This window comes from Haloarcula argentinensis DSM 12282 (assembly GCA_000336895.1).
In the GTDB taxonomy this organism is placed as follows: Archaea; Halobacteriota; Halobacteria; order Halobacteriales; family Haloarculaceae; genus Haloarcula; species Haloarcula argentinensis.
This window is the reverse complement of record AOLX01000027.1, coordinates 220276-313198: the sequence shown is the minus strand read 5'-3', so window position 1 is coordinate 313198 and position 92923 is coordinate 220276. Positions and strand designations below refer to the sequence as shown.

Genomic DNA, 92923 nt, shown 5'->3' with positions numbered 1-92923 from the left:
TTTCGCGCCTGCTGCGCCCCGTAGGGCCCGGTATCTTGTCTCAGATACCGTCTCCAGGCTCTTGCTCTCACAACCTGTACCGATTATCGGCATGGTGGGCCGTTACCCCACCATCTACCTAATCGGCCGCAGCCACATCCTACAGCGCCGGAACGTTTCTAACTCTCGGCACTCCAGCCTGAGAGTTATATCCGCTATTGGCCTCAGTTTCCCGAGGTTATCGCGGTCTGTAGGGTAGTTTGGCCACGTGTTACTGAGCTATATGCCACGAGTCTAAACTCGTGCGACTAGCATGGCTAAATCGGACTCCGATAGCAATGGCCTCCGGCAGGATCAACCGGAATGTGCTGATATACATCAGCGGCGGAAGTGGTTGCACNCTCCGATAGCAATGGCCTCCGGCAGGATCAACCGGAATGTGCTGATATACATCAGCGGCGGAAGTGGTTGCACTCCGTCGGAAGCAAACACATTGGTTCCTACACCAATGTTGACTACTGCATGGGTCCGTGGGCTCACATCAGATTCCATCTTGACGGCGGACCGCAGGGGTGGAATCCTCATGGGGTGGATCTCGCCGACCCCAGAAGGGGAAGGCGAGATCCGTTCATAACTCAGGCCGACCCAGGTGGCCGACCGAGCGTGTCGACCCGGGCTCGCTGCCCGGTGCGACCTTCGCATTAGTTCAGAAGACGGGGGAACATATAAATGAATCGTCTCGGACACGCTCTGTGCAGCACACACACGACGCATACGTAACGTGATGCCGTGACACGCATAACCGCAAGACAGCGACAGGATGTCTATGATCCGACGTGTCCTTGTGTTTAGATTCTGATATAGAGGTCAGTGGGCAGGGGCCAGCAATCCATTATATATCAATCGGGAGGAGGACAAACCGGACAGTAGACACTCTTAGTGTACCAGACGGTATGAGGAAACAAGCGACGAGACACACAGGAGTCAACAGTTAGAACAGGGGACAATGCGAGTCGCGATGGAGAGCTATCTCACCGTCGTCGTGAACCAGGACGCGGGTACAGTGGTAAAATTAGGCGGTCAGCGAGTCGATGTGGCCTTCCGAACGGAGCTGGTCGGCGTCTTGCCCCTTGTAGCGCCATTCGATGTTGGCCTTCTCGTCTTGCCAGTCCCACGGTTCGGCGAGGACGATGTCGTCCTCGTTAATCCAGGTTCGGAACTTCATCCGGCCCGGAATCCGTCCGAGTCGGGTTTCGCCGTCCTCACAGCGAATGCGGACGTGGTTCCCGCCAAGGTGCTCTGTTACCACTGCAAACATCTCGTCGTTTGTAGGCATGCGGAGATTCCGCCGCCCTGAATCGTCGCTCACAGTATAAATAACGGTGGCCTCCCGTATAAGTTGTTTGAGAGGCGAGATAGCGTGTACCATGCGGCCGTGCCACGGCGAGAACTGACCAATAGCTACTGGGAATAGTGAAGCGGTGAGAACGAGCTGACGACAGTACGTCGATTCAGTCGGCAGTCAGCGCCTGTGGTTCGTCGGCTTCCTCGACCATCGCATCCGTCAGTCCAGAAGCGAGCGCAAACACCGCTTCCTTGTGGTCTGTCTTCGATTTGTGGATCGACGTCGGCTTGACACCGAGATCGGCGTACAGGTCGTGTTCAACAGAGGTGTCCGCTTCGTGTTCGTAGTGGTGCTGTACCTGCGCGAGAAGACTGTGAAGGTGAATGAGTTCTTGCTTCTTCATTAGTATCCAATCTTATGCAGTGGAGGGTAATAGTACTACCTTGCCAACGGCTCACACGTAACTGCCGCTCACATACGACACTCACTACTCTCAGATGCAGATATAGAGTCTTTTACCGACGTATAATCGTCTGTATCACGGATTTCGCTTAGCGCTCGGGCTGTTCGGTTCGCGTGCACTCGTGTAAATGTAATTATATAAAGACGAGGCGAGAACGCTAACGCCTGAGAGGAACTAGAGGGGTATCTACCTGCGAAGCGCTCTCAATCATGAAAGACCACGACAATATATTAGATTTCGAACACTTAATGCGTGTCGAGCACGTATGTATCTCTGTGATGAACTGGAAGCACCCACGAGACAAGACTGCGGCTATGGCGAAACAAGAGGAAGCAAACAGCGGGACCCAGTGGTCGTTTATCGCAGCGCTGATGACCGCTGCATAACGGATTTTCACCGCTTAGTACTGTATCCGATAGCGGCGGGTCTCTCGACCGCAGATAGAGGCACGTCAGGCGATAGTCCGGATATCGACTGTCGTGTTGTGGACTACAGCGCGGTTGATGCCGGTACACTGGTACGTATGCGGTTCTGAGTGTCCTGACCAGTCCGATAGTTCCTGCTCAAACAGGCGGTGCCATGCATCCGGATACGCAGTCTCCGAGACGTTGATCGAGACGGTTGTCGCGGATGGTGACTTGCCAGCCTGTGGCGAAACAAGCGTCGTATTCTGGATAGCGGTCTCGATCGTGAGACGGCCCGACGACGAGAAGTCGGTCTGTCCGTCAAGCGAAAGCACGGAGAGGTATACGCTGCCGCTATCAGGAGCACACCGAAAGCTAGGTTTCCGTGAGACGACCAGTCCCTCCTGCTGGACTCGATACACCGCACCGCTGGTGTAGACGATATCAGTCCCCGAGTCAGTTTCCCGAACGAACGCTCCGATCGAGATATTTGTTGAACGTCCGTCAACAGTTACGTTCAGCGTTGACGCCTGGAGGGAGAGTCCGTGGCCCTGGAGTTTCATACTCGTGGTCCTTCGAGGGGCGCCGCTCTGGATATGGTCGTCCGTGGTTTCTGCGAACCCAATCATCGACGTTTCTGCGACATCGGTTGTCGCCCCTTGTTGGATGGCATCGAACGCTCCAAGCCCGCCAAGCGTCACCAGCGCAATGCCGGTGATGATGATACTGAACGTGAGCGTAAATGCGAGCAGGTCGGACACACCACGGTCGTGACTGTTTTGGCTTGACAGTGGTGTGGTCATCCGCGTGTCACCTCCATACAGTCGGCGGACGCATTATACGAGACAGCCAGTGGGCCGCTGGAGACGACAGATGGGCAGACGTTAGTTTCATTCGCAAATCGGACGACAGCGTACCGATTCAATCCTGTTGCATTCACGTACACGCGCGTGCGTGATATATCAGGCGAGACCTCGACATTGTACGATTGGTCAGCGATCCGCTCCGGATACGTGGCACGAAACGACACTGTCGAATTGAGGGTCTCAGTGTCGAACGCATCCAAGCGAATCAGGTCGCGCGCAATACCATCGCCGACGTTCTCCAGCGCTTCTTCTGTCACTCGCTCACGCTGTGAATCGACCATCTGGCTCCCGCCGATGAGGAGACCGGTCACCAGCAGCGACGTGATACCGATAGTGAGTGCCTGCGTGACTGCGGGTGAGACGGCGCGGTTGTCAGACAGGAGGCGGTCAAGGCTCATCCGTCGTCCACCTCCACAAGGACTGTTCGGTTGTAGCTCGCAGATGGTGTGTGGTAGGTCGTATCTACGGCAGGGACGACGGGATACGGCGAGGTATCAGCACTGTTGTAACTATCTGGGGAAGTAAAGTCACCGTCGGCAGCAAAGACGTAGGTACCACTGGCATGACTACCATGGTTGATGCTGACATTGTATCGACTATCGACAGTGTCGGAAAACGAAGTAAACGATGTTTTTGTGCTGCCTCCAATTTCACAGGTTCCCTCAACCAGATTGATGTGCAGTTCGCCCTTTCCATCACAAATAAGATTACCGTTAACGGTGGCGTTCCTACGATTTCCGGAGGGGTCACCAGTTACATTCAAGTACCAGTCAACGGACTTACTTTTTGAGCTGTTAACAGTGATGTTTAATCTGTTTCCTTTGCCATTTATATTGGTGACTGTGGCCCTGAAAACGGCTACACGTCGTACGTCCTGAGCTATGTCCCAGTCTGTCTTCGAACCGGTACCGTGTGGCCTTTTGAACTGCTTCGAATTCGTCTGGTTCACCTCAGTCCCGAGCGACGCCGACTCGTTCAGCGTCGCGTTGAGATAGGTCCCGCCACTGCTTGCGACGACCCGGTTGTGCGTCTTCGTGTAGTTCCGGAGCGCGTATTCATATCGCTCCTCAAATCCATCGATATCATCGCCCCTCGTTTCGGCCGCAAGCCGTCCGAGATCCCGCTCAACGGAAGCTTCGCGGTCAGCAGAACGCTCGATAGTCTCTGCACTCCCGGTGGTCGTGATACCGTCAGTGACCGCGAGACTGTGGGCAAACAGAATCGTGCTGAACACGACGATAGCGACAGCGATCCCACCGACCAACAGCAGTTGCCCGCGCTCGTTGGCTACCATACGACCAGACGCACCTCCACGACGTTGTAGACGATAGAGTCGGGCTCCGCATCGGGAGCGAAGTACCCATCGACGGTCGAGAGGGGCGGCCCGGTACCGCTGCAGCCGCGGATTCGGGCTGGCATATCGTCGGTCAGCGTCACCGTTTCGGTCGCGACGGCCGCATCAGCCGGCCTCTCAGCGACGTTCTCATCAGACGCCTGCGAGACAAGGGCAGTCTGACGCGCGTCCGAATCACGGTCCCAGTAGCTCAAGTAGAGATTGTACTGGTCGCCCTGGCGGTCGAAGGTCTGGTTCAACATCATCTCGAACTCGGTGGAACTGCCCGTCTGATTGCCGTTGAGTGTCGGCGTTCCGACGCTGTAACACGCCGTCGCGTTGTGCAGCGCTCCGGTTTCTGCCGCCAGTGAGAGCGTGTCGCTCGCACGATTCTCCAGTTCTGCTGTCCGCTGCTGGGCACCCGTCTGGAACGGGCCGGTATCGACTGCTGACAGGCCGTAGACGGTCGCCGTCACAACGACGATAGCCGCGAGCACCCCTTCCAACGTGTAGGCTTGGCCACGCATCGCTACCACACCCTCACGACGAGCCAGCAGACCGCGTCGCACTGGTCGGTCGAGTTGGTCAGTTTCACCACACGAGATGTGGTCGCGACGTTCGTCCGGCCGTCAACCGACGGTCCCCAGGCGAGCCGCTGGCCGTGGCCATCAACTGCTGGGTCCCGTGTCCCTGCTTTGAGCGCTGACGCGTTGACCACCGTTACGTTCACCCGCGGGTTCACGCGGCGTTCCGTCGCGACATCGAGTCCAGCGTTGTCCCTGAGACCATCGAGATTGGGACTATCCGCGTTGAGGGACGCATTGATCCCACCACTCGTGTTGTAGCGAACGAGATTCCGTGTGCCGTCCACCGAGTGGTTTTCGACGAGATACGTTGCCGCTCTGTCCGCAATTGGTTGGTTACGCTGTACGTCTGGGGACTCGTACACGCCGACTGCACTACCCTGTACGAATGCCAATACCCCGATTATCGTCACGAGCAGGACGCTCACCCCGACGGCGAAGTCCTGCGGTGTTTGTGCTCTTGTATCCATGTCCCACACACCCCATTTGCTGTTTGATACGTCCGCTGTCGAACCGCGAGCCGGATGCTAGCCCACGGCGATCCACACCACCAGTGCAATCGTCGACAGGACGACTGCGAATTTCACGCCTGCGACAAGCTTCACTTCCCGGATATAGCCGGCAATAAACGACGACAGCAGCGCCTGTAGCGTCACTGCATGGAAGAACAGCATCGACAGTAGTTCCGTGTCGACGCTGCCACCGAAGCCGCCACCGGGCGCGCTCGAACTACTTGACCCGGAGGCCTGCGTCGCCAGTCCCGACATCACATCGAGGAACTGTGTCTTCAGCAGCGCCATCACGCCGAGCAACGTCAGGTACGTCATCAGGATAATGACCGTCTGCATCCGCGTCCGGGATTTTCGTTCGCGTTCGATGTCGTCCTGGTTCTCCGAGGCCTGGGCAGCCGTCGAAAGCACGTCCTGAATCTGGCTGGAGGCTTCCTGTGCCTCTGCGATGAGCTTGACTGTCCGCGCCAGCCGCGGGACATTGTACTTGTTGTTGAATTCCCGAAGCGCGTCTTTCAGGCTCGTGCCGTAGTTTACCTTTGCGTGGATGGTCTCGAACTCCTCTGAGAGCTTTCCGGAGGACGTCTCGGAGACCACTTTGACCGACTCCAGCAGCGTCATCCCGGTATCGTTGGCTGACGCGAGTTTCCGGAGGTTCTCGGAGAGCTTTCCGATTATCGCCTTCCGTGAGCGCTGGTTCCACTCGTAGAAGATCATCAGCGGGATGAAGTTGATGTACATCGGGACGTACACCCAGAAGAACGTCGAGCGGACCGGGACGGCGATCATCCCATCCAGCGATAGCGGGGCCCAGCCGATGACGATCGCCGCAACGATGGCGAGAATTGACAGCGGAACTGTCAGCCACAGCACTAACAGGGGATGGTCCCGGAAGAACAGGTCGGGGCGCGTAAGGATAGCGAGGAGTTCGTGGGTTCCCTCCCGACTCTTGATCCGGTCGAAGACGCTGTAGGTCCCTGTGTAGCTCTCGATGAGCCCGAGGTTGAACACGCCGACACCTTCGTCGACGACGAGTTCCTTCTCGCCAGGGCTCGAACGCAGATAGCCGTCCCCGATAGAGTCCTGCGTGACAGTCGAGACGAGAACCAGAAAGCCCAGACCTGTCAGGGGAATCAGCCCATACACGGTCCCGTAAATGAGCGATTTCTGGGCGTTGCCCATCATCGACATGATGACCAGAATGATAATGAGAAGCAGTGGGAACAGCGAGAGCGTCATGTACATCTCGCCGAACAGCTCCAGCGTCTCCAGCATCTTCTCCTGTTCCTGCCGGGCGGTTCGCATGTGCTTTTCCTTCTGATCTTCGAGGAAGGAGGTCATGTCCCCGCCGGAGTTAATGATAGAGAGCATATCCGTCAGGAATTGGGACAGTTCGTCCGACGGGGTTTGCAGCGCCTGGTTCCGGACAGCGGTCCGGTAGTCGGTATCGAAGTACTCCGTCTCCAGCACGATGGACTGGAACTCCTTTGCGACCTCACCGTACGTGTCTTCGGCCTTCCCCATCGACTGCAGAATTTCGAGTTGGTTGAGTCCGCCCACGGACAGCGCATACATGAACGAGATCGAGTCGGACAACAGGACGTTGATTTCGCGCTCGCGTGCGCTCGCACGGAAATACGGTATCGAGACCAGCGACCCGAATCCGATACCGAACCCGATAGCACCGAAGACGAGCCCAGTCACGATGACGAGGAAGGGGAGTTTCAGCACGGCGAGGGTCTCTGAGACGCTCTCTGACACTGGAATCCCGATGAGCGTCGGTGCTTCCCCGCCGGTAAACAGCAACTGAACCAGTAGATACCCGAGGAACGTACCGACGAGCCACAGTGCGAGCCCCGCAATGACACCCACTGCGAGCGCGCGTGCGAGGAACATCTCGACGTTGTTGGCCATCCGGGCCTCCGCGAGTTTGTTCTCGACACTGTTGACGAAGTCGCCCTCGTCGTCGAACACCATCTGGTACGCCGGGTAGAACGTGTCACCGAGCGCACCGCCGCTGCCCACCTGTTGCTGACCCGGTGTGTCGAGGCTCATTCGCTATCTGCCTCCGCTCCGGCCTTCGGAACGAACTGGCCGAAGTCAATACTGTCTTCGTCAGCGCTCTCCTCAGAATCGTCCATCAGCGCCGAAACGATGTCCGGCGTTTCGCGGCTCTTGTACGTGTTGAACAGTGGCTGGGCGTTGTCTAGCACCTGCTTGGTCTCCTCGACCATCTCCGGGGGCGCGTCCGGCCGAGGCACCATCTCCTCTTTTTCGGGGTCGATGTCGATCTTGACAGATTCCATCTCCCGGAGGTCCTCGAGTGACAGTTCGAGTTGATCGTTGGCGATGAGCGTGAGAATGGTGTCGGGGTCATTGATGAACGCCTGAATGGTCGCCGCGACCTGCGTGTAGGTGTTCAGCCCCTTCTCGATGAGGTACGCGAGGACGACCTTGCGCTTGAACAGCTCCTCGTCGAGTTTATCCTGGGTCCACCCGCGGTCGAACTTGATCTCTTCGAGCGTGTTCGAGTTCCCCATCTGGATGTACTCGTCCGTCTCGGCGCGCCACTCGTACACGTCCCGAACGTTGATCTCGTCGTTCTCCGCGGAGTACTCGTTGATTTCGGTCAGGGACTTGTTCCGGCGGACCTTGTTGCCGTCGACCCGCGTCTGGGTCTGAATCGAGACCAAGTCGAGCGCCGTAAACAGCGTCTTCGAGACGTTGATCGGTTCGGTGGTGAACCGCTTGATAACCTCGCCGACGGAGTCAGCGTGGAACGTGGTGTAGGTGGTGTGCCCGGTCGACATGACCTGAAACAGCGTTCGCCCTTCCTCGCCACGGATCTCACCCATGACGATGTAGTCCGGACGCTGACGGAGTGCGGCCTCGAGCAGATCGAACTCGTCGACGTCACCCTTATCGTCCTCACCGAAGGAGGGGCGCGTAACGCTTGCCACCCAGTTCCGCTGGGGTAGCTCGACCTCACGCGTGTCCTCGATAGAGACGATCTTGGAGTTCGACGGGATGAACAGCGACACGGCGTTCAGGCTGGTCGTCTTCCCCGAAGCAGTACCGCCGGCGAAGATGAGGCTCTTGTTGTTCTCGATACAGAGCCAGAGGAACGCCATCTCGTCCAGCGAAAAAGTGTTCCAGTTGATGAGGTCGATCGGCGTGAACGGCACGTCCTTGAACTGTCGGATGGTGTAGTTCGTCCCGTGGTCGGACACCTCACGACCCAGCGTCAGCTGCGCACGCGATCCATCCGGCAGGGTCGCGTCGACCTGTGGCTGTCGCTTCGAGATACCCTTGCCCGAGCGCTGGGCGAGTTTCACGACGAAGTCATCGAGTTCGCCTTCGCCGTGTTGGACATTCGAGATGATCTGCTCGTAGTCGGTGTGATAGACGAACACCCGGGAGTTGTACCCGTCACAGGAGATATCCTCCACGTTGATGTCGTGTTTGACACCATCGATCCGGGCGTAGCCGACGAAGTCCCGTTTGAGCATGTACAGCAGCTTCTCGACCTGATACTCGTTCAGTTTCGGATCGTCGTCTTCGAGGATAGCCGGCTCGGGACGTGTCGAAATACCTGAGAGCGGTCCCGTGGTTTCGCTTTGCGTCTCCGATTCGATCCCGAACAGTTCCTTGACCTGTCCGAGAACGCTCTCTTCACCGCTACTGGAGACCGAACCGTTGTAGAGGTCGTACCGCGAGAGGAGTTGTTCGGCCTCCCGCTGGATGACCTGTGCCCGGTCGGCGTCGGTCCCCTGAACGATCACGTCGTCCTCAGAATACTTGATCGCGGTCTTGAGCTTGCCCGAGAGGAACTCCCGAAGGTTGATCTCAATATCGGTGAGGTACGGCTCAATGACGTAGTACTTTTTCTCGTTCTCTTTTCGTGAGTGGAAGATGATGACGCAGGCGTAGGGCTTGTTGACCCAGTACCGTTCCAGTTCGTTGAAGTGAGATTTCTTCGACTGGGGAACGGCTTTTTCGAGGTCGTAGCGGTTGACGACGGTCGTGTGGCCGTCCCGTGTCGAGAAAAACTCGTCTTCGTCCAGTTCCGGGTTCACGTCGACGGTGTTTTGATCGACGTACTCATGCAGTTCACTGGCGATGTCTTCGGCGGCGGACAGCCTGTTTTCCGTGTGTTCGGGGTCGAAGTTCAGATACTCGCTTTCGTCAAAAGGGATGACTTCGCCGTTACCATCACGGGGAAGACTGCCGTCCTCGTAGTAGTACTCCTGTTTGAAATGCTCCCATGTGTAGATGTCTTTCGCGACTGGTGTCGTGGTCGGGTCGAGATACTCTTCGAACGGCGCTTGCAGTGTTTTCCCGGCACTTGCCGCGTCTTCGAGTCGCTGACTGAGTTCTCTCGGCTCGAAGCCGAGGTACACGCTCCGATCGAACCGCCCCCCATCGTGTACCTCCCGCCGAAGATCATCCCACGTATATTCGCCGACCCGTACAGGCTCGTCAGTCAGGTTTCCCCCACCGTTGACCTGATCTGACTCACCTCCCCCGGTATCATCGATAGCCATTGTTATTCATCTCCCGTTAGGCAGGAAAAAACTTTACCCCCACTAACTGTCACTGAAAAAGAGTTTCCGAGTGATTGTATCACGGTCTCCTCACGGTAGTAAGTGGACCGTACTGAATGTTTCGCCGGGAGTAGTTGTCAATTAAGGAATGACTCGATCCGGGCCATCGCTTCTTTGAGATCGTCGAGACCGGTCGCGTACGACACACGGAGGTGGCCCGATCCGCCCTCACCAAAGGCGGTTCCGGGCACGACTGCGACCCGCTTTTCTTGCAGCAGACTCTCGGCGAACTCACCGGCATCGTCCCAGGGACACTCCGGGAACGCGTAGAACGCCCCGGACGCCGGGAAGCAGTCAAGTCCCATCTCTTCGAAGCGCGTGAGGACGTACTTCCGTCGGCGATCGTACTGCGCGGCCATCTCCGTAACCTCGTCGCGGCAGTTGTCAAGCGCTTCGATAGCGGCGTGCTGGGCCGTCGTCGGGGCCGAAAGCATAGAGTACTGATGGATTCGGTTCATCGCCTCGATAGCCTCTGGAGGGGCCATCGCGTACCCCAGTCTGAACCCTGTCATCGCGAACGCCTTCGAGAAGCCGTTGAACACTACGGTCCGCTCACGCATCCCGGGGAGGGTAGCGATAGACGTGTGGTCGTGTTCGTACGTGAGGTCGGCGTAGATCTCGTCGGCGAACACGAGGAGATCGTTTTCGCGGCAAAAGGCCGCCACATCCGCCATCTCCTCGGCCGTCATCGTCGCTCCGGTCGGGTTGTTCGGGTAACAGTACACGAGCGCGTCAGCCTCGGCCGCACCGGACGATTCCAGCACCTCTCGGGTGAGCTTGAACTCGTCTGCCGCGCGTGTCGGAACGTCGACAACGTCGATACCGGCGAACGTCGCACCGGGGACGTACGAGACGTAGCAGGGCTGAGCGATAGCGATCGAATCGCCGGGGTTCAGCAGCGCCCGAAAGGCGAGATCCAACCCTTCGCTCGCACCCGCCGTGACGAGGATTTCCTCATCGGGGTCGTACTGCAGGTTATGCGCCGCCGCTTCGTAGTCCGCGATGCGTTCCCGGAGCTCCCGTTTCCCACGATTGGCGGTGTAGGACGTCTGGCCGCGTTCGAGCGACGCGATAGCGGCTTCACGGGCCGCCCACGGGGCCGAGAAATCCGGTTCGCCGACCCCGAGCGAGATGATGTCGTCCATCTCCTCGGCTAGTTCGAAGAACCGACGGATGCCAGAAGGCGGCACGCTGTCGACCCTGTCTGCTGGCTCGAACGTCATGGTGAGACGGACAGCCGGTCGTCATCGTCGTGGTCGTCGAACTCCATCCCCTGTTCCTTGTACGACTCCATGATGTAGTGGGTTACCGTCTGCGTAATCTCGGGGATCGGCGCGATCTTGTCGCTGATGAAATGCGACACTTCGCGCATCGAATCGCCCTCGACCTCCAGATCGAAGTCGTAGTCACCGCTGACGAGGCGCAGCGAAGTCACTTCCGGGAACTTCGCGATCCGGTCGGAGATATCATCATAGCTGGTCTCGCGGTCCAGCGTGACGTTGAGTTCGACAGTGGCGCGGACGCGTTCCTCGTCGCTCTCGACGGCGTTCCAGTCGACGACTGCTTGATAGCCGCGAATGATACCTGCGTCCTCGAATTCGTCGATAATCTCGGCTACCTCGCTCTCGGAGTAATCGGTCAACCGAGCGATGTCCTCGGTCGTGTAGCGAGCGTTCTCACGTAGCAGGTCGAGTATCTCGCGGCGACTGCTCATACAGTGCCAGCAGAGTGACGCGGACAAAAGCCTTGCTCAATAGTGGTAGAGGGTCACATTATTTGGGCCGAAATACACCAGACGGTTTTAATACCTCTGCCGGTTAGGTGTCGACTAATGTTCGAAGAGGGTGGCCAGCGGGCTGGTTCTGACACGGGATGGGCGCACATTGCGAACCACGACAAGGCGGCGACGGTTATTGACACAATACTCCGCCTCGATTCGGACGAGAAGTACACGAAGACGGCTTTGAGCGAGGCAGCCGGCGTGCCGCTGAAGACGCTGTACCTCGACGGGACGCTCGAAGAACTGGTGACGGTCGGATTACTCGAAAAACACGAAGCGGAGGGGGAAGAGACGCTGTTCTCAGTCGATGACGGGAGCGCCGCATTCGAGGCAGCGAAAGCCTTCGATACTGCGGCAGCGACGTCGGAAGAAGCAGACAGTTGAACAAAAACCGGTCGCCTCAGAAGTCAGTGTAGAGCGTCCGTGGACTTTTAGCGGCGACAGCCGTAGTGGACGACGATGGTCTCACTCGATTCGGAGTCCGACGTGCTTGGACGTGGGGACGAAGCACCGACGTTCGAACTGCCGGGAGCGGACGGGACGACGTACTCACTGTCGGATTTCGCGGACACGGACGCACTACTGGTCGTGTTTACGTGCAACCACTGTCCGTACGCGAAAGCGAAGATCGGGGAGCTAAACCGCCTCGCGACGGAATACGACGACCTCGCGGTTGTCGGAATCAATTCCAACGACCCTGAGGAGTACCCCGAGGACTCGTTCGAGCGGATGCAGGAACTCGTCGAGCGCGGCGAGATACAGTACGACGCGTATCTATTCGACGTGCCTCAGGACGTCGCAGCCGCGTACGGCGCTCGCTGTACCCCCGATCCGTTCCTGTTCCGGAACGACAATGGGACGTTCAAGTTGGCGTACCACGGCCGCCTCGATGACGCGCCGAACCCGGACGACGAACCGAGCGAGCGAGAGATGGCCGCACACGTCGAAACGTTGCTCGATGGCGATCAGATTACGGCAGTCGAGAAACCATCCAGAGGGTGCTCGATAAAGTGGAATCCCGGTAACGAACCGGCGTACTGGGATGTCTGATCCGGACGGCCCGGCGTGACAAGGCCAGCGAGACGAGCGCGCTGCCCGTACTGAATCGGTAATCCAGAAGGCGTATTGTTTATACTGGTGATCGTACCTACGGCCACTTCGGATAGTGGTCAGACGTCGGCTGAGATACTGCAGTCAAAAGCTCACCGATGGGGCGGTCGGCAACGAGATCTGCAACGGCCGGTCGATCGAAATCGAATTCTGGCAATTTAGACAGCTACACCTGGTGTCAGATCTCGTCCAGCGACTCGAACCCACTCCAGCACTCGCAGTCGAGGTCGTCGATGGACGTGACTTCGTCCGGAAGCGAACTTATCGGCATCCCGTCGTCAAACTCGTCACACTCCTCAATGTGGATAGAAAAGTCGCTACTCGACATGATTGGCATGGTCGGTAATACAGCGTCGTGCTGCAAAAATCCTCGGAATCGGGGCGCACAGTCACACGCTACGAACGGGTCACACAGCGAGAGCCGATACGGTCACTGTCTCATATTTAACCGGAGCTTATCAAAAGTTACCGTATGTCACGGGAATGCTTATTTGTTGATGGGTTTATGGTTCCTGATACGATACAGTATGCAATGAACTCCGGGAGTGGGACAGTGGACCAGCCTCTGAAAGATGCGTCGTCCGTATTGGTGCTGGCGCACGAATCGAGCGACGCAGAACGAGAGGGATGTGCCGGGTTTCTGGCCGAGCAGGGCGTCAGTGAGTCGAAAGCGATCTGTGTCACAGTGTCCGAGTCCCCCGATTCCCGCCTCTCGCTGTGGCAGCAGCACCTCGACGACGAGATGCCCGAAGAGGCGATCATCGTCGATGCCGGCAGCGAGTTACCGGCCAACTCACAGGCAGCGGCGTCCGGCGCATTTCCCTCATTGACGCTCGATACCCTTCCCACGACAGTGGCGCCGATAGACATCGGCGCGACCGTCTCTCGCCATCTCGGTCGACTGGAACAGGCGGATGCGCCGCTACTGCTCTGCCTCCATTCGCTAACCGGACTACTCGAGTCCTGGGAGCGTGACCGCGTCATCGCGCTGGTAACCGCGCTGAACCGACAGTGTGCCGAGATGGGGGTTTTGAGCCATCATCACATGGACCCGGAGGTCCATACGGAAGAGACAGTCGAGATGTTTCGACCGCTGTATGATGTCGTGTACGAATACCTCCCGGACCACGGCTGGACCGTCACAGCGTCGAAGGACGCAGAGGAGACGCCGACGTTCCGAGATACCGTCACCCCACCCGGCGGCGTCAAGAAGGGCGACCCGGAAGAGCCCGAAACCATTCCAATACCGTACTCGTTCGACCAAGTACTGGAACTGATCTCCGCTCCGCGGCGGCGCAGTCTCCTGTATCATCTGAAAGACCGGTCGGACACCGAGGTCCCACTTGACGACCTCGTCGACCGCGTCTACGAGCGGGAGAAGGCGATTCCAGCCAGGGAGACGCCTAAATCACGCGACGAAGTTGGTGTGTCGCTGGCACATAACCACCTTCCGCGGCTGGACGACCTCGGGATTCTCTCATACGAGACAGCGGCCAACACTGTCGAGTACTACTCCAACCCCGCGCTGGAGTCGGTCATCCGGTACGTCGAACGCCTCGAACTCGGCTAGCCCCGGTGCCGACCCACTCATTTATGTCATCGCTCCCGACATAGCCCGGTATGGACGAAACCCCGCTCCCTGAAGTCACAGAGCAATTTGCCCGTACGCTAGCGCCAGCCAGCGACCAGGTTATCGGGGAAATGGATGCTAAAGCCGACCGGGAAGGGTTCCCGACGGTCGGCCCCGCAGTCGGCGGGTGGCTCCGCCTCGTTGCCCGGATGGTTGACGCCGACCGTGTCTTCGAGTTCGGCTCCGGCTTCGGCTATTCGGCGTACTGGATGGCACCCGCGGTATCCGCCGACGGGCAGATTGTCCTGACAGAGGTTGACGCCGATGAGCTGGCGGAAGCCCGCGAGTTTCTCGATCGCGGCGGGTTCGCCGACCGGGCCGTCTTCGAACACGGGGATGCAATCGAAACCGTCGAGAACTACGACGGTCCGTTCGATGTGGTTCTCATCGACAACGAGAAACACCGATACACGGAGGCCTTCGAAGCTGTCCGGGACAAAGTGCCGGTCGGCGGGGCCGTGGTCGCCGATAACATGATCGAGGCCGGGCCGCTGGAGTTCGAGGCGGTACAGGCACTGTTAGACGGCGACGATATCGATGCCAACGAAACGAGTCGCGGTATCGCCGCGTATCTCGAACGCGTCGGCGACGACCCAGCGTTCGAGACCGGGCTGCTACCACTCGGTGAGGGTGTCGCTGTAAGCGTCCGGGTGGAGTGAGGAAAGCTGTATCGACACGCTCCGATTCTCGCCGACGAAAATGCGGGTGCATAGCTTATGTATGAGGGCACACAACTCAGCGGCAACGCTGGTCCTAACGAATGAGTCTGATGATAGATATTCGGAAGCTCGGGTTGTTCAATCAGATGGCTAAAGAAGGTGGTAACACCGTTGCGAACCACCTTAGCCAGATGACTGGGATGGAGACAGAGATGGAGATCACGAAGATCAACTTCATCGATATCCCGGATATCAAAACACACGTCGGCGACGAGAAGCAGATCGGTATCAGTATCGAAATGGTCGAAAAGCCCCACGGGCACATCCTGTTCCTGTTCAACGCCGCCAGTGCGAAGGACCTCGCCACCGGCATGATCGGCGACATGGGTGAGACAGACCCCAACGCGAGCGGCTTCACCGACATGGAACGCTCGGCGATTCAGGAGATCGGCAACATCATGACCAGCGGCTTCATCGACGGCTGGGCGAACGTTCTGGATACCACCATCGACATCTCCACACCGAACTTCACGTTCGGCCCCGGAAGCGGGATGGTGGACCAGCTCGTCGGTGACCGGGACAACGAGATGGCGCTGATGTTCGATTCCCGCGTCCACGCACTGGAGTCCGACATCAACGTCAAAGTGTACACGTTTCCGGAACTGGAAGAGCTGGTCGACCTGATGCAGGAAATCGAAGTGTAAGCAGGTCGCAACGATGGGGACGGCGGGCACTGCGGATGAACTCCTTTTCCATCATGAAAGATTTAGCAGTGTTTCTTGTATCGTGAGCCCCTGCGTCATGATATGCCAGGAGGCAGCCCACAAACTCTACGGCCGTTCCTGTGGCGCGCAGAAACACTGTATCCGGACACAGAGGTCGTCTCTCGTACCCACGAAGGTATCGTCCGTCACGACTACGCCGAGTATGCCGAACGGACGGCGCAGTTAGCGAACGCGATCGAGGAAGCCGGCTACGGCGACGGCGAACGGCTCGGAACGTTCTGCTGGAACCACAGCCGTCACTTCGAGACGTACTTCGGAGTACCCGGAACTGGTGCGCAGCTACACACTATCAACCCACTGCTGCCCGACGAACACATCCAGTATATCGTCAGCGACGCGCAGGACGAACTCATTTTCGTCGACGAATCGCTCCTGCCGAAACTCGAGGGTGCCGCCGTCGATGATCCGGAGTCCTTTGAAACGGTCGAGCAGTTCATCGTGATGAGCGAGTCCGTTCCAGACACGGAGCTCGATGCCGTTTCCTACGAGTCGTTCATCGCCGACCAGCCGACTGAGTACGACTGGCCTGAACTGGAGGAGGACCGCCCCGCCGGTCTCTGTTACACGTCCGGTACGACCGGGCGGCCGAAAGGCGTCGAGTACACCCAGCAGATGCTGTGGAGCCACACGATGGCGATACAGTCGCCACAGGGGATTCCACTCGACGACGACGACGTCATGATGCCGGTCGTCCCGATGTTCCACGTCAACGCGTGGGGCCTCCCGTTTTCGGCAACCGCCGGCGGGGCCAAGCACGTCTACCCCGGCCCACAGCCGGAACCGGCGGACCTCGCGAAGCTCATCGAAGAGGAGAACGTCACCGTCACTGCTGGCGTCCCGACCGTCTGGCTGGGACTGATGGAGTACGTCAAGGAGAACGACGTCGACCTCTCCTCGCTCGAACGTCTTATCGTCGGCGGCAGCGCCGCACCCGAAGCGATGATCCGGTTCTTCGACGACCGTGGTGTGGAGCTCGTCCACGCCTGGGGGATGACCGAGACGGCCCCAGTGGGTGCGGTGTCGTCCCTGCGGAGTGACCTGGAGGACGCCGACTATCAGACGCAACTGGACAAGCGGGCAAAGCAGGGGCTAATCACGCCCGGGCTGGAGTTCCGTGTCATCGACGACAACGGCAACGAGGTCCCGCACAACGGCGAGGACTTCGGCGAACTCCACATCCGCGGGCCGTGGGTGACGACAGAGTACTTCAAGCGGCCGGAAGCGAACGAACAGGAGTTCGAGGATGGCTATCTGAAGACCGGTGACGTGGTGTCCGTCGACGAGGACGGCTACATCAAGATCGTCGACCGGGCGAAAGACGTCATCAAGAGCGGCGGAGAGTGGATCTCCTCGCTGGAACTGGAAAACGAACTGCTATCCCACGACGATGTTAACGAGGCGGCAGTCATCGGTGTCCCCCACGAGCGCTGGCAGGAGCGCCCACTCGCGATGATCGTTCCGACGCCTGACGCCGACGAGGAGACGCTTGGTGATGAACTCCGGGAGTACATTCTCGACTCCTACCCCAAATGGTGGGTCCCAGACAACTTCGTCACCATCGACGAGGTACCGAAGACGGCAACCGGGAAGTTCGACAAGAAGTCGCTCCGCGACGAGTACGCCGACGAATCACTCGTCGAGGGTCGCGTCCCTGACGACGCCGCGCCAGAATAGGAGATTATCGCCGGAGTGCGAATGTCTCCAGCGACAGTAGCGGTTACTGAGCGTGAATGATGGGATTTACTCGACGCCAGTGACGAGATTCCGGACTTCGGTCCGATAGGTGTCGGGCTGAAGTCCGAGATCAACATCGACAGTGACTGTGATTCCGTCGCTCAGTTCACTTTCGACGACCTGCTCGAAGTTCTGCACCGGGTACGCGCCCCCGGAAATGATGACGAAATCGCCGTGGTGCCAGACGGCGAACATCGCCGAGATATCAATGTCGCTGGACGGTATCTCGACAGCTTCACTGTCGGTCACATCAAAGGCGATGCCCTCGAATGGGTACACAGCAGATAGTTCCACTGTCTCGGCTGTCTCACCGGTGTCGATATCGATTGTTCCCTCGCCGGATTTCTCGATGTCGGTCAGCCCCTGCGCTTCCATCTGCTGTTCAAAGCTATCACGGGCGTTCGTTCTGACTTCCGCCAGCAGTTCCTCGCGACCCACGCCAGCCGGGAGATTGTCCAGATTGGGGCTAAAATCGACGCGGGTGGCGAAAAACACGGAGAGCGCAGTCTGGACCTGGTCGAGGGTTCGGCTGGCGACACGCTCCTGTAGCTGTTCGTCGGCGTACTGGACCGTACTGGAGACGGCCTCGACCGAAACCGGGCCGTAGCTCCGGTCGAACACTGTCTCCGAGGACTGGTCCGTTCGCGTCCAGCCGCCGTCTTCGAGACGCTGTTTCGGAACGTCCGGTGGTGGTGCCTCGGCTGCAGCCAGAAACGAACATCCCGCAAGCCCGGCGGTTCCGAGGGTGGCTCCGGCGAGCAGGTAGTCTCGACGATTCATGTTCGAGGAAGGCCACAGCCGTGGAAAAGCGTGCTGGCCGATTATCAGGATTTTCCGAAAAACAACTACGACGGTGTTTGGCAGAGTTCCACGGAGTATATGAGTACACAAACCATGATAATTCCCATGGACTTGCTATCCGAGAAACTCGTTCCGGAACACGCACACGAGGTCAAGGAGGAGGCTCGGGAGTTCGCCGCGGAGCATATCGAACCAGTCGCAGGTGAGTACTACGCGTCCGGGGAGTATCCCTGGGACGTGCTCGAAGCAGCCAGGGAGGCCGGCCTCGTCGCCCAGGACATCGGCGAGGAGTGGGGCGGGAGCGGCTACGACCTCCAGCAGATGCTTGCGATGGCGGAGGAGTTGTACAAAGCCGACGCAGGGATCGCGCTGACGATCCAGCTCGCCAGCTTCGGGGCAGAGATCGTCGAGGACCACGGCGCGGACTGGCAGAAAGAGGAGTTCCTCGAGCCCGTCGCAGCCGGCGACCAGCTTACCGGCCTCGCCGTCTCCGAACCGGAGACCGGAAGCGACCTTGCCGGGATGACGACGGCCGCTGAGAAAGATGGTGACGAGTGGGTACTCAACGGTGAAAAGTACTGGATCGGCAACGGCGTCGAAGCGGACTGGGTGACGCTGTACGCCAAGACCGGTGACGATCCGAACGACCGCTACGGGAACTACTCGATGTTCATCGTCCCGACAGACGCCGACGGCTACCACGCCGAACACATCCCCGAAAAGATGGGCTTCCGGGCGTCCAAGCAGGCCCACATCGTGCTCGACGACTGCCGGATTCCGGAGGAGAACCTTATCGGCGTCGAAGGGGCCGGCTTCTACATGCTCGCCGAGTTCTTCAATCACGGCCGCGTCGTCGTCGGCGGGCACGGCATCGGTCTCGCCGCGGCGGCCATCGAAGAAGCCTGGGAGTTCGTCCACGACCGCGAGGCCTTCGGCAAAACTGTCGATGAGTTCCAGGCGGTCCAGCACAAACTGGCCGACATGCAACTCGGCCTCCAGTCCGCCCGAGCGCTCACCTGGCACGCGGCGGAGCGCGTCGCCAATCAGGAGAACGCCGGCTACTGGGCCGCACTGGCAAAGACCAACGCGACCGAAGCCGCAATGGACTGTGCGGAGAAAGGAATGCAGCTCCACGGAGGGCGGTCGGTGCTGACGGAGAACCGTATCTCCCGCGTGTACCGCGACGTCCGGATTCCGGTCATCTACGAGGGGGCCAACGACATCCAGCGGAACCTCATCTACAACCAGGCCCCGATGTAATGGGGAGGGCTCAGTCGATCACCATCGCTTGATTGATTGCATCGCAAACAACGTGTGTTTTTCGCGGGAACACCACCCTTCGAGTGTTCTCTGGCGAAGCCTCGCTGCCATTATCAGTGTATGACAGTTCATTATCGGCTGGCCTGAACAGCACAGGTACGCCGAACGGGACGGTCGCTGTAGGGATCAGCTCGGTGATAATGGGCCAGCACACCACCCTACAAGTGTTCTGACAGCCCTACACAAGCGATCCGACACCACCCTACGAGTGTTCTATCACCACCCTGCAAGTGTTTCCAGTTCGACTACAACCGGACCAAAACAGTGCACAGGTGTTCACACACCACCGTGCAAGTGTTCACACGGGTGTATTCGTGCCTGGGTTCCACTAAAGCACCACCCTGCAAGTGTTACTACGCTACAGTTCGGCGTCTCTGTGCGGGCTTTCACACCACCTTGCAAGTGTTTCCCGCACCGATAGAAACAGGATAGAATAGACAGGACACACCACCGTGCAAGTGTTCGGAAACGGCCGTTTTGGGCGTTTTTCCGCCGAATCGGGGTTGACACCACCCTGCAAGTGTTTTCGAAACGGAATACCGCGGTGCGGCGACAGGACGGGCTGACACACCGGTCTGCAAGTGTTCTACACACTGCAGTGGAGGGCAAATACCACATAATCGCTTGTTAGCACTCAGGGGTCGCGGTCTATCGTGGGCAGACACACACCACCCTGCAACTGTTCTGGACTGCACAATAGAGAGACCGCCGTTGAACACACACACACCACCGTGCAAGTGTTCTGCCGTGTGAGCCCGGAGGGGGGAGGGGAGCAAATACGCCGGCTACGTGAACTGCCAGAGGTTCTGTTGCTCGTCGTCGGTCGTGTCCGGCGCCTCGAACTCGGTGGCCTCGTCCTCCAGATAGTGTTCGAGAATCCCGTTGACGTTACTCGGTACGGCATCGCTGTAGGAGGATTGGAGTGCAGCGTTGATGATATCGGTCGGATCGTCAGTGACCTCGTAAATGTATTTGCGCCCACCCTTGCGGCCGAGGTTGCGTTCGGCCGAGCGGACTAGCCCCTGCATCGAAAGCTGGTCGAGGAACTCGTAGATTTTCCGCTCGGACTTCACGCGGCGGCCGCTCGACTCCGCAATCGAAGAATAGAGGTTGTATATCCGTTTCGTCGACGCCTCGTGTTTCGGTTCGATGAGCGCAAGCGTCGTCGCGAGATACGTCAGCGCCTGCTGTGAACTCAGGTCGTGCTCGAAGTAATCCAGCAGTTCGTCGGTTTCGATGGTATCTGTCGCCCGTCGCGTATGCGCTTCGGTCACACCATCCGCGCCCTCCATCCGCGCGTACTCCCCGGCCTTTTCCAGGATTCGGAGCCCCTGCCGAACGTCGCCGCGTTCCTGTGCCGAGAAGGCCGCCGCCAGCGGGACGACATCTTCGCCGAGCACGTCCTCCCGGAACGCGATGTCAGCGTAGTAGCCAAGAATATCTCGAAGTTCAGTCGCGTCATATGGGCCGAACTTGATCTCTCGCTCCCCCAGCGTCGATTTCACCTTGGGTTCCAGCACGTCGACGAACTTGAGGTCGTTCGAGATCCCGATGAGCCCGACCTTCGCATCGGTGATCGGCGTGTTCTCGTTCGCTTCGGCCCGCGGTAGTTCGTAGAGGAAGTCGTTTCGCGCGTCCGCTGGAATGTTGTCGATCTCGTCCAGAATAATGAGGACGTTGCCGCCGACAGCCTCGATCTCTTCGTAAAGAAACTCGAAGACGCTGTCAGTGCTGTAGCCGCTCTCGGGGAGTTGGTTCTCCGGGTCCCGGAACTCGTTAACGAGTGTGTTGACCAGCGCGTACGCCGATCGGTAGTTCCGGCAGTTTATCGGGCCGACAACGGTGAGCGGGATGTCCTCGGCCTCGGCTTTCTCTTCGAGCTTGTCCCGGACCCACTTCGTAACAGCTGTCTTTCCGACCCCTGTTGGGCCGTAAACAAAGACGTTGTTGGGGTCGTGGCCGACGATGACATCCTGAAGCGCGTTAATGTAGAACTCGATCTCCTCATCGCGGTGAAAGATCGTATCCGGCGTGAACGTGTCTTTTTTCAGCGGTTGCTTTCGTTCGAAGATCGCGTCAGTCCCATCGAACGGGTTCTCGTTCACGTCGACCATCGTATCCCACCTTTCGAGTGACTCTATATAAAACCAGTGACCACCGTACAAGTGTTTCAAGTGTTTTCACGCCGAACAGTCACACACCACCCTGCAAGTGTTCCTCCGACCCATCTCGAAAACAGCCACGAGCAGTCTGCTGCGCCGATTCCTCGTCTAGTACACTTGAGTCCTGCGATTCTCGACTATCTCGTTCTAGACTATATCTAGAACTAGCAATGCATTTATATATTTTATGGTGCATGCAACTTATTCATATTGATGATCGAATGATTACTTCCATAGAATCCAGTCTATAGGTACCTCAGAGCACTTATATCCGTATGTACGGATAGCATTCTTATCATGCACTCTCAGTAGAATCGAACAATCCGACTCTCTTTTAAGTACGTGTAGGGGCCCTCCCCCTCCCCACCCCCATCCCCGCAAACACCGAGAACACTTGCAGGGTGGTGTGTGTGGGTCCCGCTTTTCCGGATATTTCGCTATAAAAGTATTTCGGCGCCGATACAGCATGAAATCCCTTCCACAGCGAACGGCTGGTCATATCGCGAGCTAGCCCATCACCCGCGGCGCACGGCACCGCTCTTTACTTTGTGACAGCCGGTAAACACTGTATGGACGACCTCGCAGTGACATTCGTCGACCGGGGCCGCGTACAGGCTGACCGAAACTTCGTCGTCGACGGCCACAGCGTCGCGACGGCCTCGGACCGCGACCCGGAACACGAGTACGAAACGTACGTCGTCTGGAACCTCGTCGTAGAGACGCCTGAGATGACTGTCCTCTGGGACACCGGCTCTCATCCGGAGGCCGGCGACGGGTACTGGCCGACGCCGCTGTACGAGGCGTTCGCACACGTTGATGCCGCCGAGCATCCTCTGCCAGCAGATCTCGAAGATGCGGGTTACAGCATCGGCGACATCGATGCCGTCGTGATGAGCCACCTGCATCTGGACCACGCCGGCGGCCTGCACAACTTCGCAGGAACGGACGTGCCAATCTACGTCCACCGTAACGAACTCCCGTTCGCGTACTACAGCGCTAACACGGACGACGGTTCTATCGCCTATCTCGCCAGCGACTTCGACCGCGACCTGAACTGGGAGATCGTCCACGGCGACAGCTATCATCTTACCGATGGTATCGAACTGCTCCACCTCCCCGGCCACACGCCCGGGCTCATGGGAGCATTCATCGACCGCCCGAACCAGCCGCTTCTCGTCGTCGGCGACGAAGCGTACGTCGAGGCGAACTACGCGGGACAGTCTATGGCGACAAGCCTCCTGTGGAACAACGGCGCGTGGAAGGAGAGTCTGGAACGATGCCGCGACCGCCAGCGTGCCACGGGGGCCGAAGTGCTGCTCGGCCACGATCTCGCGGTGTTTGAGGACGTGTCCGGGACAATGGACTGAGACGCGGCCCGCGTCAGGTCAGTCCGAGACGGCGACGAGCGTCCGGCGCTCGCCGTCTTCAGTCGCCACGACCCACCGGTCTTCGTGGCGCTCGACGACGGCCCACACGCCGAAAAACAGGTGTAACTCCAGTTCGAGACCGTTGACGCGTTCGCCGGTCTCTTCGATACGGAACTCTCGGGACTCAGCGACGTTTGGCATGTCACAGACGAGATGGTAGCCAACGCCAAGCCGTGGCAATGGCCGTGTTAGCCGGTTCGAGCGCGACTTTCACTGTTCGAGGTAGCCGTACGTCTCCTCCAAGTAGTCGATAATCCAGTCGACGGTCGACTCGTCGTAGGTCCAGAAGCCGTAGAACTCGCGTGGTTCGCGCTCCTCAGCCAGCAGGGCGCATTTCTGGGACGGGTCACCGCCGCCGTCGAAGACGACGAACCACGAGTCGGCGATCTCGTCCGACCGTTCCAGATGTAGCGAGAACGTGCTGTACTCGGGTGGTTCGACGTCAGGGACAGCATAGGCGTGTACGTCCACGTCGGTCTCACCCAGTCGTTCGTACAGGTCGAGTTCGCCTTGAAGCGTCGAGAGCGTCTGGAAGCCGGCGTGCAACGTTCCCTGTCCTACGCGCCACGCGCGGTCCTCGATTTCACGGGACGCGGCGGTCATCCGCTGGATGGACCACGAGGTGAACATCGTCTCGTCGAGGTGGTCGAGAATCGACGCGTACGGGCTGTTGTCCCGCGTGATGTACTGACGGCCTTCGTCAAGCGAGTCAGTGAACGAAGTGAGACTCGCGGCCGCGATGACCTCTTCGCCCTCGCTGAGAGTGATAAACTCGCCCGGGCGCCCGCTCTCAGTCTGCTCGGTCTGGACGCGAACGTTGCGGTCCGCGAAGCGCTCGCGCAGGTCTTCGGCCACTGTCGGCCCAGCGTTGAAGACGGTCAGCGTCTTCTGGTGATCTTCGACGCCAGCGATGAGTTCCGTTAACGACATCCTCGACTGTACATCGGTATTCACTGTGTTAGTCGTTGTGGGAGGGAGTTACTCGGCTTACTATTAGCTGCTGACACGTGCGACTCAGACGGATATACTGCCCCTGTGAATATTCCCCAATAGCGCCGAACCCCATTTCGAAAACGGCAATCTGAGGTGCCTGAGACGAAAGATAACGATTAATGAGTGGTTACATAGTGGAAAATCTTTAGTCATGGCCCCCCAACGGAATGGTACGGCACCAGAGCTGGGGCCGAGGATTTCACCATGACAGACAACGAACTAATCTGGCGAATCGCCGGTGGTTCCGGTGACGGAATCGACTCGACAAGCCAGAACTTCGCGAAGGCCTTGATGTGGTCGGGGCTGAACGTGTTCACACATCGTCATTACCCGTCGCGTATTCGTGGCGGCCACACGTACGTTGAAGTACGTGCGAAGGACGAACCGGTACAGTCCCGCGGGGACGGCTACAACTTCCTGCTGGCCCTGGGTGACTCCTTCGCCCGGAACCCACAGGAAGAGGCCTACTACGGCAAAGAAGAGCTCAAACCGCTGTACGAGAACTTCGACGACCTCCGAGAGGGCGGCGTTCTCCTCTACGACGAGGGACTGCTCGACGACGAGGACGTCGACGAGATCGGTCTCGAAGAGGCCGCCGAGGAGAACAACTGGCACGTCGTCCCGATGGACCTCCGCGGTATCGCCAAGGAACACGGCCGCGAGATCATGCGGAACACGGCCGGTATCGGCGCGACCGCGGCCATTCTCGACATCAGCACCGACGAGTTCGAGAAGCTCATCAAACAGAACATGAGCGGCGACATGCAGGAGGCGAACCTCAACGTCCTGCACGACGCCTACGAAGCCGCCAGCGAACTCGACGTCGACCACGACATCGAGGTCCCCGAGGGCTCCCACGACGAGGAGCAGGTCATTCTCTCGGGCTCGAACGCCATCTCCTACGGCGCAATCGACGAGGGCTGTCGCTTCATCTCGGGCTACCCCATGACCCCGTGGACCGACGTGTTCACGATCATGTCACAGCACCTGCCCTCGTTCGGCGGGATCTCCGAACAGGTCGAAGACGAGATTGCGGCCGCCGCGCTGGCGCTCGGTGCGTCCCACGCCGGCGTGAAAGCCATGTCCGGGTCCTCTGGCGGTGGCTTCGCGCTGATGTCCGAACCGCTCGGACTCGCAGAGATGACCGAGACGCCGATCGTGCTGGTCGAAGCGATGCGAGCCGGTCCCTCGACGGGGATGCCGACCAAGCCCGAGCAGGCGGACCTCGAACACGTCCTGTACACCTCACAGGGCGATTCGGCTCGCGTCGTCTTCGCACCGGCGAACATCCGCGAGTGTTACACGCAGACCCGCTCTGCGTTCCGCATCGCCTACGAGTACCAGATCCCGGCTATCGTCATCTACGACCAGAAGATCCAGGGCGAACTCCGGAACCTCCCGGCCAGCCACTTCGACGAGGAACCGAACGCCGACCCCGGTTCGGTCCTCACCGAAGAGGAGATTCAGGACGCTGCACACCACTCCTCCGGGAAGTTCCAGCGCTTCCTCCACGAGCCAGAGGACGGCTCGAACGTCAGCCCGCGCTCCGTGCCGGGCCAGAAGGACGGCCGCTTCCTCGCAACGGGCAACGAGCACAACCCATCGGGCCACATCAGCGAGGACCCCGAGAACCGCATCGCCCAGATGAACCGTCGGCTCAACAAGCTTGACGACATCCGTGCTGATCTGGACGAAAACACGTCCCACCAGACCTACCACGGACCCGAGGACGCCGACTACGGCATCCTCGTGTGGGGCAGCCAGCAGGGGACCGTCTTCGAGGCTGTCGACCGACTCAACGAGAACGGCCATTCCGTGAAGGCGCTTGGCGTCTCCGACATGGCTCCGTACCCGAAAGAGGAAGTCTCCAAGTGGCTCGAATCAGTCGACGAGGCGCTCGTTGTCGAGATGAACGCCACGGCCCAGTTCCGCGGCCTGACCCAGAAGGAACTCGGGAAGTACGGCGACAAGATGTCGAGCCTCCTGAAGTACAACGGCAACCCGTTCGAGCCCGCCGAGATCGTCGACGGGTTCGAATCCAGCATCGACGGCGAGGAACTCGCCGCGAGCAACATGAAGTACGTACCCGCGGCAGGTGACTAACCTATGAGTGCATTCTCAGCAATCAACGAAGAACGCGAAATCGAGCGTGACGAGTTTACACCCGGCATCGAACCCCAGGCGACCTGGTGTCCGGGCTGTGGCGACTTCGGCGTCCTCAAGGCGCTGAAGCAGGCCATGCCGGAAGTCGGCAAGAACCCCGACGAGGTCGCGCTGTTCACCGGTATCGGGTGTTCCGGGAAGCTCAACAGCTACTTCAACAGCTACGGCTTCCACACCATCCACGGCCGCTCGCTGCCCGTCGCCCGGGCCGCGAAGCTCGCCAACCCTAACCTCGAAGTCATCGCGGCCGGCGGGGACGGCGACGGCTACGGTATCGGTGGGAACCACACCATCCATACGGCCCGTGAGAACCACGATATGACGTATATCGTGTTCAACAACGAGATCTTCGGGCTGACAAAGGGTCAGACATCCCCGACATCGCCGAAGGGTCACAAGTCCAAGACACAGCCCCACGGCTCGGCGAAGTCACCGATCCGCCCCCTGTCCCAGCAGCTCAACGCCGGCGCGACCTACATCGCCCGGACCGCGGCTGTCAACCCGAACCAGGCGAAGGAAATCATCGCCGAAGCCATCGAACACGACGGCTTCGCACACATCGACTTCCTGACCCAGTGTCCGACCTGGAACAAGGACGCGAAGCACTACGTCCCGTACACGGACGTCCAGCAGTCCGACGAGTTCGACTTCGACGTCTCGGACCGCGCGGAAGCCGCCGAGATGATGCGAAAGACCGAGGAACGACTGTACGAGGGCGAAGTCCTGACCGGACGGATGTACATCGAAGACGAGCGCCCCTCCTACGGCGAGGAGAAGCGCCAGATCGGCGAGATGCCCGAGGAACCCCTCGCAGAGCGGTACTTCGACGAGGACGCGGAGTGGGAACGGACCTACGACAACCTCCTCGAACACCACAAATAAGGCCCGCTACCGGACGGCGGATACCACCTCGAACGTCAGTTTCCGGTTCGGAAGATATTTTTTCATGCACCGAAAAGATTAGTCCATGAGTGCCGAGTCTACGGAGCGTCGAATCCTGTCGGTCCTCGAGGAGGACGCACAGGCCTCGTACGCAGAAATTGCGGAGCGAGCCGACGTATCGAAGCCGACAGTCCGGAAATACATCCAGAAACTCGAAGAGGAGGGTGTCATCGTCGGTTACTCCGCCGATGTCGACCCGAAGAAGCTGGCGGGCCAGTCGATTGCACTGGTCGGCATCGACATCGCGAGCGATTGCTACGTCGAGGCCACGCGGAACCTCAAGGAAATTCCAGAGATGGAAGAGCTGTACACGTCTAGCGGCGATCATATGCTGATGGCAGAAGTCCGGGCGATGGACGGGGACTCGCTGGCGGACGTCATCGAAGACAAGATCCTCGCCCTCGACGGTGTTACCGCCGCGCATCCGTCGTTTCTGCAGGAACGGCTGAAGTAACGGGTTTTTAGACGCTCCAGTGCTGACTGCACGGTATGCTTTCTCGGCTGGTGCTCGGACTCGGGCCGACGGCCGCGGACCTTCTCGACGCGATTAGCGACGACCGCGGCGAGCTGGCAGTTGTGACCCAGGACGAGCACCGCGCTGAAACGCTCCGGGCGGACGGCATCAACGTGCTCGAAGCCGACCAAGCTGACCCGTCCGTTCTCGCCGGTCTCGACATCCAGCCCGAGAGCGTCATCGTCGCCAGCGAAGACCCGGAACGGAACGTCGACGCGGCGATGACCGCGCGTGACCGCTTTCCCGACGCGTTCCTCCTCGCCTACGCCGGGCGCGGCGCGACGGTCAACCAGCGCGACCGACTCGACAGCGTGGCGGACCGGCTGGTCATACCGGAAAACGTCGTCACCGACTACGTTACCCAGTCGGTCGGCGACGAAGGAACACGGGCCAGACAACTCCATCAGATACTCCGGAACATCGACGACCACCTCGCCGTTGTCACGCACGACAATCCCGACCCTGACGCGATTGCCAGCGCTGTCGCCCTCGGAGCGCTCGCTGAACGGGCCGACTGCGAGGTGACGATCTGTTACTACGGGGAGATCTCACATCAGGAGAACCGGGCCTTTGTCAACCTCCTCGAATTCGACCTCCGGAACCTCGATGCCGATTCGCCGGATGAACTGGAAGCGTTCGACGCGTTCGCGCTGGTCGACCACTCCAGAGCCGGCGTCAACGACCAGCTTCCGCCGGAGACCCCCATCGATATTGTCATCGACCACCACCCGCCGCGCGTCCCGATCGAAGCCCGCTTCGTCGACCTCCGGAGCGGCGTCGGGGCGACGAGTACGTTGCTGGTCGACTATCTCCAGCGGTTCAACGTCGATATTCCGACACCCATCGCGACGGGCCTGCTGTTCGGCATTCAGGTCGACACGAAGGACTTCAGGCGGGAAGTCGCTGCCGCGGACTTCGAGGCCGCCGCGCATCTCGTGACAGACGCCGACATGGCGACGCTACAGCGCATCGAAGACCCGAGTGTGAGCGCGGAGACGCTGTCAGTCATCGGCCGCGCGATTGCGAACCGCGAGCAGGAAGGGTCGGTGCTTCTGACCGGTGTTGGCGAAATCAGTGACCGTGACGCGCTCGCACAGGCGGCCGACAGGCTACTCGATCTCGAAGGCGTCCAGGCGACGATGGTGTACGGCGTCGTCGACGGGACGATTTACGCCTCCGCTCGGGCGCGTGGGGCGGACATCGACCTCGGCGAGGCACTCCGGGACGCTTTCGGACAGATCGGGTCCGCGGGCGGTCACGCCGATATGGCGGGCGCACAGATCGACCTGGGGATGATAACCGTCGACGACCGCGAGGAGTCGCTCGAGGAGATCGTCCGCTCCATCGTTTCGGACCGATTTCTCGACGCCATCCAGTCGCGGTCCCACCGGCTGCTCGGGCGTGTCTACGCACGCTCCGACTACGACGTGACCGCGTTCACGGAATCGACGGCGCTTGAACGGGACAGCAGAGACACCATCGCGACGGCTGGAGACGCGCCTGCAGGGTCAAACGAGGACACCGCAACGGACTGGAACAGCGATGTGATGTTTCTGGAAAACGGCGACGAGGACGGAGGCGACGAGCCAGAACAGGGGGAGGACAGCCCAGACACGCTCGTCGAACCCGACGACAGCGAGCCGTCGTAGGCGAGCCTTTTTTATTGTCGGTCGAGAACTCCGTGCCGATGGAGGAATCGAGTCGACCGACGGTCGGAGACTACATGACACGCGAGGTTGCCACCGTCGAACTCGACGACACTGTCGGGGAGGTCGCCCGACGTATCGCCGACAACGACCACTTCAGTGGGTTTCCAGTGACGGACGGCCGCCGCGTCGAAGGGTTCGTCAGCGCGCGCGACCTGTTGCTAGCGGAAGACCACGAGCCGATGTTCCGCGTGATGACCGACGACATCCTCGTGGCGCATCCGGACATGGCCGTTCAGGACGCGGCGCGCGTTATCCTGCGGTCGGGCATCCAGAAACTCCCGGTCGTCGACGACGCCGGCCACCTCGTCGGCATCATCTCGAACGCCGACGTGATCCGCTCACAGATCGAGCGGGCGACCCCGGGCAAGGTGGACAAGCTCAGCAGGACACTCGAGAACATCCACGGTATCACGACACACGAAGGCCGCCGTGAGGTGGACCTTGCCAAGCTGACGCCGACACAGACGACGGTCTATGCCGACGAACTCGAAGGCCGGGTGTACGAACTGGAACGTGGGTTGGCGGAACCGCTTGTCGTCATCGACAACGGTGGCGACCTCCTGCTGGCGGACGGTCACCACCGCGTCAAAGCCGCCGCGCGGCTCGACATCGATGAGATGGACGCCTACGTCATCGTCCTTGACGAGACGGTCGAACTAGGGATGGCTGAAACGGCCGCGGACTCCGATCTGGAGTCGATCGACGATATCGAGGTCGTCGACTACGCGCACCACCCGCTCGTGCAGACGACGGAACGGCTTCAGGACTAGTCCGCAACGGTGTGATCGACGGTCACATCTCGCTTCCCCCGAACCTTCTTACTAAATCATGACATACACCGGAGTATGTTCGACGAGTCGGACCTCCAGCGCATCCGCGAGCAGAAAGACGAGTGGGAAGCCGAGACACTGGACCCCGTACTGGACGCCTACGGCGAACGCAAGAAGCGGTTCGCGACGGTCTCAAACCTCGATGTAGACCGGCTGTACACGCCACGCGACGTAGATGACCTCGATTACGAGGAAGATATCGGCTTCCCCGGCGAGGAGCCGTTCACACGCGGTGTCTATCCGACAATGTACCGCGGCCGGCAGTGGACGATGCGACAGTTCGCGGGCTTCGGGACCGCCGACGAGACCAACGAGCGGTTCCACTACCTCATCGACGAGGGCCAGACCGGGCTGTCGACGGCCTTCGACATGCCGACGCTGATGGGGATCGACTCCGACGACGTGATGGCCGACGGCGAGGTGGGCAAGGAGGGTGTCGCCGTCGACACGCTAGCGGACATGGAGCGACTGTTCGACGGCATCGACCTCGGCGAGGTCTCGACCTCCTTCACAATCAATCCCAGCGCCCCCGTCATCTACGCGATGTACATCGCGCTGGCCGACCAACAGGGGGTCCCGCGCGAGGAGATCCGGGGGACGCTTCAGAACGATATGTTCAAAGAGTTCATCGCACAGAAGGAGTGGGTCATCCCGCCGGAGCCGTCGCTAAAGCTCGTCACCGACACCATCGAGTTCGCCAGTCAGGAGACGCCGAAGTTCAAGCCCATCTCGGTGTCGGGGTATCACATCCGCGAGGCCGGCTCGACGGCAATACAGGAACTCGCGTTCACGCTTGCTGATGGTTTCGCCTACGTCGAAGACTGTCTGAACCGCGGGATGGACGTCGACGAGTTCGCCCCACAGCTGTCTTTCTTCTTCAATTCGCACAACTCCATGTTCGAGGAAATCGCGAAGTTCCGCGCGGCTCGCCGCATCTACGCCCGCGTGATGGACGACTGGTACGACGCGGAGGCCGACGCGAGCAAACAACTGAAGTTCCACACCCAGACTGCCGGCCAGTCACTGACCGCCCAGCAACCGCTGAACAACATCGTCCGCGTGACGATTCAGGCCCTTGCAGGAGTCCTCGGTGGAACTCAGAGCCTGCACACCAACAGCTTCGACGAGGCGCTGGCACTCCCGTCCGAGCAGGCGGTGCGGGTCGCGCTCCGAACACAGCAGATCATCGCCGAGGAGTCGGGCGCGGCCGACATCGTGGACCCGATGGGCGGCAGTTTCGCCATCGAGTCGCTGACCGACGAGGTCGAGGAGAAGGCGATGGCCTACATCAATCACATCAGAGACGACCTCGGCGACGGATCGGTCCGCGACGGCGTCATTCAAGGGATTCAGGACGGCTACTTCCAGCGTGAGATTCAGGACGCCGCCTACGAGTACCAGCAGCGCGTCGAGAGCGAAGAAGAGGTCATGGTCGGCGTCAACAAGTACACCGTCGAGGAAGACACCGAACCCGAGATCCTCACCGTCGACGAAGACGTACAGGAACGCCAGCGGGACAAGCTCGCGACGGTCAAGGCAGAGCGCGACGACGCGGCCGTGGAAGCGGCGCTTGACGAATTGCAACAAGTGATCACCGACGGCGGGAACGTCATGCCCGTCATCATCGATGCGGTGAAAGCCTACGCGACGATGGGCGAGATCATGGCTGTCTTCGAGGCAGAATACGGAAGCTATCAGGAGACGGCCAGCGTTGCGTGACCGGTTCAGGATCCGGCCGCGTCGTCGACCCGTTCGGAGACGTACACGACGAGGCCAAGTAACACGCCAAGGACGATACCGATAGTGACGAATCCGTAGATTGCGACGCCAAACGGCGTCGGCGGTAGCGCGATTACACCGAACAGTTCCGGTTCGAGGTCCTCCGGTCGGATGCTGCCGAGTACGAACCCCATTACACCGGCAAGAACAACAATAGCGACGTACAGGCGAAGGACGATCTGTCGTCCAGACCTGGCCTCAACTTCGCTCATGTGAGAACAACGGCGCGGAGACGATTAGCCTTTTTCACTTCCACGCCGTAGCTATCCTATGTCACAGAAGGAACTGCTGTTTCTTGTCCTGACCGGAATCGCACTCATGATGTTCGTGACGGCGATGGTACTCGTTTCCGGCGCAAGCTAACAGCACTGTCAGTTCGGTCGTGGCTGCGAACGAAGCAAGGCAGACGAAAACAGAGTTCGGGACGCTTACGAGTCGTTTTGTTCTTCTTGACCGCCGTCAGCAAGCAGCGACGGGTCCTTCTCCGGACTGTCGGCTTCGAGTTGCTCCTCGAACCACTGGAACTCACGATCCAGCATGCCGTCGCGCTCGAGGTTCCACGGGTCACCGTCCTCGACCTTCGGGCCTTCGAGCCAGGACTGGACGATGTTCCAGACGAAGAACAGCTGGCCGATAAACAGGATGAGCGCACCGACGGTCGCCGCCTGGTGGAACGTCGACACCTGCGTCAGCGGCGCGATAGCACCATCGAACTGGTAGGTGGCGTAGCGCCGCGGCATCCCCAGATAGCCCAGCGCAAGCATCGCGAAGAACGTGATGTTGGTCCCGACCATGGAGAACCAGAAGTGCGCCTTCCCGAGGGTACGCTGGTACATCCGGCCGGTGAAGATGGGGAACCAGTAGTAGATGCCCGCGAAGGCCGCGAAGCCGATGGCTCCCATCACGATGTAGTGGAAGTGCCCGACGACGTAGTAGGTGTCGTGCAGGATCAGGTCGACAGGGATGGAGGCAAGGAACACCCCGGTGACACCGCCGATGATGAAGTTCGAAACGAAGCCGATACAGAATAGCATCGGCGTCGTCAGGCGCAGGCGGCCGTTCCACATCGTCGTGATCCAGTTAAACGTCTTGACCGCGCTCGGTATTGCGATAGCCAGCGAGACTGCCATGAACGACGCCCGGAGCCGCGGGTCCATGCCCGTCGAGAACATGTGGTGGGCCCAGACGCCGAAGGACAGGACGCCGATGGCAAGCGTCGAGTAGACGACGAACTTGAAGCCGAACAGCTTCCGTCCGGAGAACTTCGGCAGGATGAGGCTGACCAGTCCCATGGGCGGCAAGACGAGGATGTACACCTCAGGGTGGCCGAAGAACCAGAACAGGTGCTGCCACAGCAGCGGGCCGCCACCTTCAACGGCGAAGAACGTCGTCTGGAGGTTCCGGTCCAGCAGCAGCATCACGATGGCGCTCCCCAGTAGCGGGAAGGCGAACAGGATCAGTGCGGACTGGGTGAGGATCGTCCACGAGAAAATGTCGAGGTTCGCCCAGTTGACCTCCTCGTTGCGCTCCGTGAAGATGGTCGCGATGAAGTTGATCGCTCCCATCGTCGCTGCGACGCCGGAGAGGTGCAGCCCGAGCAACATCAGATCGACGCCGGGGTTCGCCTGCTCAACCGACAGTGGCGTGTACATCGTCCAGGCCGTTCGGGCCGGTTCGATCATGTTGTCGGTCACCGGTGCGAGAAAGAACCCCGCCCAGATTAGCAGTGCTGCCGGCGGGAGCAGCCAGAACGCGATGGCGTTGATACGCGGAAACGCCATGTCGTCAGCCCCGATGAGGAGGGGGATGAAGTAGTTCGCGAACGCCGCGATGATCGGCGTCCCGAACAGGAACAGCATCGTAATGCCGTGACTCGTCAGGATGGAGTTGTAGGCGTTGTTGCTGAGGATGGCTCCAGCGGGCGTGACGAGCTGGAGGCGGATGAGCATCGCCATGATACCACCCACGGCGAATGCGATGACCGCGTACACCCCGTACAACAGACCGATGTCCTTGTGGTCGACAGTTGTTAGCCAGCGAATGATACCTGCGGGTTTCTCACGGTTGATGACCGCCGTCTCGTCACCCGTGACGGCCCCGCCACCCGCGAGCGGCGTATACGAACGCCAGTTCTCGACACGGGTGAGAAGCGCGGCGACGCCGACGAGGAGGACGGCCATCAGCCCCGTCAGCACAATATCTCCTGCTACCATAGTCGTCCTTCAGGACTGGGACATTATCAAAGGGTCGATTCCTGCAGCAACGACCATAAAATACGGCTCCCATCCAGCGTTACAGCTTCAGAAATAAGGGACCACTCACACTGTCGCCCGGTGGCAAGGACGGCCAGCTTTCGAAGCGATCTGTCCGAAGCCGTCAGTTCAGTCTTCGTGACCCAGCTCGCCGCTCTCCTTCTCGGCGTTCTCGACAGCCTTCCCCGCGTAGTAGGTCAGGACAGCGAGCAGCAGGAACATCGAGATAATCAGTGCGAACTGCAACCCGGTGAAGACGGGATCGGTTCCGAACGCCGGGAACGCGGCGAACGCGATGATAAAGAAGAAGAGGATCCCGAGCGGGATGACGTTCACAGTGAGGTCGAGCAGGGTATCTTTTTCGAACCCGAACAGTGCCATGCCTGCCCGTTAGAACAGGCCAGTAAATAGAGTGTTGGTTTCCGAATCGGGCCAGTGCCCGTCTCAAGCCGCGGTCTGTTCCATAACTGAGGCGACGCCGCCCATTGCGATCATCACAGCACCCGCCGCGGCGACGGCCACCAGCCGAGTGAAGAGTGGCCCGGTCCCGACGTTCGAGAGGGCGATATCGGCGACCGGGACCTGCCAGAGCGCAAACGCGGCGGCGAGGATGATAAGCACCACGCCCACCCCAAGCAGGGTCGGCCACGGCCGTTCCACGTATCCGGATTCCGTGAGGATACCGGCGATGCTCCCGCCGAACAGTATCAGTCCGAAGACGGCCACTGGAAAGAGTCCGACGAACACGCCGATCTCTGACAGTGCTAATCCCAGTGCGACGAACAGCGGCCACGGACTCGCAGTCGGATACTGATCGCTTAGTCCCGGCTCCTCTGCCATACCAGCAATTGCGCCCGAATCGTCATATGTCCATCGGACCGCGCCCGTGGGCACAAACTATTTGTCCACCATCCGGCTTGGTGGGAGTAATGAGTTCACGCACGGTCGAACGGGTCGACGGCTGGGAGTCGGTACCGTTCGACGGCGGGTTCGCGGGCCTGCAGGACCTCGCCGGACAGGAGTTCTCCGGCGCGGTCATCACGGGTCCGACGCGCCTGTTCATGTTGAACGGGACCGTCGTCGGCGTCCTCGACGGCACCATCGAGGATTTCGAGGACGCGTCGGGAACAGCTAAGCGGTCACCGCACGAGGCGTTGCCACTGCTTGCGGTGATGCAGGAACGCGCCGACGAGGTGAAAGCACAGTACTACACCGAAGACACGGCGCTTGCAGAAGTCGACCAGACGCTGTCGAGCGGTAACTTTACCGGCTTTATCGAACTCTCCGAGAACGTCCTCTCGGGCGACTACTACACCGTCTACCACCAAGGCCGCTCGATGAGCGTCGCGTGGGTCGGCAACTCCGACAACCTCATCACCGACGACGAGGCGTTCGACACGGCCAACGACGAGGTCGGCATCTACGAGGTCATGCCGGTCGACATCGAGCCGACCGAGATTCCGGAACCGCCGGAAGACGACACGGACGAGCAGTCAGCGGACCCGGCGGCTGCCGGCGTTGACCCGCTCGAGGCTGGTGACGAGACAGCCGTTACCGACGAAGGTGCGATAGACAGCACGCCGACAGATACGGCGGTACCAGACGAACCGACACCACAGGACGACGACAGCGATGAACCGGTAGACCCGTCCCCGGACCCCGTCGGAGATACCGAAGCCGATGGAACCGACGACGCCGGACAGGCCCAGACCGCAGCAGAGCCGACGCGGGACCGCGGCCCTGCAAGCAGCGGCCCGCCGGGATCGAAAGCCGCCGGTGCGACTCCTGGCCGGTCCCGCCGCAGTTCCGAGTCTGACGAGCAATCGAGCGTGGACGAAAAGCCGAATTCGGACAGCCGGCCAGACAGCAAAGCGACAGACCGGGCGACGACAGACACCGATACCGCGACACAGACGGAACCTGATTACGAGTCCACTGAACAGGAGGCCGGAGTGAGAGAGACTGCCGGGGAGACCGAGCCGAAACCATCGGCGACTGAGCCATCACGGACACAGGAATCCCAGCACGCCAGCGCTCGAAGCACCCCGGCACAGAGCGATCAGGCGGCTTCGGCAGACCGTCGCGCCGAACCGGAAGACCCGAAACCGACACAGAGCCCCGAGCCACAGACGTCCCAGACACAGTCTGGGACTGGAGCGACAACGCCGACGCCGGAGGCCAGTTCTGGCGGGTCAAGTACGGATCTGGAGACGCGCTCGGTCCCATCGCTGGACCCGAACAAGTCCGGCGGTGCGCAGGAAAGCACAGCCACCAGCGTGTCTCCCACGCAGACGCCGCCAACAGGTGGGCAACAGGCATCGACACCGCGACGCGACCAGCCGGCCCAGAACGACCCGACGCCGTCGAACGAATCCAGCGTGCAGGGACCAGCACCGGCTCAGGAAAGCCGTGGCACAACTGCGAAAGACCCGGAGCCGGCGCAGCCGGCCGATACGCCGCAATCCCAGCCGTCGACAGGGGACCAGAGACAGTCGCCTGCCGACGAAGAGCCGACACCGCGCGACCCGGAGCGTGTGGCAGAGCTCGAGTCCGAGCTCGAACAGCGAGCCGAGACGGTGTCGGACCTCGAATCCGAACTCACGGATCTGGAGGCAACAAACCAGGAGCTTCGGGACGAGCGCGACCGTTTAGAGTCGGAGCTGGCCGACGCACGGGCCGAAATCGACCGGTTGGAGGAGCAACTCGACGAGCAAAACGACGCCGCCGCAGGTAGCACCCGGCTCAGCGCCAGCGAGGCGATAAACGGGACGAACCTCTTCGTCAGGTACGATTCGAAGGGTAAGGCGACGCTGGAGGAAGCCAAGGACGGCGAAGCGAGCCGCGAAGAGGTCGAGGCGAATCTCAGGCTGGAGTATCACACGCAGTTCGAGGCAGAAGGCGCCACGGTCAACGGGACGCCCTTCGAGGAGTACCTCGAAGACAGCATCCAGTACCGCTTCGTCAACTGGCTCATCCGGAACCTCCTCTACGAGATTCGGGACACCGGACACGCGGGAGCGATGAAAGACCTCTACGAGGGGCTTCCGGCCATCGACCGCGCCGAACTGAACGGCAACGTCACGGTGACATACACGGAAGACGGTCAGGAGACCCGCTCGCAGGAACGGTTCGACGTGGTCGTCCGGGACCGGATGGGGAACCCGCTGGTCGTCGCAAACATCAACGACTCGCGCGAGCCGGCCTCCGAGGGCCAGATGTCGGACCTCATCCGGAACGCCGAGCGGGTCGGCAACGCCTCCGGATCACTCGCGTCGGCGTTTCTCGTCACGAGCAGTTTCTTCGAGCCGGGCGCACTCGAAACCGCCGAAGAAGCCACCTCTAGCGGGCTGTTCAATCGCGATAAGCGCAAGAGTTTCGTGAACATCTCGCGCAAGAAGGGCTTTCACCTCTGTCTGTTAGAAGCGAGAAACCAGGAGTTCCACCTGGCGGTCCCGGAACTCTGAGAAAGAAGCTTAGCCTTCGATTTCGGCCGCGTCTTCGATCTTCATACCTTCGAGCTTGTCGATGATTTCGTCGACCTTCTCGTCGAGGTCGTCGACGAACTCACCGGTCTGTTCGGTCGTGATCGCACCCTGGCTGGAGGGCTCGATGAGGTTCTCCTCTTCGAGAACGCGCAGGGAGTACCGCACCTTGTGGTGCGGGTAGCCGGTTTCGTTGGACATCTTCACGATACCGATAGGCTCGTTCTCGATAACCATGCGAAGCACCTGCAAGTGGCGCTCCAGCATGTCAACTTCCTTTTCAAGCCTGTCTATCATGGCAATTGTTAACTTGTGTTTGCGGTATTTAAAGGTTCTCCCTCGCCCAATCGCTACAACGTTGATACGTTTGAACAGGGGTATCTTAAAACCGTCGTAACGATTCACATGGGTACTGCTCACGAGCGTGAGTTCAGGACCGTAATCTGTTTATCACGGTGGCTGGAAGGTGCGTGCGATGACCGTAACCATCGTCGGCTCACAGCTCGGCGACGAAGGGAAGGGCGGCATCGTCGACCTGTACGGCGACGACGTGGACGTCGTCGCGCGCTATCAGGGCGGCGACAACGCCGGCCACACCGTCGTCCACGAGGGCGAGGAGTACAAGCTCTCGCTGGTTCCGAGCGGAGCCATCCGCGGCAAGGTCGGCGTACTCGGCAACGGGTGTGTCGTCAATCCGCGAACGCTGTTCGACGAGATAGACACGCTTCAGGAACGCGGCCTCGACCCGGACGTTCGCATCGCCGAACGAGCACACGTCATTCTCCCGTTCCACCGCGTGCTCGACGGTATCGAGGAGGAACTAAAAAGCGAAACGGATGACGAAGTCGGGACGACGGGCCGGGGTATCGGCCCGACCTACGAGGACAAGGCTGGTCGCCGCGGCGTCCGCGTCGGCGACCTGCTTGACCCGGACGTACTCCGAGAGCGCCTCGAATACGTCGTTCCGCAGAAGCGGGCCGTCGTCGAGGACGTGTATGACCTCGACGTCGACGAGCTTGACGACCCGGATGCCTTCGACGTTGACGCCATCTTCGAGGAGTTCCGCGAGTTCGGCCGCCGTTTCGAGGCCGAGGACATGACCGTCAACGCCGGGGCCTTCCTCAGCGCGACCATCGACGAGGGCCAGAACGTCATGCTCGAGGGTGCACAGGGGACCATCATCGACATCGACCACGGGAACTACCCCTACGTCACATCATCAAACCCGACGGCCGGCGGCGCGGCGACCGGGACCGGACTCAGCCCCGGCGTCGTCGGTGACGGCGAAGTTATCGGGATCGTGAAGGCGTACCTCACTCGCGTCGGCAGTGGCCCACTACCCACCGAACTCGGCGGCGTCGTCGGCGATACGCCCGGCTACGACGAGCAAGGCGAGGGTGAGAACGAGGAGCTAGCCAACTACATCCGGGAAGAAGGTGGCGAGTACGGTACTGTTACCGGCCGTCCGCGACGTGTCGGCTGGCTCGACCTGCCGATGTTGCGCCACTCCACGCGCGTGTCCGGCTTTACCGGCATCGCCATCAACCACCTCGACGTCCTCGCCGGCCTCGACGAAGTGAAGGTCGGTCACACGTACACGCTTGATGGCGAGGAGCTAGCGTCGATGCCCGCGACCACCGAGCAGTGGAAGCGCTGTGAGGCCAATCTCAAGTCCTTCGACGGCTGGCCCGAGATCGACTGGGCGGACGCAGCCGACGAGGGGTACGATGCGCTGCCTGAGAACGCAAAAGCCTACGTCGAATACATCGAGTCCGAACTCGACACCCCGGCCTACGCCATCGGCGTCGGTCCCGGCCGCGGCGAAACTATCGTCCGCGAGCATCCGTTCTAACGGGCGTTCCTCCCTACGTCGATGTTCGAGGGGTCGTACACGAGTAGCTAGCGACGGGACGACACCCACTGGGAGAGCGGCAGACTTTTGCGACCGCCGGTCTTGGCTGAATATATGAAAGAGGACCTGATGGAAATTATTTGCTGCCCTCTGGACAAGCACGACCTCGACCTCGAAGTGACGGAGCGCGACGACGGCGAAATCCTGTCGGGCCAGCTCACCTGTACCGAGTGCAGCGAGACGTTCCCCATCGAGGACGGCATTCCGAACCTGCTCCCGCCGGACATGCGCGACGAGGCACCGGCCTGAACCTTTTTTTCCTCGCCACGCGGAGTCACATCCGTGCCTGACTCCCTGCCCGTGCACCTCAATCGGACGGACATCCACAGTCTGGAGGTTCCAAACGAGTTCGACGCCACAGGGAGTTTCGACGTGCAGTTAGTCAATCACGGCGAGGCCCTGCACGTCCATCTCCACCTCGACGACTCGCTCTCTTCCATCGCGTCGCTCGACGCCACGAACCACCACGTACGGGCCGAAACCGACCGATTGGTCAAAATAACTGTCGACGGTGACGGGCCGGTCCGTGGCAAGCTAAAGATCGTGACAGGGTACGGCGCCGAGACCCGGTACATCGACATCTACATCCCGGAAGGCGGGACCGAGAATGAACCGGTCATCGTCGACGACGAGCTGTCGAAGCCACAGCCGAAACCGACGACGGAATCGGAACCCAGCCTCGAAGACCTGTCGGCGGGGCCGATACTGGCGGCTGGCGGTTTCACCGTCCTGATTGCGGGACTCATCACGCTGGTTCTCACCGAGAGCATGCTGTTGACCGTCGCCGCCGTCCTCGTAGTCACAATCGTGCTGGGACTCCTGTCGGTCGCCGTTCGCTCGTCCTGAAACCCCGGTTACTGCTCCGTCTCGCCGCCGGGGTTCCCTTCGTCGTCGAACAGCTTCGCTCGCAGGAACCGGGTGCGGTATCGGTTGGCTCCCTCGTAGATGTCTGCCTCGCGGATGTCGTCTGCCTCGCCGTCGGCGACGGCATCGATGATGTCCTCGATCTGTTCTTTCTCGCTGGGCGTAAGCTCGAACTCGTAGGTCTGGCTCGTCTCGCCTTCGAGTTTCGTCCACTGGCGTGCGCCAGCGATGACGAGCGAGCAGGGTTCGCGGCAGGGGAACTCACCCGATCCGCCGTCGACATCGAGGTCCGTCTCCTCGTCGTACTGCCACTCCCGGCGCTTGAGACACTGGGAGTCGTCACAGCAGGCCTCGGCGACCCAGTTGACGTGTTCGTAGCCGTCGCCGCGGTCCCAGGTCTTGACGACGCCGTAAATCCCGGTTTGCCGGTCGACGGTATCTCGCCAGTGGGTCACGTCGAGTTCGCCCTCCCGGTCGCGGTGCCAGTTCGAAATCGTGGCCGGATAGAAGAAGTCCACCGTCTGGACTAGTTCCGTCGGCCCGAGTTCGGGAAACATCCAGCCAGACTGGAGCGTGGGGGCTGTTTTCAGCGGGCGGTAGCGGTCACGGTCGTCGTGTTTGGCGAGGGTACGGGCGTCCAACGGGTCGTCGTACGCGTCCAGCGAATCGGCGTCTGTCCCCGTGTCGTCGACATGGCGGAGGTCGTACACCCGCTCGTCGTCCTCGTCCAGTGTCACGGTAATCGAGAGCTCACCCCACGTCGTCGTCAAGCCCTCTCGTAACTGATCGTATCGGTCCGGGATTGGCGTCGACTCGGCGTTTTCGAGCCACCGGAGATACGCCCAGCGAGGCTCCGCTTGGGGCGCTTTTGCGTGCCAGAAGTACCAGTTCGAGATGTACTCGGGGTACGATGCGGCCAAGCCATCGAGGTCCGCAATACTCGTAGTCTCTGACTCCGCTGCCGTCTCGACGACGTAGCGTCCACCCTCGACCGCTGCCTCGATACCGTCGAACGCGATACCGTCCGACGCTGCCTCGGCGAACGCCTCGACATGGGTGTCGTCCATACCGCCGCCGTAGGTGTCGCACCGGGAAAAGTCGCCTGTTCCGGCAAGCGGAGTGAAGATAGTTCCAGATTCGACAGTATTATATTTTACAAGAATCGTAGCTGATTTATGATGTTCTGTGGGGGGCGGCCCGGGTACGGGGGTGAACGCTATGGGCTGGCCGACTGACCGAGGGTTACAGGTCCGAATGGCGACTGCTGTCGTCCTCGTGGCACTCCTCCCGGTAGGGTTCGTCTACGCGGGCCTTGCACTCGTGAACACGGCCGGAATATGGCTGGCGAAGCTGGCCACCGACTGGGTGCTGTCCGGCGAGTTCTACATCGAGCCGTGGCTGGTCGCTGGCGCCGTCGTGCTTGGATTCGCCACGCAGTTGGCCGTTGGCGATACCATCGCCCTGCGGGCGCTGGACGCTCGCTCCGTGGGCCCCGACGACGAACCCGGGCTGGTTGAAAACGTGACACGGCTGGCACAATCAGTGGACCTTCCGGCACCGGCAGTCGCTGTCGCGGACACCGACGTGCCGAACGCGTTCACTGTCGGCCGGAGTCCCGACAGCGCCACGCTGGTACTTACGACCGGACTGCTTGACGCACTCGATGCCGACGAGCGCGACGCTGTCATTGCCCACGAACTCGCTCACATCAAGAACCGCGACGCGACTGTGATGTCCCTTTCCTACGTGCTCCCGACGCTAACCTACAGCCTCGCAGCTAGTACCTTGGGCCTTCTCCAGGCTATTCCCGGTGCCTTCACTGGCTTCCGACATACCGACAGCGATAGCGCCCGGGGCCTCTTACTCGGCATCTTTATTCTGACAGTCAGTGCCGTACTGACGCTCGCTGTCTCAGCCGTGTTCTGGCTCGCCAGTTTCACGCTGTTTCGCGTGCTCTCGCGGTACCGCGAGTACGCCGCAGACCGCGGAGCCGTCGCTATCACCGGCGACCCTGCGGCGCTCGCCAGCGCGCTTGCGACCATCGATGATGAGATGACGGTGGCCCCGGACCACGACCTCAGAGCGCAAGACGGTGGTCTCGATGCGCTCTATATCGCACCCATCGACGAGACACAGTTCGAAGACGCGCCTGATTTCGTTGCCAACGACGTGTTCCCCGAGACCCATCCGCCAACCGAGGCTCGCATCGAACGACTGGAGGCGATGGCCACGGAGGGACCGACGTGACGGAGTACAGCCGCCGAACGGTTCTTACGGGCCTGACCGGCATCGTCGGGTCGCTCACCGGGTGTGGCTATCGCCCCGGCCCGGGCGACAAGAAGTGGGAGACGGCTGATGACGGCGGCCGGCTGGTCACGTTGGTTGACGGGACGCTGTTCGAAGTGACGTTTGATGCGACGCGCTTCCTTGACGACTACCCGGTAGGCGCTGTTGCTCGATACACTCTCGCTGATGGGGCCAGATTGGGTCGCTTCGAATTCAAGGGCGTAGCCACGGACTGGGCCAGCGACGGAGCCCACCTATACGTGGGAACGGAGGCCAACCGCGTCGTCGCGGTGGCCGGCGACGGACGAGTCTGGACGGAACCCGTCGACCACCCAGTAGCCAGTGTCGCCGCCGCTGACGGCCGTGTGTACGTCGGGACCGACGGCGGCGACCTCATCGCCTTCGACGGCGAGAGCGGCGCCGAGCGGTGGTCGAAGTCGCTTCCTGTCCCCACCGACCCATCCAAGAGCGACCTGCCGACAGTCTGTGCGGGACACGGCAGCCTCGCTGTCGACTGGGGGACCAGCGAAGAGTACCGACTCGACGTGTACGCCCTAGACGGTTCGGTTCTGTGGGACCAGCCCCTACAGCGGAGCCCTAACGGCCGGCCGCACGTGCGCGGCGACACGGTTTATGTCCGCTCGGAATACCTCCGGGCGTTCAACCGCGACTCGGGGGAACCCCGCTGGGTGAACAGAGGCACCACTATCCCAGATGGACCGTTGCGGTTCAGCCGTGACGGCGAAATCGTCTACATTCCCGATCGCAACGCCCTGATAGCGATTGCCACTGCCGACGGCGAAGAACTGTGGCGGTTCAATGATGAGCGGTTGGCGGCCATGGAACGAGGGCGAAGCGAATTCGAGATAGATCTCGGGGCAACGGCCGCGGTCCCGGCCCCGGACGGCGGGTCAGTGTTTCTCAACACGAAGCACCACGGACTATTTCAGTTTGGGACCGACGGCACCCTCCGCTGGCATGAGCCCCGTCTCGACTTCAGTTTTCTCTACGCAGTTACCGAGGACACTATAGTCCACTCGGGAACCGAAGCAATCGTCGCTCGCTACCGCTAGTCCCCAGCGGCAGTGGTGCCCCCGCCAGTCTCCTCGCGTACCTGCTCGATGGCGCTGCTCACATCGGCACCCGCGTCGGCGGCCCGTTCGAGGACCACATCAGCCATCAGCGGCTCCGTCCCGACCGCGCCGGCGTACCAGATGTCGTGACCCTCGACCGTGGTCGGCACGTCGTAGCCCGTCCGGTAGTCGTCGGTCAGCCCCATGTCCTCGGGAATGTCTTCCTGCGTGTGGAAGCCGTCTGCGATGAACAGCGGGACGACGACGATGTCGTCGCTCTCGAAGTAGTCCGCGACATCGTCGACCTCCGGGTCTTCGTCCATGAACAGCGACTGCACCTCGTCGAAGCGGTCCCGCTCGCGGATGCGGTCGGCGTGGTACTGGATGGCCTTCGCGGAGTTCTCGTTGCGCTCCGTGCCGTGGCCGACGACCGCGAGACCGAACCCCTCACCGACGTTGGAATCGCCAGTGACGGACTCGGCCCGCTGGACGATGACATCGCTCATCGAGTCGTGCGTACCAACTGGGCCGCAGTAGTGGACCGTCTGGTCCGTATCCTCGGCGGTCAGCGTCGCGTTGGTCGCGCTCGTCCCGTCGGAGTCCCACAGTTCGGGGTCCCAGTCCTCCAGCCGAAACTCGCGGGGGATGACCTGCTCGGTGAAGTAGCCCTCAGAGATGAACAGCGGAACCAGATACACCTCGTCGGCGTCGACGGTCCGCAGCGCTTCCCGGAACGACGGCTCCTCCTTCCAGAACGACTCACGGACCTCGGCGAACGCGCCGGTCGCCCGAATCGTGTCGGCATGGTCGTAGGTAGGCGTACTCGACTCGGCGTTCAGATGGGAGCCGTGGGCCGCGATAACGAGTGCTTCGTCCATATCCACTGGTTGGTGCGAGCCGTCCTTAGGGCCTTCGTTGACCTGCTCGAATAACCGGCGAGCTGTGTAGTGTTGCGTGCCGAAAGTATGTCGTTGCCGACCGATTCCACCTAGTCACAGCCCGAACAGGAGGACGTAGAACAACAGTCCGGCGGCTGCCAGCAGTGCGGCGTGTCCCAGCGCGCCAGCAGCGACAACAATGCCACCGATGACTCGGTCCGCCGGTTCCAGGGGCTGTCCGAACACTTGCCGTTCGCGTTGTGCAATAGCCATTGTCCTTCCCTCATATAGAGAGTGGGCGTCCAGAGGCACAATCCCCTATGACTGTTCTCACTTGCTGGGAGTGGGCCACAATTCTGCGGGTCAACCACGCCGTATCGCGATCACGATAGGTCGCTCTCCCCCTCACTAGCTATCCAGTGGCACCGCGTTCCCTCGCGCCTGATAGAACCGCTTTTGCCCGCGCCGTTCGTGCCTGCCGCCAATGTCACTCGCAGCCGCGACCAGAGACGCCGTCCGCGAGCGCCCGTTCCTCTACGACGCACTTCGGGCCGGCGTTGTCAACTACACGGCCGCCGCACGCACGCTCGACATCGACGGCGAAGAGGAAGCTATCGCGACTGCGCTCCGTCGGTTCGCCGAGGAGTTGCCTGCCGACTCGCCACACGACAGCGATGCCAGAGTCTCGATGCAGAGCGGGCTTGGTCGGGTTGAGTCGCCCAGTGCTGAGTCGGCTCTCGTCCTCCAGGTCGGAGACGCTGCCTTCGCCGAGGGCGCTGGCTCACTGACGGGCATCATCGCCACGGGTGACCTTGCTCCAGCAGCACTCGGTGAGGTGCTGGGGCGGTTGCGCGCAACAGATGTTTCCGTCGACGCTGCCGCCGTCACCGGCGAGGCGCTCGTCGTCGTGGTGAGCCGCCGTGGGGGACCGGACGCGCTCCGGGTGGTCGAAGCGACAGTACAGGGATGAGTCGCCTTCCGACGGCTTAAAGCGGGCGGACACAGTTCTCCCGATAATGACGCTTCGCGTGACGAACACGTTGACCGGTAAGAAAGAGCCCTTCGAGCCGAGCGACCCCGACTCCGTGTTGCTGTACTACTGTGGGCTGACGACCTCCGATCCGCCCCACCTCGGTCACGCGCGCGGCTGGGTCCACGTCGACGTGATGGCGCGCTGGCTCGACTACTTGGGCTATGACGTCCACCACGTCGAGAACTTCACCGATGTCAACGAGAAGATCGTCGCCCGCGTCGGCGAGGACGGCGAGAGCGAAGCAGATGTGGCCCGCCACTACGTCCAGCAGGTCATCGACGACATGCGGTCACTCAACCTCGGCCGCGCGGAGGTGTACCCCCGCGTCTCAGAGCACGTCCCGGAGATCATCGATCTCGTCGAGCGACTCGTCGAGCAGGGTCACGCCTACGAGCGAAACGGCTCCGTCTACTTCGACGTGACCAGTTTCGAGGACTACGGGAAGCTCTCGAACCAGTCCGTCGACGACATCGAATCACAGGGCGCGGACACCGAAGGGGAGAAGCGACACCCGGCGGACTTCGCACTCTGGAAGGCCGGCGGCGTCGACCCCGAGGACATTGCCGAACATCAGCATCCTGAGGCCGCACCGGCCGAAGAGGCCTGCAAGACGGCCCAGACCTGGGATTCCCCGTGGGGCGAGGGCCGACCCGGCTGGCACATCGAGTGCTCGGCGATGTCGATGACTCACCTCGACGAGTCCATCGACGTCCACGTCGGCGGGCAGGACCTCGTGTTCCCCCACCACGAGAACGAGGTAGCCCAGAGCGAGGCCGCGACCGGCCAGCAGTTCGCGAAGTACTGGCTCCACGTCCGACTGCTGGAGACCGAGGAGGAGAAGATGTCCTCCTCTGTCGGCAACTACTTTACCGTCGCCGATGCCGTCGAGGAGTTCGGTCCGGACATGCTCCGGACCTTCCTGCTGTCGACGGCCTACACCTCGCGGGCCACCTACAGCGACGAGACCATCGCGGAGGCCGAGGAGCGCTGGGATCGCCTCTCTCGCGGTTACGAGCGTGCGGTCGAGGCCTGCGACGACGTTGACGCCTACGCGAAGATGTCCGACGAGTCCCTGCGCGAGGGCGTCGACGACGCCCGCTCGGCGTTCGAGGAGGCGATGAACGACGACTTCAACACGCGGGAAGCGATGACCGCGCTGCTCGACCTGACGGCCGCAGTGAACTCTCACCTGGACGCCCACGAGCAACGGGACTATCAGGGGCTTCGCAGCGCAGTCGAAGTGTTTGAGGAACTCGGCGGCGGCATCCTCGGGCTGGCGTTCGGCGACGACGACAGCGGCGACGTGTCGCTGGCCGGTGACGTCGTTGACCTGGTTCTAAATATCCGCGAGCAAGAACGAGAAGCCGGTCACTACGAACGCGCCGACGAACTCCGGGACGAACTCGAAGCGCTCGGCGTCGAGGTCCAAGACACCGACGACGGGCCGACCTACCGGCTCTAAAAGGGTCGAGCGACCGATTATGGGCGTGTACCGGCCGTTTTGTATCTCAGAGAATAGCTTGTGCGGCCACGTACTTTATATACTGGACACAGTGTAGGAACAACAATGCGAAAGGGCATCCTCACGCTTCTCGTCGGGTTACTCGTCGTCTCGTCGGGCTGTGTCGGCCTGCTAACCGGGGAGACAGTCGAGTTCGACTCCGCACCGGCAGCAGTCAGTGACAGTGCGCTCGAAGAGACCGGCTACGAGCAGTCGATGGCTGACGAACAGACCATCGAGCGGACGGTCACCGTCGCCGGCCAGGAGCGAACCATCCGCGTCACGAACCACATCCGACAGTACGAGCGCGGCATCGACCTCGGGCCGGTCGGTGAGGTCAACGCCGGGCGGTTCATCGTCTTCTCGACGCCCAGCGCCAGTGTGGCGGGACAGACGTTGAACCCCGCCGCGAGCTGGTCCAACGAACGCCTCGTCGAAGAAGTCGCCAGCCGAAACGACCAGATCAACGACGTCCAGTTCGAACGCAACCGTACGGTAGAAGCACTGGGCGAGTCCCGTGAGGTGGCTGTGTTCTCCGGGACGACGGCTATCGAGGGCCAGGAAATCGACGTCCTGATTCACCTCACGAGCTTCGAACACGAGGGCGACGTGGTCGTCGCCGTCGCCGTCTATCCCGAGCGGTTCGACGATCAAGAGGGTCCCCGCGTCGATACGCTGCTCGGTGGCCTCTCGCATTCGGGCAACTGACTGCGGGGACACTGTTTTCTTTCGGGCCAGTGATGACGGAGGCATGAATCGGCTGTTTGTCGCCGGTGTGGTGCTCACGCTCGTCGGTATCGTCGGTTACGCCATCGGGACGAGCGTCGCCTACCTCGGCCGATCCGCGTCAGTAACAGCGGTCATGGTCGGGCTGACGGTGGCTGCCGTCGGCCACGCTACGCCGACGGAGGACACATCATGATCTCCACAGTGGTGTACGCCGACGGACAGGCGATAGCGTACGAGGACCTGGCGGCTGCCCGAACGGCTGACGGAACGACGTGGGTTCACGCCACCGACGCGACACCCGACGAGGTTGAGGCTGTCAGCTCCGCCTTCGATCTCCACTCGCTGGCTATCGAGGACATCAAGAACGACGTCCGGGCCAACGTCCAGGATTTCAACGCCTACACGTTCGTTCTCGTCAAGTCCGCGTCGCTCACGCCCGGCGATACGACGTTCGACAAGGAGGTGAAAACAACGCCGCTCGGCCTGTTCATCGGCCCCGATTGGATCGTCACGCTGTCGACGGGAGCTGTCCCGTCTGTCCAGCGCGTGATGGACGCTGTCGGTCGCGGGGACGAGCGACTCCTCCACCGCGGCCCGGATTTCACTGCCTACCGGGTCATCGATGTCATCGTTGACGCGTATTTCGACCTGCTGGACGAGATCGAGACCGATATCGAACAGATCGAGGAAGAGGTGACGACCTCCACTGATATCGAGACGCTCGAACGGATCAACGACGTCCGGCGCGACCTGTTGTCCTTCCGCAAGCAGGTCTGGCCGGCGCGAGAGGCGATCGGCGTGCTCGCCCGTGGCGACCCCAAACAGATCCAGCCACAGACGGAGAAGTACTTCCGGGACGTGTACGACCATCTGGTCCAGATTGTCGACCTGACCGAGACCTACCGCGACCTGGTGGCGGGGGCGCGGGACATCTACCTGAACACGGTGTCCCAGTCGACAAACGAGGTGATGAAGATGCTCACTGTCGTCGCGACGATCTTTATCCCGCTGACCTTCGTCGTCGGCGTCTACGGGATGAACTTCGCCGACAGCCCGTACAATATGCCAGAACTGGGCTGGGCGTTCGGCTATCCCGCGGTGATGATCGGGATGGTGATCGTCGTCGCCGTCTTGCTCGGCCATTTCCGCCAGCGGGACTACCTATAGCGCCAGCGGGACGAGTAAGACTCCCATCAGGGTCGCCCGGCGGGACCCGAACCGCGGCGGGAGATGTCCGACCAGCGTGGCGGCTCCGAACGCTCCGATACCGACGAAGCCAGCGAAGAGTGCGGAGAGACAGACGAGTACCGAAATCACCGACAACGAGAGGCGTGTCGGGTTCAGCTGGCCGACAGTTCGGAGGTAGCGGTCACCCAGTGTCGGGACGAGTATCGCGCCAGCGACGGCGGCGATAGCGACTGCGGCGAGCAGCGCCGGGAGCACAAGCGGTACCTCCGCTTTGTCAAGCGCGACGAGGACGCCGGTTCGGGGCGTCCCGAGCGAGATGAGCGCGAACAGCGCAAACACCGCCGTCGCCGTATTGACGCCACTCGTCGTCACGATGAACGCCCGTGGCCCACGCTCGGCGACAAGCCCCAGTGCCAGCGTGGCCGCGATGGCGCTGGAGACGCCCGGAATGTAGCCGACAGCGCCGCCACAGAGGGTCCCGACACCCGCGAGAACGCCGACTGTTCGCCGCGGCGTCGTCACCGTCGCGTCGGCTTGTGGCGGGACGCCCTCTCCCTCGATAGCCGCCAGAAGCACCGGTGCGCCGAACAGCCCCGAAAACAGTGGGACCAGCACGTCCGATACAGGCAACGCTCCGGTCACTGGCGCATCGAGCAGACCGATTCCAAGCAGCCCGCTGGCGGCGAGCGAACACGCCGCGCCGACCTGCTGGCGGCGGCCACGCTCCGTGACCACGAGGAGCGCAGCGACCCCTGCGAGTAGCACCGACAACCACGGCCGAAGCAATGGGTACGCACGCTCCATCAGGAGGGTGAGTGGAACCGCCAGCGGGACGGCAAACACGACGGCCAGCCCGCTCCCCAGCGCCGATAGGCGAAGCGCCTCCCGACCGCGGCCCTCGATGACCAGCTGGTGGCTCGGCAGCGCGCTGGCGGCCATCGCCGGGTCTGGCACACCCAGCGCCAGCGCTGGAATCACGTCGAGAAAAGTGTGTGTCACGCCGGCCGAAAGCATCGCGACGCCGACGTAGAGCCGCGGGCCGGGCAGACTGCTCGCCGCGGCGGCGAGCAAGAGCGCGAACGTGTTGGCGTGCAACCCCGGAACGAGTCCGCTGAGCGTGCCCAGCCCGACCCCTGCCCCAACCGCAGCGAGTAGCGCGACCGTCGCTGTCGGGTCAGCGGCAGGAAGTCCCGGAAGCACACTGAGGCGTGGTCCCGTTCCCGTACTTGAACCTCCGCGACGCTCGACCCGGTTAGTCTTCTACAGCGTGGTGGGGTCCGACCGGACCGTGTTCGGGGCAGGTCCCGGCGATAGGGGTGGCGTTGAGACAGCAGTGCCGGCTGTCGGTTGCGACCAGTCCTTTCGAGAGTTCGCTCCCGCAGAGGCGACAGCGCAGGTCCGACTCAGCCATACGTTTCCTTTCGACCGAAGCTCCCTGAATCTGGCGAGCTTTTTGGTGTGCCGGCCATTCGTACACATATGAGCAACGAGTCCCGGAAGTCAGCCGGATTCAAGGACAGAACCCCGGTGACGACGGCCAGGGAGACGCTGCTGGACGCAGTGACGCCACACGGACGGACGGAGCGCGTCTCGCTGCGTGAGGCCGACGAGCGCGTCGTCGCGGGTAAAATCACTGCCGAGCGCGCGGTACCCCACTACCGCCGCGCGGCGATGGATGGCTTCGCAGTCAGAGCCGAAGACACGTTCGGCGCGAGCCAGCGATCGCCGGAGTCGCTCCGGGTCGGCGAGGCAGTGACAACAGGTACGGCGGCCCGCGTCCACACGGGAAGCGAACTTCCCGAGGGTGCCGACGCCGTCGTGATGGTCGAGGAGACCGAGGTGACCGGCGACAGCGTCACGGTGTTCGATGCGGTCGCTGGCGGGGAGAACGTCGCCCCTGTCGGCGAGGATGTGGAGCAAGGGCAGACGCTGTACGAGGACGGGCACAGGCTCCGTCCGTCGGACCTCGGACTGCTGAAATCGGTCGGGAATGACACCGTAGAAGTGTACGAGCGAGCGACCGTCAGCGTAATTCCGACCGGGGAGGAACTGGTGCAGGACGACCCGGAACCGGGAGAGGTCATCGAGACGAACGGCCAGACCGTCACCCAGTACGTCGAGCGCTGGGGCGGTAACGCGACCTACCGCGACATCGTCACCGATGACGTGGACGCGCTCCGGGCCGCCATCACGGATGATCTGGACCACGACCTCGTGGTGACGACCGGCGGGTCCTCCGTCGGCGAGCGCGACCTGTTGCCGGAGGTCGTCGACGGAATCGGCGAGGTGCTGGTCCACGGCGTCGCGCTGAAACCGGGCCATCCAGTCGCGCTCGGCGTGGCACAGGAGACGCCGATTCTGATGCTCCCGGGCTATCCGGTCGCCTGCATCGTCAACGCCGTTCAGTTCCTCCGACCGGCGCTCCGACGGGCCGGCCACCTCCCGTCGACCGACCCGCCGACGACCGAAGCCGAACTGACGCGGAAGATCGCCAGCGAGCCGGGGACCCGAACCTACGCGCGGGTGGAACTGCACGATGAGGACGTGGACGAGAAAACGACCGCGACGCCGACGCGGGCCAGCGGCTCCGGTGTCCTCTCAAGCGTCGCGCTCGCCGACGGCTGGGTCGTCGTGCCGGAGTCCGTCGAGGGGTACGACGCCGGTGACACCGTGACCGTCGAGGACTGGGAGTGGTCACAGTGAGCGACCGCCGCGAGTTCCGCGATCTGGCCTCGCCCGAGGAGGCCCACGAGGTCGTCGCGGGCCTCGACGTCGACCCCGAACCTGAGAGTGTTCCCCTTGCGGACGCCCGCGACCGTGTCCTCGCGGAGCGGGTCGACGCCGACATCGACGTGCCGGGGTTCGACCGCGCGAGCATGGACGGTTACGCCGTTCACGCCAGAGACACCTTCGGCGCTGACGAGGCCGACCCGGTGACGCTGTCGGTCGCCGGAGAGGTTCATGCTGGCGAAGAGCCCGACGTGACCGTCGAGCCGGGCGCTGTCGCTGAAATCTCGACCGGCGCGGTGATGCCCCCCGGCGCGGACGCCGTCGTGATGGTCGAACGAACGACTGAGACTGACGACGGCGTCGAGATACGCACGTCCGTCGCGCCCGGTGACAACGTGATGCTCGCCGGCGCGGACATCGCGGCCGGGGCCCGGGCACTCGGTCCCGGAACGCGCATCACACCGCGTGAAATTGGACTCCTGTCGGCGCTGGGCGTCGACGAGGTCCCGGTGCGTGGCCGGCCGCAGGTCGGTATCCTCTCGACCGGTGACGAACTCGTCCGGCCCGGGGACCCACTCAACAGTGCCGCCGGACAGATCTACGACGTGAACAGCTACACGCTGGCCGGCGCAGTCGCGGAGGCCGGCGGCGACCCGGTGATGTATCCACACGCTGGCGACGACTACGAGGAGATGGAGCGGTTGCTCCACGAGGCGGCCGACGAGTGCGACCTCGTTCTCTCCTCCGGGTCGACCAGCGCGAGCGCGGTCGACGTCATCTACCGCGTTATCGAGGAACGCGGCGAACTCAGGCTCCACGGCGTCGCCGTCAAACCCGGCAAGCCGATGCTCGTGGGCACCATCGGCGACTCGGCGTACGTCGGTCTGCCAGGGTATCCAGTGTCGGCACTGACTATCTTCCAAACCTTCGTCGCCCCGGCGGTCCGGGATGCCGCTGGTCGGGACCCGCCACAGACAGCAACGGTGTCTGGCACGATGGCAGTCCAGGAACGCTACGGCGAGGGGCGCAGACGCCTCATGCCGGCCGGACTAATCGAGGACGAATCCGGGGCACTGCTGGTCTATCCTGTCGACAAGGGTAGCGGCGCGACGACGAGCCTCGTCGACGCCGACGGCTTCGTCGACGTGCCGCCGGGGACTGACTATCTCGCTGAGGGGGAGACGGTCGACGTGACGCTATTCTCTCCGGCAGTCAGACCGCCGACACTCCTGGGCATGGGCGAGGACGATCCGCTCCTCTCGCGCCTACTGGATACCGTCTCTCGCCCGCGGTATCTCCCGCTCGGGTCGACGGAGGGACTCCGCCGCCTCGGCAACGGCGTCCCGGACATCGCGGTCGTCGCGGGACCGGCAGCCGATGACTACGACGCAACCGACATCGGCGGCTGGCGGCGCGAGTGGGGGCTGGTCATCGGTCCTGATACCGACGTGTCCGATTTGGGTGACCTCATCGACGGAGACTACCGCTTCGTCAACCGTGACACCGCCTCCGGACTGCGTCGGAGCTTCGACGACGCGCTCGATGACATCGGCGAGGACCGGGGCATCGGCCGTGCCGAAGTTGTCGATGCTATTGACGGCTACGAACTCACGACGAAGGCGCACGAAAGTCCCGCTCGGAAGGTCCTGCCAGGTGATGCAGACGTTGGCCTCGGACTCCGTGCCACGGCGGCAAAACTCGACCTCGGGTTCGTTTCGCTGGGAACCGAATCGGTTCGGGTGCTCGCGAACCCGGACCGACGGGAGAAAGACAGCGTCGACGCGCTCGCCGAGACCCTCGACGATCTCGACTCGCTGGCCGACGGGATAGCCGGGATGGAGCCCCAGTAGGGAGCGACGGCGCTGACGACCTGAAGGCCTAAAGACGAGCGCGACGGAGTATGTCACAGATGACCGACACACCGGTCCTCGGCGACCTCGATGCCCCGTTTCGGTTCGAGTACGATCCCGCCGTTCTTCGGTACGGACCCGATGCCGCCCGTACACTGGGCGCGGAGTTAGACGCACAGGGCTACGACCGCGCACTGGTCGTCTGTGGCGCTACCGTCGGTGAGACGCCGGCCGTGATGGCCCCCGTTCGAGACGGACTCGGTGACCGACTTGCCGGCGTCTTCGCGGAAACGACACCAGCCAAGCGACTCGGTACCGCTTACGACGGGCTCGAACGTTTCCACGAGGCTGACGCCGATTGCCTCGTGGCTGTTGGCGGCGGGAGCAGCCTCGACGTGGCAAAGATAATCAGCGTCCTCGCGGCGACTGACCGCGACCCGGCCGCTGTCGGCCAGGCGTTTGTCGACTCCGGGACGATAGCTGTCCCCGAAGCAGAGCTGCCACCGATTATCGCCGTCCCAACAACGCTGGCCGGCGCTGATCTCTCTACCGTCGCCGGGGTCACAGCCGCGCCCGACACCTGCCCCGTAGACGAATCGGCCAGTGGTGGTATCGGCGATCCGAAACTGATGCCCGAAGCCGTCTGCTACGACCCCAAACTGATCGCGACGACGCCCCGGTCGGTTCTCGCGGCGTCGGCGATGAACGGCTTCGATAAGGGTATCGAGACAATATACGCAGCCACCGCAACGCCGATAACCGACGCTACAGCCTCCCGTGGCCTCAGTCTGCTCACTGACGGCTTGCTCGCGTTCGGTACCGGTGACGACGACCCGTGGGTGTACCAGTCGATCACTCAAGGGATCATGCTCGTCCAGTACGGCATCTCGCGGGCAGACGGGACGACGCTCTCACTGATCCATGCCCTCGGCCACGGACTCACCCGGACCTACGAGGTCCAACAGGGCGCGGCCCACGCAGTCATTGCCCCGCACGCACTCTCATATCTCTTCGAGCAGGCCGACGGTCGGCGGTCGCTCTTGGCCGACGCGCTCGGCGTCGGCGATGCTTCCGACCCCGGTGCTGCGGTCGTCGACCGAGTCAGTGAGGTAGCGACGACGCTGGGACTGCCGACACGACTCCGGGACGTAGACGGACCTGGCCAGGAGGAGTTCCCCGAAGTCGCCGATGTCGTCCTCGAAGACGCCTTCATGACGAACATCCCCTCGGGGCTGGAGCCAACCCGAGAGGACATTGTCGACGTGCTGGAGTCGGCCTGGTAGCCCGCACCGAGCGTATTTCAGCGGCGCGGTAGGAGACAGCATACCGCTCGCCGTTGGCGAGGGGTTTCACTTCTCGCGACCAGCGGGAGCGAGAAGGTCGTTTTTAGCGTAGATTTTTGCGAACCCACTCCCCGCAGCGNGGGGTTTCACTTCTCGCGACCAGCGGGAGCGAGAAGGTCGTTTTTAGCGTAGATTTTTGCGAACCCACTCCCCGCAGCGCCGGAGGCGCAAGGAGAGGGGGTGACGTAAAAAGGTACTCGCTACATGTCAGGCCAGGCCTTGGCGGCCCGACCCACGCTGGTCACGTCGTTGATCCAGCGAGCCGCAATCGCCTTCTTCAGCAGTTTCGCTGGTAGTCCGCCGAACGTTTCGATAGGCATATTCACCACGTCGTGGGCGACGGCCTTCTCGCCGACCGAAACGACCGTGCCCTTGTCCTTGTGGGTCCACGTCTTCAGTGGCTGCCCTCGCACGGCGCGAGCGAGGTTCTCGCCCGCGACTTCCGCGGCTTGCCAGGCGGCCTGGGCAGTCGGCGGCGCGGGCTGGTCGCCCGGCTGGTCGATCAGCGCCGAATCACCGATCGCGAACACGCGCTCGTCCTCGGTCTGGAAGTTCCCTTCTGCGTGGACGCGGTGGTTGCGCTCGTCCTTGTCCAGATCGACGTCTTGCATGCAATCGCGGCCGGTGATGCCGCCCGTCCAGACCAGCACATCGTAGTCCAGTTCGTCCTCGTCGCCGATGTAGACCGTCTCCTCGTCGACTTCGCCGATGAACTCCCCGCATTTGATGTTCACGTCGGCGGCCTCCAGCCGCTTGCGCAAGGCACCCTGGAGTTCCGGATCACTGTTGGGCAAGACCTGGTCGAGGCCTTCGACGAGATGGATATCGATTGGCGCGTTGTGTTCGTCACGGAACTCGGCGACCTCGCCGGCGGTCTGAATGCCGGAGAGGCCAGCGCCGCCGATGACGACCTGCGCCGGGTCGTTTGTGGAGGCTTTGCGGGCCGCTTGCTGAATCTTGTCGTGGATGTCGAGTGCGTCGTCGAGGCTTTTGAGCGTCAGGGCATACTCTTCGAGGCCCTCGATGCCGAAGAAGGCCGTCTGGGAGCCCAGCCCAACGAGCAGGTAGTCGTACTCGACGGTGTCGGAGTTGGCGAGGTCTACCTCCTGGGCGTCGGTGTCGATACCAACGACCTCGTCCTGAATGAACGCGGTCGACGGCTGCTTGATTTCGTGGACGGGGATGGCGATATTCTCCTGCACGCTCGGGTCCCGGATGCAACGGTGGGACTCGTGTAGGACCAGATGATAGTCCGTCTCAGAAATCCACGTAACATCAACGTCCGTCTGACCGTCTAGCTCGTCCTCGAAACTCTTTATTGCCCCCGCGCCAGCGTACCCCGCTCCGAGCACGACCACGTTCTCTGTCATAGGGCACTCTCCGAAGTCATCAGATACAAACCCTTTGGAATCGGTCTACGGCTCCGCTGTTGTCCTCGCATACTGACTCACGGTCGTGACTCAGGCTCCTAAGTTTGCAGTCGCCTTCGCTCACCCTGACAGGGGAAAACAGTTCCTACTGTTCCTGAAAACCCCTCCTAATCGCCTATGCACTGATTCAGGCCGTCGCTTCCAGTAGGTCAATTGAACAGGGGACAGGGCAGCCGGGGCCAATATGCACTACGACGGTTGTACTGCTCGTCAGGGCTGTCCGGCGCAGGGGCGGCCGGGCTCATTCGGTGCGGCCCACGTAACCGCGTTGTGCAAGAGCTTCTGGACGACTGGCTGGTGGTACACTGGGAACGTCTCGTGGCCGGGTTGGAAGTAGAATATCCGTCCTGCATCACGGTAGTAACAACACCCGCTGGGAAACACTGTGCCGTCGTCACACCAGCTTACAGTCACTAGGGTGTCCGGTATCGGCAGATCGAACCCCTTTCCGTAGATCTCGGCACGTTCGAGTTCGAACTCCTCGGGCAGTCCGTCGGTAATGGGATGGCTCGTTTCGACGAACCAGACGGACTCGCGCTCTCCCTCTTCGCGCCAGCGCAGGGTGCCAGTCCCCCCCATGAGCGCCTCGAACGGCTTCGACTCATGACTTGAGTGGAGCGGGATGAATCCCATCCCGTCACGGACGGCCTGCTCGATGCGGTTTGCAGTCGCATCGCTGACAAGGTCATGCGCGACATCGCCCCACCACAGTAACACATCCGTCTCGGCGAGTACCTCCTCGGTTAGTCCGTGGGCCGGCTCATCGAGAGTCGCTGTCTGAACGGTGTGGCCGTACGAAGCAAGCGCCTCAGCCAGCGTCGTGTGGATCCCGTTGGGGTACATTGCCTTGGCCGGGCCTGTCGCCCGTTCGTGCTGGTTTTCGTTCCACACGGTGACTGCAACCATACAAGAATACACTGAATAACCGGAGAAAAATATGCCTACTCGCTTCTAGCGTAACCGCGCCACAAGAAATAGTGGTGAGGGACACACCTTGGTGCGGAGACCGATAGTTCTGGGCAGGTGTCAGTGTTCGATATCCGACTGAGTTTCTCAATGTGGGTTCCAAAAGATGGATTCCGGCTACCCGCACAGGGGTAGTTATTAGCCGACAGCGACCGAAATCCCGACAAGATATGAGCGATTCACCGGAGAAGCTCCCCGTCTGGTGTGCCGGCGAGGACTGGTGTCCTATAACCACGACGGCGTCGCTTATCGGGAAGAAGTGGCACCCCGTTATCATCCACCGATTGCTTGATAACGGCCCCTCAGGGTTTAATGAACTCAAAGAGAACGTCGATGGGATTTCGTCCAAAGTGCTCTCTGACAGCCTCGAAGACCTGCAGGAGAAGGGGCTCGTCGACCGCGAAGTAATCAACGAACAGCCGTTTCGCGTCAATTACTCGCTCACCGAACACGGGGAGTCACTGGAGTCCGTGATCACCGAAATGGCAGCGTGGGGCGAGACCTACCTGCAGGAACCGACAGAGGCCGACGAGCCCGCAGAGTAGGTAGCAGGCAATCCCTTTTGTTGCTGCCCGACAAACCTTCGCGTATGCCTGTTACTTCGGACGCCGAACTCCGAGAGATCCTCGAACGTGACCGTGTCGCCGTCGTTGGGTGCTCAACCAGCCCCGGAAAGGATGCACACGAGATTCCGAAGTACCTCAGCAAGCAGGGGTACGAAGTGATTCCGGTCAACCCCTTCGCTGACGAGATATTCGGGCAGAAGGCCTACGACTCACTGGCAGAGATCCCCGGCGAAATAGACATCGTTGACGTGTTCAGGCCGAGCGACGAGGTCAGCGACATCGTCGACGCGGCTCTGGAACGCGACGACGACGCCGTTATCTGGCTTCAGCTTGGAATCCACGACGACGAAGCCGTCGAACGCGCCGAGGCGGCCGGCCGTCAGGTCGTTCAGGATCGCTGTATGAAGCCGACCCACCAGCAACTGATGGAGTGAGTGGGCCGGCGGCTGTCGCGGCCCACCGTCTGATATGAGAACGGCGTTCGACAGTCCCCAGAACGTGGCGTCAGTCCGAGTTGCCCCTGCGCGCTGGCGGCGTCTTCGACATGACCTTCCCCCACTTCGAACGGTTATCCGCGACCTGTCGATAGGCTCGCTCACGGAACCGTTCGTAGTCTTCGAACTGCCGGAGGAACGAGACCAGCGGCCGCGCAGGCTTCCCAAGTTCGGTGTATGTAAGTGCGGTTTCGATGGACTCTCCGCAGGAATACACGTCTTCCTCGGTCACCAGATGCGAACAGGACTCGTAGTCGTCTGGGAGGCGCTCCAGCAGGTCGGCAGCGAGCTCGGAGAACCCGACAATTTCGAGGTCGGACCGCTCGCCGATGAAGTCCGCCCACCACGTACAGAAGCCGCAGTCGTCGTCGTAGACGAGCGTTGCGTCGCTCATAGTCGAGTTAGGTGCCCGGGGCACAAACACCTGTGGTTCAGCCGGCAGGGAGAGACGGCCGGTCTCCGCAAGGACAAACACACGGGACGGGCTATCAAACTGGTCGTGACGATTGGCTTCCGCCCCGGGACTGGTCGCTTTCCGTCGGTAGCTATCGCTCAATCGGTGGCCGCGACGCCAACTGTTTTGCCCGCCGCTCTCTTCAGAGCGCGTATGGACGAGGACGCGGTCGCCGAACTCATAGAGGAAACGCTTCCGAAGGCGCGGGCGACGGTCACCACACCGCGGGACCCCGACGACGACAAACACTACGCCGTACGCGTGGTCTCGCCGGCATTCGAGGGCGAGTCGCTGGTTGACCAGCACCAGCTTGTTCACGACGCGCTGGGGGACCATCTCACTCGCGACATTCACGCCATCGAGCTGACGACGCTGACGCCCGAGGAAGCCGAGTAGCCGTGCGCCCCGGCGGTGCGGTTCTGCTTGACCCGTCGGTACGTCTTTATTGCCGACGCCGTTAGTGAGGGTATGGCATTCGAGCCCGAAGAACTCTCGCCGGAAGAGGTCACGGACCAGGTAGACAGCGTCATCGAGGACAACGAGGTCGTGCTGTTCATGAAAGGCAACGAGCTGATGCCACAGTGTGGCTACTCGAAGAAGGCCCTCGGACTGCTGCAACAGCACCGCGACGACATCGAGACAGTGGATGTTCTGAAGGCAACCGACGCCTATCGAGAGGCGCTAGAGCGCCACAGCGGGCGCGAGACGATTCCACAGACGTTCGTGGACGGGGAATTCATCGGCGGCAGTGACATTCTCGAACAGCTCGACGAGCGCGGCGAACTCGCCGAAAAGGTCGGGCAGGAATCGCCGTTCTGACTGGTATTCGAGGCCCTTACGCCTCGTCGTCTTCGTCTTTCATGTCGCCGAGTTTGTCGACGAGGTCACTCGTGGTCGCCTCTGTCTCGAAGGAAACTGACCCGTCGTGGTCGTTCTCGTGAACCGCAACACCCTCGCTGTCGTCCGCGTCTACGTCGTTGTCCTTCTGTTCGGATTCATCGTAGCTACCAAAGCCCATAGGGATACATCTCGCAGTCCCACACTAAAATTCGCCGGTTCCTGCCGAGACACGACCATACGATGACATACCGAGACAAGCAAAGGTTCTTTACCGTGCTTGCACTCCCGCTAGATAACGGCAGTCGAGAGCCGTGGTTTTACCGACGGCTATCGGGCCTCCATCTCCAAACTTATGAGTTCCGCAGACGAGACACTTGATCGAATCAAAGCACAGGTCGAAGAAGAGACACCGGACGACATCGAAATCGAATCCGTCGCGTTCGAGGGACCGGAACTGGTTATTTATACGCCGGACGCGCAGACGGTCGCCAACCGTGACGGGATCGTCAGAAACCTCGCACAGACGCTCCGTAAACGAATCAACGTTCGCCCCACGCAAGAAGCCCTCGTCCCGCCAAACGAAGCCCGGGCACGAATCACGCAGACGATTCCCGAGGACGCCGGTGTCCAGAACCTGGATTTCGACCGCCAGACCGGTGAAGTGTTCATCGAGGCCGAAAAGCCCGGCCGCGTCATCGGTCGCCACGGCGCGACGCTGGACGAGATCTCCGCCTCCGTCGGCTGGACCCCCGAGGTCGTCCGGACACCGCCGATGGAGTCTTCGACCGTCTCGAACGTTCGGAACTACCTCAAGCAGGAACGGGAAGAACGACGGGACATCCTCCAGCGTGTCGGCCGCCAGATCAACCGACCGACCACGAGCGACGAAGACTGGGTGCGGCTCACCACGCTCGGCTGCTGTCGTGAGGTCGGACGCGCCGCCTTCATCCTCTCGACGCCGGAGTCCCGCATCCTCATCGACTGTGGCGACAAGCCCGGTGCCGAGGGCGAGGTCCCATATCTTCAGGCACCCGAAGCCCTCGCGGCCGGGCCGAACTCCCTCGATGCCGTCGTCCTGACACACGCGCACTTGGACCACTCCGCGCTCATCCCTATCCTATTCAAGTACGGCTACGACGGGCCGATTTACACGACTGCGCCGACGCGGGACCTGATGGGCCTGCTCCAGCTGGACTACCTCGATGTTGCCTCGAAGGAAGGGCGCACCCCGCCCTACGAGAGCCAGCAGGTCCGCGACGCGCTGAAACACACGATTCCGCTGGAGTTCGGCAACGTCACCGACATCGCGCCCGACATCAAGCTCACGATGCACAACGCCGGCCACATCCTCGGGTCGGCAGTGTGTCACTTCCACATCGGCGAGGGCCGCTACAACGTCGCCTTCTCCGGAGACATCCACTACAAGGACACCCGCCTGCTCGACGGCGCTGTCAACGACTTCCCGCGGGTCGAGACGCTCGTGCTTGAGTCAACATACGGCGGCAAGAACGACTACCAGACCGATCAATCAGACTCCGAGCGGGTTCTCAAGGACGTTATCAACGAGACGTACGAGAACGACGGAAAGGTACTGATTCCAGCTTTCGCCGTGGGGCGGTCCCAGGAACTCATGCTCGTCCTCGAAGAGGCGATGCGAAAGGGCGACATCCCGACAATGCCGGTGTACCTCGACGGGATGATTCGGGAAGCGACGGCCATCCACACCGCGTATCCGGAGTACCTCCGGGACGACCTCCGCCAGCGCATCCTCTACGAGGACGAGAACCCGTTCCTCGCCGAGCAGTTCGAGCAGGTCGACGGCGGCGACGAGATGCGACAGGACATCGCCGACGACGAACCGGCCATCATTCTGACCACCTCCGGGATGGTCACCGGCGGTCCCGTGATGTCCTGGCTCCGGCTGCTGGGAAGCGAGCCGGACAACACCATGGCGTTCGTCGGCTACCAGGCCGAAGGGACGCTCGGTCGCCAGATCCAGCGCGGGCAGGACGAAATCACCATGGGCGATACGAGCGGGCCACGCGCCGAGCGGGTGAGCCTCCGGCTCAACGTAGAGACGGTCGACGGCTTCTCCGGTCACGCCGACCGGCAGGGACTTGAGTCGTTCGTCGAGACGATGCACCCGCGGCCGGAGAAGATCCTCTGTGTCCACGGTGACGCGTCAACGACGAACCAGCTGTCCTCGGCGCTGTACCAGAAGTTCAACATGCGGACGCACAACCCGAAGAACCTCGAAACGTTCCGGCTATCCTGAACAGCAGACGCCGTTTAGCTCTCTTCCGAGAGGTTCAATCCAGCAAACAGCCGCGCCGAGATCACTTGCTCGACGATATCGACGAGGACGGCGTCGTCGCTCGTGTAGTCGGCGAAGATACCGAGCGGCACCTCGCCGCCAGCCATCTCGCGGTGGCCCCCTGCGCTCCCGACATCGCCCAGGGACTCGCTCAGAACATCACCGATGTTGACCCGGGAGTCCGTCGAGCGGGCGCTGAGCTGGATGGTGTCCTCGACGATACCGAAGACGATGGCCGTCTCGACGCCTTCAAGCGTCGCCAGGTAGTCGGCCGCTTGCGGGAGCGCGTCCCGTTCCCCCGTCCTGCCGACGTGCGATATCAACACTGAGCCCCTGACCGTCCGGTTCTCGATTGCGTCCGCGATGGCGTCGACGGTCGCGCCGCTGACAGATGGCGAGGAGAGCTGTCGCAACAGATCCGAATCGGCCGTTCCGGTCAGAAAACCGGCCGCGCCGTACTCGTCCGGCGTCACGCCGCGGAGGAACCCGAGCGTCTCCCGCCGGATGGCAAACAGCAACGCAGTTGCCAGCCGGTCGTCGAGTTCGATTTCGAGGTCCCGCAGGTATTCGGTCAGTATCGTCGCCGTCGCCCCGATCTCCACGCGGTGGTCGACGAACCGGGCGCTGATATCCTCGGCGGGATGGTGGTCGATGACGATGTCGACCGAGACATCTTCGGGAACCCGGTTGTTCGACCCCGGAATCGAGTGGTCGACGAAGGCGAGCAGTTCCGAGGATTCGCGGTCGGTCACGTCGGCCGCGTCGAACTCCCGGAGGTCCATCTCCAGCAGATTGACGAACGACCGGTTCTGCTGGTGTGATATCTCGCCGCTGTAGAGGATCCGCCGCTCGTCGATGCCGACGGCGGCCGCGATGCGACCGAGCGCGAGCGCGCTGGCCAGACAGTCGGGGTCGGGGTTGTTGTGACAGACGATGGTGAGAGAGTCGGCCTCTCCGAGTAGGTTTTCGAGTTCCGTTGCGGGGCGCATCTATCGGTCGACACTTCGGCCTCCTAATACAAGCGTGTGGGGGCAATCGCACCATCACAATCGAGCACGAAGCTGCTGGACGACGATACCGAGGACGAACGCGAGACCGAGGTTGACGAGCACGCCGAGGCCACCGATTGCAGCGACGACCGCCACGTCGTCCGCTTTGGAGACGCCGGTCCAGCCCAACTGGAGGGCGATCAACACCAGAATGACTCCGAGTAGGGCTGTCGGGTAGGCCGCGATGACGCCGACTGCGAGGAACGCGGTCAGCACGTAGCCCGCGCCGAGTATCAGATTCGCGCCGGACGTTCTGGCCCCGAAGGCGTACTTCCCGGCGACGCCGCCGCTCCCGTGACACATCGGGAACGCACCGAAAGGGACCGCGGCGAGGTTCATCAGCCCCATACTGTTCGAGAGCTGGTCCGCCGACACGTCCCGGTCGAAGTAGTCAGCGAGCAGGACCGACGTGGCGAGGGCGGCGTTGCCGACCGTGACCGCGATCTGGGCGAGGATGGCCTCCGCCGTCTGTGCCGACAGCGTCATGCTTGGGAGCATGAACATGGCGTCAACCGCTGGAACGGCCGGCGTCGGGATCCCGGTTTCCGCGAGGGCAATGCCAGCACCCAGGACGAAGACGGCGAAGGCGCTCTGGCCGCTGTAGCCCAGGAGTGCAAGGACGGCCACCACGCCGACGGCGACGGCCACGAGTCTCGGATCACTAACCCCGAGGTCGACACCCGTCTCCAGCAGGACCAGCGCGACGCCGAGTTGTACCCCACGAACGACGGTGTCATCGACGTACTGATTGACTGTTTCGAGCGACCGCGTGGTTCCGAGCGCGAGCAGTATGCCGGCCAGCAAAAGCCCCGCGACGACGAGTTCGCCGGTGGAGATGGTCCCGGCGATGACCAGCGCAGCGAAAGCCTTCATCGGCTCGACCGATATCGGAACACCGTAGTACAGCCCCCAGACGACCTGAAACACGCCGAACCAGACGAGCATGACCGGGAGCGACAGCTCCGTCAGCACGGCGACAGCCACGACGACCGGAAGCACCGTCGCCGAGTCCCCGATTGCGCCGGTCAGTTCATTCCACGACAGCGAAACCGTCGTCTGCTCGCGGAACGGGAAACTCATGACGGTCTAGATCGACGGCGAAACAGTGAGCGTGCCCGTCCGCGGTGGCCGCTACTCCGAGTACTCGTAGGGCGCACGGTCCCCGTCGGTGTCGATGTACTCCTCGTTTATCTCCCACTCGCCGTCCTCGGTTTCGACCATGTACTCGCCGTAGTAGGGGACGCGGGTGTCGACCGTCTCGCGGAACGCGGCCCGCATCGACTCCTTGGTCGTGCCGATGTCACGCAGGTCGTCGTTGCGGTTCAGACAGCCCTTGAGATAGCCGTCGTGGGTGAGCCGTACGCGGTGGCAGTTCGCACAGAAGTTCTCATTACCGACGGGGTCGACGATCTCGACCATCCCGCTGTTTTGATTGTTGACCGGCTCCGTCCGTATCCCGCCGTCGGACGCGGCCAGCGAAGTGGCAGTGCCATTGCTTTCGGCCGCCGCGTCACTGCTGTGTATCCAGTAGCGCTTGCGGTCGTGCATCTCACGATGTTCGACCGTGTCGGCGCGGTCCTCGAGCCAGTCGTGGACGCGGTCGATGTCGATGGCCCACTCCGGGTGGCCGGCCAGTTCCGGCATGTACTCGATGAGCTGGAGCTGGAGACCGGGGTTCTCGGCGACGTGATCGACCATCTTCGGGACGTAGCCCGCGGTGGGCTCGAAGACGACCATGTTGAGCTTCACGGGTTCGAGGCCGGCGTCCAGCGCTGCTTCGACGCCTTCGAGGACGCGGTCGTAGGCCCCGCTCTGAGTCAGTTCGGCGAAGGCCTCGCTGTCGAGGGCGTCCTGCGAGACGTTGACCCGCTCGAGGCCCGCGTCGACGAGGTCCGGGGCGCGGCCGGGGAGGAAGGTGCCGTTGGTCGTCATCGACACCTCCATCTCGTCCGGCGCGCGCCGGACGATCTCCTCGAGGTCCTCCCGGAGCATCGGCTCCCCGCCAGTGAACTTCACCGAGTCGACCCCGAACTCGGCGGCGACTTCGAGGAAGGCCACGATGGTGTCGGCAGAGAGTTCGTCGTCCTGTGCCTCCATCGGGCCCCGTGTGTCGCCCAGTCCCTCGTTGTGGCAGTAGACGCAGTCGAAGTTACACCGGTCGGTGAGGGAGACGCGGACACCGGAGACCTCGCGACCGAAGTCATCTTCGAGCATATCCTTGCTAACTGTTCACAGCACAGCCTCTTAAATGGCGTGACTGTTCCGGTTCTGTCGTCGGACACGGGGTAACGATTAACCAAATCACCGCCCTGCACTGCGTATGGACATCGTCGAAGCGCTGGACGCGCGACACGGGACCACCTGCTTCGTCGGCGCTGGGGGAAAGAAGACAACGATGGCAGCACTCGCAGCGCGACTGGAACGCGCAGTCGTCACCGCGACAGTCCGGATTCCGATTTTCGACGGCTGGGTCGCAGACGTTGTCGTGACGGAGACTCCACAGACAGCCATCGATACGGCGTCTACGTGGCCGCTGGGTGTTGTGCCAGTACAGGAGCGACCGGACCGCTACCGCGGCTACGACCCCGAAACCGTCGCCGACCTGGCTGACATCGGGCACCCGATTCTGGTGAAAGCCGACGGCGCGCGGATGCGGGAGTTCAAAGCGCCGAGCGACCGCGAGCCACAGCTCCCATCGACGGCTTCGACGGTCGTCCCCATCGCGAGCGCACACGTCGTCGGCGAACCGCTGACGGACGACATCGTTCACCGAGTCGACGAGGTCGCCGCGATTACAGGGCTCAACCCCGGCGACGAGATTCGACCGAGAGATGTTGCCGCGGTCCTTGCGAGCGACCAGGGCGGACTGAAAGACGTGCCAGCCGACGCGACCGCGGTTCCGCTGCTCAACATGGTCGACGACGAGGGACTCGAAGCGAGCGCGCGGGCCGTCGCCGAGACGATTCACGACCGAGTCGCCGTCCCGCGTGTCGTCCTCGCTGAGATGCGGAGCGACGACCCACTGGTGGCAGTCGTCTAAGTGCGAACCGACACGGCCCCCGCTCGTTCAGAACCGGTCGGCCGCGGCTTTGAACTCCTCGCGGGTGTTGAGGTTCTCGAACGTCTCTAGCGTGGTGTGTTCGAGTACGTCCTCGCGCTCGACGACGACGTAATCGAGGTCGAACAGCGGTTCGACGACCTTGTGCTCACCGCGTTCCAGCGCTCGCCGGCAGGCCACCTGCATCGCCTCGGCGTGGTACACCGCCTGTGTCGTCTGGAACCACTCGTCCGGGCGCGGCACTGCGGCCTCGTGGGACGCGGCCTGCTCGAACAGGTAGTCGATGAACGTCGGATCGACAAACGGCATATCGCAGGCCACCACGGCGGCGTACTCGCTGTCGACGGCCCCAAGCCCGGTCGCGATGCCCGCCATCGGCCCCTGGCCGGGGTCCTCATCGAGCGCGAACGTCGGGTCGAGCGCGTGGTCCGACAGCGCCGCGTCGATGGCCTCGACCTGGTCCTCCCGGCAGTTCACGACGAGTTCGTCGACGGCTTCCCTGAGGCAGTCGGCGACGCGCCGAATCATCGGCGTCCCAGCGAGGTCGGCGACGGCCTTGTTGCTATCGCCGAACCGCGTCGACCGGCCGCCTGCGACAATGACTCCAGCGCGCATATCCCGACTTCTCGGGGCTGGCGGAAAGGTGCTTCGTGCATGATTGGTGGGGATAATCCTTTAGTCGACAGACAGTGGAGTGAGGTATGATGACAGTAGCCAACCGGGACCGGATGCTCCACGTCGACCTGTCGTCGGCGTCGGTCGAGAGCCGTCCGGTTCCGGCGGCCTGGCGTCGCCAGTTCGTGGGTGGCAAGGGACTTGGCGCTCGATACCTCTACGACGAACTCGACGCCGGCACCGATCCGTTAGGCCCTGAAAACGTCCTGTTGTTCATGCTTGGGCCGGTTTCCGGACTGTTGCCGGGCGAGACGAGATATGCCGCGGTCACGAAGTCGCCGCTGACCGGCGGTTTCCTCGACTCGTACGCGGGCGGGACGTTCCCGGATACGCTGGCTGGCGCGTTGCAGGACCACGTTGGAGTTCTGGTCACCGGGCGCGCCCCGGAGCCGGTCACACTCGTCGTCGCGGACGACGGCGCGACGGTTGAACCCGCCGAGACGTGGGGCAAGGATACGGCTGAGACCGATGAAGCGTTCCCAGAGGCCGCGGTGGCGTGTATCGGTCCGGCGGGTGAGCAGAGCGTCGCGTTCGCGACAATCGCCTCCGACGGCGGCGAACACCACGCCGGCCGCGGCGGTGCCGGGGCAGTGATGGGCGCAAAACGGCTGAAAGCCGTCGTCGTCCGTGGCGAGCCGCCGACGGACCTCGCGGAGCTACGGGAGCAGTACGCACAGCGGTACCGCGAGGGCAACACCGGGCAGTGGCTCCACGCCAGCGGAACCGTCGAGACGGTCGATTTCGCCAACGAGGTCGGCGCGCTCTCGACGCGTGGCTGGGAGGACGGGCAGTTCGAGGGGACCGACGGCGTCGGCATCGAGGCCGTGCAGGAACTCGCCGCAGGCCGAGAGTACGACGACGACGGGAGCCCGGGCGGCTTCCGTGTCCAGACCGAGGACGGCGAGACTATCCCTCGCGGGGCGACGGCAATGAGTCTCGGGGCCGGGCTCGGCATCGACGACTTCGACGCCGTGGCAGCGCTCGGTGAGACGTGCAACCGACTGGGTCTAGACCTCATCAGCGCCGGGAGCGCCGTCGCGTGGGCCATCAAGGCCAGCGACGCCGGCCTGCTCGACAAATCCTTCGAGTACGGGAGTCCCGAGGATGCGCGGGCGCTCCTCGAAGAAATCGTCGCACGGGAAACGCCGCTCGGCAACGCCCTGGCTGACGGCGTCGACGCGGCCTCGGCTCGTCTTGGCGGGGACGACCTCCTGCCGACGATCAAGGCCATGGAACTGCCCGCCTACGACCCCCGCGGCGCGCGGAGCATGGCACTTGCGTACGCGACCAGCGATCGCGGGGCCTGTCACCGGCGGGCGCTCCCCATCGAGCGGGAAGCCTTCGACGGTGACTGGAGTCCCGAGCGGGCGGCCGCAGCCGTCATCCGCGAACAGGACCAGCGCTCGGCGCTGTGGTGTCTCGTCGTCGACGACTTCGTCGGCGACGTGTTCGACGACCTCGGCGCGGAGTGGCTCGACGCTATCGGCCTCGACACGGACGGCGACCTCGCCACCGTGGGCGAGCGCGTCTGGACGCTCACGCGCCTGTTCAACGTTCGCGAGGGTATCTCGCGGGCCGACGACGAACTCCCGGCGAAACTGCAGGAACCGCTCGACTCAGGCCCGAACGCGGGCGCGGCAATCGACGCCGAGTCCTTCGATACGATGCTCGACGCCTACTACAGCCAGCGGGGCTGGGACGCCGACGGCTGCCCCACACCCGAGACCATCGAGCGACTCGGCCTCACGGATGCCGTCGACCGAGCGACACGACCAGCGGACACGACACTCGGAGAATGACAGACGAAATCGACCTTGATGAACTCGACGTACAGGACGACGAAGAGACGCCGAACAGGGGCGACTGGTTCTGGAGCGGGGAGGGCGACCCCGAGGACGAACCCGACCCCGGAGCGACTGGGACCGAATCGGTGCGGCCTGACAGCGACGCCGAGGCTGGGGGTCCAGATGCGGCCGCACGTGCGAGTCCCGACGCAGACACTGGTGGCGGGGGGAACGGCGGGGATGCCGCCAGCGCGGACCCCGGAGGCCAGACGGTCCCCCACGTCCCGCGAGAGAACAAGGACAAGCCGGTCGGCATCCCGACGGACAGCGGCGGCGCGGGCGGGGCGGCCGCGACTGACACTGACCCGGCCTCGAACGTCGCCAAAGATCCCGCCGCTGGCGAGGAGTCTGTCGAGGCGAGCGGCCCGCACGGCGGCGGCATCGACGACATGACGATGGCCGTGACCTACGACGCGGCCCGACAGTTCGCCGACCCGCAAGTGGTCTTCCGAGAGGCGCGGGCGTGGGCCGACTGGGTCGGTATCGTCGGCGACGTGGATGCGTTCGTCATCAACAAGTTCCAGCGCGACAACGGCATCGACGCCGACTTCTTCAGCGGCGCGGGGCAGGAACCGGCCGAACGGCTTGCCGACATCGACGAGCACTCCATGTTCTACGCCGAGCGGATGGTCGTCGTGGGCCGCCCGGACGACGAGCCGATTGCAGAGCGGACTGGCTGGGAGTTCGTCCCGCTCGCCGACGCCGCCGAGAAAGCGGACTGGGACCTCGTCGACGGGTGACGCCGTATATTTATAATGCTTGCTGGTCTTTGTCATACACGAACGACAATGACACTCCGAACCGCGGTCCAACAGTCGAAGATACTCACATTCGTGGTACTGGGGGCCTTCGTCTGGCTGTTACTGACACTGTTCGAAGTCGCGTCGACCGTTGACCTCATGACCGGAACGACCTCATTCGTCGGCCAGAACGCGCTGGGCGGGATCGCCGGCGTGCTTGTGTTGACCATCGTTCTCGGGGCCCTCGTGGTGCTGTACTCCGAGATTACCGAGTCAGACCCGGCCCCACAGTCGTGGCCCCCATCCGAAGAATGACGTACTACAGCTGTGAGGAATGCGGGCAGATGATAGACCTCTCGGCGTTCGAGGGGAAGCCGCGCCGGCAGGCGTGTCCGGTGTGTGAGGAGACGACACTGTGGACGCCCGAGTTCGAGGGCAAGGGGGTGTCGTTTTGACGCTCACCTTCGAGGTAAGCGACCGCCTGTACGAGGCCGCCCAGGAGTGGGCCGACCGGCGATTAGAGGACATCGACGAGGCGATGGAAACCAAAGTCGAGCAGGCGTTACTGGAGATCGAACATCTCGTCTCCCAGTCCCACGACGTTGCGTTCGAGGTCGACGGCCGCGAGATACGGTACGAACCGACTGAGGAACTGGCCGCGTTGCTCCGTCGACAGGCCGAAGAGAGCGGGATCGACGAGAGTACGGCCCTGAAGATGCACGTCGACCTCTACGCCAACGCGTTCCTCGATGACGTGACGGACGAGCAGAAACCACCGGGGACGCCGTCTGAGTGACGGCACCAAAACTTAAGCCCGGCCACTGCGACAGTTGATATACAATGGCACACGAATCAACTGAGTGGAAGCCCCAAGGTGCGACAGAGACGTTCAACGGTTTCGAGGTTTGGGACCACGGTGTCTGGCCAGGTGACGTGAACCAGAACGACACGACGAACGACGACGAGCAGTGACCTGCTGTCGGGTACGCGCCGCTTTTTCCATCTGAGCCGATGCGTGAGCGAGAGCTACGGGGCCGGGAAGGCCCGTTTGTCACGCGGCGGGACGTAGAAGTTCGAGCGTGACGCGACTTCGATGAATTCCAGCAGCCCGTTGTTCTGCCGGTCCCGGAGTTCCTCGTGTTCTTCCCGGAGCCACCAGCCGTTCATCGCGTCCCGGACTTCCTCGAAATCACGCGGGCGTGCCTGGAGCGAGAGGAAGTGAATCCCGGCCTGACCGCCGTCGATCGTGTTGAAGTCCCGCCGGAGGATAATCGGCTCCCCGTCTTTGCGGGCGCGGGCGACCTTCTCGAAGTGACCGACCGCTCCCTCGCTGCTCGCGTGCTCGCGAACCATGTCGGCGAAGGGGAGGTCACCTCTGTCGATGTCCTCCGGAGAGAACTCTGCCGAGAACAGCCGCCGGACGCGGTCGGACTGGGCAAGTTCCCACCAGTTGTCGAAGGCCTCGTTGATTCGCGAGAGGTGTATTGTAGTCCCGCCGGCGTAGGGGCCGTCGTCGATGGTGACGCGGTCCTCGCTGGCCTGCGTGCCGGCCCGGCCGGCAAAAAAGCCGGAGAACATGTAGGACTCCTCGGGGATATCTGCGGGGACGCCTTCTGCGTCGGCGTGGGCCGCCGGGAGTCCCCCACCGATGAATCCGCCGCGACGGTCGACGATGGAGAACACGTCGCCGAGTCGGCTCTGGATCTCCGCCTCCGCGAGCGTCGGCCGCGTGTCGAACATCGCTGACTCGGCGGCTGTGAGGTTCGACGGAACGTCGCTCGCAAGAACGAGCATCGCGTCGAAAGACTGCAGGCCGGGGTCGTCCGTCCGGGAGAGGACCTGCGGGCTGCGTATCGGCGAGGAGCTCAGCGACCCGTAGGTCTCGAAGTAACTCGTCCCCCAGGCGAGCATGTGCAGGAGTCCCCCGCTGTCGAACTCGTAGGCGTCTTCCAGTGTCCGCATCGCCAGCTCGACGGTCTCTGCGGCCGCGTCCGACGGTTCCGTATCAAGATCCAGCATGAACAGCCGGAAGTGACGGGGGAGCAGGTCGTTGCCGGCGGCGTCGCTCCGAAGCCGCTCGTTCCAGGCGTGTTGCCGTATCGGGAGTTCGTCGGCCCGCGGGTTCGGCTCGAGGTCACCCGTCGGCGACTCCGCTTGCCTGGCCAGCAGGGACGAACAGCCGCTGAGACCGGCCGCTCCAGTGAGTGCGGAGAGTCGAAGCAGCAGCCCGCGGCGCGAAGTCATGGTATACTATCACAGGGGTGGGGCTACGTGGAGAAAAACTTTGTCTCAAGATAACAGGTCGCAATGGTTTTTATTTGGCAGTCCGTACCACATTCCATGTTAACTACACTTATTCATGCCAAATCGGGGCTGGACCTCCCGTTTCCACCCGACACCGGCGCAGCGGTCCTCGGCGTCGGGCTGGTCATTCTCGCCGTCATCACGTACGATATCTATCAGCAGCACTGGACCGGAGAGGGTACCTGATGGCCACCGAGCAATCGAACTCCCGGCTGACCGCCGTCTCACTCCTCGGATATCTTCGGATTCTGGTCTACACCCTCGCTACGCTGCTGGCGCTGTCACTGCTTGTCGTCGGCACGATCGGCCTCATCGCCGAACTCAAAGGGAGCTGGCACTGGCAGATTCACCTCGAATCGACCATCAGCTTCATCGGTCTATTCGTCAGCCGTCTGCTGGTCGTCCTCGTCCCGCTCTACGTGGTCCTCGTCGTCGGTCGGCGGGTGGTCCCCGATGCGTAAGCGACTGCGTGCGAATCCCTTCGGCGTCGTCGCGGTCGCCTCGGTCACACTCCTGTGCGTGCTGGTCGCGGGCGCGGGAGCCGTCGCGGTCATCGCACGGTCGGTCCACTCCTGGCGTTCGCTCTTTTTCATGGAACAGGCCATGGCGTTCCTACTGCCTGCGGTGAAGGTTCTGATGGTCGTTGGGCTCGTCGCCAGCGTGGGGCTCGTGCTCCGAATCCGGTAGCGCCCTGCTACCCGATCTGCGCGACAATCTCGTCCTCGAAGCGGACGAGCCCCTCGAAAATGAGCGCCGCTGCGAGGAACAGCCCCTCGTCGGCTTCTTCGCGCATCTCGTCAGTGAAGTCGACGACCCACTCGCTGAGATGTTGCTCGATGAACACCCGTTCGTAGCCGACCGTCTCCTCGTCGCCCTCGCGCTGGCGTTCGATGAGATATCGCAGGAACGCCATCTCGACGGCGATGAAGTCGTCTTCCTCGGGGTAGTCCTCGGGCGGTGACCACCCCGCCGCGGCGTAGCTGGCATCGACCTCAGCGAGTCCCTCGCCGATGAACTCCGTGTCCTCGCGGTAGTTCGTCTCGTGAGGCAACACCGGCGGTCGCGGGCCGACAAGCAGGTTCGTGTACTCCCGTTCGAGGTCGTCCTGCACCACCGAGACTGATCGGTCGGCGTTCCCGTCGATCCACGCCTCGAGCATCTCGAAGCCCTCGTCGAGCTGGTCGTTGATGGACTCTTCCGGCAGTTGCACCTCGCCGCTCAACAGCCGCTCGACGAACGCTTCCTCGGGCACGTCCCAGAATACGTCGATGACGAAATCCACCAGTTCGAGGCGGGCCTCGTAGACAGCCGCGTCGTTCATCGTTTCTCCCCCTGGTCGAACAGCAGACGACTCCGGCAGTCGCTACAGTACTCAAAGACGGAGTGGTCGGCGTCGGGAGCCAGCCCCTCGACCTGGTCGCCGACCTCCGCCTCGATTTTATCGGCGGAAGCCACGCTGGTGAACGGTTTGCCACAGCGGACGCATTCCAGCATGTCGCCCTCGTGGACGGTCGTCCAGGCCTCGCCGCCGCGGTTCTCGGGAAGCAGGGAGAGGTCCAGCCCGTCGTGCATCGTAATTGCCGTCTCCGGACAGCCTTCCTCACAGAGGCCGCAGTTGACGCAGTCCGCGTGGTTGAACGCCAGTTCGCCCTCACCGGTCCGCTGGATGGCGTCGGTCGGACAGAGGTTCGTACAGGTCGGCGTCAGCGTACACGCGTCGTTCACGTCCATGACCCCGAAGTCTTTCAGCCCACGAATCACCTCGCGTTCGGGCTCCACGTGGTCGAGGATGGTTCGAACGCTCTCCAGCGTCCAGCCGTGACTGTCGAACTCGGGGTTGGGGCGGGGCTCCTCACGGTCGGTGTCGCTGCGGCCGGTCGCCTCGTAGCCGCCGGCTGGTATCGGCGTCTTGTCGAGCCCGAACTCGACGAACCCGGACAGCGACTCGACGAACGCCTCGGGGTTGCCGGCCTCGGGCACAAAGAAGCCGACCCGGTCACCGAGCCCAAGGTCAGTTGTCGCCTGATTGAGCCGGTCGACTAGCTCTTGCTTGGGGTCCGGGCCGGAGTGCAGACACGAGCCGCCACAGCCGACGACGGCGACGCCGTCCGCACCGGCCGCAAGCGCGTGCATGACGTGGGCCTCGCCGACCGTGTCCGTGCAGTTGACCGAAACCGGAAGGATAGGCGGGTAGTCGAGGTCGCCTGACTGCACGGCCTTGCGTCCGTGCGCGCGGAGCCGTTCGGCGGCATACTCCGAGCAGACGAACGCGACGACCTGCGTGTCGATACCTGCGCTGTCGCCCCGCGAAAACAAGTCCTCATCCGTGTCGTCTTCCAGCAGCGCCTCGACTTCGGGGGCGAGCCGTCGGTTCGATGGCTCGCGGAGCTGTGTTGCGCCTGTCGGACAGGCGCTCGTGCAGGCCCCGCAGTTCTCGCAGGCCACTTCGTCGAACTCCACGGAATCGATAGTCGGCCGGTCGACCGCGCCGTGGGGGCAGGCGTCGACGCAGGCCGTACACCCCTCCTGGCTGGACGCGCCGGCCGCACAGACATCCATTTCGAGGTCGAGGAACTGCGGTTTCTCGATGCCGCCCAGTTGCGATTCGACTGCGGCAATGGTTCCGGCGTCGACTGGTCCGGTGTAGAAGCCAAGCCGGCCGCCGCGGGCGTCGTCGCGGCCCCCGGGGTAGATGACCTGGTCGACTTCGATAGTATTGGTGACGCCGTCCAGGTCGATAGCGTCGGTCGGGCAGGTGTTCGTCCACTCGCCGTCGGGCGCGTCCGGATGGATGTCGACGGGGAACTCGGTCACCATTCCGTCCGGCCCCTCTCGAACGCAGTCCATGCAGTCGATGCAGTCGTCGGTGACGCGGGCTTCCAGCGTGAGTTCGTACTCGCCGTAGGAGCCGTCGATATCCACGACGCGCCCGCGCTCCATCGTCACGTCGCCGAGCCCTTCCACGTCGGCGAACTCCCGCCCATCCGCGATAAACGTCACGGCGGCGTCGTCGGTCAGCGACCGCGCCGCGCCGGGGTCACCCACGACAGCAACGCGGTTGCCGGCGTCTTTCGACACCGTCCGCGATGGCGCTTCCTCGCGAAGCCCCGCCCGGGTTGCGTTGATAAGGCGGGCCGTTTTGTCGGTTGCCGCCGCCTCGTCGTGGACCCAGGCGTTGGTCTCCCGGTGGTCGACGAACACCGATGCCTCGGGATGGAGGTCGTGTTCGTCGGCAAGCCCGCGAATGCGGTCCTGACACGACGGCTCCGGCGTCGTTGCGATGACCTGATCGAGATCGTACTCCTCGATGACCTGTGACATCCCCGCCAAGCCGTCCTGACAGAGCAGTTCGGAACTGGCGACAACATCGACATCGTTGACACCGTCCCGAACCGCTTCGAGGTCGATGTCACACGATCCCCCACAGGAACACACAAAGGCGCCTGTATTCATTAATCATGCAAAATCCTGTCCCAGTAATAGACCTTGCGGAGTGTTCACACATCTATTCATGAATTCAACCCTAAATACTGGGGAGGCCAGAAAATTTCATGAACTATAATGGCTAACTATGACACATTTTATCATGGAGGGAATTGAATTTGTGCAACGGCTAGATAGACAATGACAAACCAGATCTCGTGGCAAACACGGACAGCATCGGTAATGGGTGGGCACCATTCACCATGAGTACACAACAGGAACCAGTCTCACTGGATCTCGACCGGCGCTCGTTCATGAAGGCGAGCGCCCTCGCGGGCGGGGTCGCGCTCGGCGTTAGCGGCGCTGGTCGGGCACTCCAGGAGGACGGCGAGGAAACGGACGGGACAGACACGGACACCGAACTGACCAAGACGATCTGCAACTACTGCTCGGTGGGCTGTGGCTTCCGTGGTGAGCGGGAGGGTAATTCCTTCGTCGGCATGGAGCCGTGGCATGAACACCCAATAAATGCCGGGTCGCTCTGCTCGAAAGGGGCCGGCATATACGAGACCGAACACTCCGAGAAGCGTCTCAAACACCCGATGATACAGGAGGACGGGGAGTGGCGCAAACTCGGGTGGAACGAAACGTACGACCGTCTGGCGACAGACATCCGGGCCCTGTGGCCCGACGACGACACCTCTCCGGACGAGGCTGTCGACGTCGACGCGGAGCACAGTCGCGAGAGCGTGATGTTGCTCGGCAGCGCCCATCACTCTAACGAGGAGGCCTACGCCATCAGGAAGCTGGCGGCGTTTATGGGTACGAACAACATCGACCACCAGGCCCGTATCTGTCACTCTACGACAGTCACGGGACTGGCAAACACTTGGGGCTACGGCGCGATGACAAACACTGTTCAGGACTACCGGAACTTCGACCTGAACATCATCATCGGCCAGAACCCGGCTGAGGCACACCCCATCGCGATGCAGCACATTCTCGAAGGGCAGAAACGGGGCGGAACCATCCTCAATCTGGACCCGCGGTTCACGAAGACATCAGCCCACGCCGACGAGTTCATGCGGTTCCGTCCGGGCACCGACGTGGCTCTGATGATGGGGATCATCAAAGAGCTCCGTGACAAGCACGGGCTCGCGATGGACCCCGACGCGGACGAAAGTGGGCAGAATATGCTCACTGACCGCGTCCAGGGCTGGGAAGACGTCGACGCGGAACTCGACGAGTACGACAAGGAGACGGTCGAGGAAATCACGTGGGTGTCCGCCGAGGACATCGAGCGCATCGCCGACATGATCGACGAGGCCCGACCACACGTCCAGATCGAGTGGGCGATGGGCGGGACACAGCACAACAACGGGACCCAGAACATCCGCTCGTACGCGGTGGCAAGCCTCGCCTCCGGGAGTGCGGCCCGGAGCGGTGGCGGGCTGCAGGTCATGCGCGGACACGCGAACGTTCAGGGAGCGACCGACCTCGCGGTCGCCAGCCACATCCTGCCGGGGTATTACGGTCTGTCACCGGGTGGCTGGTCATGGTGGGCTGAAATCTGGGACCGGACCCCAGAGACCAGCGGCGACACGTCGTTTGCGGATATGTACAACCGGTTCGAGGTGATGTCGCCGGAGAAGTACGTCCGCCAGAGCCCGACCTACGAAGGGAGTGAGGACGCGGATTCGCTGCCACCGAACACCGCCCACGGGCCGAACAACCCGGCGGAGAACTCGATGATGTTCCAGAACGGGCTGACCGTGGCCCGCTGGTTCGAATCGGCGCTTGATCAGGAAGACCGGTATCAGGAAACGCCGATCTACCAGCCCGACCAGACGAAAATCGCGGTCTTCTGGGGGCACTCGGCGAACTCCATCAGCGAGATGGAGCAGATGAAAGAGGGGATGGAGAACCTCGACCTGCTCGTCGTCGTCGACGTGTTCCCTTCGGTGGCAAGCGTCCTGCCGGATTACGAGGACGGACCGCCGGTACTGCTGTTGCCGGCGTCTAGCCAGTACGAGCACTACCGGTCGCTGACCAACACGAACCGGTCGGTCCAGTGGTCCGAACCGGTCCGCTCGCCGGCACACAACTCCAAGCCGGACCTCCAGATCATGCAGGAACTGGCTGGCTATCTGGGCTTTGGCGAACACTTTGACTGGGGCGCGGGCTCGGAGCTATACAACGGGAAGTCCTCATACGAGGGCGTCGTCCGCGAGTTCAACCTCGGGACGAACACTATCGGCTACCGGCAGACACCCGAACGGCTCCAGCAACATCTGGAGTACGACTACGCGTTCTCCAACGAGGACCTCAAAGGGGCCGAAGGAACGCCTGTGGCGGGCGAATACTGGATGCTCCCCTGGCCGTGCTGGGGCGAAGACCATCCGGGGACGCCGATTATCTGGAACGACGATCTGGACCCCAACAACGGGGGTCAGGACTTCCGGACCCGCTGGGGCGTCTCGGCACCCACGCCTGAAGACTGGGCCGATATGCCGACAGACGACGACTACCCGATGCAGGAGACGCTCGACGCTGTCGGCGACCGCTACGAGAGTCAGGAGGAAGCGCTCGATCTGACCCGGGCACCGTACAACCCCGCATGGGCCGACGACGACGACACGGCTGCGGACGGCATGATCCACGGCATCCCGGAGTACCCTGGCTGGAAGGTGACGCCGCCACAGAGCCTCATCGACCCGACCCAGGAGGTACAGCCGGACGAACTCACCATCCCGCAACAGTACGCACTCGACAACCAGGAGTCGGTGTACACCGCCGCGCAGGCGCTGAACAACCCCGACACCGGGAGCGCAGTGTTCGACGAGTACCTTGAAACGATGATCGGGGAAGGCGTCGACCCCGAATTCTACGAGCAGTACGACTTCAGCCAGCCCGATGCGCCCACGGGACGGGGCCGGGCGCGAGCCGTGGTCTGGAGCTTCCTCGACAAGGTACCGGTCCACCGCGAGCCAATCGAGGGGCCGGACACGGAACTGCTGAACGAGTGGCCGGCCAACGGTCAGCAGCGGAACTTCTACCGGCTCGACCAGAACAACCTCGTCGAGCAGGAACGGGCCACGGACATCATCCACAATCAGGACGACGGCCCGGACCTAGACACGATAATGACCAGCGGGCGGCAGGTCGAACACCAGGGCGGCGGTGCGGAGACGCGGAACAACATCCACACCGCTGACCTCCAGCCGCACATGTACGCGGAGATAACGCCGAACAAGGCTGAGGAACTCGGCGTCGACGGCGGTGACCTTGTCGTCATCTCCTCGACGGACCGTGGATCTGTGCTGGTGAAAGCCCGCGTGACGGACCGGCCGAACGACCGAGAAGTGTTCCTGCCGTACCACTGGGGCGGCGTGTTCAAAGGCGAGAGTCTGGAGGACAAGTACCCTGACGGGCACGTTCCCTACGCTATCGGGGACTCAGCGAACGCCATCACGTCTCGCGGCTACGACGTTGAAACCCAGATGCAGGAGACGAAAGTATCGATGGTCGCGGTCAACCCGGCGACGCCGGAGGTACTGGACCGGTACAATATTGACGTGGACCTCGACTTCGACTTCCCGCAGGACGTGAACGACGTCGGGACACAGAAGGACTTCGACGTCCGTGACAACTCGACGGTGCAATGAGGTGAGCTAGTATGTCAACAGGCAATGAAGTGATGCACGACGGCGTGATGAGTACCGGCGAGGATGCGCGCATCTTCCCGGATGTTGAGGCGTGTATCGACTGTGGTGGCTGTGTTGTCTCCTGTAAGCGTACGTGGGACGTCCCACGGGACGAACAGCGAATCAGTATCGCGACGATGCTCGAAGGCCAGGAAGCCGCATCGGGGCTCAACGCCAGCAGCGGTCAGGCGATAGGCCAAGGTGAGTCACCCGGCGAGACAGCAGTCCCGATGCAGTGCTATCACTGTTCGAACGCGCCGTGCGTCTCGGTGTGTCCGACCGACTCGCTCATCTCGAAGGAGAATGGCTTCGTGCGGGTCCGTGACGACCTCTGTATCGGTTGCCAGTACTGCCTCTCGGCGTGTCCGTTCGGCGCGCCACAGTTCCCCAGCGAGGACGAGGGAGTTGCCAATCTCGTCGGCAGCGGTGGCAACATGGACAAGTGTACCATGTGCGAGGAACGTCAGGATGTCGGCAAGGGGCCGGCCTGCGCCGAGGAGTGTGCCACCGACGCCATCTTGGTCGGGACGCCGGCCCAGATATCGGACGAACTGGACAACAGGGACAGCGGCACGTTCTTCAACGACGTGGCTATGGACATCATTTTTGGCGAGGACGCCAGTGAGTTCCAATGACGAACACAGAAGACCTCCCGGAGGTGAACGGCTACAGCCGCGTCTCGGTGCTCGTCAGTGCGGTCGTCGGCCTCGCTGTCGCGGCGCTGGCGCTGTTCTGGGCGCAGGGCTTCAGACTCGGCTATGAATCGCTGTATCGTGTCAACCCGAGTGTCGAGGGTGGCGGCATCGGCTCGGACTGGGTGTTCGGCAACACCATCCCCGCGCTCGATTTCCTCATCGCGCTCATCCACGCGGCCGACGTCATTCTGGGTGCGTTCATCCTCGTGATGGTGTTCATCCACTGGGCGGCGTTCCAGCGGCTGGCTGACCAGATGCGTGAACCGGGCGAGAGCGCTAGCGAGGCCGTCGCGGCCGACGGTGGTTCACCGACTCACAGCGATGGACAGGGAGGTGACAGCACATGAGCAATCTCGACCACGGGAAGTTCACGCGCGTGACGACCCTGTTCCACTCGCTGCTGGGGCTGGACGTGTTCCTCCTGTTTTTCACCGGCTACGCCATCATGTTCAACGACGAACTGTGGTGGATGCTGACGCTGATGGGCGGGGCCTCGGGCGTCACGGCGATCCACCGCATCACCGGCATCGGGCTGGTTGCACTCGTCATCTTCTGGATTACACTCCAGCTTATCTCCTCGACCGGCCGGAGCAACTTCTCGAAAATTCTCCCGGCGAAAGGTGACATTGATGCGTTCATCCAGGATATCCAGTTCGTGCTCGGCCGAGCCGACGAACGGCACCCGAGCGCGCGGCAGTTTGCCGGCTACAAGGCCGACGAGGTCCCGCTGCTGTCCTACATCGGCAAGGGCGTCGTGTTCATTTTCTCCATCGAGCTAACCCTGCTAGCGATTTCGGGGCTGCTCATCTGGAGCAAGACCGGCCTCGCCGCGATGTTCCAGACCAAGGCGGCCGCGATGGCCTTCGTCACGTTCCACGGCCTGCTGGGCGTCATCATGCTGATGGGAGTCATGTTCCACATCTTCGAGCACGGGATGCATCCCGCCTTCTACCCCGTCGAGACGAAGGCGTTCATCCCGCGGAGTATGGTGCCCGAACACCACGGTGACGACGACGAGGAGCCGGACACCACGGGGATCGAACGCCTCTCGCTGTCCCCGTCGTGGCGAACTGTCTCGACGATCTTCGGCGCGATGACCGTCATCGGCATCGTCTCCGTGCTCATCGGGAGCATCTTCGACGAGGGGTACCCGGTGCCCCGCGAACTCGCAATCGGCGGCGGGCCGGCGAGCATCCTGTTGACCATCGGCATCAACCTCGGAATGGTCGTCCTCGGTGTCGGGCTCGTGCTGTCGATGTACGGAAACGTCCTGCGCATCCGCTGGGAACAGCAGCTAGAACGGGACGAGCGGCCGGCCGCGGCCGACGGTGGCGAACCCCAGACCGACGGCGGCCAACCCGAAGCAGACGACGCTGAGTCCGAGCACTAGATCGCCCGCGTGCCGTTTTTTGCTGTGCGACTACGCGATCAGTGCCTGTCCTTCAGGAGATAGCTCAACATCAACGTCCTGCCGGGTCTGCTCTCGAATCTGGTTCAGGTTCCGAGTCAGGACCTGGAGGATGTCTTTTGGCTCTGGGTAGACGAGCATGTTGCCGTCGCCGTCCTCCATGACCAGTTGTGTGTCGGAAAGAGCGACCTGATCGCCCTCTATGCTGGCGACGATGACATCCAGTGCTTCCGCACCGCCGGGGTCGCCTTCCGTCACCTTCGTAATGTAGAGTGCATCGAGGCCAATGAGGTCCTTGTACTCGCGGACCTGTTCGGCACAGGCGACCATGTCCTGTGTCACAGCTGTCTTTTGCTCGTTCCCGTGATCCCCCTCGTAGCAGTGTTTACAGATTCGCAGTTCGAGACGCATGCCCCCGACTATGTGACTGGGTCTCATTACCGTTGTGGCGGGGGCTGCTCAACCACTAGTGTTTACTGTGCCGGTGTGGAATGGTACCATATGGCATCAGCGCTCAACGCAGTGTATCTGGCACTGGTCGTAGTCGTCGGCGTCGTCGGAACGCTGTTCGTCGCAAGTATCAGGTCCGCCGACGTGCGGTCTCGATGGCTCGAACTGTCATCGATCGGGATCGTGGTCCTGTTCCTGCTGGCCCTGGGCGTCCAGTTCCTCGCGTAAGCGCACAACCCCGGTTTGCCGTGGGGCCACTGTCGAAGCGGTAGCTATCGTTGTGTTCCTGCCAAGCAAGATCTATGCACAGATAGCGCGGACTCTAGCTCAGTACCAGCCGGATATACTTCTCTCTCCCCAATCCTATGAGTATATTTCCTCTTGTCTATTTGCTAAGCACTGAGTTAGTGCTATATCTCGGAGGCTTGTATAGAAGTACAGTATTTAGACATACTACTTCGAAAGTCGGTGGGTTTAGCTACTACTTCGAGCGTATCCAGTGGTAGGAAACCAATAGTCGATGTACTTCGTTTAGAGTAACAGTAGTACATCCATTATCGAGATGGCGACTGCGTCAGGATCGTGGTAGTATCTGGGATCACATGGTGTAAGAGGGCGGTGGAACGCCGTTCATCCATTATGAATGGGACGTATAGGGGCCATTTGTCAAATAGAACCAAGCACCGGCATCTATGAGATGAAAGCAGGAACTCGTGTCAACTCGTTCGCGTCACTGGACGGAAACACTGCTCGAAACGCTTTCAACACATACTTCGAGTAACCTTCTGGCTGGTCTGTCCTGCAATCACTGCCCGAAGGCGGTGCTGTTGTCGAAATACGCTGTTTAATTATCGCTTCCGCAAGACTGCACTACCATTCACTATTTCTGAACACTGCCGTCACGAATAGGTAACGTTCAGCTCGATAACGTTGGCGACTTCCAGTACTTTCTGCGGGAGTTCCTCGCGGAACCGGTCGCCACGGAACCGATTGGTCGGTCCCGAAACGCTGATTGCACCGATAATTTCGTCATCGTGGTTGAGCACCGGGGCAGCGACACAGCGGAGTCCTTCGAGACGTTCTTCGTCGTCAAAGGCGACGCCACGCTCCCGAACGTCCGCTAGCGCTTGCTCCAGTTCCGCTCTGCTGCTGATCGAGTTGCTGGCCTCCCCGCCGAGTCCGTGGCGGTCGACGATCGCATCGACCCGTTCGGTCGGCATGTGTGCGAGAATCGCTTTTCCCAGCGCTGTCGTATGAAGCGGAACGCGTGTTCCGACGTGAGCCTTGACCTGTACAGCTTTGTCTCCCCGAGCGCGGTACAGGTACGACCCGCGACCGTGTTCTTCGACGAGAATATTCGCGAGTTCGCCGGTTTCTTCGGCCAGTCGATCGACCTCCGGTTTCGCAATCTCGAATAGTTTCTCCCGGTGGCGGGCGTATGCTCCCAGTTCCAGAAACCGGAGCCCTACCTCGTACACACCGTCCCTGTTGACAACGTACTCCTCCTGTTCCAGCGTGCTCAGATAGTTGTGGACCGTGCTCTTCGGGATGTCGAGATGCTGGGCCAGTTCGGTGACACCGGCTCCGTCGAGATCTTTCAGTGCGTCAAGCACCTCGAACGTCGTCTCGGCGGATTTGACTGGGTTTTGAGCGGTCTTTGCCATACCCCGTTATGATATCCCCTCGTATTAAACAGTTGTTCAAACATCTGGGACAGAGCGGTGGCATCGACGGCACACCGGTTTCTGTCACGACATGTCGATAACATATCACCGCACACAGACACATACGTTCCGGCCGATTGTCGCAGGTAGAGATACCCACAGAGCGTGTAGCCGAACGAAGGGTAATAATTCCGTCGGCACAAATTTACCCAGCAGACCGACACATGGGCACGCAATCGGAACCAGTCGAGGGCCGAGTGGGTATCACGCTGTGGAATCCCATGCGAAGCGGTTCCCAGAGCGACTGCGGTCACGCTCTCAGTTCACTAGCCGCTCAAACGACCGTGACAGGATTTTTCAGCGTTCCGATGGACTCGATGTCGATGGTGACTTCGTCTCCTTCTTGCAGCGTAAAGTCGTCGTCGGGAACGAGCGAGGTCCCGGTAAGTAGCACCGACAGTTCGGGGACCGCGTTGTGCGCGGTGTAGTACGAGACGAGTTCCTCGCAGGTGCGCTTCATCTCGCTGGTGTTGGTCTCCCCGTGGTAGACACGATCTCCGCCGCGGTGGATCGTCATCGAGAGCGCCAGTGAGTGCGGGTCTTCGATGTCCGTGACGACGGCCGGGCCGACCGAACAACAGCGGTCGTACACCTTGGCCTGGGGGAGGTACAGCGGGTTCGCCCCTTCGATAGATCGACTGCTCATGTCGTTGCCGACAGTGTAGCCGGCGATCTCTCCCTCGTAGAGAACGATCGCGAGCTCTGGCTCGGGCACGTCCCAGTCAGAGTCGGCTCGGATGCCGACCGCTTCGCCGGGGCCGACAGTCCGATTCGGCGTCGATTTGAAGAAGATCTCCGGCCGCTCCGCGTCGTACACGTCAAGGTACATCTCCGGCGTGTCGCTTTCGTCTGTCCGCGCTTCTTCGCTGATCTGGTACGTAACGCCAGCGGCCCAGACTTCGTCGGCGGTGACGGGATCGGTAGCATTGCCTTCGAGTCGCTGTTCGGACACCGTCTCAGCGGCATCAAGATGGCGGGCACTGAGTTCGTCCGCCGCGGTATCAGCAATCGAGGCCGACTTGAGGAGGTCACGGAACGTTCGGAGCTGCGGTTTGACACTGGTCAGATCGTACACACCGTCCCCTGTTTCGACCGCTAACCGCTGTGAGTTCCCGTCACGTAGCTGGTAGTACCTCATACAGAGTTGCAATCTGCAACACTACATGAATCTTGTGCCGCCAACAGTATGCTTCGTGCCTGTCGGGAGGGGACATGGACACCGTTGTGGTGGGTATCGGTTGTCCGGTAGCATATAATTCGGCGCGCACGGCGCTTTTCATAGAGGCACACGAGCGTCACTTCCCGCCGTCGGCTGGCGACCTGTCTCCGATCAGGCGGACTGCCGTTCAGTAATACGGAACATTACGAATGACGGACGTACATACGTTATTCTGGTATCCCAGTGAGCGTGTCGTGAAACACATAATCGCTGCTCCCAGGCCCAATTCTGCAACGGAGAGTGATGATAGTAGGACGGTTCCGTGTAAGACCGCCGTTCAGCAGTTCAGTTCCCATCCGATACACAAATGTTGAATGGAGACCAATGGGGTCCCGCTCTGTCACCACCCGTAATATGCATTTCTAACGAGCTAAAATCCCTAAATTTCACATGAGTTTTCTAATCAACACACGTGTTTTACCGCCCCATTCTGATTTTTGGCTCTCAGTTTCGCACATATATATGCCTCTCTCTGATTCTTACCCTCAATGACGCCATATACAAGCTTACTTTCACTATACCTTACTCAGGCGCCTGAAAGATACGAACAGTATCCCGCTTTCCGTCCATCGAATCTACTTCGGTAAGACCACTGTCTGTGAACACCGCGTTCCAGTCCCGATAGTACAGCGGGACGTTGTCGTCGACGTAGTTTACTTCACCCGGGTCGCCGCCTTCGTTCTCGACGGTAATCAACAGGTCATCAACGATCCGTGCCAGTTCCTCGAACGCCCAGTCGACGTCTGGGTGGAGGTGTTGCAGTGTTTCGACGGAAAAAACGACATCGTACGCGTCGTCCGCGACATCCGTGACGAACTCCTCGATAGCCATCGCATGGAACGAGCCGGTAGCTGCGAGATCGGGATACGTCTCGGCGAGGACGTCCAACGCATCAGCGTTGATATCGACCCCGGTCAGATCCGAGTAGCCAGCTTCAGACAACGCGGCGAGGTGCCGCCCGGAGCTACACCCGACCTCAAGAATAGCTGCGTCCTGCTCGACATGCTCTGCAAGTATCGACTGCACTAGCTCACTCGTCTCGTCCGCTCCATAGTAGGCATAATACGCGGGAGAGTATTCGCCGGATCGCTCGGCCCATTCCTCCCGAATGTCGGTAGAGTCCACGGTCAAGTCGGGAGGGGAAGACGGAAAGATCTACCGGATCAGTTGTGACGACGGTGACCGAAAGACGCAACAGCCACCCAGGCGACCGATATGCCATGGTCTGGACAGTGATGCCGGACTTCGAGGGGTACGACGAGGCCCACGATCAGTTCACCTGGGACCTACCGACGTCGTATAATCCGGCGGTCGATTTTCTGCAAAAACACGACGATCTCGACAGGGTGGCGCTCGAACAGGCGTACCCCGACGGACGGCGCGAACAGTACACGTTCCGTGAACTGGACCAGCTATCGGACAGACTCGCGACGGGGTTAGCCCGACTCGGCATCGAGGCCGGCGACCGGGTCGGTGTCGTCGTGCCACAGAAGCCACAGAACCCGATCACGCATCTGGCGAACTGGAAGCTGGGGGCCGTCTCGGTCCCACTGACGGTCCTGTTCGGGACGGACGCACTCCGGTATCGGCTGGACGACGCCGGTGTGTCTGTGGCCGTTATCGACCCGGCCGTGCGCGACGATATCGACGCAGTCCGGGACGACTGTCCAGCGTTGGAACACGTCATCGAAATCGAAACCGACACGCCGGCGGGCGGTGTCCACGCCTTTGAGGACGTGCTCACCGCGCCGGACAATGCCGATATCGAACCCTACGAGTCCACGCCGGACACCGACACGGCGATACTGTACACGAGCGGGTCGACGGGGCCGCCGAAAGGCGTCCGGCACTCACACGCGCTCTGGCTCGGGCGTGCCGCAGCCGCGTACAACTTCTTCGATCAAGGGCTGGGACCGGACGCGACGGTCTGGACGCCCGCGGACTGGGCCTGGGGCGCGGCGCTCGGCGGGACCCTCTTCGCGACGTGGCACCACGGCGGGACCATCGTCGGCTATCCCGCATCGGGGTTCGAGGCCGACGACGCGTTCGGCCTTCTCTCAGAGTTCGATGTCACTCAGTCGTTCATGCCGGCCACCGCCCTCCGAATGCTGATGGATGTCGAGGACCCGACAGCGGCGTACGACCTCGCCATCGAGACGTTTGCCGTCGGCGGAGAATCGCTGACGCCCGAAATCGTCGACTGGGTTGCGGAGACGTTCGACTCAGTCACCATCAACGAGTTCTACGGCCAGACGGAACTGAACCTCGTCGTCGCCAACAACTCGAACTGGTTCGACACCCAGCCCGGCAGCATGGGCAAGCCGTTACCGGGGTACGATTTGACAATTCTCGACCCAGAAGCCGCCGACCGCGGTGTTGCTGAGCCGCTTTCGACCGGCGAACTCGGTGAGATAGCGGTGCGGCCACACGACCGCTCGGTGTTCTTCGACGAGTACTGGAACATGCCGGAGAAGACGGCAGCCAAGGAGGTCGACGGCTGGTTCGTCACCGGCGACTTGGCACGACAGGACGACGACGGCTACGTCTGGTTCAAATCGCGCAAGGACGACGTCATCATCACCAGTGGCTACCGCGTCGGGCCGATGGAGGTCGAGAGAGCGATTCTCGAACACCCCGACGTGGTCCAGGCCGGCGTCATCGGCATGCCCGACGACACTCGCGGCGAGATTATCAAGGCCTACGTCGAGGCAGCCGAGGACGCGCCATCCCACGACACGCTCCGGTCGGAAATCCAGTCCGTCGTCAGAGAGAACCTCGCCGAGTACGAATACCCCCGCGAGATCGAGTTCGCCGATGCGTTGCCACAGACGACCAGCGGGAAAATCCGGCGGAAGGAACTGCAGGAGTGGAGCGCCGGCGAGTCACTGTAACCTCCGAGGGTGCCATCGATAACTATCGTTTACCCGAAGTCAGTAGGGGACTCGGATTTTGATGATATCCAGTAAAGAGTAGTCTCACCGTTCAGGGCTATTGGCAGATGAGATTAATATCTACATATAAATCCATATTTAGATCTATATATCGCATATTTCTAACTATACGACCAAATTACGGTCCTACGAAGTGGTTTGAGAATTTATACCCTCCATTTACCCTCTTATTTGCGGAATTTCAATTCAAAACTATCTTCTTTCGTGACCACTCAGTAGTTTATGGGAACACTCTCAGCCGGCTCTCTCTGTGAGCGGTTACCGCGCTACTTACAGATAGCGTCGATAGTACTTCCGAAAATGCCTGCAATACAGCTACTCAGGGAAATTAAACGCAGGTATGAATGGAACGGACAGCCAGGATGGCCCGGCGTTCGGACGCGGGTAATCCCGTTTGCCTCCTCCACCCCGCGACCCCACGAGCGACGGGTGTTCGATGGTCCGCTGCTCACTTCCGTGCCTGGCGGAGTGCCATCGTTTAACCACGTGGGCGCACCCCTGCAGGTGCGACCACGTGGACCGCCGTCCCCGTGGGACGAGGCTTCCACGTTAGCTTACGGGGTCCACGTCCGTCAGACCGGACGCCCCCGGTGTTCGGTCCCCGCTCAAGACCACAGTGCGGGCGAGGAGGGGGGCCTAGCCCCCCGACCTAGTCCATCTAAAAGTCCACCGCCGCCCCATAAGGGCCTTTCGGATGCGCCCACAGATCGCTGGACGACGCGCCGGTAGACAGACCGGCCTACAGCAGGTCCAGCGCCCGTGCGAACCATGTCCCGCCAACCGGAATGAGTATGCCCGCGAGGACGACACCCCAGCGGTGGTACTCCATCAGCGTCGACTCAGTCAGCCCCAGCACGAGGCTCTCAGGAACGGTGACCGCCCAGAGGAGGCTCAGGGCAACGATGAACACGCCCATGCCGATGCTCGCGCCCGCCGCGATACTTGGGTCCGACCGCCCTTCGCGGCCAGCCGCCAACACGATGATGCAGACCAGCGCGAATACCCCGGGCAGTAGCGGGGATAGCGCCCCCGAACTGTAGTACGCCCCAACGGCACTCGCTGTTTCGACGAGCCCGTACGGGACCGCAAGCACAAGGAGATACAGAACGCACCCGACGATGCCAACAGCCGGAGCGAGCCGCAAATCGTCCATATCGTCGCTCGGTCCGGCGGCGTCTTAACAGCGACGTTCGAGCGAAACGAGGAAATGTCGGCTCACCGTAGCCGTGGCTATGGGACTGGGTTCCACCGCGAAAAAGATACAGAAGGTTGCCGACATCGCCGAGGACCTCTACAAGAAGGTCAACGAGCTGAAGACACAACTTGAGGACCTGCGAAGTACTGTCGACGAGACAAACACCCGCGTCGACGGAATGGAGCAGGAACTGGCCGAACAGCGCGCGCTCATCGAGGCACTCGCCGAAGAACGAGGCGTCGACACAGAGGCGGTCGTGGCCGAGGTCGCCGCTGACACTGATTCTGACACAGCTGAAGCGGTCTCGGAGTAATCACGTGACTGCGGTCCCATGGCGCGGCGGAACCGGTTGGTTTAAACCATAACACCATCATACCATTGTACGTAGGGCGCTTAGCTCAGCTTGGACAGAGTGCTTGGCTTCGGACCAAACCGTCGGGGGTTCAAATCCCTCAGCGCCCGTCCCGTTTTGTGACGGACTACATTTGGCAGACGGCAGTACGACGTTTATAAACCACATCCCCTCCAGCCGATTTGATTTCGTTACGCTGCGGAACGGGGCCGGCGGCGTCTTGCGGTTCGCTAAGATTTAGATGACAGAACAGCGGCAAATAGCTTGTGGTATAATGTCATGTGTCATGGATTCTCATCTTCGAGATTAGCTTTGGCCTGATCAATTGCGCGTGTGAGTTGATCCAGGAGTTCGTCCTCCCAGTCCGTTCCAAAACTCTCGTCGTAGAGACGGATCGTCCGAAAGAAACCGAGAAGCATCAGTTCGGTTTCTGTCTCGTTGTATGTCTCACTCTGCACCCCAGAAGCCAGTATCGCAAGTAGATTCAATTCATCCAGTTTGCCGATTACAGCGAAATCCTGAAACGCAGCGGCAACGTCGCGCATCAGCGACGCATGACCCGGATGTTCTTCGTCAGTCCCTCCCTCGAGTGCCCCTTTGAGATACTCCATGGATTCGTGTGACAAGAAGCCGACTTCGGGAGCTCCGGCTGTCGGGGCTGGTCCTGAATTTTGGCCCTCTGTGAGTTGAGTACCACACTGGCGACAATAGGAATGTCCGTCTCTGACCTCGTTCCCGCAGTCCGTACAATATGGCATTGTGTATACTCGCTGTGGGGAAGTGTCATTTGAGTGTCGTCGTCCGCACGCGGCTACGAGTTATGACTCCTGACAATAGTTACGACTCTTTATTTGAGTTATCCCGTGCTTCGATAATGTCCGCAGCGAGGTCCTTGACCTGTTGCTGATGTGCTGCAGAGGTTCCGACGCTTTGGGCGGCTTCCAGTTGGTCGTTGACCACCGCGTTCTGTTGTGGGCCCCACTTCTCCGGCGGTTCTGATTTGATATACTCGACCCATCGCTTGATACCCTCAATGCGCTGCTGTCGGTTGCGGTCATGCTTCGCATCGAGTTTGTCAGGGATGCTTGAGTCGCTCATATTCGTCTCCTACGTCCAGTTTCGTTACCCATTTTTCGAGGTGAGGGGTCCTAAGGCCCACGACCATGCCTATGCATAACACACCTCGCTCAGAATTAATACACCCCGGGCCATGAGAAATAATTAGACTCACAGACGAGGTGCTTCGACATGCTGACTGCTAAACCCACTCCGCGGCCCGCTTTCCTGTCGATAGCCGCGGGTGGCCCGTGTTTACTACGCGGTCAGCGTGTGGAACCGGACAGTAATTCCTGGATGGACTATCGCGTTGAGCAACTCGATGCGATTCCGTCCGGCGGTGTCCGGATGACTCCGCCCGTATAACGCGGCCCCTCACGCGGACTACCCGCTCGGGGCCGGGGAACACGGGCCTGCCGCTTGCTCCAGCTCGACAGTGTCGTCCGTCTCGGGCGCGATCGTCGGGTGTTGCTCGCGGCACATTGATTCAGTTCGCACCCGATAGCGGTGCGGACGTGTGACCGCTGTGGGCCGACCACAGTGCAGTCACAAGCACGCTATATCCACAAATAGCGGCGGCGCTGTGCAGCCCCGGAGTCCCCGCTGGCGAGGGACGCGGGACTTTGGATCCCGAGGTCGGGAGTTCGATTCTCCCCGGGGCGATGGCCGTCGCGTGCCGACGTGGTGTAACTCGGAAGCATACGGCCCTGTCACGGCTGAGATTCGGGTTCAAATCCCGGCGTCGGCGTACACGGTCGGATGCCCATCGAGGCAGGCAGCCGTCATCGAAGTTCGTTTCGGCGGCGACGGGCCCGGAAGGGTCTGCAACCTGCACGGTCCGGTGTGGCATTCGAGACTGCAGTGACAGTCGAAGCACGCCCGCGCGAGGACGAGAGCGCGGTCGCTGTCGTTCTCGCACCCACAGAGGAATAGACATAGAACTACTTTCGGGTCGATGGTCCAGCGGTCGAAGATCCGTGCCTTGGGCGCACGAGACCAAGGTTCGAATCCTTGTCGACCCATGTGCCGCGATGGTCTAGCCTAGTCGGACGCCTCCCTGCTACGGAGGTCTCCTGCAAGGGATTCCCCGGTTCAAATCCGGGTCGCGGTGTCCTGTAGCGAACAGGGCCAAGATATCACACTTCTCGTGGTGAGACAGGCAGACAGGTGACTGCGCTCGATTTGAAATCGAGAGCCGAGAGGCTTCGGAGTTCGACTCTCCGTCTCACCGTTGGCGGGATTTCCCTAGTCTGGCCAAGGGGCCGTGCTGGAACCACGGTGCCCGCGAGGGCACGGGTGTTCAAATCTCCCTCCCGCCGTGAGGATTCGTGGTCCAACGGAACGACGCCCGCCTCCAGAACGGGAGATGGCTGTTCGATTCGGTCCGAATCCATTTCCGCGGTAGCCAAGCGGTCGACGGCGGCGGGCTTAAGACCTGCTGAGTAGATTTTCGAGGGTTCGAATCCCTCCCGCGGAATGCGTCGCCATACCCAAGTGGTCAACGGGGCACGGTTGAGGGCCGTGTGTGCAGACTATCGCAGGTTCGAATCCTGCTGGCGACATGCCGGATACGGCGCTGGCTCTTGCAATGTGCGTCGCCGTACCCAAGTGGCAACGGGAGGCGGCTCAGAACCGCCGGCGTAGGTCCTGCCGAGGTTCGAATCCTCGCGGCGACACTCTGCGGGATTGGGTAGACTGGCCGATCCCGGCTGGCTCATGACCAGCAGACCCACGTTCGAATCGTGCTCCCGCAATCGCAGTTGCGCCCCTACTTGCGGGCCCCTAGCTCAATTGGCAGAGCGTCCGCTTCGCAAGCGGGAGGCTCCGGGTTCGAGTCCCGGGGGTGTCCATTAGCTTCCTGTGGTCCAGTGGCCCACGACGCCGCCCCGTAGAGGCGGAGACGCACGTTCGACTCGTGTCGGGAAGATTCGGCGCACCGCGCCGACTGGCATTTCTGATGACCCCGCACGGGCGAGGACACCTGCTCCAGTGGAGTAGCGGCCAAACTCACGGCCCTCTCACGGCCGAGCCCCCGGTTCGAATCCGGGTCGATACACTGTGGGCCCGGAGCCTATGAGATACAGGCAGCCGACTTTTAATCGGCAGATAGCGGGTTCAAATCCCGTCGGGCCCGTTGGAATCGCGCTGTGATTCCGCCTCCCCGGCGTAGTTCGCAAACACACAGCGTTTGCTCACTCTCGTCGGGCCCGTCTGCCGGGCGGTCCCGCGTGGTGTGGGAACTCGGCTGTTACCCGAGTTGTGCGAGGTTCGACTCCTTGGCCCGGCGTGGGGCTTGCACTCCCCCACTTTACCGCCCTGTCTTCGTGCCACGGTGGCAGAGCGGTCTAACGCACCCGCCTGCAAAGCGGGTTCTCGTCGGTTCGAATCCGACTCGTGGCTTTGCGCTCTCGGAGTCCCCGCTGGCGAGGGATGCTACCCTTTCAAGGTAGAGGTCAGGGGTTCGAT

At 61.7% G+C, this 92923-nt stretch carries 94 protein-coding genes, 16 tRNA genes, 1 rRNA gene, 1 other RNA gene and 1 pseudogene (1 of these 113 cut by a window edge); 66 read left to right on the top strand and 47 right to left on the bottom strand.

Translation table 11 applies throughout. The annotated features are described in order from the left end of the window. The 12 genes from C443_RS19485 to C443_RS19430 form a co-directional block, all read right to left on the bottom strand. Positions 1 to 344: ribosomal RNA gene (locus C443_RS19485) — 16S ribosomal RNA — on the bottom strand; the annotation flags it as partial. A gap of 707 nt (positions 345 to 1051) precedes the next feature. Next, a complete protein-coding gene (locus C443_RS19480; protein ID WP_049909223.1) occupies positions 1052 to 1348 on the bottom strand; it encodes a translation initiation factor eIF-1A in 297 nt (98 codons plus the stop codon). Between the two features lie 142 nt (positions 1349 to 1490). Continuing rightward, positions 1491 to 1727, bottom strand: a complete 237-nt coding sequence (locus C443_RS19475) for a UPF0058 family protein (protein ID WP_005538556.1) — start codon at positions 1725 to 1727, stop codon at positions 1491 to 1493. Positions 1728 to 2238: 511 nt separating this feature from the next. Beyond that, a complete protein-coding gene (locus tag C443_RS19470) occupies positions 2239 to 2994 on the bottom strand; it encodes a DUF7289 family protein (RefSeq protein ID WP_005538554.1) in 756 nt (251 codons plus the stop codon). Then, a complete protein-coding gene (locus C443_RS19465) occupies positions 2991 to 3455 on the bottom strand; it encodes a DUF7266 family protein (RefSeq protein WP_005538553.1) in 465 nt (154 codons plus the stop codon). Before C443_RS19465 ends, C443_RS19470 begins: the two co-directional genes overlap by 4 nt. Beyond that, on the bottom strand, positions 3452 to 4351 hold the full coding sequence (locus C443_RS19460) for a hypothetical protein (protein WP_005538552.1): 900 nt from the start codon (positions 4349 to 4351) through the stop codon (positions 3452 to 3454). Before C443_RS19460 ends, C443_RS19465 begins: the two co-directional genes overlap by 4 nt. Then, the gene (locus C443_RS19455; RefSeq protein ID WP_005538551.1) at positions 4345 to 4917 is read right to left on the bottom strand and encodes a DUF7288 family protein; all 573 of its coding nucleotides are present in this window, start codon (positions 4915 to 4917) and stop codon (positions 4345 to 4347) included. The genes C443_RS19460 and C443_RS19455 overlap by 7 nt, the downstream gene beginning before the upstream one ends. Before the next feature lie 2 nt (positions 4918 to 4919). Beyond that, positions 4920 to 5444, bottom strand: coding sequence for a DUF7287 family protein (locus tag C443_RS19450; protein ID WP_005538550.1), 525 nt, complete (start codon positions 5442 to 5444; stop codon positions 4920 to 4922). 57 nt (positions 5445 to 5501) lie between these two features. Further along, positions 5502 to 7538 carry a type II secretion system F family protein gene (locus C443_RS19445; RefSeq protein ID WP_005538549.1) on the bottom strand — a complete coding sequence of 679 codons (2037 nt, stop codon included), beginning with the start codon at positions 7536 to 7538 and terminating at the stop codon, positions 5502 to 5504. After that, positions 7535 to 10027 (bottom strand): type II/IV secretion system ATPase subunit, encoded by a 2493-nt coding sequence (locus tag C443_RS19440; RefSeq protein ID WP_005538548.1) that lies wholly within the window; start codon positions 10025 to 10027, stop codon positions 7535 to 7537. The genes C443_RS19445 and C443_RS19440 overlap by 4 nt, the downstream gene beginning before the upstream one ends. Positions 10028 to 10164: 137 nt before the next feature. After that, positions 10165 to 11310: a pyridoxal phosphate-dependent aminotransferase gene (locus C443_RS19435; protein WP_005538546.1), complete on the bottom strand. Its 1146-nt coding sequence runs from the start codon at positions 11308 to 11310 to the stop codon at positions 10165 to 10167. Continuing rightward, on the bottom strand, positions 11307 to 11801 hold the full coding sequence (locus tag C443_RS19430; protein WP_005538544.1) for an Lrp/AsnC family transcriptional regulator: 495 nt from the start codon (positions 11799 to 11801) through the stop codon (positions 11307 to 11309). The genes C443_RS19435 and C443_RS19430 overlap by 4 nt, the downstream gene beginning before the upstream one ends. A 117-nt stretch (positions 11802 to 11918) precedes the next feature. Here C443_RS19430 and C443_RS19425 point away from each other — a divergent pair, with 117 nt between their 5' ends. Both C443_RS19425 and C443_RS19420 read left to right on the top strand, forming a co-directional pair. Then, positions 11919 to 12251 carry a hypothetical protein gene (locus C443_RS19425; RefSeq protein WP_005538542.1) on the top strand — a complete coding sequence of 111 codons (333 nt, stop codon included), beginning with the start codon at positions 11919 to 11921 and terminating at the stop codon, positions 12249 to 12251. A 75-nt stretch (positions 12252 to 12326) separates the two neighbouring features. Beyond that, positions 12327 to 12917, top strand: a complete 591-nt coding sequence (locus tag C443_RS19420) for a thioredoxin family protein (protein ID WP_005538540.1) — start codon at positions 12327 to 12329, stop codon at positions 12915 to 12917. A 238-nt stretch (positions 12918 to 13155) separates the two neighbouring features. On the opposite strand, the gene C443_RS21870 is transcribed toward C443_RS19420, so the two are convergent. Then, the gene (locus tag C443_RS21870) at positions 13156 to 13314 is read right to left on the bottom strand and encodes a hypothetical protein (RefSeq protein ID WP_014040640.1); all 159 of its coding nucleotides are present in this window, start codon (positions 13312 to 13314) and stop codon (positions 13156 to 13158) included. A gap of 195 nt (positions 13315 to 13509) precedes the next feature. Between C443_RS21870 and C443_RS19415 the strand changes: the two genes are divergently transcribed. From C443_RS19415 to C443_RS19400, 4 genes are all read left to right on the top strand, one after another. Further along, the gene (locus tag C443_RS19415) at positions 13510 to 14547 is read left to right on the top strand and encodes a DUF7504 family protein (RefSeq protein ID WP_005538538.1); all 1038 of its coding nucleotides are present in this window, start codon (positions 13510 to 13512) and stop codon (positions 14545 to 14547) included. Positions 14548 to 14597: 50 nt separating this feature from the next. Further along, complete coding sequence (locus C443_RS19410) at positions 14598 to 15266, top strand: O-methyltransferase (protein ID WP_005538537.1); 669 nt, start codon at positions 14598 to 14600, stop codon at positions 15264 to 15266. A 101-nt stretch (positions 15267 to 15367) separates the two neighbouring features. Next, entirely contained in the window at positions 15368 to 15970 is a 603-nt protein-coding gene (locus C443_RS19405; protein ID WP_049944153.1) for a chemotaxis protein CheC, read from the top strand. 102 nt (positions 15971 to 16072) lie between these two features. Continuing rightward, positions 16073 to 17725: a long-chain fatty acid--CoA ligase gene (locus C443_RS19400; protein ID WP_005538535.1), complete on the top strand. Its 1653-nt coding sequence runs from the start codon at positions 16073 to 16075 to the stop codon at positions 17723 to 17725. 66 nt (positions 17726 to 17791) lie between these two features. Here the strand turns inward: C443_RS19400 and C443_RS19395 are convergent, their stop codons facing one another. Further along, positions 17792 to 18565 carry a DUF6517 family protein gene (locus tag C443_RS19395; protein ID WP_005538534.1) on the bottom strand — a complete coding sequence of 258 codons (774 nt, stop codon included), beginning with the start codon at positions 18563 to 18565 and terminating at the stop codon, positions 17792 to 17794. Between the two features lie 126 nt (positions 18566 to 18691). Between C443_RS19395 and C443_RS19390 the strand changes: the two genes are divergently transcribed. Continuing rightward, positions 18692 to 19846: an acyl-CoA dehydrogenase family protein gene (locus tag C443_RS19390; RefSeq protein WP_005538532.1), complete on the top strand. Its 1155-nt coding sequence runs from the start codon at positions 18692 to 18694 to the stop codon at positions 19844 to 19846. Between the two features lie 845 nt (positions 19847 to 20691). On the opposite strand, the gene C443_RS19385 is transcribed toward C443_RS19390, so the two are convergent. Further along, entirely contained in the window at positions 20692 to 22020 is a 1329-nt protein-coding gene (locus C443_RS19385; RefSeq protein ID WP_004516282.1) for a Cdc6/Cdc18 family protein, read from the bottom strand. A gap of 617 nt (positions 22021 to 22637) precedes the next feature. Here C443_RS19385 and C443_RS19380 point away from each other — a divergent pair. Then, positions 22638 to 23435: an N-acyl homoserine lactonase family protein gene (locus tag C443_RS19380; protein WP_005538530.1), complete on the top strand. Its 798-nt coding sequence runs from the start codon at positions 22638 to 22640 to the stop codon at positions 23433 to 23435. 18 nt (positions 23436 to 23453) lie between these two features. Here C443_RS19380 and C443_RS19375 read toward each other — a convergent pair whose 3' ends face one another. Both C443_RS19375 and C443_RS19370 read right to left on the bottom strand, forming a co-directional pair. Next, positions 23454 to 23636, bottom strand: a complete 183-nt coding sequence (locus C443_RS19375; RefSeq protein ID WP_005538529.1) for a hypothetical protein — start codon at positions 23634 to 23636, stop codon at positions 23454 to 23456. Positions 23637 to 23705: 69 nt separating this feature from the next. After that, a complete protein-coding gene (locus C443_RS19370; RefSeq protein WP_005538527.1) occupies positions 23706 to 24425 on the bottom strand; it encodes a DICT sensory domain-containing protein in 720 nt (239 codons plus the stop codon). Positions 24426 to 24692: 267 nt separating this feature from the next. Between C443_RS19370 and C443_RS19365 the strand changes: the two genes are divergently transcribed. The 6 genes from C443_RS19365 to C443_RS19340 all read left to right on the top strand — a co-directional run bounded on the left by C443_RS19365 (position 24693) and on the right by C443_RS19340 (position 32365). After that, positions 24693 to 26591, top strand: coding sequence for a 2-oxoacid:acceptor oxidoreductase subunit alpha (locus C443_RS19365; RefSeq protein WP_005538525.1), 1899 nt, complete (start codon positions 24693 to 24695; stop codon positions 26589 to 26591). 3 nt (positions 26592 to 26594) lie between these two features. Next, positions 26595 to 27533, top strand: a complete 939-nt coding sequence (locus tag C443_RS19360; RefSeq protein ID WP_004516277.1) for a thiamine pyrophosphate-dependent enzyme — start codon at positions 26595 to 26597, stop codon at positions 27531 to 27533. A gap of 85 nt (positions 27534 to 27618) precedes the next feature. Continuing rightward, positions 27619 to 28047 carry an HTH-type transcriptional regulator LrpA1 gene (gene lrpA1 / locus C443_RS19355; RefSeq protein ID WP_004591923.1) on the top strand — a complete coding sequence of 143 codons (429 nt, stop codon included), beginning with the start codon at positions 27619 to 27621 and terminating at the stop codon, positions 28045 to 28047. A gap of 35 nt (positions 28048 to 28082) precedes the next feature. Continuing rightward, positions 28083 to 29756, top strand: a complete 1674-nt coding sequence (locus C443_RS19350; RefSeq protein WP_005538524.1) for a DHH family phosphoesterase — start codon at positions 28083 to 28085, stop codon at positions 29754 to 29756. Between the two features lie 38 nt (positions 29757 to 29794). After that, entirely contained in the window at positions 29795 to 30586 is a 792-nt protein-coding gene (locus tag C443_RS19345) for a CBS pair associated ParBc domain-containing protein (RefSeq protein WP_005538523.1), read from the top strand. 75 nt (positions 30587 to 30661) lie between these two features. Beyond that, complete coding sequence (locus C443_RS19340) at positions 30662 to 32365, top strand: methylmalonyl-CoA mutase family protein (RefSeq protein WP_005538520.1); 1704 nt, start codon at positions 30662 to 30664, stop codon at positions 32363 to 32365. A gap of 5 nt (positions 32366 to 32370) precedes the next feature. Here C443_RS19340 and C443_RS19335 read toward each other — a convergent pair whose 3' ends face one another. From C443_RS19335 to C443_RS19320, 4 genes are all read right to left on the bottom strand, one after another. After that, positions 32371 to 32637 (bottom strand): DUF7520 family protein, encoded by a 267-nt coding sequence (locus C443_RS19335; RefSeq protein ID WP_005538519.1) that lies wholly within the window; start codon positions 32635 to 32637, stop codon positions 32371 to 32373. Positions 32638 to 32853: 216 nt separating this feature from the next. Next, a complete protein-coding gene (gene ctaD, locus C443_RS19330; RefSeq protein ID WP_049944152.1) occupies positions 32854 to 34638 on the bottom strand; it encodes a cytochrome c oxidase subunit I in 1785 nt (594 codons plus the stop codon). 168 nt (positions 34639 to 34806) lie between these two features. Then, complete coding sequence (locus tag C443_RS19325) at positions 34807 to 35058, bottom strand: DUF6684 family protein (protein ID WP_005538515.1); 252 nt, start codon at positions 35056 to 35058, stop codon at positions 34807 to 34809. Between the two features lie 63 nt (positions 35059 to 35121). Then, positions 35122 to 35517, bottom strand: a complete 396-nt coding sequence (locus C443_RS19320; protein ID WP_005538514.1) for a DUF7541 family protein — start codon at positions 35515 to 35517, stop codon at positions 35122 to 35124. Between the two features lie 89 nt (positions 35518 to 35606). Here C443_RS19320 and C443_RS19315 point away from each other — a divergent pair, with 89 nt between their 5' ends. Beyond that, positions 35607 to 38141: a DUF7527 domain-containing protein gene (locus C443_RS19315; RefSeq protein ID WP_005538513.1), complete on the top strand. Its 2535-nt coding sequence runs from the start codon at positions 35607 to 35609 to the stop codon at positions 38139 to 38141. Positions 38142 to 38150: 9 nt separating this feature from the next. On the opposite strand, the gene C443_RS19310 is transcribed toward C443_RS19315, so the two are convergent. Next, positions 38151 to 38456: a hypothetical protein gene (locus C443_RS19310; RefSeq protein ID WP_004516266.1), complete on the bottom strand. Its 306-nt coding sequence runs from the start codon at positions 38454 to 38456 to the stop codon at positions 38151 to 38153. Between the two features lie 178 nt (positions 38457 to 38634). Between C443_RS19310 and C443_RS19305 the strand changes: the two genes are divergently transcribed. The 3 genes from C443_RS19305 (at position 38635) to C443_RS19295 (ending at position 40917) form a co-directional block, all read left to right on the top strand. Next, on the top strand, positions 38635 to 40011 hold the full coding sequence (locus tag C443_RS19305; protein WP_005538511.1) for an adenylosuccinate synthase: 1377 nt from the start codon (positions 38635 to 38637) through the stop codon (positions 40009 to 40011). A gap of 114 nt (positions 40012 to 40125) precedes the next feature. After that, positions 40126 to 40320, top strand: coding sequence for a methytransferase partner Trm112 (locus C443_RS19300; protein ID WP_005538510.1), 195 nt, complete (start codon positions 40126 to 40128; stop codon positions 40318 to 40320). Between the two features lie 33 nt (positions 40321 to 40353). Then, positions 40354 to 40917 (top strand): DUF7524 family protein, encoded by a 564-nt coding sequence (locus C443_RS19295; protein ID WP_311241300.1) that lies wholly within the window; start codon positions 40354 to 40356, stop codon positions 40915 to 40917. A gap of 8 nt (positions 40918 to 40925) precedes the next feature. Here the strand turns inward: C443_RS19295 and C443_RS19290 are convergent, their stop codons facing one another. Then, positions 40926 to 42002 carry a DR2241 family protein gene (locus C443_RS19290; protein WP_005538508.1) on the bottom strand — a complete coding sequence of 359 codons (1077 nt, stop codon included), beginning with the start codon at positions 42000 to 42002 and terminating at the stop codon, positions 40926 to 40928. A 151-nt stretch (positions 42003 to 42153) separates the two neighbouring features. On the opposite strand from C443_RS19290, the gene C443_RS19285 reads away from it, so the two are divergent. Together C443_RS19285 and C443_RS19280 are read left to right on the top strand one after the other, a co-directional pair. Then, positions 42154 to 43182 carry a M48 family metalloprotease gene (locus tag C443_RS19285; RefSeq protein WP_005538507.1) on the top strand — a complete coding sequence of 343 codons (1029 nt, stop codon included), beginning with the start codon at positions 42154 to 42156 and terminating at the stop codon, positions 43180 to 43182. Continuing rightward, positions 43179 to 44294, top strand: a complete 1116-nt coding sequence (locus C443_RS19280; RefSeq protein ID WP_005538505.1) for a PQQ-binding-like beta-propeller repeat protein — start codon at positions 43179 to 43181, stop codon at positions 44292 to 44294. The genes C443_RS19285 and C443_RS19280 overlap by 4 nt, the downstream gene beginning before the upstream one ends. Here C443_RS19280 and C443_RS19275 read toward each other — a convergent pair. Both C443_RS19275 and C443_RS21865 read right to left on the bottom strand, forming a co-directional pair. Then, entirely contained in the window at positions 44291 to 45172 is an 882-nt protein-coding gene (locus C443_RS19275; RefSeq protein WP_005538503.1) for a CbiX/SirB N-terminal domain-containing protein, read from the bottom strand. The genes C443_RS19280 and C443_RS19275 overlap by 4 nt on opposite strands. A gap of 114 nt (positions 45173 to 45286) precedes the next feature. Further along, a complete protein-coding gene (locus tag C443_RS21865) occupies positions 45287 to 45445 on the bottom strand; it encodes a hypothetical protein (RefSeq protein WP_005538502.1) in 159 nt (52 codons plus the stop codon). A gap of 211 nt (positions 45446 to 45656) precedes the next feature. Between C443_RS21865 and C443_RS19270 the strand changes: the two genes are divergently transcribed. The 5 genes from C443_RS19270 (at position 45657) to corA (ending at position 49602) form a co-directional block, all read left to right on the top strand. Then, positions 45657 to 46142 (top strand): DUF7523 family protein, encoded by a 486-nt coding sequence (locus C443_RS19270; RefSeq protein ID WP_005538500.1) that lies wholly within the window; start codon positions 45657 to 45659, stop codon positions 46140 to 46142. Positions 46143 to 46188: 46 nt separating this feature from the next. After that, the gene (gene cysS / locus C443_RS19265) at positions 46189 to 47667 is read left to right on the top strand and encodes a cysteine--tRNA ligase (protein ID WP_005538498.1); all 1479 of its coding nucleotides are present in this window, start codon (positions 46189 to 46191) and stop codon (positions 47665 to 47667) included. Positions 47668 to 47772: 105 nt separating this feature from the next. Next, entirely contained in the window at positions 47773 to 48414 is a 642-nt protein-coding gene (locus C443_RS19260; protein WP_005538496.1) for a DUF6517 family protein, read from the top strand. Positions 48415 to 48457: 43 nt separating this feature from the next. Next, positions 48458 to 48628, top strand: a complete 171-nt coding sequence (locus tag C443_RS21860; RefSeq protein ID WP_005538494.1) for a hypothetical protein — start codon at positions 48458 to 48460, stop codon at positions 48626 to 48628. Next, complete coding sequence (gene corA / locus C443_RS19255) at positions 48625 to 49602, top strand: magnesium/cobalt transporter CorA (protein WP_005538492.1); 978 nt, start codon at positions 48625 to 48627, stop codon at positions 49600 to 49602. The genes C443_RS21860 and corA overlap by 4 nt, the downstream gene beginning before the upstream one ends. Here corA and C443_RS19250 read toward each other — a convergent pair. Both C443_RS19250 and C443_RS21855 read right to left on the bottom strand, forming a co-directional pair. Further along, positions 49597 to 50823, bottom strand: coding sequence for a tripartite tricarboxylate transporter permease (locus C443_RS19250; RefSeq protein ID WP_005538491.1), 1227 nt, complete (start codon positions 50821 to 50823; stop codon positions 49597 to 49599). The two genes, corA and C443_RS19250, sit on opposite strands and share 6 nt — an antisense overlap. A gap of 52 nt (positions 50824 to 50875) precedes the next feature. Then, positions 50876 to 51034 (bottom strand): hypothetical protein, encoded by a 159-nt coding sequence (locus C443_RS21855; protein ID WP_167321084.1) that lies wholly within the window; start codon positions 51032 to 51034, stop codon positions 50876 to 50878. A gap of 68 nt (positions 51035 to 51102) precedes the next feature. Between C443_RS21855 and C443_RS19245 the strand changes: the two genes are divergently transcribed. From C443_RS19245 to C443_RS19235, 3 genes are read left to right on the top strand one after another with little or no spacing between them, the layout of a single operon-like run. Beyond that, positions 51103 to 52326 carry a molybdopterin molybdotransferase MoeA gene (locus C443_RS19245; protein ID WP_005538489.1) on the top strand — a complete coding sequence of 408 codons (1224 nt, stop codon included), beginning with the start codon at positions 51103 to 51105 and terminating at the stop codon, positions 52324 to 52326. Next, complete coding sequence (locus tag C443_RS19240) at positions 52323 to 54203, top strand: molybdopterin biosynthesis protein (RefSeq protein ID WP_080505501.1); 1881 nt, start codon at positions 52323 to 52325, stop codon at positions 54201 to 54203. Before C443_RS19245 ends, C443_RS19240 begins: the two co-directional genes overlap by 4 nt. A gap of 59 nt (positions 54204 to 54262) precedes the next feature. Continuing rightward, a complete protein-coding gene (locus C443_RS19235) occupies positions 54263 to 55486 on the top strand; it encodes an iron-containing alcohol dehydrogenase family protein (RefSeq protein ID WP_005538485.1) in 1224 nt (407 codons plus the stop codon). Positions 55487 to 55746: 260 nt separating this feature from the next. Here the strand turns inward: C443_RS19235 and C443_RS19230 are convergent, their stop codons facing one another. Together C443_RS19230 and C443_RS19225 are read right to left on the bottom strand one after the other, a co-directional pair. Beyond that, a complete protein-coding gene (locus tag C443_RS19230) occupies positions 55747 to 56916 on the bottom strand; it encodes an NAD(P)/FAD-dependent oxidoreductase (protein ID WP_005538483.1) in 1170 nt (389 codons plus the stop codon). 270 nt (positions 56917 to 57186) lie between these two features. Continuing rightward, positions 57187 to 57882 carry a ThuA domain-containing protein gene (locus C443_RS19225; RefSeq protein WP_005538482.1) on the bottom strand — a complete coding sequence of 232 codons (696 nt, stop codon included), beginning with the start codon at positions 57880 to 57882 and terminating at the stop codon, positions 57187 to 57189. Positions 57883 to 58112: 230 nt separating this feature from the next. Here C443_RS19225 and C443_RS19220 point away from each other — a divergent pair, with 230 nt between their 5' ends. Together C443_RS19220 and C443_RS19215 are read left to right on the top strand one after the other, a co-directional pair. Continuing rightward, the gene (locus C443_RS19220) at positions 58113 to 58487 is read left to right on the top strand and encodes a winged helix-turn-helix transcriptional regulator (RefSeq protein ID WP_005538481.1); all 375 of its coding nucleotides are present in this window, start codon (positions 58113 to 58115) and stop codon (positions 58485 to 58487) included. A gap of 44 nt (positions 58488 to 58531) precedes the next feature. Beyond that, a complete protein-coding gene (locus tag C443_RS19215) occupies positions 58532 to 58942 on the top strand; it encodes a CoA-binding protein (RefSeq protein WP_005538479.1) in 411 nt (136 codons plus the stop codon). A 70-nt stretch (positions 58943 to 59012) separates the two neighbouring features. Here C443_RS19215 and C443_RS19210 read toward each other — a convergent pair whose 3' ends face one another. Next, positions 59013 to 59396, bottom strand: coding sequence for a thiol-disulfide oxidoreductase DCC family protein (locus tag C443_RS19210; RefSeq protein WP_005538477.1), 384 nt, complete (start codon positions 59394 to 59396; stop codon positions 59013 to 59015). 213 nt (positions 59397 to 59609) lie between these two features. Here C443_RS19210 and C443_RS19205 point away from each other — a divergent pair, with 213 nt between their 5' ends. Further along, positions 59610 to 59852 (top strand): BolA/IbaG family iron-sulfur metabolism protein, encoded by a 243-nt coding sequence (locus C443_RS19205; RefSeq protein ID WP_005538476.1) that lies wholly within the window; start codon positions 59610 to 59612, stop codon positions 59850 to 59852. 72 nt (positions 59853 to 59924) lie between these two features. After that, the gene (locus C443_RS19200; RefSeq protein WP_004591886.1) at positions 59925 to 60275 is read left to right on the top strand and encodes a glutaredoxin family protein; all 351 of its coding nucleotides are present in this window, start codon (positions 59925 to 59927) and stop codon (positions 60273 to 60275) included. Positions 60276 to 60291: 16 nt separating this feature from the next. Here C443_RS19200 and C443_RS19195 read toward each other — a convergent pair whose 3' ends face one another. Further along, positions 60292 to 60474 carry a DUF5786 family protein gene (locus tag C443_RS19195; RefSeq protein ID WP_004591885.1) on the bottom strand — a complete coding sequence of 61 codons (183 nt, stop codon included), beginning with the start codon at positions 60472 to 60474 and terminating at the stop codon, positions 60292 to 60294. Positions 60475 to 60648: 174 nt separating this feature from the next. On the opposite strand from C443_RS19195, the gene C443_RS19190 reads away from it, so the two are divergent. Then, the gene (locus C443_RS19190) at positions 60649 to 62571 is read left to right on the top strand and encodes a beta-CASP ribonuclease aCPSF1 (RefSeq protein ID WP_005538475.1); all 1923 of its coding nucleotides are present in this window, start codon (positions 60649 to 60651) and stop codon (positions 62569 to 62571) included. Between the two features lie 14 nt (positions 62572 to 62585). Here C443_RS19190 and C443_RS19185 read toward each other — a convergent pair whose 3' ends face one another. Genes C443_RS19185 through moaA form a run of 3 tightly spaced genes read right to left on the bottom strand, consistent with a single transcriptional unit; the run spans position 62586 to position 65873 of the window. Further along, complete coding sequence (locus C443_RS19185; RefSeq protein ID WP_005538474.1) at positions 62586 to 63599, bottom strand: DHH family phosphoesterase; 1014 nt, start codon at positions 63597 to 63599, stop codon at positions 62586 to 62588. Between the two features lie 54 nt (positions 63600 to 63653). Further along, complete coding sequence (locus tag C443_RS19180; protein WP_005538473.1) at positions 63654 to 64739, bottom strand: putative sulfate/molybdate transporter; 1086 nt, start codon at positions 64737 to 64739, stop codon at positions 63654 to 63656. A gap of 51 nt (positions 64740 to 64790) precedes the next feature. Next, entirely contained in the window at positions 64791 to 65873 is a 1083-nt protein-coding gene (moaA, locus tag C443_RS19175) for a GTP 3',8-cyclase MoaA (protein WP_005538472.1), read from the bottom strand. Between the two features lie 106 nt (positions 65874 to 65979). Between moaA and yqeC the strand changes: the two genes are divergently transcribed. Then, positions 65980 to 66699, top strand: a complete 720-nt coding sequence (gene yqeC / locus C443_RS19170; protein WP_005538471.1) for a selenium cofactor biosynthesis protein YqeC — start codon at positions 65980 to 65982, stop codon at positions 66697 to 66699. Between the two features lie 27 nt (positions 66700 to 66726). On the opposite strand, the gene C443_RS19165 is transcribed toward yqeC, so the two are convergent. Further along, on the bottom strand, positions 66727 to 67332 hold the full coding sequence (locus C443_RS19165) for a molybdenum cofactor guanylyltransferase (protein ID WP_005538470.1): 606 nt from the start codon (positions 67330 to 67332) through the stop codon (positions 66727 to 66729). Between the two features lie 86 nt (positions 67333 to 67418). Here C443_RS19165 and C443_RS19160 point away from each other — a divergent pair, with 86 nt between their 5' ends. Genes C443_RS19160 through C443_RS22260 form a run of 6 tightly spaced genes read left to right on the top strand, consistent with a single transcriptional unit; the run spans position 67419 to position 70948 of the window. Further along, the gene (locus tag C443_RS19160; RefSeq protein ID WP_005538469.1) at positions 67419 to 69191 is read left to right on the top strand and encodes an aldehyde ferredoxin oxidoreductase family protein; all 1773 of its coding nucleotides are present in this window, start codon (positions 67419 to 67421) and stop codon (positions 69189 to 69191) included. After that, positions 69188 to 69976 (top strand): DUF7124 domain-containing protein, encoded by a 789-nt coding sequence (locus C443_RS19155; protein WP_005538468.1) that lies wholly within the window; start codon positions 69188 to 69190, stop codon positions 69974 to 69976. Before C443_RS19160 ends, C443_RS19155 begins: the two co-directional genes overlap by 4 nt. 48 nt (positions 69977 to 70024) lie before the next feature. Further along, positions 70025 to 70291, top strand: a complete 267-nt coding sequence (locus C443_RS19150) for a hypothetical protein (protein ID WP_005538467.1) — start codon at positions 70025 to 70027, stop codon at positions 70289 to 70291. Beyond that, on the top strand, positions 70288 to 70431 hold the full coding sequence (locus C443_RS21850; protein WP_005538466.1) for a hypothetical protein: 144 nt from the start codon (positions 70288 to 70290) through the stop codon (positions 70429 to 70431). Before C443_RS19150 ends, C443_RS21850 begins: the two co-directional genes overlap by 4 nt. Beyond that, positions 70428 to 70772, top strand: coding sequence for a hypothetical protein (locus tag C443_RS19145; protein ID WP_005538465.1), 345 nt, complete (start codon positions 70428 to 70430; stop codon positions 70770 to 70772). The genes C443_RS21850 and C443_RS19145 overlap by 4 nt, the downstream gene beginning before the upstream one ends. Before the next feature lie 44 nt (positions 70773 to 70816). Further along, complete coding sequence (locus C443_RS22260) at positions 70817 to 70948, top strand: hypothetical protein (protein WP_005538464.1); 132 nt, start codon at positions 70817 to 70819, stop codon at positions 70946 to 70948. Positions 70949 to 71002: 54 nt separating this feature from the next. Here the strand turns inward: C443_RS22260 and C443_RS19140 are convergent, their stop codons facing one another. Further along, the gene (locus C443_RS19140) at positions 71003 to 72220 is read right to left on the bottom strand and encodes a DUF7405 family protein (protein WP_005538463.1); all 1218 of its coding nucleotides are present in this window, start codon (positions 72218 to 72220) and stop codon (positions 71003 to 71005) included. A 96-nt stretch (positions 72221 to 72316) separates the two neighbouring features. On the opposite strand from C443_RS19140, the gene C443_RS21845 reads away from it, so the two are divergent. Genes C443_RS21845 through C443_RS19130 form a run of 3 tightly spaced genes read left to right on the top strand, consistent with a single transcriptional unit; the run spans position 72317 to position 72967 of the window. Then, positions 72317 to 72466, top strand: a complete 150-nt coding sequence (locus C443_RS21845) for a hypothetical protein (protein WP_005538461.1) — start codon at positions 72317 to 72319, stop codon at positions 72464 to 72466. After that, positions 72466 to 72741: a hypothetical protein gene (locus C443_RS19135; protein ID WP_005538459.1), complete on the top strand. Its 276-nt coding sequence runs from the start codon at positions 72466 to 72468 to the stop codon at positions 72739 to 72741. Before C443_RS21845 ends, C443_RS19135 begins: the two co-directional genes overlap by 1 nt. Continuing rightward, positions 72734 to 72967, top strand: coding sequence for a hypothetical protein (locus C443_RS19130; protein ID WP_005538457.1), 234 nt, complete (start codon positions 72734 to 72736; stop codon positions 72965 to 72967). Before C443_RS19135 ends, C443_RS19130 begins: the two co-directional genes overlap by 8 nt. 7 nt (positions 72968 to 72974) lie before the next feature. Here the strand turns inward: C443_RS19130 and C443_RS19125 are convergent, their stop codons facing one another. Then, the gene (locus tag C443_RS19125; protein WP_005538455.1) at positions 72975 to 73601 is read right to left on the bottom strand and encodes a TorD/DmsD family molecular chaperone; all 627 of its coding nucleotides are present in this window, start codon (positions 73599 to 73601) and stop codon (positions 72975 to 72977) included. Further along, positions 73598 to 75733: a 4Fe-4S dicluster domain-containing protein gene (locus C443_RS19120; RefSeq protein ID WP_005538454.1), complete on the bottom strand. Its 2136-nt coding sequence runs from the start codon at positions 75731 to 75733 to the stop codon at positions 73598 to 73600. Before C443_RS19120 ends, C443_RS19125 begins: the two co-directional genes overlap by 4 nt. Before the next feature lie 233 nt (positions 75734 to 75966). Between C443_RS19120 and C443_RS19115 the strand changes: the two genes are divergently transcribed. Genes C443_RS19115 through C443_RS19100 form a run of 4 tightly spaced genes read left to right on the top strand, consistent with a single transcriptional unit; the run spans position 75967 to position 81492 of the window. Beyond that, the gene (locus C443_RS19115) at positions 75967 to 79368 is read left to right on the top strand and encodes a formate dehydrogenase subunit alpha (protein ID WP_005538453.1); all 3402 of its coding nucleotides are present in this window, start codon (positions 75967 to 75969) and stop codon (positions 79366 to 79368) included. An 11-nt stretch (positions 79369 to 79379) separates the two neighbouring features. After that, complete coding sequence (locus C443_RS19110) at positions 79380 to 80042, top strand: 4Fe-4S dicluster domain-containing protein (RefSeq protein ID WP_049944150.1); 663 nt, start codon at positions 79380 to 79382, stop codon at positions 80040 to 80042. Next, positions 80039 to 80449: a hypothetical protein gene (locus tag C443_RS19105; RefSeq protein WP_005538451.1), complete on the top strand. Its 411-nt coding sequence runs from the start codon at positions 80039 to 80041 to the stop codon at positions 80447 to 80449. Before C443_RS19110 ends, C443_RS19105 begins: the two co-directional genes overlap by 4 nt. Next, positions 80446 to 81492 (top strand): cytochrome b/b6 domain-containing protein, encoded by a 1047-nt coding sequence (locus C443_RS19100; RefSeq protein ID WP_005538450.1) that lies wholly within the window; start codon positions 80446 to 80448, stop codon positions 81490 to 81492. The genes C443_RS19105 and C443_RS19100 overlap by 4 nt, the downstream gene beginning before the upstream one ends. Positions 81493 to 81522: 30 nt before the next feature. Here the strand turns inward: C443_RS19100 and C443_RS19095 are convergent, their stop codons facing one another. Continuing rightward, a complete protein-coding gene (locus C443_RS19095) occupies positions 81523 to 81921 on the bottom strand; it encodes a hypothetical protein (RefSeq protein ID WP_005538449.1) in 399 nt (132 codons plus the stop codon). A gap of 90 nt (positions 81922 to 82011) precedes the next feature. Between C443_RS19095 and C443_RS21840 the strand changes: the two genes are divergently transcribed. Continuing rightward, a complete protein-coding gene (locus tag C443_RS21840; protein WP_005538448.1) occupies positions 82012 to 82188 on the top strand; it encodes a hypothetical protein in 177 nt (58 codons plus the stop codon). Positions 82189 to 82859: 671 nt separating this feature from the next. On the opposite strand, the gene C443_RS19090 is transcribed toward C443_RS21840, so the two are convergent. The 3 genes from C443_RS19090 to C443_RS19080 form a co-directional block, all read right to left on the bottom strand. Continuing rightward, positions 82860 to 83624 (bottom strand): IclR family transcriptional regulator, encoded by a 765-nt coding sequence (locus C443_RS19090; RefSeq protein WP_005538447.1) that lies wholly within the window; start codon positions 83622 to 83624, stop codon positions 82860 to 82862. Between the two features lie 334 nt (positions 83625 to 83958). Continuing rightward, a complete protein-coding gene (locus tag C443_RS19085; protein WP_005538446.1) occupies positions 83959 to 84822 on the bottom strand; it encodes a fumarylacetoacetate hydrolase family protein in 864 nt (287 codons plus the stop codon). Positions 84823 to 85425: 603 nt separating this feature from the next. Then, complete coding sequence (locus C443_RS19080) at positions 85426 to 86028, bottom strand: class I SAM-dependent methyltransferase (RefSeq protein ID WP_005538445.1); 603 nt, start codon at positions 86026 to 86028, stop codon at positions 85426 to 85428. A gap of 95 nt (positions 86029 to 86123) precedes the next feature. On the opposite strand from C443_RS19080, the gene C443_RS19075 reads away from it, so the two are divergent. Continuing rightward, positions 86124 to 87794: an acyl-CoA synthetase gene (locus tag C443_RS19075; protein WP_005538444.1), complete on the top strand. Its 1671-nt coding sequence runs from the start codon at positions 86124 to 86126 to the stop codon at positions 87792 to 87794. A gap of 407 nt (positions 87795 to 88201) precedes the next feature. Here the strand turns inward: C443_RS19075 and ffs are convergent. Together ffs and C443_RS19070 are read right to left on the bottom strand one after the other, a co-directional pair. Next, positions 88202 to 88514, bottom strand: an RNA gene (gene ffs, locus C443_RS20890) — signal recognition particle sRNA. A 79-nt stretch (positions 88515 to 88593) separates the two neighbouring features. Then, positions 88594 to 89007: a DUF7548 family protein gene (locus C443_RS19070; RefSeq protein ID WP_005538443.1), complete on the bottom strand. Its 414-nt coding sequence runs from the start codon at positions 89005 to 89007 to the stop codon at positions 88594 to 88596. 79 nt (positions 89008 to 89086) lie between these two features. Here C443_RS19070 and C443_RS19065 point away from each other — a divergent pair, with 79 nt between their 5' ends. Beyond that, a complete protein-coding gene (locus tag C443_RS19065) occupies positions 89087 to 89362 on the top strand; it encodes a DUF5798 family protein (RefSeq protein ID WP_005538442.1) in 276 nt (91 codons plus the stop codon). A gap of 74 nt (positions 89363 to 89436) precedes the next feature. Continuing rightward, positions 89437 to 89511, top strand: a tRNA-Arg gene (locus C443_RS19060). A gap of 174 nt (positions 89512 to 89685) precedes the next feature. Here C443_RS19060 and C443_RS19055 read toward each other — a convergent pair. The 3 genes and pseudogenes from C443_RS19055 to C443_RS19050 all read right to left on the bottom strand — a co-directional run bounded on the left by C443_RS19055 (position 89686) and on the right by C443_RS19050 (position 90499). Then, complete coding sequence (locus C443_RS19055; protein WP_311241301.1) at positions 89686 to 90027, bottom strand: hypothetical protein; 342 nt, start codon at positions 90025 to 90027, stop codon at positions 89686 to 89688. Between the two features lie 63 nt (positions 90028 to 90090). After that, positions 90091 to 90159: pseudogene (locus C443_RS22420) on the bottom strand (zinc-ribbon domain-containing protein); the annotation flags it as partial. Between the two features lie 79 nt (positions 90160 to 90238). After that, a complete protein-coding gene (locus tag C443_RS19050) occupies positions 90239 to 90499 on the bottom strand; it encodes a hypothetical protein (RefSeq protein WP_005538440.1) in 261 nt (86 codons plus the stop codon). Positions 90500 to 91044: 545 nt separating this feature from the next. On the opposite strand from C443_RS19050, the gene C443_RS19045 reads away from it, so the two are divergent. The 15 genes from C443_RS19045 to C443_RS18970 all read left to right on the top strand — a co-directional run. After that, positions 91045 to 91120 (top strand) — tRNA-Gln (locus C443_RS19045). A 12-nt stretch (positions 91121 to 91132) separates the two neighbouring features. After that, positions 91133 to 91205: transfer RNA gene (locus tag C443_RS19040), tRNA-Asp, on the top strand. 201 nt (positions 91206 to 91406) lie between these two features. Next, a tRNA-Pro gene (locus tag C443_RS19035) sits at positions 91407 to 91479 on the top strand. 3 nt (positions 91480 to 91482) lie between these two features. After that, a tRNA-Ser gene (locus C443_RS19030) sits at positions 91483 to 91568 on the top strand. Between the two features lie 122 nt (positions 91569 to 91690). Further along, a tRNA-Ser gene (locus C443_RS19025) sits at positions 91691 to 91776 on the top strand. A gap of 3 nt (positions 91777 to 91779) precedes the next feature. After that, positions 91780 to 91850 (top strand) — tRNA-Trp (locus C443_RS19020). Between the two features lie 2 nt (positions 91851 to 91852). Continuing rightward, positions 91853 to 91934: transfer RNA gene (locus tag C443_RS19015), tRNA-Leu, on the top strand. A gap of 3 nt (positions 91935 to 91937) precedes the next feature. Then, positions 91938 to 92019 (top strand) — tRNA-Leu (locus tag C443_RS19010). A gap of 32 nt (positions 92020 to 92051) precedes the next feature. Next, positions 92052 to 92133 (top strand) — tRNA-Leu (locus C443_RS19005). Positions 92134 to 92136: 3 nt separating this feature from the next. After that, positions 92137 to 92211: transfer RNA gene (locus C443_RS19000), tRNA-Met, on the top strand. A gap of 22 nt (positions 92212 to 92233) precedes the next feature. Then, positions 92234 to 92307, top strand: a tRNA-Ala gene (locus C443_RS18995). Positions 92308 to 92439: 132 nt separating this feature from the next. Then, positions 92440 to 92509, top strand: a tRNA-Glu gene (locus tag C443_RS18985). Between the two features lie 8 nt (positions 92510 to 92517). Beyond that, a tRNA-Lys gene (locus C443_RS18980) sits at positions 92518 to 92591 on the top strand. Positions 92592 to 92783: 192 nt separating this feature from the next. Next, positions 92784 to 92857 (top strand) — tRNA-Cys (locus C443_RS18975). A 4-nt stretch (positions 92858 to 92861) separates the two neighbouring features. Then, a tRNA-Glu gene (locus C443_RS18970) sits at positions 92862 to 92923 on the top strand (it continues 14 nt past the right edge of the window).

Coding starts and splice junctions, on each gene's coding strand:
- C443_RS19475 (WP_005538556.1), bottom strand. CDS start 1,727: ATGAAGAAGCAAGAACTCATTCACCTTCACAGTCTTCTCGCGCAGGTA.
- C443_RS19470 (WP_005538554.1), bottom strand. CDS start 2,994: ATGACCACACCACTGTCAAGCCAAAACAGTCACGACCGTGGTGTGTCC.
- C443_RS19465 (WP_005538553.1), bottom strand. CDS start 3,455: ATGAGCCTTGACCGCCTCCTGTCTGACAACCGCGCCGTCTCACCCGCA.
- C443_RS19460 (WP_005538552.1), bottom strand. CDS start 4,351: ATGGTAGCCAACGAGCGCGGGCAACTGCTGTTGGTCGGTGGGATCGCT.
- C443_RS19455 (WP_005538551.1), bottom strand. CDS start 4,917: ATGCGTGGCCAAGCCTACACGTTGGAAGGGGTGCTCGCGGCTATCGTC.
- C443_RS19450 (WP_005538550.1), bottom strand. CDS start 5,444: ATGGATACAAGAGCACAAACACCGCAGGACTTCGCCGTCGGGGTGAGC.
- C443_RS19445 (WP_005538549.1), bottom strand. CDS start 7,538: ATGAGCCTCGACACACCGGGTCAGCAACAGGTGGGCAGCGGCGGTGCG.
- C443_RS19440 (WP_005538548.1), bottom strand. CDS start 10,027: ATGGCTATCGATGATACCGGGGGAGGTGAGTCAGATCAGGTCAACGGT.
- C443_RS19435 (WP_005538546.1), bottom strand. CDS start 11,310: ATGACGTTCGAGCCAGCAGACAGGGTCGACAGCGTGCCGCCTTCTGGC.
- C443_RS19430 (WP_005538544.1), bottom strand. CDS start 11,801: ATGAGCAGTCGCCGCGAGATACTCGACCTGCTACGTGAGAACGCTCGC.
- C443_RS19425 (WP_005538542.1), top strand. CDS start 11,919: ATGTTCGAAGAGGGTGGCCAGCGGGCTGGTTCTGACACGGGATGGGCG.
- C443_RS19420 (WP_005538540.1), top strand. CDS start 12,327: ATGGTCTCACTCGATTCGGAGTCCGACGTGCTTGGACGTGGGGACGAA.
- C443_RS21870 (WP_014040640.1), bottom strand. CDS start 13,314: ATGCCAATCATGTCGAGTAGCGACTTTTCTATCCACATTGAGGAGTGT.
- C443_RS19415 (WP_005538538.1), top strand. CDS start 13,510: ATGAACTCCGGGAGTGGGACAGTGGACCAGCCTCTGAAAGATGCGTCG.
- C443_RS19410 (WP_005538537.1), top strand. CDS start 14,598: ATGGACGAAACCCCGCTCCCTGAAGTCACAGAGCAATTTGCCCGTACG.
- C443_RS19405 (WP_049944153.1), top strand. CDS start 15,368: ATGAGTCTGATGATAGATATTCGGAAGCTCGGGTTGTTCAATCAGATG.
- C443_RS19400 (WP_005538535.1), top strand. CDS start 16,073: ATGCCAGGAGGCAGCCCACAAACTCTACGGCCGTTCCTGTGGCGCGCA.
- C443_RS19395 (WP_005538534.1), bottom strand. CDS start 18,565: ATGAATCGTCGAGACTACCTGCTCGCCGGAGCCACCCTCGGAACCGCC.
- C443_RS19390 (WP_005538532.1), top strand. CDS start 18,692: ATGGACTTGCTATCCGAGAAACTCGTTCCGGAACACGCACACGAGGTC.
- C443_RS19385 (WP_004516282.1), bottom strand. CDS start 22,020: ATGGTCGACGTGAACGAGAACCCGTTCGATGGGACTGACGCGATCTTC.
- C443_RS19380 (WP_005538530.1), top strand. CDS start 22,638: ATGGACGACCTCGCAGTGACATTCGTCGACCGGGGCCGCGTACAGGCT.
- C443_RS19375 (WP_005538529.1), bottom strand. CDS start 23,636: ATGCCAAACGTCGCTGAGTCCCGAGAGTTCCGTATCGAAGAGACCGGC.
- C443_RS19370 (WP_005538527.1), bottom strand. CDS start 24,425: ATGTCGTTAACGGAACTCATCGCTGGCGTCGAAGATCACCAGAAGACG.
- C443_RS19365 (WP_005538525.1), top strand. CDS start 24,693: ATGACAGACAACGAACTAATCTGGCGAATCGCCGGTGGTTCCGGTGAC.
- C443_RS19360 (WP_004516277.1), top strand. CDS start 26,595: ATGAGTGCATTCTCAGCAATCAACGAAGAACGCGAAATCGAGCGTGAC.
- lrpA1 (WP_004591923.1), top strand. CDS start 27,619: ATGAGTGCCGAGTCTACGGAGCGTCGAATCCTGTCGGTCCTCGAGGAG.
- C443_RS19350 (WP_005538524.1), top strand. CDS start 28,083: ATGCTTTCTCGGCTGGTGCTCGGACTCGGGCCGACGGCCGCGGACCTT.
- C443_RS19345 (WP_005538523.1), top strand. CDS start 29,795: ATGGAGGAATCGAGTCGACCGACGGTCGGAGACTACATGACACGCGAG.
- C443_RS19340 (WP_005538520.1), top strand. CDS start 30,662: ATGTTCGACGAGTCGGACCTCCAGCGCATCCGCGAGCAGAAAGACGAG.
- C443_RS19335 (WP_005538519.1), bottom strand. CDS start 32,637: ATGAGCGAAGTTGAGGCCAGGTCTGGACGACAGATCGTCCTTCGCCTG.
- ctaD (WP_049944152.1), bottom strand. CDS start 34,638: ATGGTAGCAGGAGATATTGTGCTGACGGGGCTGATGGCCGTCCTCCTC.
- C443_RS19325 (WP_005538515.1), bottom strand. CDS start 35,058: ATGGCACTGTTCGGGTTCGAAAAAGATACCCTGCTCGACCTCACTGTG.
- C443_RS19320 (WP_005538514.1), bottom strand. CDS start 35,517: ATGGCAGAGGAGCCGGGACTAAGCGATCAGTATCCGACTGCGAGTCCG.
- C443_RS19315 (WP_005538513.1), top strand. CDS start 35,607: ATGAGTTCACGCACGGTCGAACGGGTCGACGGCTGGGAGTCGGTACCG.
- C443_RS19310 (WP_004516266.1), bottom strand. CDS start 38,456: ATGATAGACAGGCTTGAAAAGGAAGTTGACATGCTGGAGCGCCACTTG.
- C443_RS19305 (WP_005538511.1), top strand. CDS start 38,635: ATGACCGTAACCATCGTCGGCTCACAGCTCGGCGACGAAGGGAAGGGC.
- C443_RS19300 (WP_005538510.1), top strand. CDS start 40,126: ATGAAAGAGGACCTGATGGAAATTATTTGCTGCCCTCTGGACAAGCAC.
- C443_RS19290 (WP_005538508.1), bottom strand. CDS start 42,002: ATGGACGACACCCATGTCGAGGCGTTCGCCGAGGCAGCGTCGGACGGT.
- C443_RS19285 (WP_005538507.1), top strand. CDS start 42,154: ATGGGCTGGCCGACTGACCGAGGGTTACAGGTCCGAATGGCGACTGCT.
- C443_RS19275 (WP_005538503.1), bottom strand. CDS start 45,172: ATGGACGAAGCACTCGTTATCGCGGCCCACGGCTCCCATCTGAACGCC.
- C443_RS21865 (WP_005538502.1), bottom strand. CDS start 45,445: ATGGCTATTGCACAACGCGAACGGCAAGTGTTCGGACAGCCCCTGGAA.
- C443_RS19270 (WP_005538500.1), top strand. CDS start 45,657: ATGTCACTCGCAGCCGCGACCAGAGACGCCGTCCGCGAGCGCCCGTTC.
- cysS (WP_005538498.1), top strand. CDS start 46,189: ATGACGCTTCGCGTGACGAACACGTTGACCGGTAAGAAAGAGCCCTTC.
- C443_RS19260 (WP_005538496.1), top strand. CDS start 47,773: ATGCGAAAGGGCATCCTCACGCTTCTCGTCGGGTTACTCGTCGTCTCG.
- C443_RS21860 (WP_005538494.1), top strand. CDS start 48,458: ATGAATCGGCTGTTTGTCGCCGGTGTGGTGCTCACGCTCGTCGGTATC.
- corA (WP_005538492.1), top strand. CDS start 48,625: ATGATCTCCACAGTGGTGTACGCCGACGGACAGGCGATAGCGTACGAG.
- C443_RS21855 (WP_167321084.1), bottom strand. CDS start 51,034: ATGGCTGAGTCGGACCTGCGCTGTCGCCTCTGCGGGAGCGAACTCTCG.
- C443_RS19245 (WP_005538489.1), top strand. CDS start 51,103: ATGAGCAACGAGTCCCGGAAGTCAGCCGGATTCAAGGACAGAACCCCG.
- C443_RS19235 (WP_005538485.1), top strand. CDS start 54,263: ATGACCGACACACCGGTCCTCGGCGACCTCGATGCCCCGTTTCGGTTC.
- C443_RS19230 (WP_005538483.1), bottom strand. CDS start 56,916: ATGACAGAGAACGTGGTCGTGCTCGGAGCGGGGTACGCTGGCGCGGGG.
- C443_RS19225 (WP_005538482.1), bottom strand. CDS start 57,882: ATGGTTGCAGTCACCGTGTGGAACGAAAACCAGCACGAACGGGCGACA.
- C443_RS19220 (WP_005538481.1), top strand. CDS start 58,113: ATGAGCGATTCACCGGAGAAGCTCCCCGTCTGGTGTGCCGGCGAGGAC.
- C443_RS19215 (WP_005538479.1), top strand. CDS start 58,532: ATGCCTGTTACTTCGGACGCCGAACTCCGAGAGATCCTCGAACGTGAC.
- C443_RS19210 (WP_005538477.1), bottom strand. CDS start 59,396: ATGAGCGACGCAACGCTCGTCTACGACGACGACTGCGGCTTCTGTACG.
- C443_RS19205 (WP_005538476.1), top strand. CDS start 59,610: ATGGACGAGGACGCGGTCGCCGAACTCATAGAGGAAACGCTTCCGAAG.
- C443_RS19200 (WP_004591886.1), top strand. CDS start 59,925: ATGGCATTCGAGCCCGAAGAACTCTCGCCGGAAGAGGTCACGGACCAG.
- C443_RS19195 (WP_004591885.1), bottom strand. CDS start 60,474: ATGGGCTTTGGTAGCTACGATGAATCCGAACAGAAGGACAACGACGTA.
- C443_RS19190 (WP_005538475.1), top strand. CDS start 60,649: ATGAGTTCCGCAGACGAGACACTTGATCGAATCAAAGCACAGGTCGAA.
- C443_RS19185 (WP_005538474.1), bottom strand. CDS start 63,599: ATGCGCCCCGCAACGGAACTCGAAAACCTACTCGGAGAGGCCGACTCT.
- C443_RS19180 (WP_005538473.1), bottom strand. CDS start 64,739: ATGAGTTTCCCGTTCCGCGAGCAGACGACGGTTTCGCTGTCGTGGAAT.
- moaA (WP_005538472.1), bottom strand. CDS start 65,873: ATGCTCGAAGATGACTTCGGTCGCGAGGTCTCCGGTGTCCGCGTCTCC.
- yqeC (WP_005538471.1), top strand. CDS start 65,980: ATGGACATCGTCGAAGCGCTGGACGCGCGACACGGGACCACCTGCTTC.
- C443_RS19165 (WP_005538470.1), bottom strand. CDS start 67,332: ATGCGCGCTGGAGTCATTGTCGCAGGCGGCCGGTCGACGCGGTTCGGC.
- C443_RS19160 (WP_005538469.1), top strand. CDS start 67,419: ATGATGACAGTAGCCAACCGGGACCGGATGCTCCACGTCGACCTGTCG.
- C443_RS19155 (WP_005538468.1), top strand. CDS start 69,188: ATGACAGACGAAATCGACCTTGATGAACTCGACGTACAGGACGACGAA.
- C443_RS19150 (WP_005538467.1), top strand. CDS start 70,025: ATGACACTCCGAACCGCGGTCCAACAGTCGAAGATACTCACATTCGTG.
- C443_RS21850 (WP_005538466.1), top strand. CDS start 70,288: ATGACGTACTACAGCTGTGAGGAATGCGGGCAGATGATAGACCTCTCG.
- C443_RS22260 (WP_005538464.1), top strand. CDS start 70,817: ATGGCACACGAATCAACTGAGTGGAAGCCCCAAGGTGCGACAGAGACG.
- C443_RS19140 (WP_005538463.1), bottom strand. CDS start 72,220: ATGACTTCGCGCCGCGGGCTGCTGCTTCGACTCTCCGCACTCACTGGA.
- C443_RS21845 (WP_005538461.1), top strand. CDS start 72,317: ATGTTAACTACACTTATTCATGCCAAATCGGGGCTGGACCTCCCGTTT.
- C443_RS19135 (WP_005538459.1), top strand. CDS start 72,466: ATGGCCACCGAGCAATCGAACTCCCGGCTGACCGCCGTCTCACTCCTC.
- C443_RS19130 (WP_005538457.1), top strand. CDS start 72,734: ATGCGTAAGCGACTGCGTGCGAATCCCTTCGGCGTCGTCGCGGTCGCC.
- C443_RS19125 (WP_005538455.1), bottom strand. CDS start 73,601: ATGAACGACGCGGCTGTCTACGAGGCCCGCCTCGAACTGGTGGATTTC.
- C443_RS19120 (WP_005538454.1), bottom strand. CDS start 75,733: ATGAATACAGGCGCCTTTGTGTGTTCCTGTGGGGGATCGTGTGACATC.
- C443_RS19115 (WP_005538453.1), top strand. CDS start 75,967: ATGAGTACACAACAGGAACCAGTCTCACTGGATCTCGACCGGCGCTCG.
- C443_RS19110 (WP_049944150.1), top strand. CDS start 79,380: ATGTCAACAGGCAATGAAGTGATGCACGACGGCGTGATGAGTACCGGC.
- C443_RS19105 (WP_005538451.1), top strand. CDS start 80,039: ATGACGAACACAGAAGACCTCCCGGAGGTGAACGGCTACAGCCGCGTC.
- C443_RS19100 (WP_005538450.1), top strand. CDS start 80,446: ATGAGCAATCTCGACCACGGGAAGTTCACGCGCGTGACGACCCTGTTC.
- C443_RS19095 (WP_005538449.1), bottom strand. CDS start 81,921: ATGCGTCTCGAACTGCGAATCTGTAAACACTGCTACGAGGGGGATCAC.
- C443_RS21840 (WP_005538448.1), top strand. CDS start 82,012: ATGGCATCAGCGCTCAACGCAGTGTATCTGGCACTGGTCGTAGTCGTC.
- C443_RS19090 (WP_005538447.1), bottom strand. CDS start 83,624: ATGGCAAAGACCGCTCAAAACCCAGTCAAATCCGCCGAGACGACGTTC.
- C443_RS19085 (WP_005538446.1), bottom strand. CDS start 84,822: ATGAGGTACTACCAGCTACGTGACGGGAACTCACAGCGGTTAGCGGTC.
- C443_RS19075 (WP_005538444.1), top strand. CDS start 86,124: ATGGTCTGGACAGTGATGCCGGACTTCGAGGGGTACGACGAGGCCCAC.
- C443_RS19070 (WP_005538443.1), bottom strand. CDS start 89,007: ATGGACGATTTGCGGCTCGCTCCGGCTGTTGGCATCGTCGGGTGCGTT.
- C443_RS19065 (WP_005538442.1), top strand. CDS start 89,087: ATGGGACTGGGTTCCACCGCGAAAAAGATACAGAAGGTTGCCGACATC.
- C443_RS19050 (WP_005538440.1), bottom strand. CDS start 90,499: ATGAGCGACTCAAGCATCCCTGACAAACTCGATGCGAAGCATGACCGC.